We start from the raw sequence: 112,058 nt of genomic DNA on the forward strand, positions 1-112,058 counted from the left end.
CAGGCCTCGGCCCTGCAGTTCGTGCGCAAGCTGTCCGGCTTCAATGCGCCGTCGCAGGCGAACGAGGCCGCCTTCACCCGGGCGGTCGAGGAGGTGGCCGACGCCGCGCGGCGGCTCCTGACCTCGCTGCACACCCAGGCGCCGCCGCGCGACCGCGAGATCGAGGCGGCCAAGGCGCGGGAGCGCTCGGCGGCCAGGTTCGGCCCGCGCTGAGGCCCGCCGCACCCGGACGCAGCCGAAGCTCAGAAGCCCTCATCGTCGTGGTCGTCGCGGCCCTCGGCGTGTTTCTCGTGCTTCTTCTTTTTCTTGCCCTTCTTCTTTTTCTTCTTCTTCGGGAGGTCGATCTCGTGCGGATCGTCGTCCTCGAAGGCCTCGTCCAGCGCATCGTCATGCGTGGTGGCGGCGAAGATGTCGCGCACCGCGACCAGTTCGGCCTCGCGCTCATGCGCCTCGCGATCCCGCGCGCGCTTGTAGTCGTCATAGGCGGCGAAGATCTGCTCCAGCCAGGGCATCAGCTGATCGATCGTCGGCAAGGTGCCCGGCGGCCCCGGCTCGCCCTGCGGACCTTGCGGTCCGGCAGGTCCCGGCTTGCCGGGCGGACCGGCCTCGCCGCGCGGCCCCTGCGGACCGGGCCTGCCTTGCGGACCCGCCTTGCCGTCGGGACCCGGCTTGCCGCGCTGACCATCCGGTCCGCGCCGCCCGGGCTGCCCTTGCGGGCCACGTGGACCCACCAGGCCCTGCAGGCCGCGTCCGGCCGGATTCTTTGCCACTACCGCAACTCCGCTACACGTCTTTGATTCGCAGCGAAGCCTAACAGAGCGGCGACGACGGCAGCAATTGCAGCAGGGCTGCGAGGCCGATTGATCAACATCAATCGGCGCCGCATCCTGATGAGTTCCATGCGATGGGATATCGCGTGGCCGCCGTCGGATCAGGCCGAGTAGGCCGGCACCGCGATGCCGTCGGCCGTGTAGCTGCGGATCTTGTTGCGCAAGGTGCGCACGGGCATGCCGAGCAGCCTTGCGGCGTGGGTACGGTTGCCGTTGCAGCGCGCCAGGGTCTGCACGATCAGCTCGCGCTCGATCTCTGACAGGGGCGTGCCGATCAACAGCGGCAGGATTTCCGCCGCGGAGCGCGACGGTGGCATGGCAAGCGGCACGAGTGACGGACTTGCGGCTTCGGATGACAACTCTTGCGACATAACACCTCCCGATCAACGCCCGCGCCGACAGAAACGACGCGCAAACATCGAGACCAACTAAACATCCAGCCCGTAAATCACCGTGGTCGGACAAGGTTAATGGGGCCTTAACGCCGGCGCCCGGCGGCCTTGCACGCGCCAAATACCCCGAAATCGCCTTGGTTCTGCGCGGGTCTCGACCCATTTCGCCAGCGCCCGCGGCACATCCGGTCTGCTGGTCCGCATCCCGCCAACAGCCCTCCACACCATCCGGGCGGCTGACATTCGCACCGCCAAGTTCCTGCGCTGCTTTCTGCACTGCGAGCGCGTCATTTCGAACACACCGGCGGCGGCGCATGCGCGGTGCCGCGCAAAGGGCTAAATTCGGCCGGATCGATTCGCTTGATGGGGCGCGATCGTCACACGTGGCCATCGAATTACCTCAAGTTCACTTCGCTGGAGACTTCATCCATGAGAATTGCATCCTTCGTCCGTGGTCTGCTGGTGGCGCTGACGGCCGCAGCCTTCGCCGTCCTGCCGGCCACCGCGCGCGCGGACGGCGGCTTCATCACGCTGACCATCTACAAGGCGGGATGGATCATCGGCGGCTCCGGCGGCAGCGGCGTGTTGCATTTCCATGGCCGCGCCTATCCGCTGTCGACCGGCGGTCTCGACTGGGGCCTGGTGTTCGGCGGCTCGCGCACGGTGCTGCGCGGCCGCGTCAGCAACATCTGGCGTCCGTCCGACGTCGAGGGCGTCTACGGCGCCGCGGGTGCGGGCCTTGCCGTCGGCCGCGGCGTGCGCGGCATCGTTCTGACCAACCAGAAGGGCGCTGTGCTGGAGCTGTCGGGCGAGCAGATCGGGCTGCTGGCGAACGTCGATCTGTCGGGTCTGGCGATCACGATCAGGTAGTTGCGGTGGTGTTCGGTCAGTGCCGCGCGATGAGTTGCCATCGTTCGCCTGCTGTTTAGCCCGGAGACATAGCTTACACCTGTTCGGGGACATGGTTGACACTTTTGGGGTCACGCAAATCGATCGCTGCGATCTGATGAGCGGCAAAGAAAACTCCGAATTTTCCGTCTTGTCTGAGTGGACGAATAGCGAGTCGCTCACCGCGAAAGGCTTGAGGGACTTTCCAGAGCCGTCCCTCGAAACTGACATAGGCCTTCGTGCTCGACACGGAACGGACGATCTCCCCCTCGTCGTAGTCCACCGTCGGAAGGCGATCCGGCATGGTGCGTTGGCTGGGCCGATAGCGGCTTGCCGGCACATTGAAGTCGAGAGCCTCATGGGGGCGGTCGAGATTGTAGACGGCTCGCCATTCGTCGAGTGCCCGCTGGACATCGGGAAGGTCCCTGTAACGCTTGAAGGCAAAGACCTCGGCCTTCAGGCTGCGGTGGAAGCGTTCGTTCTTGCCGCGGCTCTGGGGATGATAGGGCCGGCTATGGATCGTTCGAACGCCGAGCTTCAGCAGCCAGACCGTCAACGCGGTCCAGGGGTCTTCGAGAGTAAAGCCCCAGGGGCCACCGTTGTCGACGAACATCGCATCCGGCAGTCCATAGCGGCGGAACGTCGTCTCCAAATGTCCTTTGACCGTAGAGCCGCGCTCATTGTCGCAGGCCGCCAGGCACAAGGAAAAGCGCGAGTGATCGTCCAGCGCGGTGAGCGGATGACAAGACACACCGTTCTCCAGCGCACTGTGTCCCTTGAAGTCCATCTGCCACAGCTGATTGGGCGCATCCTTCTCGAACCGCGTGTAGGGCTGCCCGGGCGTGCCGCCAGGCTCCGTCACCCGATCGTAGCGGCGCAGGATGTTATGCACGGTGGAGATCGCCGGGACAGCTTGCCCATCGCGATCGAGACGATGCGCGAGCTTGCGCGCGCCCCAGGCCGGGTGAGCATCGCGCAACGCGACAATCTGCTGCTCAGTCGCAGCTGCGGTGCGCTCCGGACTTCGATGCGGCCGCCGCGACCGGTCCGCCAGCGTCGTATCGCCGGCGTCAGACCGCTCGATCCATTTGTAGCCGGTCTGGGGGCTGATGCCGAACCGCCGACACAGCTGCCGCCGGTTGGCTCCCTCCTGCTTGGCAAGCATCACAAACTCTCGTCGCTGGTCCATGACAGACACCTCTCGCCACGGCATCGCTCGCCCCTTTGCTTGACGAATCGAGCCAATTTTGAGGTGTCAACCATGTCTCCGAACACCTGTCAGCCATGTCCCCGGGCTGAACACTGCACGGGCGATGACAGTTTTTCCTGAGGTGAGCGACTGCCAACATCGTCCATCTGCAGCGCGTGATTCCACGTTCTCGCCGCACCGCGTGCGCGAGGGATGCATCGTGAGAGCCCCGGTCGAAAATCGAGAGGGGCAGGGAAGGCCGGGAGCTCGCCGCTCCCATGGTCCGCGTGCAACAAAAAGCACGCGGCAGAACCACAGGTTCGGCGGAGACATCCCGGCCTTCCCTGCGCGCATGGTCTGACGGCTTATACGTGGTCTCCCTGGCGCGCCGGCTTGTTGGCCGCCATTGCACGCGCCACGCTTCCGCATGAGCACGCACGTGATACCAGCGTCGGGGTATCAGGACATCACGACTTCGCCGTACGTGACCGCCGGCGCTCGTCCGGCGCAGCGATCACGTCCACCGCGGCCCACCTCCACGTATCGTGACGACGCGTACGTCCCTCTGCATGAGGCGGGTTGAGCGAAAGCATCGTCCTGATTTGCCCGACGAGGCAAGTGTGCAGACCTGCGGCAAACTAACACGACGGGCAGTTGGTGCATGGGGCGCATGCGCGGATTGCCCGTCGGGCGAACGATGCTTGTTTGGCCCTTGGTCATGCCTGAACCGCACCGTCGCTGGCGCAGGGATGAGTTACAAGCTGCTCGTCATGCACCGCGCAGAGGTGTGTCGGGTGGGCAAAGGCGCGCCACGTCGCTGGTGGAGTGACGGGCTCTATCACGCGCTGTGCCCACCATCCTGCTGTCGCGTGTGCTGATCGACGGTGGGCACGCGACCGCCCTGCGGGCGGCTGCTTTGCCCACCCTACCGATTCTCATCGACTGCGGTGACAGGCGCTGCGTTAGACGCGATCCCGGTGACATGCGCCGCGAGCTCGCGCCACGGCTGCAACGTCCACGCACCCGAGGCCGCGCCGGAGGGCGAGGCGAGCACGAACACGACCGGGAAATCATCCTGCTCCGGCTGTCGCCCGAGCGCGATCGCGCCGGTCGGCCGGCCGTAGAACAGGCTCGCGGCCTTCTTGCTGGTGAAGGCGACCGTCGCCGGCCGATGGCGCCGGATCTTCGCGGCAAAGCCGGCGACGTCGACGCCGGCCTTCAGCGCGACATGGTCCATGCCCGCGCCCTGCTTGCACAGATCGGTGAAGCCGATGCCGAGCGACAGCAGCGCCGGAAACTCCTGCGGTTGGTACAGCCGCGGCGTCAGGCCGATTGCCTGCAGCGTGCGCCAGAAGCGGTTGCCGGGATGAGCGTAGTAGTGTCCGGTCGCGGCTGACCGTTCGCTCGCGGCGGTGCCGACGAAGACGAGGCGCAGGCCGGGCTGGAGCTGATCGGGCAGGCGGTCCATGGCGTCGTTGTCGCATTGTTGCGGTCGCCGCAACAGCCTGTTGCCGGCGGGCTGCATTGTTGCCGCGATGCCCCTGGTCTATGTGACAGGAAGCCACGGGAGCACCTGATGTCACAACGTCGTCTGTATCATTTCGCCCTCTCCGGCCACGCGCATCGCGCGCGGCTGATGCTGAGCCTGCTCGGCCTGCCTTGCGAGCTCATCGAGGTCGACCTCAAGGGCGGCGCGCACAAGCGGCCGGACTTTCTTGCGCTCAATCCGTTCGGCCAGGTGCCGGTGCTGGTCGACGGCGATGCCGTGATCCCCGATTCCAACGCGATCCTGGTCTATCTCGCCGGCCGCTATGACGGCGCGGCCAAATGGCTGCCGCACGATCCGTTCGGCCAGGCCCAGGTGCAGCGCTGGCTGTCGGCCGCGGCCGGTCCGCTCGCGTTCGGCCCGGCGGCGGCGCGGGTTGCGACCCTGTTCGGCGCGCCGCTGGACATGGCGAGGGCGCACCAGCTCGCCCACGGCCTGTTCACGGTGATGGAAGGCGAGCTCTCTGCGCGGCCATATCTCGCCGGCGCGGCGCCGACCATCGCCGACGTCGCGCTGTTCAGCTACACCGCGCACGCGCCCGAAGGCGGCGTGTCGCTGACGCCGTTCCCGAACGTGCAGGCGTGGCTGGCGCGGATCAGGGATCTGCCAGGCTTCGTGCCGATGCCGGCGAGCGCGGTCAGCGCAGCCTGACCGGCGCTAGATCATGATGCGATTCCACGGAATCGCATCATGATCTCATCTCCTTGTTTGAGCATGATCTCCGCGCAAACGCCTTCGGCGTTTGTCGCGAGGGAAAACCGGCTTCCACTTTTCCGGATCATGCTCTCATGCACGACGGTGTGCGAACGCCGCTTACAGGAAGCAGCGGCGCTCGTCGCGCAGCTTGAGCTGGATGTTGGTCGCCTCGACGAAGGTCGGCACCGGCTTGGACACGATCTTGTAGGTCGACGGCCACTCCACCGGCTTGGACTGCAGCTCGGTGTTCCAGATCTGGCAGATGCCGGTGTTGTCCCAGCGGATCACGTAGTAGCCGGACTTGGGCGCAGGCGCGGCGAAGGCGGTGGGCACGATGGAGGCGGCAGCAATGGCCGCGGCGGCGGCGAGCGTGGTCAGGCGACGCATCATCAATCTCCTCAAACGAAACAACGACAATCGCCCGCCCGCGCGGGCCACCGGCCGTGCGGCCGGACCAAGGCGAAAGTGGTGCGACAAAAGCGCGCGCAACGCAAGCTTGCGCGTGCCGTCATTCACAGCGATGTCCGGGATGTGAACGACGACATGCCGCCGTCACATGATGCCATCAGGCGGGCGCGGGCTCAGAGCGTGCAGCGGCCCTGCTGACGCAGCCTGATCTGCCGGGTCACGGCGTCGTTGAACGTCGGCACAGGCGGACTGATGACCTGATAGCTCGACGGCCATGCGACCGGCTTGAATGCGAAGGCCTCGCTCCAGACCTGGCAGATGCCGGTATTGTCCCAGCGGATGATGTAGTAGCCGGCCTGCGCCGGCGCGGCGGCCAGCAGGGTGGCCGCGGCGAGGCCTGCGGCCAAACAGACTGTGGTGAAACGAGGCATCGTGAAAACTCCGGCAACAAACTGGCCCCAGCCCGCGGCCGGCCCTATGTCGGAGCGGTCTCGTTCATTTTGAAGGCAGCCGCGCAGGAATCATGCGGCAAAAGCGCGCGATCACGGCTGACGAGGCGGATGGCAGCGAACGGAGCCTCACCGGATGCGCGGCGCGCCGCATGGATTGCGGCCGCCGCCATCCGACGCCGTCACGTCGGCGACGTCGGCGCGAGCGTCAGGGGCGGACGGTCTCGGTGCCTTGGCGGGAGGAGAACCTGAGATCCGCCGCGAAGCTCGCTGTCGGGACGAAAGCCGGGACCACGCCGATGGGGGGCGGCTGCGAGGCCACCGGCCGCGCGCGGCGGCGCAGGAAGTGGCGCTCGAGATAGGCGTAGGACAGCGTGGCCGCCAGGACCGACAGCGGCAGCCCGATCGCGAGCCGCAGCGGCCACCACACGCCGTAGCTGTCGAGGAAATTCAGGATCGGCAGGTGCCAGAGATAGATGCCGTAGAAGATCCGTCCGAGGAAGAGCGCGACCGGCCATTCGAAGATGCGGTGGACAATCGTGCCGTGGCTGCGCGCCAGCATGGTCAGAGCGAGGATGCCGGGAAGCACGCCGCACACCATGCTGCCGAACAGATAGTAGTTCATGCTCGGTCCGTCCGCCGGCCAGAACAGGAAGGTGACCGTGCCCCAATAGATCAGCAGCGGCCACGCCAGCTTCGGCCAGAGCCGGTCGAGCGCGGGTGAGGCGCCGTGCGGCACCAGCCTGAGCACGACGGCCATCGCGCAGCCCGCCATCAGGGCGTCGGCGCGGGTGTCGAACGCGGTGTAGAGCCGCCGCCATTCGGCGCCATCGAGCACCAGCGCGACGCGCCAGGCCCAGATCGCGGCCGCAATGGCACAGATGGCGCCGACCAGCCGCCAGGTGACGCCGAAGCGCTTCACCAGGAATACGAATGTCAGCGGCCACAGCAGATAGAACTGCTCCTCGGTCGACAAGGTCCAGGTGTGGCCGATGTCCTCGATCGTCTTCGGATCGAACACGTACCAGTAGTTGGAAATATAGGAGAGCGCGATCGCGGCGCGCTCCACCGCCGGCAGGAATGGCGGCCGCAGCAGCCAGGTGAACAGCAGGTAGGCGGCGAGCATCAGCAGCAGCGGCGGCACGATCCGGGCGAAGCGTCGCGCATAGAACTGCCGGAACCTGATGTGGCCGTGCTTGTCGATGTCGCGCAGCAGCAGGCCGGTGATGTAATAGGCGCTGGCGACGAAGAACAGGTCGATATAGAGCACCGCGCCCGGCACGAGCGTATGCGAGACATGCGCCGTGACAACGCCCAGGGTCATCAGCCCGCGCATGCCGTCATGCGAGGGAACGTAGCCGAGCGGATAGACCTGGGCCTGGAAGGCCTCCCGGATCGCCTCCCGCAACGGCGCCGTGGCGGCGGCCGCGAGGCGGAACAGGGCATGAATCGGCCATGGATAAAACATTTATCGTGAGATTTTCGGAGATAATGTTTCGGACTATTAAATCCTATTTAAAAATTAAATAACCTGCAAGTAGCGAAATAGCAGGGCGGCTGTCATGACGACGCAGGGTTGCGATGAAATGAGGCACGTCGCCGGATGCGGCGGCAGATGACGGCGTCAGTGCAAGTGAAGGCGAGGGAACTCGCGATGCCGATGCGGAGGCGGCGACGGTGTGTGGCGCGGTCGGCGTATTCCGCTCGTCTCGTCTTCGCCGCCTGCAATCGGCATCACCATCGCCGGACGACCATCGTAGCCATTGACTGTCGCCTCACCGGCAGAACCGCAGGGTGGGCAAAGCAAAGCGACGTCTTGCTCACTGCATCACCACGCGCCGGCGGGAGCGTACCCACCATGTCCACCGCGGCGGGCACGCCTCCGCCGTCGCTCTGCGAGCGCCGTCGAACGCTCTGCCCGCCCTACGGTGTCGCGATCGCCGCAACGCCCTCGATCAGCATCTTCCGGAGTGCGAGCGCCCATACGGCGAATGCGCGTCAACCACGTCGTTGGTGTGCAACGCAGATTAACAATCTTTAGTTGTGAATTGCGGATTTGAAGTTTAAGATCGTCGATTGTTTGAGTGCAGCCAATTTTTGAGTGTCATTTCAACGGAGCTTGTCATGGAAGAAGCGCATATCAAGGCATTCGAGGCTCTGCCCCAGTCCACCTCGTGCAGGATCATCACGTTCGACAGCGCGACCGTGGTGCCCGGCATCGTTCCGGACACCTACTTCCTGATCGTCACCGGCACCAAGCCCTGGGTCACGATGAAGGTCGAATTGCATCCGCTGATCTATATCCGGCAACCCGAATATTGGGGCATCGAGGTGGTCGGCTGCCAGAGCGGCATCGGCCTGCCGCAGCCGGCGCCGTATCACGTGGTCCTCGACATCACGCATGTGCGCGGCAAAAAGGGGATCGAGGTGATCGGCGCCACCAGCAGGAAGCAGATCAACGTGCCGTAGGAAGGTCGATGGTCGGGTGGCCCACTGGTCCACAGCCACGCCTGGACGTAACGCGGCCGAGCATGGCGCCGCGCGATACAGCGCCCTCGCCCCTTGTGGGAGAGGGCATGTAGGACAGAGCGGCATACGCGGTCGGGTGAGGGGTATCTCTCATTGGCGCTAACTTACCATTTTGCTGCCGGAAATGGATGATTCCTCGGTCGAGTGACTGACGAATCGCTTTCGAACGCCGAATGGCTGCGCACTATCGCTCGGTTGGGCGGCGCTGACCTGCTTGAGCATGAGGCTCGGGAATTTGGGGCTTTCAAACGAGCCCGCAAGGTCGAATGTGCCGTGGATCAGCTGCGGCTGGTGCTCGCGTATTGTTGGGGGACGCGCGGGCTGCGATTGACCGCCGCATGGGCTGAGGCGATGGGACTTGCCTCATTGTCGAATGTCGCGCTTCTCAAGCGGCTACGCAACTCGGCGGATTGGCTCGAACAACTGGTCAGCCGGCTGCTCGTTGGGAGCGCAGGTGAGACCTGCCTGGCCGCGGCGAAAGGCCGACCGGTCCGTCTTGTGGATGCCACGGCGGTGGCAAAAGCCGGCCGCAATGATCGAGAATCCGGCGGCGTATGGCGGATACATTCAGCCTTCGATCTGGCGAGCGAACGCTTTACCGCCTTCGAACTGACGGATGAGAGCGAGGGCGAGGTCATCGATCGCGCCGGTGTCGTGCCGGGCGAAATTCGCGTCGGCGATCGTGCCTATCTGCAGCCCGATCGGGTCGCCAAGGTGCTTGCTGAAAGCGCTGATATCGTAGTGCGCGCCAAATGGAATGGCGCTCGTTGGCTCGACGCCGACGCGAACCGTCTCGATCTCATTGCTCTGCTAAAAAAGTCGCGTGGCAAGGGACTGGTTGATCGGCCCGTCTGGATCAAGGCTTCGGCGAAAGAGCCTATCGCATTACGTCTGGTGGCGATCCGAAAGCCGAAGCAGGCGCGCGATGCCACGATCGAAAAGATCACGCGCCGGGCACGAGACATGGGCCGCAAGCTGCAGCCCGAGACGTTGGTCGCGGCCGAATGGGTCATCATCATCACCTCGCTCGATCGCGATGAATATCCACTTCCAGCAATCAGCAGCCTCTATCGATTGCGGTGGCGCATCGAGATCGCCTTCAAGCATCTCAAGAGCAGTATCGGCCTCGCGCGACCACCGGGCGAGGATCCCAGGAGTGCGAGAGCGCACATCCTCTGTCATCTTCTGCTGGCGCTGCTGACCGAGCCGCTCATCGCGGAACATCTCGGTGACTCTCCCCGCCGGGAGGCCGCGTGAAGAACGGCGTCTGGCGCCTATTGCGCTTGATCGTCGAGGCCCTCGTCGACGCCGTCATCCCCAAACCCGACGTGCAAACGTTGCAGGCCGCTGCGCGGAACATTCAACGCCATCTCCAAGAGCCGCCAAGAAAACGAGAATACCAAGCGCTAATTTGGTAAGTTAGCGCCAATGGGGGTATATCTCCGCGAGTCGGGCTCGCCGAGACATACCCCTCACCCGACCGCATGTATGGATGGGCCATACATGCCCTCTCCCACAAGGGGCGAGGGCGCATTCACGCGCACCGTTCTATGTGCTTGAGGCGCCTGAACAGCGTCCTCCACATCGCTACGCCGTCGCCAACACCGCGACACCCTCAATCTCGATCAGCATTTTCGGATCAGGCAGCGCCGCTACCACGCAGGTGGTGCGCGCGGGGTAGGGCGCCGGCCCGAACGAAGCGGCATAGAGCCGGTTCATCGCCGCAACATCGGAGGCGCGCGTCAGCAGCACGTTGACCTTGACGAGATCGCGGATGGCAGCGCCGCCTTCGGTCAACACGCGCGCGAAGTTGGTGACGACGTTGGCGAACTGCGCTTCGAACTCGGTGGGCAGGTTGCCGTCAGCATCGAAGCCGGGAATGCCGGAGATGAAGACGAGGTCGCCGACGCGGGTGCCGAAAGATAGTGGCGGAGCTTTGATGCCAGGGGGAGCGGGGATGTGATGGATGGGCATGGGCACCTCGGGTGGTTGCGTGGACTTGCCACCAGTGCGTTATTCCGCGTCGTAAGGCAACGCGTCTCGTGAACGAGGAGCCCCGATCGACGGGAGCCCCTTCGTAGCTGCATGAGTCAAGCCATAAACGATGATGGGGCTTCCCGGTGGTCGCTGGGCGCACCCGAGTTGCGTTTGGTCGCTAGCTAGTCGCCTTACTTGGCAATCTCCTGAGCGGATGGTGCCTGCATCTTCACGAAAGGTGGTCGGAGTGCTGGGCCTCCAATTCTCAGAAAATCGAAGACATCGATGTCGGGGTTGCTACAAATGGTCTCCATGACCTTAGGATCAAAATCGGACTCTTGAATAATGTGGGCGGCCTTTGTTCCTTGAACCGCGTCGGTCAGTAGACCCCTTGCCGAGCAACTGGGCCTAAACCTGCTAAGTGTGTGCACTAGAGATCTGATATGATCGCCGTAAAAGTATTTTCGCACAAAGTCTTTTAGGTCATCTAAGTTGGGATCCTTGTCATTCAGGCTGCCTGTGTACAACGAATAATATCTTATGAATTGGCTTGGCTTAATCGGTTTGATTTTGCAGGATAAAGCCTTTTCAATCTCGGCCACTCCGCTCTCGTCGACGTACTTATTTAACCCGACATATTCTGCTGATATGTCAAAAAGAGACTTGTCCTTTAGTTCGGGCCTGAAAGATTGGACTGATAGTAGTCCACTTCGAATCTCATCAACGCTCGTTGCCGCTTCCACCAGATGGCTGATTGCATCGCGTCTGAGGTCCATCTCGGTCTCGAGTAGGCTGCGTCTCTCAATAGCTTGTTCTGCGCTTGATACGCACTCCTGCATCCGAGTTAGGTATGCTCCGCCAACTGTCAGAAAAGCTGCGGTAAGGATCCACAAAAATAATGGGCTGTTTATGATTGGAGTGATCTTCGGGGATTTTCGGGGCTGCGTCAGCGCTGAAATAATATGCTCTCGAAACCGCTGATCTTGCTTTTCCCGTACGATGTCTCGCTTCACGGGGGGGGGCTCCTGAGTCGTGCGCTTCTTGTAAGGTCAGCGAAAATGGACCGAGATGCAAGATGGCAACGCTAGGGCGAGCAAGAATCCAAAGGGCCGAGCAACTCTTGCTCGGCCCCAAAATTTGGACTGGATGCTTCAGCAGAGGTGACGAATAACCCAGGGAGGTCCCTCACAACGCCTTGTTGCTCTCCTTCACCTTCTCCGCATCCAGATACACGCTGCCGCCCATTTCCTTGAACTTGGCGCTCATCTGGGCCATGCCGTCTTCGATGGTGCCGCTGATGGTCATGCCGACCGTCGCCGGATCATTCAGCGTAGCCGCGTAGTCGCGGACGTCCTGGGTGATCTTCATCGAGCAGAATTTCGGGCCGCACATCGAGCAGAAATGCGCGACCTTGTGGGCTTCCTTCGGCAGCGTCTCGTCGTGGAAGCTCTTGGCGGTGTCCGGGTCGAGGCCGAGGTTGAACTGGTCGGTCCAGCGGAACTCGAAGCGGGCGCGGGACAGGGCGTCGTCGCGCAGCTGCGCGGCGGGGTGGCCCTTGGCGAGGTCGGCGGCGTGGGCGGCGATCTTGTAGGTGATGACGCCAGTCTTGACGTCGTTGCGGTCGGGCAGGCCGAGATGTTCCTTCGGCGTCACGTAGCACAGCATGGCGCAGCCGAACCAGCCGATCATGGCGGCGCCAATCCCTGAGGTGATGTGGTCGTAGCCCGGCGCGATGTCGGTGGTCAGCGGCCCCAACGTGTAGAACGGCGCCTCGCCGCATTCCTTGAGCTGCTTGTCCATGTTGATCTTGATCTTGTGCATCGGCACGTGGCCGGGGCCCTCGATCATGACCTGGCAGCCCTTGTCCCAGGCGATCTTGGTGAGCTCGCCCAAGGTCTCCAGCTCGGCGAACTGCGCGCGGTCGTTGGCGTCCGCGATCGAGCCGGGGCGCAGGCCGTCGCCGAGGGAGAACGAGACGTCATACTTGCGCATGATGTCGCAGATCTCCTCGAAATGCGTATAGAGGAAGCTCTCCTTGTGATGCGCGAGGCACCACTTGGCCATGATCGAGCCGCCGCGCGAGACGATGCCGGTGACGCGGCTCGCGGTGAGATGGATGTAGGCGAGGCGCACGCCGGCATGGATGGTGAAGTAGTCGACGCCCTGCTCGCACTGCTCGATCAGGGTGTCCTTGTAGAGCTCCCAGGTCAGCGCCACCGGATCGCCGTTGCACTTCTCCAGCGCCTGGTAGATCGGCACGGTGCCGATCGGCACCGGCGAGTTGCGCAAAATCCATTCGCGGGTGGTGTGGATGTTGCGGCCGGTGGAGAGGTCCATCACGGTGTCGGCGCCCCAGCGGATCGCCCACACCATCTTGTCCACCTCCTCCTCGACCGACGACGTCACCGCCGAGTTGCCGATATTGGCGTTGATCTTGGTGAGGAAGTTGCGGCCGATGATCATCGGCTCCAGCTCGGCGTGGTTGATGTTGCAGGGGATGATGGCGCGGCCGCGCGCGATCTCGTCGCGGACGAACTCCGGGGTGATGAAGGCGGGGACGGCGGCGCCAAAGCTCTCGCCGTCGGCGAGCGCGGCCTCGGCGCGCGCGAGCTGGGTCTTGCGTCCGAGATTCTCGCGCTCGGCGACGTAGATCATCTCCTTGGTGACGATGCCCGCGCGGGCGAATTCGAGCTGGGTGATCTTGTGGCCGTCGAGGCCGCGCAGCGGTTTGTGATGCGCGGTGAACGCCTTCGCCGCCTTGTCGGCGCCGACATTGCCATTGTCCTCCGGCTTGATGTCGCGGCCGACATATTCCTCGACGCCGCCGCGCTCCAGCACCCAGGCGGAGCGGGCGCGCGCCAGGCCGGCATTGACGTCGATGGTGACGGAGGGATCGGTGTAGGGACCGGAGGTGTCGTAGACCGGCAGGTTCGGCTCGGAGGCCGCTTCGGAGAGAATGATCTCGCGCAGCGGCACGCGCAAATCGGGCGCGGAGTCGGGCACGGCGTAGATCTTGCGCGAGGACGGCAGCGGGCCGGTGGTGACGGCGGGCAGGGTGGTGTCGGGATTGGAGCGGATGTTCATGGGGTCCTCCTTCTCAATTGTTGTTGTCGGAGTGAATGGGGGCCGTCATTGCGAGGAGCGAAAGCGACGAAGCAATCCAGGGCGGCACGCGCGGCCCTGGATTGCTTCGCTCCGCTCGCAATGACGATGGAGAGAGTTGCGGCTCACATTGGCTCGCCGCGTATGCCGAGCGGAGATGATTTGGCGCTGTGAGGGACGCAGACTGTTCAGGCTCCCTCCCCCCTTGTGGGGGAGGGTTGGGGAGGGGGGTAAGCCGCACCCACCGCCCCCGGGGCTACCCCCCTCCCTAGCCCTCCCCCACAAGGGGGGAGGGAACGACGGAGAGCGGGGCGACGTCAGGGCCCAATCACTGTCAGAGGCATTCGCAAATGCTGCGCGCATCAGGCCGGCTCCCTGGTCGCATCGAGCCAGGCGCGGACGCGGGCGTCGGGGTCGGGGTTCTGGGTGACGTCGCTGACGACGGCGATCGAATCGGCGCCGGCGGCGAAGATCTCCGCGGCCTGCTCCAGCTTGATGCCGCCGATCGCGACCAGCGGGATGTTGCCGACGCGCCTCTTCCACTCGCTGATCTTCGCGATGCCCTGCGGCGCGAAGCGCATCGCCTTCAGTGTCGTCGGGAAGATCGGCCCGAGCGCGACATAGTCGGGCTCGGCGGCGAGCGCGGTCTCGAGCTCGGCATCGTCATGCGTGGAGAGGCCGAGCGTCAGGCCGGCCTGCTTGATCGCGGCGACGTCGGCCTCCGCCAGATCCTCCTGGCCGAGATGGACGTGCTGCGCACCGGCGACAACGGCGGCGCGCCAGTAGTCGTTGACGATCAGCTTCGTCGCGGTGCCCCTGGTGATCGCCAGCGCATCGGTGACGATCTGCAGCGCCTCGCCGTCGTTCAGGTCTTTCGCGCGCAACTGCACGGTGCCGACGCCGAGCTTGGTCAGGCGCTCGACCCAGGCGAGGCTGTCGACGACGGGATAGAAGCGATCAGGATACGGCATGCCAGAACGGGGTCCCAACGACAGGGGTGGAGGGCGAGGCGAAATCGCGGGCGTCCATCAGCCCGGCCTCGTAGGCGGTGCGGCCGGCCTCGACCCCGAGCCGGAAGGCGCGGGCCATCGCGACGGGATCGGCAGCTTTTGCCACCGCGGTGTTGAGCAGCACGGCGTCGTAGCCGAGCTCGAGCGCCTCCGCGGCGTGGCTCGGCGCGCCCAGGCCGGCGTCGACCACGAGGGTGATGTCGGGCAGGCGGTCGCGCAGCAGCTTCAGCGCATCGCGATTGGTGATGCCCTTGGCCGAGCCGATCGGCGCCGCCCAGGGCATCACGACCTTGCAGCCGGCATCGACCAGCCGCATCGCGATCGTGAGATCCTCGGTGCAGTAGGGGAAGACCTCGAAACCGTCCTTGATCAGGATATCAGCGGCTTCGACGAGACCGACCACGTCGGGCTGCAGGGTGTCGTTGTCGCCGATGACTTCGAGCTTGATCCAGCTCGTGCCGAACAATTCGCGCGCGAGCTTCGCCGTCGTCACCGCCTCGCGCACGCTGCGGCATCCGGCGGTGTTCGGCAGCACGGTGACGTCGAGCGCGTTGATCAGCTTCCAGAACGCGTCGCCGGTCTTGCCGCCGGCGGCCTCGCGCCGCAGCGACACCGTGACGATCTGGGCGCCCGAGGCGCGGATCGCGTCCTGCATGATCGCCGGCGAGGGATAGAGCGCGGTGCCGATCAGCAGGCGGGAATGGAAGGTCTTGTCGTAGAATTTCACCATCGATGATCTCCGTCATGTCGGACGGTGTCGCTCCGAGTACCGCTGTCGTCCCGGCGAACGCCGGGACCCATGCCGTGTGATCTCACATTGAGGCATGCGGGGTAAGACCGAGCGCTATCACCGCAGCCGGTGGCCATGGGTCCCCGCTTTCGCGGGGACGACGGCTGTGAGTGCCGCGTGAGCCGGGCCATCACTCACCCTCCCTGCCGGGGGGTGATGATCTCGATCTCGTCGCCTGCCTTCAAGGCCGTCTCCGCCCAGCGGCTCTTCGGCACGACGTCGTAGTTCAGCGCGATGGCGAAATGGGTGCCCTCGTAGTCCAGCTCGGACAACAGCGCGGTCACGCTGGTGGCGCTGATGTCGCGGGCCTCGCCATTGACGGTCACGCGCATCGCATCACCTCGTTGTCGATCTGGCCGTGCGCGAGATAGTTCAAGGTCGCCTGCGCCAGCGCCGGCGCGATCAGGAAGCCGTGGCGGTAGAGGCCGTTGACGCGGATCTCGCGCTCGCCCTTGATGGTGATGCGCGGCAGATTGTCGGGGTAGGCCGGCCTGAGCCCCGAGCCGAATTCGAGGATGCGCGCCTCGCCGAACGCCGGATGCACCGAGTAGGCGGCGCCGAGCAATTCCAGCGCCGAGCGCAGGCTGACGCCGGTGTCCTCGGCCTCGAGCGAGGTCGCGCCCAGCATGAACAGGTTGTCCTCGCGCGGGATCAGATAAAGCGGGAAGCGCGGATGCATCAGCCGCACCGGCCGCGCGAGCTGCACCTCGGCGGTCTCGATCAGGATCATCTCGCCCTTGACGCCGCGCAGCTCGGGCTCGGCGTCGCGCGCCTCCAGCCCGCGGCAGTCGATCACGAGGCCGTCGAGATCATCGGCCGTGACGTCGCTGTTGAACAGCACCCGGCCGCCGGCCTCGACGATGCGCTGATGCAGCTTCGGCAGCACGCGGCGCGGCTCGACATGGCCCTCGGTCGGGTAGAACAGGCCTTCGCGGAAGCGCCCCTCCAGCGACGGCTCCAACGCCGCGAGCTGCTGCGCGTCGAGCCGCCGATAGCCGGAGGTGCGGCGGGCGAAGCGGTCGTAATCGGCGCGGTCGCGGGCATGCGCGATCACCAGCGAGCCGTTGAACGGCGTGTCCGGCAGCTCGCGCCGCCAGATGTCGAGCGCGGCGAGGCCGAGGCGGCTGATGATCGGCTCGGCGACCTCGCTCTCGCAATAGGGCGCCAGCATGCCGCCGGCCCAATGGCTGGTGGAGAGCATCAGATCGGAATCGCTGCGCTCGTGCAGGGTGACCTCGCGGCCCGCGCGCGCGAGCAGCAGGGCCTGCCAGGCACCTGCGATGCCTGCACCGATGATGGATACGGGGACATCCCCGCGCGTGGTTGTCTGCTGCATCCCTGTCCCTTCGCCGGCATGACCCGGATCAGGTTCAAAGGGTCACCGCATCACGCTGCGGTATCTCAGCTCCCCCTCGGAGCTCCCCTCGGAACGCGCTTAAAATAGACCGATACGGCCCCGTGTCAACGGAGTGTCACGGAAAGACAGTTTGGGGCGGTGAGGAACCAAGCGCCGTCAGTGCGCCCGCGCGTGGCGGCCGGTCGCGATTTTCGGGGTGATGTCGAGCGGGCCGCTCGTCCGCTCGGAGCGGCCGGCGGGCCGCGCGTCGGCGAGGCGCTGCCGCTTGGCCTCCTCGTAGTAGCCCCTGGCGAAGTAGAGCACGGCGCGGTCGTGGTCGCCGTGGGCGGCACGGTAGGCGCCGGCGAGATAGCGCACGCCATAGGTGAGATTGGTGTTCGGATCGTGCAGGCCCTGCGCGTCGCCGGTGTAGCCGAGGCCGCGCGCGGTGCCGAGCTTGATCTGCATCAGGCCGATGCAGCCGCAGCGGCCGACCAGGTCCTTCTGGTATTTGCTCTCGCGCACGATGACGCGGTGGATCAGCGATTCCGGAATGTTGTTGGCGGCGGCGTGCACCGCCACCAGCGCGTCGATGTGCGGATGGCCGGTGTCGATGTGGCGCGGCTTGGTCTCGGCCGCCCTGCGCTCGGCGTCGCGGGGCTCGGCCGCAGCGGCCGGGATGGCGTCGGTGTCGGCGGGCGCTGAGGCATTGGCGTCCATCGGCGGCGAGGTGTCGGCGCTGCTGACGGCCTCGATCGCCTCGACCTCGCGCGCGGCCTTGGTCACCGCGCTGCGTGCGGCCAGCTCCCTGGTGCCGTCGGAGCGGACATGGGCGAGCTTGACCTTGCCGGCCTTCGGCTTGGCTGCATTGTCCGATGCGGTGCTCGCATCATCGGCAGCCATTGCGAACGGCACGGGACCAGCCATCGCGAAGCCTGCAATGCAGGCCGTCAGCACAAGACGTCTCATGTGTCAGGATCCCCCGGGAACCACACGCATGCCGAGCTGCCCCCCAGCACGCGCTTTACACTTTGCACACCGTAATTGGCGCGAACGCCGGGCGATAATGTGGCAATAATGGGGCGGAGACGCCGGGCGAGTCCGGATGCGCCGGCGGTTTACCGCGAATTATGCCGTGCATGCTTGGCTGGCGGAGCAATTCCGCCAACGGGGCCCTGCCGCGATGACGCTGTCCGTCACCCACACCGAAGCGACCGCCGGGCGCACGCAGGCGCTGCTGCCACTATGGGTCGGCGCCGGCGTCTATGCGCTGCTGCTGATCTCCGGCAACCGGCTGCTCAACGATCCCGACACGCTGTGGCAGATCACGGTGGGGCAGTGGATCATCGACCACCGCGCGGTGCCCGAGGTCGACGTCTATTCCTTCACCATGCGCGGCGCGCCCTGGATCTCCACGCAGTGGCTAGCGCAGGTCGCCTATGCCGCCGCTTACAGGTTCGCCGGCTGGACCGGGCCGGTGGTGCTGGCGGCCTCGGCGACCGCGCTGTCCTTCGCGCTGTTCGCGCGCGCCCTCAGCCGGCATCTGCGCGACGCCACGACATTGGTGTTCGTGGTCGCGGCGTTCCTGCTCTGCCTGCCGCATCTGCTGGCGCGGCCGCATGTGTTGGCGTTTCCGATTCTGGTGGCCTGGATCGCCGGACTTGTCGATGCCGCCGATCGCAAGGCCGCGCCGCCATGGCTGCTGGTGCTGCTGATTGCGCTGTGGGCCAATCTGCATGGCGGATTCGTGTTCGGCCTGTTCTTCATCGCGCCCGCCGCGCTCGACGCGCTGGTCAATGCCGATGCCTCGGCCCGCCGTAGCCTCGCGCTGCGCTGGGCCGGGTTTGCAGCGCTCGCGCTGGCGGCGAGCTGCTGCACGCCCTATGGCTGGAATGCGCTGCTGGCGTCGCAGAAGATCCTCTCGCTGGGTCAGGCGCTGCCGCTGATCGTGGAATGGAAGGCGACCGATTTCCAGGGGCTAGGTCCGTTCGAGATCTGCCTGCTGATCGCCATCGGGTTCGCGCTGTTCCATGGCCTCAGGCTGCCGACGGTGCGCATCCTCATGCTGCTCGGCCTGCTGCACATGGCGCTGGCGCAGGCGCGCGCGGCGGAGATCCTGGCGCTGGTGGGCCCGCTGGTGCTCGCCGCGCCGCTGGCGCGGCAGGCGGGCGCGTCGCCCATGCCGCCGCAGGCGCGCGTGCCGGGCGCGGCGCTGACGGCGGCAGTGATGCTCGCGCTCGGCGCCGGCACCATCGCGTCGGCCGCGATCCTGAACTACGCGCCGAACATGCGCGGCACCCCCGTCGCGGCCGTGACCGAGCTGAAGAAGCTCAACCTCACGCGGGTGCTCAACGACTATGATTTCGGCGGCTACCTGATCTCAGCCGGTGTCGCACCGTTCATCGACGGCCGCACCGAGCTCTATGGCGAGAAGTTCTTCGTCGACCACAATGCCGCCTCCGGCCTGATGGAGCCGGACAATCTGTTCCGCCTGCTCAAGGACTACGACATCGAGGCGACCCTGCTGCGCACGCAAAGTGCTGCGACCAAGCTGCTCGATCACGTCGACGGCTGGCAGAAGGTCTATGCCGACGACATCGCCACCATCCATCTGCGCAAGGCGGGCGCCCGCCATGTCGCGGAACCGGCGGTCACCTCCGGCGGCAATTGAATCAAAGACGTCGATCCCATCCGCGTGAGGTTGGATGTCGCGCGGCATCCCGGCGCGTGCAAATCCGCCGCCGCGCGGGTAAGATCGCGGCCGTCAGTTCGACAGCATGCCTGACTCATTCAACCTGACTCATTCAAGAAGACTGAACAGAGAGGGAGCGCGTCATGGCCGTGAAGGCAGCCGACGATCATTCACCCAGCATTGACCGTTCATTCGACATCTACGCGACGCCATCCACGGTTCGCGTCGTGGATCTGCCGCGAAACAATCCCTGCGCCCAATGTGGCGAGGCGATCGCATTGCCGTCCTGGGTCGAAAAGGACGGCCGCCGCACCGCCTATCTCTGGCACTGCCGCCTCTGCGACTATCGGTACGAAACCATCGCCTTCTATGCCGAGTCCGTCGATCAGGACGGCGCGATGGCGGCGTAGGGGCAGGCGTCCCGCAGCCGAGCAATTCAATTGGCTTGGACGGAATGCTGAACAGATGGTCTATCGGTTGATGCCGATGTGAGTACGGCGATTGCGGCTTGCTCCGCTCGACCTCTCCCCGCTTGCGGCTGGGCGATCGCATATGGTTTTCCTGGGCGGAACCTTCATGGCCTCATGGTTCGAGACGCGTCGCAAGAGCGACGCTCCTCACCATGAGGTTCAACAGCTTTGCGGCGGAGAAAGGCCCTCATCCTGAGGAGCCCGCCGAAGGCGGGCGTCTCGAAGGATGGTCGCGAAAAGACGGCGCGCCCAGCCTCTTTCACCATATGCGATCGCCCTGCCGCAAGCGGGGAGAGGTCGGATTGCATCGAAGATGCAATCCGGGTGAGGGGGGTACAGGTCTCACCATGCCCACCACCCGTGCGGCTGCCCCTCACCCCAACCCTCTCCCCGTAAGAACAGGGAGCGGGAGCCGACCGTCACCGCGGTCAGCAGCTAACAAGCTCCACGCACCTGCGTCATACCGTACTGACGACGTCAGCCATGTCCACCCGAACCGTCACAAGCTAACACTTCCGCGTCGCAGTGAGACCGCTTGTCGCGCAGCGTGACGAAATCGTGGTTCCCTGGGAACGCCGACTGTCCATTGCCGTTCTCTCGTCACCATTCACTGAGAGGAGACACCACATGGTGATGAAGACTGTTGCGGCCGGCCTCGCCGGTTCCCTGCTGCTCGCGACCGCCGCCTTCGCTGCGGAGAGCACCACCACCACGACCAGCACCACAATCAAGAGCAACACCACCGCTGCGTCCTATCAGGGCGACTGGCGCAGCTCGAAGCTCGTCGGCGTCAAGGTCTACAACAACAACAACGAGAACGTCGGCTCGATCGACGACCTGCTGGTCGACAAGAGCGGCGCGGTCAAGGGCGTCGTGATCGGCGTCGGCGGCTTCCTCGGCATGGGCGAGCACCTCGTCGCGGTCTCTTTCGACCAGGTGAAGTTCTCGGATCAGCCGGTGCAGGCGACCACGGCTTCCAACGCTCCGGCTTCTGGCACGACCTCGTCGACCAACCCGCCGGCTTCGACCACGACGACCGGTGCCGCCACCGGCACGTCGTCCTCGTCGATGAGCTCGAAGAACCGCTGGTATCCCGACCATGCGATGATCAACGCGACCAAGGACCAGCTCAAGGCGATGCCCGAGTTCAAGTACTCGGAGTAACGGCGTCACAGACGATTAGTCGATCGTCTCGATCGCGGCGCGCCCGGATCCGTCCGGGCGCGTTCGCGCGTCATGCTGCGGGGCGCAAGGTGGTCTGGCCGAGCGGCAGCTCGATGCGGGCGATCAGCCCGCGCGGCTTGCGATCGTGCAATGACAGCTCGCCGCCATGCGCCTGGACGATCGCCTTCGCGATCGAGAGGCCCAGGCCGAACCCGGTGGCCTCGTCCATGTTGCGGGCATCGTCGCCGCGCACGAACGGCTCCAGCATGTCGGGCTTGCGCGCATCGGCGATCCCCGGTCCGTCATCCTCCACGTCGATCGTCAGGCACTTCCCCGACGCCGACAGTCTGATCACGGTTTCCTTGCCGTACTTCACGGCGTTCTCGACCAGGTTGGTGACCGAACGCATCAGGTCGTCGGGCCGCACCGTTGCCATCGCGTGCGCCGGGCCGACATAGGTGACGCTGTGGCCGACATCGGCGAACTGGTCGGCGACGAGCTGCAGGATGCTCGCGATATCGACCAGCGTCATCGGCTCGAGCTTGCGGCCGTTGCGCAGGAATGACAGCACCGAGCCCAGCATCGCATGCATCTGATCGAGATCGGCCAGCATGCGATTGCGCTGCAGTTCGTCCTCGACGAACTCACAGCGCAGCCGCATGCGGGTCAGCGGTGTCCGCAGATCGTGGCTGATGGCCGCCAGCATCTTGGTCCGGTCGTTCATCAGCGCCGTGATGCGTTGGCGCATCCGGTTCAGGGCGCGCGCCAGCGACCGGATCTCTTCCGGTCCGCGCTCGGGCAGGGCAGTGGCATCGCCATCGAGGCTGAAGCTCTCGGCAGCCTTGGCGAAGCTCGACAGCGGTGAGGTCAGCGCACGGGCCGCCCACAGGCCGAGCAGTGTCGTGCTGATCAGCGCGAACATGATCGTCGTCAGCCATGGGGCGCCCCAGAACGGTGGCCGGTGCGGCCGGTCGGCCATCCGCGCAGAGACCATGTTGCCGTCGGGAAGGGCGAAGACGACGGTGCGCGTCTGGGAACCGGGCGGCGGCATGAAGATGCGATAGCCGGGGCCAAGGCCGCGAAAGCCGCCTGGACCGTGAGGCCGTCCGTCGGCCATCTCCTGAGGCGCCGGGCGGCGCTCGTCGCCACCGGTCCCGGCCTCGACGTCGGGGCCGGCCGGCTCGCGCCGGCGGCCATCCGGCAGAGGTCCCGCGTGAGGCTTGAGCTCGAACTCGGGATAGGCGCGGGCAATGTCGGAGATCAGTCGCGGCCGTTCGGCAGCGGGCGCGCGTCCAAGAATGCGGATGGCGGTCGCGAGCTGAAACGGCCCGACTTCGTTTTCGGGGTCGGGCTGCTCGGCGCGATAGATCAGGAACGTCGCCGTGATGATCGCATGGAGCGCCACGATCGAAATGGCCACCAGCGCCGTGATCTGGCCGCGGATTCCCTTGAGGTTGAGAAAGCCGAACGACATCATGACATCGCCATTCGATCCGGCCGGTCAATGGCTTTGCGGGCCGGTCACCACCTCGACGACGGGCGTGAACATGTAGCCGCCGGAGCGCACGGTCTTGATCATGGTGGCCTCCTGCGGGTCCGGCTCGATCTTGCGGCGGATGCGGCTGACCAGCACGTCGATCGAGCGCTCGAACGAGCCGGCGCTGCGGCCCTGCGTCAGGTCGAGCAGGCTGTCGCGCGACAGCACGCGGCCCGGCCGCTCGCAGAAGGTGCGGAGCAGATCGAATTCGGCGCTCGTCATCGCGACGCGCGCGCCTTCGGGATTGCGTAGTTCGCGGAGCCGGAAGTCGATCGTCCAGCCGAGGAAGCTCAGCGCGGTCGCGCCTTCGGTTGCGCTCGCCGTCATCGCGGCCGCCTGTCGGCGCAGCACCGCGTTGATGCGGGCGAGCAGCTCGCGCGGATTGAACGGTTTTGGCAGATAGTCGTCGGCGCCCATCTCCAATCCGAGGATGCGGTCGACGTCCTCGCCGCGCGCGGTGAGCATGATGATCGGCACTTGCGATTCCGCGCGCAGCTTGCGGCACAAGGTCAGGCCGTCCTCGCCGGGCAGCATGACGTCGAGGATCAGGAGATCGACACGGTGGTCGCCCATGATGCGGGTCATCTCGCGGCCGTCGGTCGCGGTGGTCACGTTACAGGCATTGTTGCGCAGATATTTCGCGATCAGCGTCCGCGTCTCGCGGTCGTCCTCGACGACAAGAATGTGTGGTTGTGTCTGGGCCATACCGACAAGTGACCTAGAATCGCGGCGTTTTGCGAAGAATTTTGTTACGGAATGTTTCCTGCGACGGGCGCGCGGACAAGGCCCGACAATCTCTCCCTGCGCCGTGTTGCGGCTTCCGTGAGGGCGCGTCAAGCCTCGCGAAACGTATGGCCTCGGGGCCGCAGCACGCTCGCCCGATGCGGCTGCATCGGGTTACCGGAAACGGTGCGGACATTCGTGAGTGGCCGCAGACCAGGTCAGGCCCGATTGAATCGTTGCCGGTCGTTGCACGATCCGAACGCCCGCAGCGACGGGATGCGACATTCCGAAACGGCCCGTCACAGTCCCGGCAACGTATTGACTCGAACCGACATCGTGCCCTCCGCCGAGGCGATCACGCGCAGCACGGTGGCGTCGAAGGCGATGTCGGTCAAAGCGAGGTTGTTGATGTCGGTATCGACGCGGATGCCGTTCTCGTTCTTCTGCAGCTCGGCGACCGCGGTCGCGATCTTGTCGCGGACGTTGTCGGCGAAAGGCTTGAGATCGACCACCGAACGTTCCAGCAGCGCGCGCTGCAGATGCGGCACCACGGCGCGCGCGGCGGCGCCGAGCAGGCCGAACGCCGCGTCGGATTCGACGGCGAGCTGCAGGTCCGACAGCCGCAGGATCTGCTGCGCCTGATCGACCATGGGGCGTCCCCAGATGTGCACGGTCGCGTCGGCGCCGAGGCCGAAGAAGCTCTCCTTCTCCTTGCCCTTCACCTGCAGCGAGATCAGCAGCCGGTTGCCCGAGGGCACGACGGTCGCGTGCTTCACCGTGACCGCGACCGGGCCGGAGCCGTCCTCGGGGAACGTCCGCCCGGCGAGCTGCGAGTCGACGAGCTTGCTGAGCTCGGTGAACGGGACGTCGATCGGAACCGCGACGTTGATGGCGCCGGCGGTGGGTGGAATGATCGTGATCTTGTCCGGGAACGGACACTCCGGCTTGGTCTCGGCGGCCGTGACCCGGGTCTCCGCTTCGATTCCCATGGTGACGCTGACGGCGTTGGCATCGATCGCGGGCTGCGCGGCCAGCGCCCGTGTCGGCTTGATCTCGAGCCAGACCGCGGGCAGTCCCGGCGTGGTGCCCTGAAGCGGCACCGAGCGGCAGGCGCGGGCCCACTGCGCCTGCGCCACGCGCCGCACGGTCGGGTCCTTGCGCAGCCTGTCGCTGAGCGCGCTGAGCTGGTCATTGACGGTCTTGTCGATGACCGGCTTCATCTGCGCGGGCACGTTGACGCGGGCGCCGGCGACGGTCAGCGCGGTGTCGCCGAGATTGACCTGGGCGGTGAAGTTCGGCTCGACATACCAGGCGGCGGCCAGCCGCGGCCGCATCGCGATCAGCACGTTGCCCTTGATGTCGGCGGTAGCGTTCAGGTTCTTGATGTTGATGCCGCCGATCTGCTTGGCCGCATCCGCGCCGAGCAGGCCGCCGATGGCGTCGCCGAGCGCGCCGGTTGCTTTGGCGGACAGCGATCCGGTGACGTTCAGCCGGCCCGAGAGCGGCGTCGCCAGCGACAAAGTGTCCTGGGTGCCGGTGGCGGCGATGGCGCCGCGGGTGACGGTCCAGCCGATGTCGGCATTCTGCAGGATCTGGTTGACGGGATTGTCGGCCTTGCCGGCGAAATTGCGCGGCGTGGCCTTTTCGGCGGCGTCGCGAATCGCGCCGAGCGAGATCGAGACCGGCGTCATGATGATCGAATTGCGCGTGGCCGGCGGCAGCGGCGGCAGTTGGGTCAGCTGCGGCGCCGGCGTGCTGCCCGAGAACAGAAACACCTCCACGATGATGATGCCGACCAGCACGATGGCGGCAAGGCCGGCGGCGCCGATCAAGATCAGCCGCAGCCGGGGCGGCGAGCGCCGCGGCGGAGGCTGCGTTCTCGGGGCGAGCGGATGCGGCCTGCTTTGCCAATCCGGTCGCGGTGTCGGAAGGTTCATGTCGGATCCACGGACTCCAGCTGCCACGCCGGCCCATGCCGGAAGCGGCGAGATCGCGGTTAATACAAGATTGCCGAGCTTACAGGGCCGGACGGAGGCGCGCCAGGGCAGCCCGTGACGCGGATCATCATCAATCGGCCGTGATGGTGAACGCCGACATGCGCGCAAAGAAATGACCGCCGCGGCTTTTGGGCCTCGGCGGTCCAGTCAGGGAGGATCCGGAGGAAGGAACGAGCGGCGCGGGCTAGCGTGTCATGCGGCCGAGATCGGCGCGGCGCTCCATCGGCAGCACGATCACCTTGGCGCCGACGCTGACGCGGGAATAGAGGTCGATCACGTCCTGGTTGGTCAGGCGGATGCAGCCCGACGACACATGGGTGCCGATCGTCTCCGGCGCGTTGGTGCCGTGGATGCGGTAGACGGTGCCGCCGAGATACATCGCGCGGGCGCCGAGCGGATTGCCGGGACCGCCGGCCATGTGACGCGGCAGATATGGCTGGCGTGCGATCATCTCCGGCGGCGGCGTCCAGTCCGGCCATTCCGCCTTCCTGGTCACCGACTGCACGCCCGACCAGGTGAAGCCGTCGCGGCCGACGCCGATGCCGTAGCGCATTGCCTGGCCGCTGCCGAGCACGTAGTAGAGGTACTTGTTAGGCGTATCGATCACGACCGTGCCCGGCGCCTCGCGAGTCGAATAGCTCACGACCTGGCGGCGCAGCCGCGCCGGCAACTCATAGGCGGTCGCCTCGTCCTCGCGCGGTGTGATCAGTTGCGGCGCCGTCGCCGGCGGCTCATAGGCCGCAATCGGCGGCGGCAGCAGGAACGGGAAGGGGAGTGGCGCGGGAGGTGCCGCCTGCGTCGGCGTCGCCGCCATGATTGCGGATGCGACGAGTACACCAAAGAGAATGCGGGATGACGAATACACTGTGCCCGGCGTGACCATGGACGTCCCCTCGTTTGATCGCTTGGTGCGCGCCGCGCTTGTCTCGGCCGGCGTCGTCAAAATCAGTTGCCTGTCATCATTCTTTGCGGCGCATTGACCAACGCCCGATGCTGCAACTCATAGGGGAGAAAAGTTTCGTTGCGTTTGCGCGCTGCACGCAAAACGGTTTCGTCGGCTTAACCGTTTGTTTCATGACGGTTTCACGACAGCGCCCGCGCGGGACGGCCACGGATCGCGGGGAAAACAGCGGCGGGCGGCCAAAAAGACCCTTCGACAGTTCGATGACGTCACACGCCTGAAATAACAATGTCGGATTTTGCGGCTGTTCAGAATCGCAGCAACTTTCCGGATCGCCTTATGCGGATCTTAATCGCAACCGACGCCTGGCACCCTCAGGTCAACGGCGTCGTGCGCACGCTCACCTCGCTGGCGCGCGCGGCCACAGGCCTCGGCGCCGACATCACCTTCCTCACGCCGGAGGGGTTTCCGTCGTTTGGCGTGCCGACCTATCCGGGCCTGCGCCTCGCCGTGACCAACGGCCGCGAGATCGCCCGCCGCATCGAGGCCGCTGCACCCGATGCGATCCATATCGCCACCGAAGGCACGATCGGCTGGGCGGTGCGCCGCTACTGCCTGCGCCACGGCCTGCCGTTCACGACGTCCTACACGACGCGCTTCCCTGAGTATGTCTCGGTGCGCACCGGCATTCCCGATGCCGTCGGCTACTGGGTGATGCGCCGCTTCCACGATGCGGCCGCGATGACCATGGTAGCGACCAATTCGCTGAAGCAGGACCTCGCGTCGCGCGGCTTCAAGAAGCTGGGTTTCTGGACCCGCGGCGTCGATACGAAACTGTTCAATCCGGATGAGCCGGTCACGCTCGATTTGCCGCGCCCGGTGTTCATGACCGTCGGCCGTGTCGCGGTCGAGAAGAACCTCGAGGCGTTCCTGTCGCTGGACCTGCCGGGCTCGAAGGTCGTGATCGGCAACGGTCCGCAGAAGGCGGAGCTCGAGCGTCGCTTCCCCACCGCGCACTTCCTCGGCGAGAAGACCGGCAAGGACCTGACCGCGCACATGGCGGCCGCCGACGTCTTCGTGTTTCCCAGCCTGACCGATACGTTCGGCGTGGTGCAGCTGGAGTCGCTGGCGTGCGGCACGCCGGTCGCGGCCTTCCCCGTGACCGGTCCGCTCGACGTCATCGCCGACCATCCGATCGGGGCGATCGACTGGGATCTGCGCGCGGCGTGCCTGAAGGCGCTGACGATGTCGCGTGAGACCTGCCGGGCGTTCGCGCTCGACCGCTCCTGGGAGAACAGCGCGCGCCAGTTCATCGGCAATCTCGCCGTGCTGCAGCCGTCCCGCGTCGTGCGACCGACCCCGGTGCTGGCCGGCCAGAGCGCGGTGCGCGGCTGACGGCGGATCTTGCGTCACTCCATCAATTCCAAACCAAGTGAGATGTAACGATGGCAGAAACCATGAAGCTCGACGGCGCGCGGGAGCTCGACTTCGATCGCGAGCAGGTCGAGCAGGCCTATGACCGCTGGGCGCCGATCTACGACCTCGTGTTCGGCGGCGTGTTCGAGAAGGGCCGCCAGGCCGCGATATCGGCCACCAACAAGCTCGGCGGCCGCGTGCTCGAGGTCGGTGTCGGCACCGGCATCTCGCTGCCGCTCTATGCGCCGCATGTGCGCGTGTTCGGCACCGACATCTCCGAGGCGATGCTCGGCAAGGCGATGCGCCGCGTCGCCGACCAGCGGCTGAAGAACGTCGAAGGGCTTGCGGTGATGGACGCGGAGCAGCTCGATTTCCCCGACGATTCGTTCGACGTCGTGATGGCGCAATATGTCGTCACCGCGGTGCCGAACCCGGAGGTCGCGCTCGATGAGTTCGCCCGCGTCCTGCGCCCGGGCGGCGAATTGATCATCCTGACCCGCGTCAGCGCCGATGCCGGCATGCGCCGCGTGATCGAGCAGGCGTTGCAGCCGGTCGTGCGCCGCCTCGGCTTCCGCACCGCCGAATTCGGCTGGTCGCGCTACATGCGCTGGCTCGCCGGAGCGCAGCGCATGGAGCTGGTCGAGCGCCGGCTGATCCCGCCGCTCGGCCATTTCTCGCTGGTCCGTTTCCGCAAGCTGGAGCGTGCTGCCGCGGCTTGAAGCCGCGGCGACCGTCTACCGCCGCTGCGGCGTTCTCCGTAGTCCAAAACGTTTCACTGCGTCCGATCGTGTGACATCTTGATGATGTCACACGATCTACACCGAATCCCTGTACACGACCTGCAACTCATACTTCGGAGCAACCATGATCAAGCATTTCCTGGAGCAGCTGCGGATCCAGCGCTGGGACGACCATCGCTACTATCATCACAGCCGTATCAATCAGAGCCTGCACTTTGTCAGCGCGCTCAGCTTCATGATCGCCTACGTGATGATGGTGTTCGATCCGCTGGTCTCGGCGCTGATCGGCTGGCTGGTGTCGATGACCTCGCGCCAGGCGGGCCACTTCTTCTTCGAGCCGAAGGGCTACGATCACGTCAACCAGGCGACCCACGAGCACAAGGAAGAGATCAAGGTCGGCTACAATCTGCAGCGCAAGGTCGTGCTGATGTCGATCTGGGCCGCGGCCCCCGTGGTGCTGTATCTGCAGCCGACCCTGTTCGGCCTGCTGCCGCCCTGGACCTCGGCGATGGAGTTCGTCCGCGAAACCGCCAAGCTCTGGCTCGTGATCGGCATCGGTGGCCTGCTGTTCCGCACCATCCATTTGTTCTTCATCCGCGACGTCGAGACCGGCCTCGTCTGGATGACCAAGATCATCACCGACCCGTTCAACGACTTCATGCAGTACCGCTCGGCGCCGCTGGCGCTGCTGCGCGGCGAGTTGATCGATCCGGGCCTGCATCTCATGGGCGAGACCCTCGAGGAGCAGCACGCCTGATCGGACCGATGCGTCGGAGTTGCGCGATGCCCGGGCCGGTCCCGGGCATCGGTGTTTGTGGGGGCTGTCGATGTTGAACGCAGGCTGTCGCGGCAAGGGCAGTGCGCCCCCTCTCCCGCTTGCGGGGGAGGGGCGGGGAGGGGACAGGCTTGCTCCGCTGATCGTGAGAGCGCGTCGTGCCGCGGCCCCCACCCGTCGGGCTCTGCGAGCCCGCCGACCTCCCTCGCAAGCGGCGGAGGCGCTGGCCTCAGCGCCCGAACGCGGCGCCGAGCATCTCCTTCAGGATCTGGCGCTTGATCGCCTTGTTGGTGAGCGTGCCGTCGTTCCACCACCAGCCGTCCTGCTTCATCTTCTCGGCCGCCGAGACGAAGCGCCTGGTCACCTCGGCGAAATCGGCGTCGGTGTAATTCAGGCTGAAGATGAAGCGGCCGGTGCCGACCCAGCTCAGCGCCAGGCCCTCGGCGCGCAGATAGTATTGCAGCATCCAATTGTAGCGCGACGGCACGGTGTACTCGACCAGCCAGATCGACTGCAGATTGGAGACGCGCACCGGCAGCTCCTTGGCGGTGAGGTCCGCGTTGAGCTGCGCGGCACGGCCATTCCAGGTCTCGTCCAGGCCGTCATAGATGGCGCGGAAGTTCGGGCTGTCGAGCCGGCTCAGGAACTCGTCCATTGCCGCCATCACGTAAGGATGCGAGTTGAAGGTGCCGCGCGCGAAGCAGATGTCGGCCGGGCGGTCGTCGCGGAAGCGGCGCATCAATTCGCGCTTGCCGCAGACGACGCCGATCGGCAGTCCGCCGCCGAGGCTCTTGCCGTAGGTGACCATGTCGGCTGTGATGCCGAAATACTCCTGTGCGCCGCCCGGCGCGAGCCGGAAGCCGAGGAAGACCTCGTCGAACAGCAGCACGATGCCGCGCTCGCTGCACACCTCGCGCAGCTGCTTCAGCCAGGCGGTGTAGGCCTCGCGGTCGTACTTTCCTTTGCGCGAGGAATCGACCAGCGCGGAATCGCCGGGCGCATTGCCGTTCGGATGCAGCGCCTGCAGCGGATTGACCAGCACGCAGGCGATGTCGCGGCGGGTACGCAGGACATGCAGGGTTCGCTCGGACATTTCGGCGAGCGTGTAGGTCTCGTGCGGCGCGATCGGATTGCCGACGCCGGGCTGCACGTCGCCCCACCAGCCGTGATAGGCGCCGGCGAAGCGCACCAGATGGCTGCGGCCGGTGTGGTAGCGCGCGAGCCTCACCGCCTGCATCACCGCCTCGGTGCCAGACATGTGGAACGAGACCTCGTCCATGCCGGACAGCTCGGTCAGGCGCTTTACGTTGTCGGCGACGACCGGGTGATAGAGCCCGAGCACCGGGCCGAGCGCGCTCGCGCGCCGCTCGGCGGCTGCGATGCACTCCTTGTAGAAGTCGTAGCCGAAGATGTTGACGCCGTAGGAGCCGGTGAGGTCGTAGAACCGGTTGCCGTCGAGATCGGTCAGGGTGACGCCCGAGGAGGCCTGCATGAACGAGCCGGCGCCGAGCTGCTCCTTGACCAGACGGCTGTACTGGAAGGGGACCCGGTAGCTCTGGGTGAACTGCAGGTCGGAGATGCGGCTTGCGGCCTCCGCCGTCAGCGCGCGGCTCTTGGCGAACCTCTCCTGGAACAACGCGCCGAGTCGGAAGAAGCCGTCCTGGCGCTTCGTGGCGATCGCCTGCGGCGCGCCGTCGGAGCGGAAGAAGTCGTCGATCTCGAACTCATAGCGCGGGATCAGCCTGGAGATCCGGCGCGACATCTTGGAATGGCCGGCCAGCGAGCGGTGCTTGGCGCGCGACAGCTCGATGCGGGCCTTGACCTTCGGGGCCATGGCGGCCGTCACGGCAGCGCCAACGGCGAGCGATACATAAGGAATCGAGTTTTCCATCATGTCCAAAAGCGCTAACCACTCCTGCTGACAGATTCATGACAGTCAAAAGCCTGATCGCCTCCGTCACCCAACAGGAAGACCTCAACTTCCTGCTCACCAACCGCGTGCCGCGCGCCGCGCTGACCCGTTTCATGGGCTGGTTCTCCAAGATCGAGAATCCGCTGGTCCGCGACGCCTCGATCGCGCTGTGGAAGCTGTTCTCCGACCTCGATCTCTCCGAGGCCAAGGAGAACCGCTTCAAGAGCCTGCACGCCTGCTTCACGCGCGAGCTGAAGCCCGGCCTGCGGCCGTTCGATCCCGATCCTGCCATCGTCACCAGCCCGTCGGACGGCATCATCGGCGCGCACGGTCTGATCCGCGACGGCGAGCTCTATCAGATCAAGGGCGCACCCTATTCATTGCGTGAGCTCGTCGCCGATCCCGCCGTGGTCGACACCCACCGCAACGGCTGCTTCGTCACCTTGCGTCTCACGTCGAGCATGTATCACCGCTTCCATGCGCCGTACGACATGACGCTCGAGCATGTCAGCCTGATCCATGGCGACGTCTGGAACGTCAATCCGATCGCGCTGAAGCGGGTCGAGCGGCTGTTCTGCAAGAACGAGCGCGCCGTGATCCGCACGCATCTCGCCTCGGGCGAGCCGTTCACGATCGTGCCGGTGGCCGCGATCCTGGTCGCGAGCATCCGCCTGCATGCGCTCGACCGCGTATTGAACGCGCAGACCGAGCGGCCGCTCGCCTACCCCTGTCACAACAATGTGCGCAAGGGCGACGAGCTCGGCTGGTTCGAGCACGGCTCGACCATCATCCTGCTCGCGCCGGGCGACTTCACGTTCTGTCCCAATGTCACGGAGGGCGCCCGCATTCGCGCCGGCCAGCCACTGTGGCGCAGGCGCGTCGCCGCCGGATGAATGTCGGGTCCCTGCCTGCGCAATCTCGATTTCGTCGTTGCGCAGTCCTATATCGGAGCGTTCAACTGACGAATCAGACCGCGGGAGTTGCGGTCGTTGCGGCTCGGGAGAGGCGATGGCGAGAGCGCCGATCATGGCGGCAGGTGGCATCGTGCTGCGGCGGGAACAGCCGCCGCGCATCGCGGTCGTGCGCCTGCGCAAGCGTGACGAATGGGTGCTGCCGAAAGGCAAGCTCGACGACGGCGAGACGCCGCGCGACGCCGCCAAGCGCGAGGTGCTGGAGGAGACCGGCCACAAGGTCACCGTGCATGAATTTCTCGGCACCCTGGTCTACGACACGGGCACGCGTTCCAAGGTCGTGCACTACTGGCGCATGGAAGCGGCCGGCGAGCCGTCGCAGCCGCTGATGGACGATGTCCGCGCCGTCGACTGGCTGCCGCTCGATGCGGCAGTGGGGCGGCTGTCGCGCGACCATGAGAAGACCTTCCTGGAGACCGTCGGGCCCTACGCGCTGGCAGGCCTGATCCGCAAGACCAAAGCGAAGTCCGCGCCCGAGGTGGCGGCGAAGACCGCCGCTGACAAGAAGCCGGTCGAGAAGCCCGCGGTGGAGACGGCGGCGCTCGCGGCAAAGCCTGCAACGGCCAGGAAGCGCCGCAGCCGGATCGTAGAGCAGCCCGCCCCGGCGCCGGAGATCGCCGACCTCGCGATCGACGTGCAGGGCGAGCAGCCCGCCGAAGCCGTGCTTGCGGCTGCGGCGCCCGGCCTCGATCAATCCGAACCGATCGTCTTGGAGACGACGGCTATGCCGGTGGAGGCGGACCTAGCCCCGCTGCCGGCCGAACCCGCAGCGATGGAACGCGAGCCCGCCGACCTCGAGCGCATCGAAGCGGTCGCCGCCGCGATCAAGTCGCTGCTGCCCACCCCGGTCGCGCCGGATGCCGATGTGAGCCGCCAAAGTGAGGACGGGCTTGGTCCCGGCGCTGAGGCCATGCTGCCTGAGGATGCGGCCGCCGTCGATGACGAGGCGCAGGACGGACCGCGCCGCCGCAGCCTGGCGGAGAAAATGCGGGCGTGGCTCGGCCGCGCCGCTTGAGCCGGACGGCGACGCGACCGACCAGGCGGTTGTACCGTCCGCCCTTTGCACGTGCTGGCCTGGGCAAGTCCCGCGGGCCGCTGCTGAAAAATTGTTGCGAACCATTGGCGCCATTGCGGGTTGATGCGGGTCCGTCAATGGAGATCCCGCATGAGCGCGTCGCGCGAGAATGCCTTACCCCTTTCCAGGCCTGCGCCTCTGTCCGTCACGCTTCAGATCAACGGCGAATTGCGTACCCTGCCGGTGTCGCCCTGGACCACGCTGCTCGATCTCCTGCGCAACCATCTCGATCTCACCGGCACCAAGAAGGGCTGTGATCACGGCCAGTGCGGCGCCTGCACCGTTCTGATCGACGGCCGCCGCGTGCTCTCCTGCTTGACGCTCGCGGTCATGAAGGACGGTGCCGAGATCACGACCATCGAGGGACTCGCCAAGGGCGATGACCTGCATCCGCTGCAGCAGGCCTTCATCGATCACGACGCCTTCCAATGCGGCTATTGCACGCCGGGCCAGATCTGCTCGGCGGCCGGCCTGATCGCCGAGGGCAGGGCGAAGACGAAGGAGGAGATCCGCGAGCTGATGAGCGGCAACATCTGCCGTTGCGGCGCCTATCCGAACATCGTCGGCGCCATCGAACAGGCGATGGGAGGAGGACGATGAACAATTTCGACTATGCCCGCGCGAGCGATGTCGCCGAGGCCGTCAAGCTCAAGGCGGCGGTGCCGGAAGCCAGGTTCATCGCCGGCGGCACCAACCTGATCGACCTGATGAAGTATCACGTCGAGCAGCCGCGTCAGCTGATCGACATCAGCCGCCTGCCGTTGACGAAGGTGGAGGAGACGAGCGCCGGCGGCGTCAGGATCGGCGCGCTGGTGCCGAACAGCACGCTGGCCTATCACCCGGCCATCGAGAGCCGCTATCCGCTGCTGGCGAGCGCGATCCTCGCCGGCGCCTCGGCACAGCTGCGCAACATGGCCTCGACCGGCGGCAACCTGCTGCAGCGGACACGTTGCGCCTATTTCTACGACGTCGCCACGCCCTGCAACAAGCGCACACCCGGCGCCGGCTGCTCGGCCATCGATGGCCTCAACCGAGGCCACGCCATCCTCGGCACCAGCGCCGACTGCATCGCGACCCATCCCTCCGACATGTGCGTCGCGCTGGCCGCGCTCGGCGCCACGGTGCATGTTACAGGCGCCTCCAGCGAGCGCCTCATCGCCTTCGCCGATTTCCACCGGCTGCCTGGCGACCGTCCGGATCTCGACAACACGCTGCGTGCCGACGAGATCATCACCGCGATCGAGTTGCCGCCGCAAGGCTTCGCGTCGCACCACAGCTATCTGAAGATCCGCGACCGCCTGTCCTATGCCTTCGCACTGGTCTCGGTCGCCGCTGCGCTCGATCTCGACGGCAGCCAGATCCGCGAAGCACGATTGGCGCTCGGTGGCGTCGCCCACAAGCCGTGGCGCAACCAGGCTGCCGAGGACACGCTGCGCGGGCAGGCGCCGGATCCCCAGGCGTTCGGCCGTGCCGCGGACATCCTGCTCAAGGAAGCCAAAAGCTCCGGGCACAATGCGTTCAAGATCCCGCTCGCGCGTCGCGCGATCGTCCGCACGCTGACCCAGGCCGCGAACGCAACCCCGCAGATCCAAGCCATCAAGACCATCCGGTGACGTCATGACAGCTCACATCGGCACTGCCACCTCCCGCGTCGACGGCCGCGCCAAGGTCACCGGTGCCGCCAAATATGCCGCCGAGTTCACCGCGCCGGGCCTCGCCTTCGGCGTTGTGGTCAATTCCACCATTCCGAAAGGGCGGATCATCAGCATCGATCCCAGCCGCGCGCTCGCCGTCGACGGCGTCATCGACGTGCTGACCCACACCAACCGGGTCAGGATGGCGGACAAGGACGACGATTATCGCGACGAAGTCGCGCCGGAGGACGGCTCGCCCTATCGCCCGCTCTACGACGACCAAGTGCATTTCAACTTTCAGCCGGTCGCGCTGGTCGTGGCCGAGGACGAGGACACCGCACGCTTCGCCGCAACGCTGGTCGAGATCGACTATGAGGTCGAGAGATTCGCGACGGATCTGCATGCGCGACGTGAGCAGGCCTTCAAGGTCGACAAGCCGGTCAAGCCGCGCGGCGACGCGACAAGGGCGCTCGCCGGCGCAGCCGTGCGTCACGACGCGGACTATGGCGTGCCGATCGAATATCACAACCCGATGGAGCTCTACGCGTCGACGGTGCTCTGGCGTGAGGGCGGCAAACTCGTGGTCTACGACAAGACCCAGGGCGTCCAGAATGTGCAGCGCTATGTCTGCAGCGTTTTCCGATTGAAGGAGGACGACGTCCAGGTGATGTCGCCGTTCGTCGGCGGCGCGTTCGGCTCCGGCCTGCGGCCGCAATATCAGGTGGTGCTCGCCGCCATGGCGGCGCTGAAGCTGAAGCGCGCGGTGCGCGTCGTGCTCAGCCGTGCGCAGATGTATGGCTTGTGCTATCGCCCGGCGACGATCGAGCGGCTGGCGCTCGGCGCCCGTGAGAACGGCACGCTGGCGGCGCTGACGCAAGAAGCCATCGCAATGACCTCGCAGCACGAGGCGTTCTCGCGCAACGACATCGGCTGGGGCGAGGTGCTCTACACCTCCGCCACTTCGCGCGCGACGCATCGGCTCGCCAGGCTCGACGTGCCGACGCCGGGCGACATGCGCGCGCCCGGCGCCGCCAGTGGCGTCTACGGTCTCGAATGCGCGATGGACGAACTCGCCGTCGCGCTCAAGATGGATCCGCTCGAATTGCGCCTGCGCTGCTATTCCGATCGGGATCAGGACAAGGATCTGCCGTTCTCCAGCAAGCGGCTGAAGGAGTGCTATCAGCAGGGCGCCGGGGCGTTCGGCTGGTCGAAGCGCAATCCGGAGCCGAGGTCGATGCGTGACGGCCGAGAACTCGTCGGCTGGGGGATGGCGAGCGGGGCCTGGGAGGCCTTGCAGATGCCGTTCGCGGCGCGGATCGTGATGACGGCCAACGGACATGTCGAGGTGTCGAGCGCGACCTCCGATATCGGAACCGGAACCTACACGATCATGGCGCAGGTTGCCGCCGACATGCTCGGCGTGCCGCTCGACAGCATCAATGTGAAGCTCGGCGACTCCACGCTGCCGAAGGCGCCGGTGGAGGGCGGCTCATGGACCGCAGCCTCGATCTCGCATGCGATCGTCAACGCCGCTGATGATATCCGGGCGGAGCTTTTGAAGATCGCGCACACCGTCCCGGGCTCGCCGTTGCAGGGGCTTGAGGCCGACGAGGTGACGCTCGCGGATGGCGCGATCGTTGCCATCGCGGATCGCAATCGTTCGGTGCCCATGGCCGACGTCATGCGCCATGGCGGCATGGACCGGATCGAAAAGGAGCGCGGCTCGGAGTTCGAGGACGACGACAAGCACGCGCACAACACGCATTCGGCCGTTTTCGCCGAGGTGAAGATCGACGAGGAGCTCGGCGTCGTCAGGGTGACGCGCATCGTCAATGCCGTCGCCGCCGGGCGCATCCTCAACACCAAGACGGCTTCGAGCCAGATCATGGGCGGGGTCGTCATGGGCATCGGCATGGCGTTGCACGAGGAAGCCCAGATCGACCAGCGCTTCGGGCGCATCATGAACGCCAATATCGCCGAGTATCACATGCCGGTGAATGCCGACGTTCACGATATCAAGGTGATCTTCGTCGACGAGGAGGATCGCATCATCAACAAGATGGGCATCAAGGGCGTCGGCGAGATCGGCATCGTCGGCGTCGCCGCGGCGATCGCCAACGCGGTCTATCACGCCACCGGCAAGCGTATTCGGGATTTGCCGATCACATTGGACAAGGTCGTGGGGTGAGCCGGTCTCGCCCCCGACAGCCGACGGCTGTCAGGGGTCTCGGGGAAGATCCCAGAACGGCTCCAACTGTGAGGCCAATGTTAGTGAATGTGCGTCACGACCATTGTCGTGTCCCGCGCTGGCGGGCATCCGGCTCGGCGGCACTGTCGTGACCAATGCCGTGGGGTACTGGCTTCCCGCGGGACGATGGCGTGTGTCGTCGGCGATGTGATTGCTTGACCGCGGCCGTTGCCAGGGCCAGATTGCTGGACGATCAGAACAGATCGCTCTGCAGTGTGGCCGTTCATCATGCTCTCCGATCTGGCTGCACTGGCGGCTGCTTTCAGCATCGCCGTCAGCAACCTCATTGCGCCGTCGGCCGTTCGCCAACTCGGTCCCGTCAGGTTCAACGCGATCCGTCTCGCAGCGGCGCTCCTCACCATGCTGGCCCTGGTGACGCTGCGAGGCCGCTGGGCCGCGCCGCCGGGGGATCAGCTGCTGATGCTGGCTGCATCGAGCCTGCTCGGGATCGTCGTCGCCGACTCCTGCTTCTATGCTGCACTGGCGCGACTGGGGCCACGCCTGACGGCCGTTGTCTATGCCAGCTGGGCTGCATTTGCGGCCGTGCTTGGTTATTTGTGGCTTGGTGAAGCACTGTCGGCGATCAAGATCATGGGAGTAGGGTGTATCGTCGGCGGCGTGTCCGTCGCAATCATCTTCAGGCAGCCTGGCACCATCGCCCAGGAGACACACGGCTCGCTGCGCGTGGGGCTCGTGTTCGGTCTCGCGGCGGCGCTGTTCGCAGCGGCGGCTGTCCTGATCGCGCGTCCCGTGATGGCTGCCGGCCTCGACCCGGCGTTGGCCACGTCCATTCGTGCCGCGATCGGATTGGCAGCCTTGCTCACTTTGTCCGCCGTTCCGGGTTTCCGCAACTCGGCCGCGGTGGATAGATCAATCGTCATCCGATCGGCGCTCAGCGGCGTGCTCGGGATGGGCATCGGCATGACGCTCGTCTTGTTTGCTCTGACGAGCCGGCCCGTTGGAATCGTTTCTAGCCTGTCGTCAACGACGCCCGTCATGATCCTGCCGCTGCTGTGGTGGAGCACCGGGCGAAGGCCCGCGCCGGCGGCCTGGCTGGGCGCCGTGCTGGCCGTAGCAGGCGTCATCGCCATCACCTGCGGATTGTGAGCCCGCGGTAGCGGCGCCGCGCACACGCTCGCCGTACTCTCTCCTTGGTTGGTGCCGTTTCGAAACATCTCTCCATGCTTCCGCCCCACGCTGTCCGAAATCTCGGTGGAGAAGAATGCGCCGCCCGCGAGAGGGCGATCATCGTCGGCGTGAGGCGGGAGAAGCATGGTCGAGATCGACGTCGCGGCTTTCTTGAGATCATGCACACCGGCCACCATCCGCCTGACGATGCTGAGCGCGGCGCTCGGCCTGTCGGGCTGCGCCACGGCGCAGATGACGCAGAGCGGTGCGCTTGCATCCTATCAGGCGCTGGCGGAATCGAACGGCGTGCTCGCCAAGTCGCAGCTCAACGTCGACAAGGACAATGTGCTCGCGGCGCAGACCGTGCGCATCACGCCGACATCCTTTTCGGGGCAGGCCGGCGCGGTGCTGACGGACCAGCAGCGACAGCTCGTCGCCAATGCCGTCGACCGCGCGCTGTGTCTCAATTTGAGCGAACGCTTCACGGTCGTGCCGGCCAATCAGAAGGCCGATCTGACGACGCGGACCTTCATCACCCAGGCGACGCCGACCGATCCGGTCGCGGCAGGCGCGTCCAAGGTCGTGTCTGCCGTGCCGGGTGCGCTCGGGGTGCCCGTGCCGGTGCCGCGGCTGCCGATCGGGCTCGGCAGTCTTACGATCGAGGCGGAAGCGCTCGACCGCAAGGGCCGGCAGCAGGCTGCGATGGTGTGGGCGCGCGGCGCCAACTCGTTCACCAACTCGCCGGTGCTGTCGCAGGCCGGCGATGCCTACGATCTGGCAAGTTCGTTCAGCGCCGATTTCGGCCAGATGCTCGTGACCGGAGAGACCCCGTTCGGCAAGCCACCGAAGCTGCCGTCGATCGAACGCATCGGCGCGGCGCTCGGCGGCAAGCCGAAGAACGCGGCGTGCGAGGCGTTCGGCAGGGACCCCGGGCTCATCGGCATGGTCGCCAACCGTCTGGGCGCCCCGCCGGAATGGGTCGACAAGGGGGCTGTGCCGAGCGACGCCCAGGCGAGCACGCAGATGGCGAAGCAGTAGCGGTCATCTGCATCCGCATGCCACGGCAAAGCGAGACGCGGCGCGATGCGGCTGCATCGGAAAAAGCGTTGATGCGGCGTGATGCTGGCACGCCTCGGGGCGCGGCCGGCGCGCGCTACTCCGCCGCCTCGCTCTTGCCCTCGATCAGCAGCACGTCGAGGCTTTCGATCTCCTGCATCGCGCGGCCGGCGATGCCTTGGAGATCGCCATACAGGCCCGCCGTCGAATCCAGCACGCCGCGCAGTTGCTCCTCGCGCTTGGCCCACAGACGCATCATGGTTTTGCGCTCGCGGTCGAGATCCGACTGCATCTCGGTGAAGCGCTCGACGATGGCGTCGATGCGGTGGCGGAAGCGGGGGCCGGTGAGATAGGCGTAGACCATCTCCATCTTGGTCTGCTGGCCCTCCTGCGCGAGCTTGCTGCAGGCGACGTCGATCAGCGACTGGCGCAGCGCCTGCGACAGCGGCAGCGCGAAGCGCGGCTCGGCGACCCAGACGCCGTCGATCAGGTCGAAGCCGTCGACCCCCTTGGGCAGCGCGCTCGAGACGATCAGCGCGATGTCCGCCTTCGCCGCGCGCAGGTCGTCGCGCAGCTTCACCAGCCAGCCATCGCTCCAGTTCTTGGTGCGCTTGGATTCCCACAGGATCGCGCCGCAGGCCTGGCCGCCGGGGCCCACCACGCGATGGATCACGTCGCCGCCGAACTCGCCCTTCGGCACCGGCTCGACCAGGTCGCGGGGGAAGCGCGCGCGCAGTTGCGACTCCAGCTCGATCTCCAGCGCTTCGCCCTGCAGCTGCTGCGAGCCCTGCTCGGCCTTGCGGCGGAGCTCCTCGATCTGCCGCTGCATGCCGGCGATCTGGGTCTCCTTCTCGGCGACCTTGGCCTTCAGGCCCTCTTCGGCCTCTAGCCGCGCCTTGTCGCGCACGGCGACCAGCGACTCCTGCACCTTGGTCTCGATGGTGAGATCGAGCTCGCGGCGGGCCTCGTCGAGCTCGCGCTGCTTGCGCAGCATCTCGGCCTGCGCCTTCTGTGCGTCGGCGAGCTTGGCGTCCTTGCTGACGATGGCCTCGTGCAGCTCGGCAAGCTGGCGATCGCGGTTGCCCATCTCATCGGCCACCGCCTGCCGCGCCTTCTCGGCCTCGGCCTGCGCGATCGCGGCGCGCTCCGCCTTCAGCTTGGCGGCGACCTGCTGGTCGATCGCGGCCTTGGCCTGCGCGATCTGCTCCTGCGCCGCCTTGAGCTGCGCCTCGCGGCGGCCGAAATCGGCTTCCTTGGCCTGGAGCTGCCTCTCGAACTGCCGGCGCGTCTCCGCGATCAGGGGCGCTGCGAGCTGCTCGGTCAGCTTGATCTCGGTACGGCAGGAGGGGCAGACGATCTGGGGATCGGTCATGATTCGCATCCTTCCATGAGGACCGAATCTACTCGGCCGCCGCGCGGGCTTTAACCCACGCGGGCGGCTTATCCCACGCAATTATCCGCGATTCACGCCCCGTGCGGGGCGGTCTCGGCCGCCGCGGTGGCGTCCGGCGTCTTGATCCGGAACCAGGCGACGTAGAGCGCCGGCAGGAACAGCAGGGTCAGCACGGTGCCGACGATGATGCCGCCCATCATCGCATAGGCCATCGGACCCCAGAACACTTCGCGCGCGATCGGGATCAGCGCCAGCGAGGCCGCGGCTGCTGTCAGCATGATCGGCCGCATGCGGTGCTCGGTCGCCTCCATCACGGCCTCCCATGGCGGGCGGCCTTCGTCGCGCAGATGCTCGATCTGCACGATCAGGATCACCGAGTTGCGGATCAGGATGCCGATCAGCGCGAGCACGCCGAGGATGGCGACGAAGCCGAGCGGCGCACCGCTCGGCAGCAGCGCCGCGACGACGCCGATCAAGGCCAGCGGCGCGACCGCGAACACCAGGAACAGGCGCTGGAAGCTCTGCAACTGCAGCATCAGGATCGTGGCCATGGTGAACAGCATGATCGGAACGACCGCGATGATCGGCGCCTGGCTCTTGGCGCTCTCCTCGACGCTGCCGCCGGTGACGACCTGATAGCCGGCCGGAAGCCTGGCGTTGAACGCCGCAAGGGCGGGCTTGAGCTGATCGACCACCGTGTTCGGCTGTACCTGATCGATGACGCTGGCCTTCAGGGTCAGCGTGGGCTGCCGCGAGCGGCGCCAGATCTCGGGTTGCTCGATCTGGTAGCGCAAGGTCGCCAGCGCCGCGAGCGGGATCGACTGGCCGTTCGAGCCCGACAGCTGCAGGTCGCGTAGGGTCTCCAGCGATTGCCGCTCCTTGGCCTGGGCGCGGCCGCGCACGTCGATCAGATAGATGTCGTCGCGCACCTGGGTGATCGAGGTGCCGTCGAGCACGCCGTTCAACGCGTTGGCGATGTCGGAGGACGTGACGCCGAGCTGGCGGGCCTTGTCCTGCAGGACGTCGACCTTCACGACGCGCGCCGGCTCCATCCAGTCGAAGATGACGGCGCCGAGATGGCTGTTGCCGCGCATGACGCCGGCGAATTCCTGCGCTGTCTCGCGCACCTTTGCGACATCAGGCCCGCTGACACGGTACTGCACGGGGCGGCCGACCGGCGGGCCGATGTCGAGCAGGTGCACATAGGCGTCGGTGCCGGGGAACGTCTTGGTGAGATAGGCCTGCAGCTTGGCGCGGGCGCGGTCACGCGCCTCGAGGCTCTTGGTGACGATGATGATCTGGCCGAACGAGACGTCGGCGGGCTGCACGTCGAACGACAGCACGAAGCGCTGCGCGCCGGAGCCGACATAGGTCGACCAGTGGTCGATGTCGGGATCGCCCTTCAGCGCCTCCTGTTCGAACTTCGCCATCTGCGCGTTGGTCTCGGCGATCGAGGAATTCTGCGGCAGGTTGAAGTCGATCACCAGCTCGGTGCGGTCGGAGGAGGGGAAGAACTGCTGCTGCACGAAGCGCATGCCGAACACCGACAGGCCGAAGATCAGGACCGTGGCGACGATCGTGGTCCAGCGGTTGCGCATGCAGGCATTGAGCATGGCGCGAAATATCCGCGTCAGCCGGCCGCCTTCGGCATGGTGACTCGGCAAGGTCGCGGGCAGGATGGTGACGCCGAGCAGCGGCGCAAACAGCACGGCCACGATCCAGGACACGACGAGCGACACGGCGATCACCACGAACAGCGTGAAGGTGAACTCGCCGGCGGCGCTGCTGTTGAGGCCGATCGGAATGAAGCCGGCGACCGTCACCAGCGTGCCCGTCAGCATCGGGAACGCCGTCGAGGTGTAGACGTAGGTCGCGGCCTTGCGCAAGGAGTCGCCCACCTCGAGCCGCGCCACCATCATCTCGACCGCGATCATGGCGTCGTCGACCAGCAGGCCGAGCGCGATGATCAGCGCGCCCAGCGAGATGCGCTGCAGCGAGATGCCGGTGTAGGCCATGAACAGGAAGGTGATCGCGAGCACCAGCGGAATCGAGATCGCGACCACGAGGCCGGCGCGGACGCCGAGGCTGACGAAGCTGATCGCGAGTACGATGATGACGGCTTCGTACAGCGCCTTGGTGAAGCCGCCGACCGCTTCCTCGACGATCTTGGGCTGGTCCGAGACCAGATGCACGCCGACGCCGACCGGCAGATCGGCCACGACCTTGGTCATCTCCTCTTTCAGCGCCTCGCCGAAATCGAGCAGGTTGGCGCCGGCCTTCATGCCGATGGCAAGCCCGATCGCGGGCTGGCCGTTGAAGCGGAACAGCGAGGTTGGCGGATCCTCGTAGCCGCGGGTGATGGTGGCGACGTCGGTGAGCGGGAAGAAACGGTCGTTGATGCGCAGGTTGATCGCCTTGAGGCTCTCCTCGGAGGTGAACTGGCCGGAGACGCGTACCGCGACCCGCTCGGGGCCGGCCTGCAGCACGCCGGACGGCGACACCGCATTCTGCGCCTGCAGCGCGTTGAGGATGGTGCGCTGGTCGATGCCCAGCGCGGCGACCTTGCGAGGCGAGAATTCGAGATAGATCACCTCGTTCTGCGCGCCGACGATGTCGACGCGGCCGACATTGGGCACGGTCAGCACCTTGGCGCGGACCTCCTCGACGCGGTCGCGCAACTGGCGCTGGCTGAGGCCATCGCTGGTGAAGGCGTAGATGTTGCCGAACACATCACCGAAGCGGTCATTGAATCCCGGCCCGACGACGCCGGACGGAAAGTCGCCCTTGATGTCGTTGATCAGGTTGCGCACCTGCAGCCAGGTCGGGACGACATCGCGCGCCTTGGTCGTGTCGCGCAGGTTGACGAACACCGTGGTCTGGCCGGGCACGGTCAGGCTCTTGGTGTAGTCGAGCGCCGGCAGCTCCTCGAGCTTCTTCTCGATGCGGTCGGTGACCTGCCGCGTCATCTCCTCGGCGGAGGCGCCGGGCCATTTGGCCTGGATCAGCATCGTCTTGATGGTGAAGGACGGATCCTCCTCGCGGCCGAGATGCACGTAGGAGAAGAGGCCCGCAGCCATGAAGGCGATCATGAAATACCAGACGAGCGAGCGGTGCTCGAGCGCCCAGTCGGAGAGGTTGAAGGACTTCACGGCTGAGATTCCTGATCGATGCGGACGGACTGGCCATCCTTGAGACTGTGCACGCCGGCGGTGACGACACGCTGCCCGGGTTCGAGGCCGCCGGTGACGCGGATGCTGCCGTCCTCGTTGCGGGCGACCATGATCTCCTGGCGCTTGACCGAGTTGCTGGCGTCATCCACCAGCCAGACGAAGCTCTTGCCGTCCTGCTCCAGGATCGCCGTCGACGGCAATCGGATGACGGTCCGTTGCTCGGTGTTCACGGTCGCGGTGACGGTGGTGCCGAGCCGCATGGTTTCGGGCGGGTTGTCGAGCGTGATGCGGACGCGACGCGTGCGCGTCGTGGCGTCGGCGCGCGGCGCGATCTCGCGGACCTTCGCGGTCGTGCTGATGGTCGGATCGACCTGCAGCCGCACCGTGAACGGCGTACCGACCTGCAGCGCGCCCGCAATGTCTTCGCCGACGTCGATGACCGCCTCGCGAATGTCGGGCCGCGCCACCGTGACCACGCTTTGGCCGGGCGAGACGACCTGTCCGACTTCCGCGCCGACGGCCGTGACGATGCCGGCGAAATCGGCCTTGAGCTGGGCGTAGCCGAGCTGCTCGCGCGCCTTGGCGAGGTTGGATTGCGCCTTGATCACGGAGGCCTGGGCGGCCGCACGCGACTGCTCGGCGCTCTCCAGCGTCGCCTTGGTGGTGGCGTCGGTTTCCAGCAGGGTGCGCTGCCGGCCCTCGGTGCCGGTCGCGTTGGTGAGTTGCGCCTGGCTGCGCGAGACCTCGGCGGCCGAGGCGCGCACGGCGAGTTCGAGCGCGGCGGGATCGATCGCCGCCACGACCTGGTCCTGTTTGACCATGTCGCCGACATAGACGGGCCGCGCGATCAGGCGTCCGAGCACGCGGAAGCTGAGATCGGCCTTGTAGCGCGGCTCGATCGTGCCGGTGACCGTCGAGACATTGGCCGTCTGCCGTTCGACCTTCATCGACAGCACCGGCCGGACCGGATCGGGAGCGGCGGCCTTCTCGTTGCAGCCGGCGAGCAGAGCGAGCGCGCCGAGCGGAAGAACACAGCGCATCGGCGACATCACGACCGCTTCTCCTCGTTGAACGTGATCTGTTGGCCGACGCTGAGCAGCTTGCCGCCGTCGGTCACGACGCGGTCTCCCGGTCGCAGCCCGGCCGACACCACGATCGCGCCGGTCTCATAGTCCTCGATCGTGATCGGCTTCAGCGACACCGTCCTGTCGCCGCCATCGACCAGCCACACCGCCGGCGTCTTGCCGGCGGCGGTCAGCGCGCTCCACGGCAGCACGATGCGCTGCTCCGGCTTGATGAAGCCGGTGGCGCTGACGGCGCTGCCGAGGATCATCTCCGGCGGCGGATTCTCGATCGCAATCTTGACGCGGACGGTGCCCGATTTCGGATCGATGGTCGGCGACACCTCGCGCACCGTGCCCTTGGCCGTGACCGAAGGATCCGACAGCAGCGCCAGCGCGACCTTGCTGTCGTCGAATTTGAGCGACAGCGCGGCTTCGTAGACGTCGATGACCGCGTCGCGGTCGCCGTCATGCGCGAGCGTGAACACGGACTGCGCGGCCTGGGCGACCTGCCCGACCTCGATGTTGCGCGCGGTGATGGTGCCGTCCGCGTCGGCGCGGAGCTCGGTGTAGGTCAGGGCGTCCTTGGCGGTGTCGCGCTGGGCCTTGGCGGCCTCCAGCGATCCCTCCGCCGTGCGCAGCGTCTCCTGGGCCTGGTCGAAGGTCGCGCGCGTCGTGAAGCCGCTCGTGATCAGCGTCTGCTGGCGGTTGAAATTGGAGGTTGCGACCTTTACCTGCGACTCCGCGGCCGCCACGGCGGCCTCCGCGGAATCGAGATCGGCCTGCTGCTCGGCCGGATCGATCCTGGCGAGCAACTGGCCGGCCTTGACGTGCGCGCCGACCTCCACGAGCCGCTCGGTGACGCGGCCGCTGACCCTGAACGACAGGTCTGCGAGCACCCGCGCCTGCACGTCACCGGTCAGCGTGATCGATTGCCGGCGCTCCGACAGCCTGACCACCTCGGTTCGCACCAGCCGTGACGGCGGCGCGGTTGCGGCCGTTTTCTGCTCGCACCCGGCCAGCAGCAGGCCGACGGCAGCGCAGCCGGCCGCGGCCAGCAGGCGTGAGCCCGGTGCCCGAAGGAAAGAGGATCCTGTGAATGGAGACATGGTCGTATCTTCGGTCCGGTTGGGTGGTGGCGATCATTCCCGTCCTGCCGCGCAAGCACGCAGGGACCGGAAAGCACCTGTTGGTCGTCAGCAGCCCGCAAAACCCGCCCGCCGTTGCAGGCAAGCAGGTTCACGCGAAAGTTGAACACCATCCTCTTGACAGTGCGTGAATTAGACAATCAAATCTAGAATAATTCGTCTAGTAACATTCTCGTGGCGGTTTCGAATTCCCCCTGTGCGGGTTGCCCGGGCGCTCCCGTTGGGACATCGGCCAGCGCTGCCGCCGCGGCGAGCCAAGGCATGACGCGAACGTGCGACGCAAAGCTGCGACCGACCTGAATGCCCCCGTGCGCACGACATCACGTGCGCCGCGGCAGGCGCGTGGCCGTGAGCGCCGCGAGCAGTTGCTCGACGCGACAGCCGCCATCATCGCCGAGTCCGGGATCGGTGCCGTCAGCATGCATGCCGCGGCCCAGCGCGCCGGCGCGTCGATCGGCTCGGTCTATCACTTCTTCCGTGACAAGGATCAGATGCTCGATGCGCTCGCCGAGCGTCACGATGCCGAGCTGCAGCCGGCGTTCGACCGCGTGGTGCAGCGAAGCGATGCGGAATGGGCGGCGATGTCGCCGCCGCAGGTCATCGAGCAGTTGATTGGCTGGGCGATCCGCTACTTCGTTCGCCACCCCGATGCGCTGGCGACGCTCGATCTGCACGACCAGACCATGCACGCCGAGTTCAGGGTCGTCATCGACCGCGTCATGCGCGCCAGGCTCGGCGACGAACTCGGCAGGCAGGCGGCCACGACGCTCGATGCCGTCGTGCTCGGGACACTGCTGTTCACGCGCGAGCAGGATCCGCGCAGCCGCGATGTCGTCGTCGCAGCGCTGCCCGAGATGATGGCTACCTATCTGAGCGCTCTCGAGGCGAAGCGGAAGCGGACGAAGGGATGAGGTACAGCCGGCGTATCGAGGCGATCAGCGCGGCGATTTGAACGGCCACGTGCTGCTCTTCCGATGTGTCGCCACCGAGCACGGCGTCGTCGCGTCCGCAATCGGCTGGTTCGGAAGGATGATCTGGTCGTCGCCGTTCCAGCGGTCGAACTCGTAGCACCATTGCCATTCTCCGATGTGCGGTATCCCTGTTCGTCAGCGCGCGATCGCCAGACGGAGAATCCCCTCATCGCGCGGGTTCGGCCGGCGATGGCGTGTCGACATGATCCATCGTCGTCATCGACAGCGGCTGCGTTTCGTCGACGCGAGCGGAGCGATCGCTGCGATGTGCCAGCCGTCGCTCGCTGCTCCGGTCGCGCCTGATGACGATCCCTTCGACCAGCCGGGCCACGACGCCGACCACGGCAAAGCTCAAAAGCAGCGAGATGCACAGCAGCCCCAGATAGAGCTTCAGTACCGAGCTTGCGAAGCAGGCAAGCGCGATGAGCGCGACAATGGCCAGCCGGCCTTTGACGGAGATCGACATGATGGGGCGTTTCGCTGAGAGCTGATTGTGGGCGCCACTCTAGCGCCATGTTTTCTGCAGCCAAGCCGCGTCCCAACGGGTGGTAAATTTTGCCGCAAGCTCATGACGACAATCGGATGTGCTCCAGCTCAATCGTCGTCGCATGCATCGCAGTTCAACTCCGCGTTGCGAAAATCCGGTTGTCCTTGTGCCGGCTTCACGCAATCGTCGTGGGGAACCGAGCGAGCATCCATTGCCGCGCGCGCGATGAGCGGAGCTGTCAGCCGCACAGCGAAGCGCTTGCGGGCCGCAGCGCAACTAACTGCGCTACCATCGAGACATGGCGGCGCATTGCGCGGACCGCGCTGGCGCGCCTTTGCCCGCCCCACAGACTGCCTCGGGGAGGCAAAGCAGCGGTCGTCATGCCGGCGGCAACTGCGACCGCTATTGCGCACCGGCCCACGCCGCGAGCACGGCGCGCTCCTCGCCGGTGATCTCGGTGATGTTGCCGGGCGGCATGGCGCTCGACCACGCGGCGTTGCGTGCGATCAGCCGCGCGTTGCGCTGGATGTCGTCGGCAGTGTCGAGCCGCACGCCCCTGGGCGCCGTGACGATGCCGTCCCATACGGGCTCGGCAGCGTGGCACATGCTGCAGCGGGAGGTCACGATCTCCTCGACCTGCGCGAAGCGTGGCGGCGCGCTCGTGGCCGCCTTGGCGTCGCGAGGGCCCGCTGCGGACAGCAGCAGGATGCCGATCATGCCCGCGGCTGCGACGCCCCACACCCACCATGGCGACGGATGACCCTTGTGACGCTCGTTGAAGAAATGGCGTATCACCGGGCCGAGCGCGAGCACGATGGCGACGATCGCCCAGTTGTAGCGGGTGCCGAACAGGAGCGGATAGTGGTTGCTGATCATCAGCACCACCACCGGCAGGGTCAGATAGTTGTTGTGGACCGAACGCTCCTTGCCGGCCTTGCCGAGCCTGGGGTCCGGCGCTTGGCCTGCGAGCAGCGCGGCGACGATCTTCTTCTGGTTGGGGATGATCACGGCAAACACGTTGGCGACCATGATGGTACCGATGATCGCGCCGATCTGGTTGAAGGCGCCGCGGCCGCTCAGCACATGGGTGAAGGCGTAGGTGAGCGCGACGAGAAAGACGTAGCCGCCGATCGCGAACGGCAGCTCGTGCCGGGCGAGGCCGCTGCGGCAGGCGGCCTCGTAGAGCAGCCACGCCAGCGCCAGCGAGCCGAAGCTGAACAGGCCGGCCTGGAGGGGCGTGAGGTCGAGGATCGACTTGTCGACCAGGAACAGGTCGGCGTTGAGATAGTACACCACGATCATCAGCACGAAGCCGGATAGCCAGGTGGTGTAGGCCTCCCATTTGAACCAGGTCAGCTCGCTCGGCATCTGCGCCGGCGCCACCAGATATTTGACGATGTGGTAGAAGCCGCCGCCGTGCACCTGCCAGGCCTCGCCCATCACGCCGGTCGGCAGGCCTTGCCGCGGCTTCAGGCTGAGATCGAGCGCGATGAAGTAGAACGAGCTGCCGATCCAGGCGACCGCGGCGATCACGTGCAGCCAGCGGAAGATCAGGCTCAGCCATTCCGATATGATCGAGGCCCACATCGCGCGCTCATCTCCTTCGACAGGGCAAGTCCAGAGCCGAGTGCCTGCGTCTCATCTGTGGCATCGATCGCATCTGATTTCCAGCACGTCGCTGTGGCAGTCGGTGCACAACAGATTAGCTGCCATGTGCGCGTGACGCAGTGGACTCCGGCGGCGCGATTGCGTTCAATGTGGCGGTCTGACAAGCGGGACGGGGCGGGATGACGAGACTGGTTCTGATCATGCTGGTGCTGGGACAGTTCGCTGGTGTGCCTCTGGCGATGGCGCAGACCGCCCCCAAGCAGAGCATGGCCAAGCGCGCCGATGCTTGCGCGCCGATCGGACGCACCGAGGACGGCAAGCTGGTCTATGCGATGAAATGCGAGAGCATCCCGAAGCCGGTCGCTCCCGCCGCCCCGCCACAGGCGGCCGCCCAGCCGTCGGAGCCGGCTGCGGAACCAGAGCCCGAGACCCAGCGGAGCGGCCTGTTCGGCTGGTCGTATGATCGCCGACCCAAGCCATAGCGCAGCCGTTTCCCCAGACCGCCTCATTCGCCGAACTTCTCCTGCAACTGCGGAAACAGCCGGTCCGGCTTGAACGGCGCGGCCGTGAAGCGGATGCCGGTCGCGGCGCGGATCGCGTTACCGAGCGCGGCGGCGACCGGATTGTACGGGCTCTCGCTCATCGACTTCGCCCCCAGCGGGCCGATCGTGTCGTGGGTATCGGCGAACAGCACCTCGGTGCGCGGAACGTCGGCATAGGACGGCAGATGATAGTCGCGGAAGCGCGGATTGATCACGCGGCCGGTGTCGTCGATCACGATCTCCTCGTACAGCGCGGCGCCGAGCGCTTGCGCCACGCCGCCCTCGATCTGGCCGCGGCACTGCATCGGGTTGGCGACCTGGCCGGCGTCCGCGGCCTGGACGCTCTTGAGGATCCTGACCTCTCCGGTCCCCTTGTTCACGGCGACACGAAAACCCTGGACGTTGAACGCGACCGAGCGCGGCGTGCCCTGCGAATTACCGCTCGCGGTGAGCGGCGCGCCGCTGGCCTTGGCGAGTTCGGCGAAAGCGAGACGATGTGCGCCACAGGTGATTGCATCATCGGCGATCACGCAGGCGCCGGGAGCGACGTTCCACCTGTCGGAGGCGAACCGCTTGATCGTCTCGGCCAACGCCTCCGCCGCCGCCTGGGTCGCGCGTCCCGCGACGAAGGTGCCGGTCGAGCCATAGGCGCCCGTGTCGTGGCCGCCATGGGCGGTGTCGGACTGTCTGAGGCTGATGCGATCGACGGTGGTACCGAGCACGGTCGCGGCGATCTGGCGATGCACCGTGCTGGTGCCGTTGCCGAACTCGGCGGTGCCGACGGTGAGCACGAAGCCGCCGTCGTCGCGCAGGCTGATCACGGCGTCGGCGAAGTGGCCGTCGGGCGGCACGGTGTCGATCATCGTCAGCGCGATGCCGTCGCCCTTCAGCCACTCGGCCGACAGCTCCGGCGTCGGCGTGGCCTCGGCCATGGCGCGCTCGACCAGATCGAGGCACTGGTCGAGCCCGTAGGAGCCGTACAGCACGTCGCTATGCCCGGATGCCGGCGGCGCCAGCATGGGATATCCGGGCCTGATGATGTTGCGGCGTCGCATCTCGAACGCGTCGATGCCGAGCTGCCGCGCAAGCTCGTCGATCGCGGCTTCGACCGCGAAGGTGGTTTGCGGCAGGCCGTAGCCGCGATAGGCGCCGGCCGGCACCGTGTTGGTATAGACGGCGATCCCGTCGACCTTCTTGTTCGGACAATTGTACACCGAGATCGACTCGGCGCAGGCATGGAACAGCACGGGCCCGGCGTGATTGCCATAGGCGCCGGTGTTGGAGAGCACGTCGAGCTGCAGCGCCGTCAGCTTGCCATCCTTGTCGGCCCCGGCCTTGACGGTGACGCGCATCGGATGCCGCGTCGAGGTGGCGATGAACTGCTCCTCCCGGGTGAATTCGAGCTTCACCGGCCGCCTTGTCTTCAGCGCCGCCAGCACTAGGATATCCTCGACGAACATCTCCTGCTTGCCGCCGAAGCCGCCGCCGACGCGCTCGCAGAACACGCGCACCTTGTCGGGCTTGAGGTCGAAGATCTCGCACAGCGCCCGCTTCGTCAGGAACGGCACCTGTGTGCTGGAACGCAGGGTGAGCACGCCGTCGTCGTCGAGCCAAGCGAGACCGCCATGCGTTTCCAGCGCGGCGTGCTGCACGCGCTGCGTGGTGAAGGTGCGTTCATAGCTCGCGGCGGCCGACGCCAGCGCGGCGGCGACGTCGCCGAACTCGCCGTGGGTCTCGGCGACGATGTTGCGGCCGACGTCGGCGATGCGATGTTCGCTGCCGCGGCCGGCGTGAATGATCGGCGCACCGGGCGTAATCGCGTCAGCGGGATCGACCACGGCAGGCAGGATCTCGTAGTCGACGACGAGGCGCCGGCAGGCCTCTTCGGCCGCGGCCTCGGTCTCGGCGACGACGGCCGCGACCTTCTGGCCGATGAAGCGGACGACGTCGTCGAGCACGCGGGTGTCCGCCGGATCCATCCAGGCCTGCTCATGGCGCGCGGTCGAGAACAGCGTCGCCGGCGCATCCTCGTGCGTCAGCACGGCATGCACGCCAGGTACTGCCAGCGCGGCCCTCTTGTCGATGCCGACGATGCGCGCATGCGCGTGCGGCGAGCGCGCGAGCTTGACGTGCAGCAGGCCGTCGATCGTGGTATCGAAAGTATAGCGCGCCCGGCCGCGCACCACGTCGGGGCCGGCGGGGGCGGGCAGGCTGCGCCCGAAGGCTTCGCCGGCCGCGACCTGCTCGACATGAACGCGGCCGAGCAGTGCGTCCTCGATGGCGCGATAGCCGGTGCACCGGCACAGATTGCCCTTCAGCGCCGCGCCGAGATCCTTCTTCTGGGCCTGGTTCAGCGAGGCGCAGGTGACGATCATTCCGGCGGTGCAGAAGCCGCATTGAAACGCCTGCGCATCGAGGAAGGCCTGCTGCATCGGATGCAGGTCGTCATCGGCGGCGAGACCTTCCACGGTCGTGACCGCCTTGCCCTCGGCGCGAAAGGCGGGGATCAGGCAGCTATGCACCGGTTCGCCGTCGAGCAGCACGGTGCAGGCACCGCAGTCGCCGGCGTCGCAGCCCTTCTTGACGCCGAAATGGCCGGTGTCGCGCAGAAGGGTCCGCAGGCATTGTCCGGCGCGCGGCGCGGTGTCGACTTCCCTGCCATTGACGATCACGCTCATGGCCTGAAGTCCGCGAGCTCGGCGCGAATCTCCTCAGCGAGGCGCAGGGTCATCGCCTTGCGCCAGGCAGGCTTGCCATGAACATCGTCGTGGTACGACGCATCTGGAATTTCGACGAGCAGGCCGGCGCGCAACGTGGTCGCGTCGGGCATGCTGGCAAAGCGCAGTTGCTGCGGCCTGATCGTCGATCCGGTCACGGTGAGCAGCAGGTCGCCGTCGCGGCCCGACGTGCCGATCAGCAGTGCGCCGGAGCGCCCGACCGGCGTCAGCGCGATCTGGCGGAAAGCGCCGCGGCGCTTCAGCGCGGCCAGCGGAATGTCGATCTGCCGCAGCAGATCGCCGGGCGCGAGCACGTTGCTGTTGTTGCCGGTGACGAAATCGGCGACGGGGACGCGCTGCTCGCCGCCGTCATTCTTCCATATCAAGCAAATGCCCTCGAGCGCGGCGAGCAGCGAGATCATCGGCCCGGCCGGCAGCGACATGCAGAGATTGCCGCCGACGGTCGCCGTCTTCCAGATCTTGAACGAAGCCAGGAACGCGCGGCAGCATTGATCGATCAACGGCGCCGCGACCCACTCGGCCGGGCAGGACAGCCCGTCCAGCGCGGCGACGCTGCAGGTCGCGGCGATGCACAGGCCCTGATCGCTGATGCCGAGAGGCGTCCAGGCGAGATCGCTGAGATCGATCAGCCGCGACAGGCGCGCCTGCGGTTCCGAGAACAGCCACGTGCCGCCGGCCAGCCAGGCGTCGCCTGCCTGCCAGGCGGGCAGTTCGGCCCGCGTTCTCGGGCGCACGACCTCCGTGATGGTGTTCAGGTCCATGGTGATGCCAGCTCGTGGGCGCAGCCTGTCGCGGGTGGAATCCTTGCAAGACCAGCGCCAACTGGCAATAGGATGACGCTGGCCTTCCGCTTGCAAGCTACCGGCACATGCAAGCGCCCAATCACCGAGACGAGGCAGCCATGAGCACGACGCCGATCTGGATCAAGGACCCGCTCGCCATTCTCGCCGAGGGCGCCACGCGCGGTGTCGTCGTCAAGGACGGTCGCATCGTCGAGCTGGTGCCTGCCGGTGCCGAGCCGGCGACTGCGGGCGCGGTGGCCTATGATGCGAGCGCGCATGTCGTCATCCCTGGTCTGATCAACACGCACCATCACTTCTACCAGACGCTGACGCGCGCGCTGCCGGCTGCGATGGACCGCGAGCTGTTCCCCTGGCTCAAGGCGCTCTATCCGATCTGGGCGAAGCTGACGCCGGAGGCACTGGATGCGGCGGTCACGGTCGCGATGGCCGAACTGATGCTGTCGGGCTGCACGACCACGACCGATCATCACTACGTTTTCCCCGCCGGGCTCGAAGATGCCGTCGGCATCGAGGTCGCGGTGGCGAAGCGGCTCGGCATCCGTGTGCTGCTGACCCGCGGCTCGATGAACCTGTCGGAGCGCGACGGCGGACTGCCACCGGACAGCGTGGTGCAGGACGAGGACACGATCCTCGCCGACAGCGCGCGCGTGGTCACGACCTATCACGAGCGCGGACCCGATGCGATGGTGCAGATCGCGCTGGCGCCGTGCTCGCCGTTCTCGGTGACGGGATCGCTGATGCAGAAGACCGCTGCGCTTGCCGATAAGCTCGACGTGCGGCTGCACACGCATCTCGCCGAGACGGAGGATGAGAACCGCTTCTGCGAGCAGATGTTCGGCTGCCGTCCGCTGGACTATCTCGAGAAGAACGGCTGGCTCGGCCCGCGCACCTGGCTGGCGCACGGCATCTTCTTCAATGCCGAGGAGATGAAGCGGCTCGGCAAGGCCAGGACCACGATCAGCCATTGCGCCTGCTCGAACCAGTTGCTTGCCTCCGGCTGCTGTCCGGTGTGCGAGATGGAGGAGGCGGGCGTCGGGATCGGCCTCGGCGTCGACGGCTCGGCGTCGAACGACGGCTCCAACCTGATGCAGGAGGTTCGTGCCGCATTCCTGCTGCAGCGGGCGCGCTATGGCGTTGGCCGGATCAGCCACAAGGATGCGCTGCGCTGGGCGACCAAGGGCTCGGCCGCCTGCGTCGGCCGGCCAGAGCTCGGCGAGATCGCGCTGGGCAAGGCCGCCGACCTCGCGCTGTTCAAGCTCGACGGGCTGCGCTTCTCGGGTGCAGGCGATCCGATCGCGGCGCTGGTGCTATGCGGCGCGCACCGCGCCGATCGCGTCATGGTCGGCGGCCGTTGGACCGTGGTCGACGGCGCAATTCCGGGACTGGACGTCGGCGGGCTGATCGATCGGCACAGCGCGGCAGCCAGGGCCATGCGGGGAGGGTGAAGCGCGCAGCGTTGGAAAATATTCGCTCGAGAACTCTCCCCGACTTGTGGGGGAGAGTTCTAGCGGTGTACTGCGTCTACTTGCCCGGCACCTTGTCGTCGACGCCCTTGACGTAGAAGTTCATGCCGAGAATCTGTCCATCGGCGAGATGGTCGCCGCCCTTGCACTCGATCTCCTTGCCATCCTGGCCGAGCACGGGGCACTTGAACGGGTGCAGCTTGCCGGCGGTGATCGCGGCCTGCGTCTCCTCGGCCAGCTTCTTCACGTCGTCAGGCATGTTGGTATAGGGCGCCATCTCGAACATCTTGGAATCGAGGCCGCCCCAGGTGTCCTCCGATTTCCAGGTGCCGTCGAGCTCGGCCTTGACGCGCGCGATGTAGTAGGGGCCCCAGGTGTCGAGGATCGAGGTGAGCTGCGCCTTGGGGCCGAACTTGATCATCTCGGAGTCCTGGCCGAAGGCGAGCTTGCCGCGCTCGGCCGCGATCTGCATGGCGGCCGGGCTGTCGGTGTGCTGCATGATGATGTCGGCGCCCTGGTCGATCAGCGCCTTGGCGGCGTCGGCTTCCTTGCCGGGGTCGAACCAGGTGTTGGCCCAGATGATCTTGACCTTGATGTTCGGATTGACCGTCTGCGCGCCGATGATCGTGGCGTTGATGCCCGAGATCACCTCGGGGATCGGGAACGAGCCGATATAGCCGAGCACGCCTGCCTTCGACATCTTGCCGGCGATGATGCCCTGGATGTAGCGGCCCTGATACCAGCGCGCCGAATAGGTCGACATGTTCTTGTCGCGCTTGTAGCCCGTGGCATGCTCGAAATGCACGTTGGGATACTTCTTGGCGACCTTCAGGGTCGGATCCATGTAGCCGAACGAGGTCGTGAAGATCAGCTTGTTGCCGGCGCGGACCAACTGCTCGATGGCGCGCTCGGCGTCCGGGCCTTCCGGTACGTTCTCCAGATAGGTCGTCTCGATCTTGTCGCCGAGCTCCTTCACCAGCGCCTGGCGCGCGAGCTCATGCTGATAGGTCCAGCCGAGGTCGCCGATCGGTCCGAGATAGATGAAGCCGACCTTCAGCTTGTCGGCGGCGTGCGCCACGCCGGCGATGCTTCCCGCCAGTACCAGCGCAACGGCAGCCCCCAGAAGCCTTTTCATCATCGTCCATGCCTCCAAACAATCGGGGGAAACCTCGTGAGCCAGAGCGCCGCGCCCCATCGCTGGCGCTCCGGATGATTGCTTCAGCGATCCGGCACGAACACCGTCCCCAGCGCCGCCGGCGCAGTGGAGCCGCCGGTGCGGGCGCGCGACAGCAGCACCAGCACGATCACCGTGGCGAGATAGGGCAGCGCCGACATGAACTGCGAGGGGATGCCCACGCCCGCACCCTGCGCATGGAGCTGCAGGATCGTCACCGCGCCGAACAGATAGGCGCCGACGACAAGGCGGCCCGGTCGCCAGGATGCAAACACGACCAGCGCCAGCGCGATCCAGCCGCGTCCCGCGGTCATGCCGGGAATGAAGAAAGGCGTATAGGCCAGCGGCAGATAGGCGCCGGCGAGCCCGGCGCAGCCGCCGCCGAACAGCACCGCGAGCAAACGGATGCGCAGCACGGGATAGCCGAGCGCGTGGGCGGAGACATGGTTGTCGCCGCAGGCGCGCAGCACCAGGCCGGCACGGGTGCGGTACAGGAACCACCAGACGGCGATGATCAGCGCGAGCGACAGATAGACGAACGCGTCCTCGCCGAACAGGATGCGGCCGACCAGCGGAATGTCGCTGAGGCCGGGAATGGAGAGGTGCGGCGCGGTGCCGATGCGCTCGCCGACGAAGCGCGCGCCGATCAGGCCGGAGAGACCGATGCCGAGGATAGTCAGCGCGAGGCCCGTGGCCACCTGATTGACGGCGAGGCCAAGGGTCATGAACGCGAAGATCAGTGACATCAGCATGCCGGCGACGATGCCGCACAATGCGCCGACGACGATCGAGCCGGACAGCCAGGCCCCGCCGAAGCCGCAGGCCGCGCCGACGATCATCATGCCCTCGACGCCGAGGTTGAGCACGCCCGAGCGCTCGGTGACCAGCTCACCGGTGGCCGCCAGCAGCAGCGGCGTCGATGCGGCGAGCACCGACAGGATGATTGCTTCAACCAGCACCACTTTGCACCTGCCGCGCGGCGAAGACGAGCTTGAAACGGTAGAGGATGAGGGAATCGCAGGCGAGCACGTAGAACAGCAGGATGCCCTGGAACACCTTGGTCACATCGAGTGGAATCTTCATCGTGATCTGGGCCTGCTCGCCGCCAATGAACGTCAATGCGAGGAAGAGCCCTGCAATGAATATTCCAACTGGATTGAGCCGCCCCAGGAAGGCCACGATGATCGCGGTGAAGCCATAGCCCGGCGAGATGCCTGGTTGCAGATGTCCGATGGGGCCCGCCACCTCGATGATCCCTGCGAGACCGGCCAATGCGCCGGACACCGCGAATGTCAGGAGGATGAGCTGGTTGGCGTTGAAGCCGCCGAAGCGTGCCGCGCGGGGGGCCGCGCCGACGACGCGGATCTCGAACCCCTTGATGGTGCGCTCGAGCAGCACGAAGGCGCCTGCAACGACGAGCAGCGCGATGACGCTGCCGAGATGCAGGCGTCCGCCCTCGATCAGCACCGGCACAGTGGCGACCGGGTCGAACTCCGCCGTGGTGGGGAAGTTGAAGCCGGCGGGATCGCGCCAGGGGCCGCGGACGAGATAGTCGAGCAGGAGATCGGCGACATAGACCAGCATCAGGCTGGTGAGGATCTCGCTGGCGCCGAACTTGACGCGGCACAGCGCCGGGATCAGCGCGTAGAGGGCGCCGGCTGCGGCGCCTGCGACCAGCATCGCCGGCAGCACCCAATGTCCGGCCTCGGTGCCTTGCGTCTTGACCGCGATCCAGCTGCCGGCAACGGCGCCGATCAGGAACTGGCCTTCGGCGCCGATGTTCCAGGCGTTGGCGAGGTAGCACAGCGACAGACCGATCGCGATCATCACCAATGGCGTCGCTTTCACCGCGATCTCCTGCAGCGAATAGCCGTCGGTGAGCGGCGCGACGAAGTAGACGCCGAGCGCGGTGATCGGGTTCTTGCCGAGCACGGCGAACAGCACGCTCATCGTGACGAGTGTCAGTCCGATCGCGATCAGCGGCGAAACCAGCGCGATGGTGCGCGAACGCTCGGCGCGCTTCTCAAGCACGAGCTGCATGCGCCGCCTCCTTCTCGAGACTGGCGCCGCCCATCAACAGGCCGAGCCTCTCCCGCGTGGCCTCGGCGCGCGGCAGCGCCTCCGACAAGTGTCCATGAAACATCACCGCGATGCGGTCGGCGATCTCGATCAGTTCGTCGAGGTCCTGGCTGGTGACGAGGACGGCAGCGCCGGCGCTGGCGAGATCGATCAGCGCCTGGCGGATGATCGCGGCGGCGCCGGCGTCGACGCCCCAGGTCGGCTGGTTGACGACCAGCACCGCCGGCGTGCGCAGGATCTCGCGGCCGACGACGAACTTCTGCAGGTTGCCGCCGGACAGGCTCGCCGCTTCCGGATCCCGCTTGGCCTTGCGGACGTCGAATGTCTCGGTCGTCAGATCGACCGTCCGCAACGTCGCGGCCGCGTTGATGAAGCCGTGCCGGACCATGTCGCTCGCGGCGTGTCCGGTCAGCAGCGCGTTCTCGGACAGCCGCATCCGCGGCGCGGTGCCGTGCCCCAGCCGCTCCTCCGGCACGAACGCCGCGCCCATCTTGCGCCGTTGGGTGATCGAGAGATTTCCGCAGGCGAGGCCGTCGATGATGATCGTGCCGGGCTCCTTGACGAGGCGTTCGCCGGACAGCGCAGCAAACAGCTCGTCCTGGCCGTTGCCGGCGACACCGGCGATGCCGAGGATCTCGCCGCCCTTGAGCTCGAAGGAAATGTTCTTGAGAGCCACGCCATGAAGCTCGCCCGGGGCGAGGGTGAGATCATTGACGACCAGACGCGGCACGGTGGTGTGCCGCTCGGCCGGCGGCTTCACCTCCTTGATCTCGGTGCCCACCATCATGCGGGCCAGCGAGGCAGCCGTCTCCAGCTTCGGATTGCAGGTCGCGACCTTCCTGCCGCCGCGAAGGATGGTGGCGGTGTCGCACAGCCGCTTCACCTCTTCCAGCTTGTGGCTGATGTAGAGAACAGCGCGGCCTTCCGCTTTCAGGCGCTCCAGGACGACGAACAGTTGGTCGGCCTCCTGCGGCGTCAGCACGGCGGTGGGCTCGTCCAGGATCAGGAATTTCGGATTCTGCATCAGCGCGCGCACGATCTCGATGCGCTGCCGCTCGCCGACCGACAATTGCCATACCTCGCGCTTCGGATCCAGCGGCAGGCCATAATCGCGCGCGACATCCGCGAGCCGCGCCGACATGGCCTTGAACGGCTCCTTGCCGTCGAGCCCGAGCGCCACGTTCTCGGCCACGGTGAGGTTGTCGAACAGAGAGAAATGCTGAAACACCATGCCGATGCCGAGGGATCGCGCTTCGGCCGGGCCGGACAGCTGGACCGGCTCACCCTGCCAGCGCAACTCGCCGGCGCTCGGCTGCACCAGTCCATAGATCGTCTTCACCAGGGTCGATTTCCCCGCACCGTTCTCGCCGAGCAGGGCGTGAATCTCGCGTGGCCGGATCTCGATGTCGATCTTGTCGTTGGCAACGAAGTCGCCATAGCGCTTGGTCAATCCGACCGTCTGCAGGAGCGGAGGCGTAGATTTCGGATCGACCGGCGCTGGGTCAGGCATTTGCTGCGTCATGGGGCAGGGGGAATGAAGCTGCCTCAATTGTGATCTAATTCGCCGCGGCGCGTAAGAGGCGAAAAGCGCCATCCTTTGCCCAACTCTTGTCCAACGGTTCATCCGCGGAGACCGGCGAATGCAGCGCGCCGTCGGTTGCAGGCATCGCAGGCCGCAATCGAGTCGAGCGCAGCGCCCCATGAAGTTCTGTGGCACTTCTGCGACACTGGCCGGGAAATCGATCCGGTCGCAGCAGGCTGCACGTTGGATGAGCAGCGTCATGCAATGCGCGTCCAATGGCGCGCTTGCGCTCACGGGTGATCGCGAAATCGTGCGAGAGGCCAGGCGACGCTTTTCGGAAAAACTTCAGCAATGTGAAGCAGCAAGATCGTGATCCGGGAGCGTCGCGGCCGCGGCCAATCGTCCCATGGTCGCGCCCGCGACCGCCACCGTCGACGCCGCAATACGGCATAACCTTGATCAAACTGCGGGCAAGTCCTGGAGAAAGTTGAGGCTTCTCCGGCCGGTGGAACGGCGCAACTGTGGATGCAAGTCGGGAATCTGCGCTTGTCAACTGGGGGTGTTCGGAATGTCGTTTCGTCAAATAATCGCGGCGGCCGTCGCGCTGGGCGCGGTCGCACTGACGTCAATCGGTGTCGCTGGGGCCGCTGATCTGCCTGCCAAGGCGGTCGCGAAAAAGGCCCCGGCCGAGGTGCCGTTCTTCCTCGTCGTCGACAATCGCGTCAGCTACTCCTACATCTTCGATGCCAGCCAGCCTGGTGCATGGAGCGTGAACGGCAACGGCACATTCAACGCCAAGACCGCCAAGCAGGTCTACTCGTTCACCCATTTCGACGTCTGGGGCTACGGCACCAACTTCTTCACGATCTCGCTGTTCAAGTCGGACCACAACGATCCCGCCGGGCCGTGCACGCAGACCGGCGGCATCGTCTCGCCCAACGCCGGCTTCGCGTTCACGCCGGCGAGCTGCGCCGGCGCGACCGAGATCTACGGCCTGTTCCGCTCGACCTTCGGCTGGAATCAGATATTCAACACCAAGGCCTTCACCATGGGCCCGCTGCAGAACATCTCGTTCGAGGTGGGCATGGATGCCAACACGGAGAATCGCTATTTCGGCGCCGCCAAGCGCGACGTGGTGGCCGGCCTGCAGTTCGCGTTCAACCTGCCCTACAAGGGCTATTTCAACGTCGCTCCCCTGATGTATTGGGAGTTCGCCAACCACAACTCGTTCTCACAATGCGGCGCCGGCTGGTCGAACCCCTGCATTACTGACGGCAATACCTCGTTCAAGCCGACCTGGGCGGTCGAGACCAACTACTACATGGATCTCGGTTTCCTGCCCGGGAGCATGCAGTTCTTCTCGATCTCGGGCCGCGCCGGCTGGTACGGCAAGAAGGGCACCGACACCGAGCCGCTCCCGGCGAGCGTCGCGAACGGCGTCTATCCGACGAAGGTCGAGTTCAACTCCGAGCCGATCCGCCTGACCTTCGACGCGTCGAAGGCGATGTGGGGCGAGAAGCAGAGCCACATGATCGACGTCTGGGTGGCCTATCGCTACTGGCAGAACAAGTTCGGCCTCGACCACAACAACGCGGTCGGCTGTTCCGTCGCCGGCGTCGGCGGCACCCGCGTCGCCACGGGCGCCTGCACCGAGTCGTCGCTGTATTCAGGCGTGACCGTGAAGTTCTGATATCGACCGAGCCACGCAAGCAGGCGCCGCGCCTCCGGTCGCGGCGCCTGCTTCATTTGTCCCAGGCTCCCTCATGCAGCGTCGCGGCTTCGTCCTCCAGCAGGGGGCCGACGACTTGGGTCGCACGCTGGCCGCTCGCGAACACGTCGCGGCAGGGCAGGTCGAGGGTCGGGTTCTCCGGATGGTTGCCGGTGAGGTCGCGCAGCCGCCCTTCGCTCAGCCCATAGACCACGCGTCCGATGCCCGCCCAGTAGATCGCGCCCGCGCACATCGCGCATGGCTCGGCCGACGAATACAGGGTGGCAGCCGCTCTGATTTCGGGCGCAATCGAAATGCAGGCCTGGGTCGCGGCCAGCCGCTCGGCATGCGCCGTGGCGTCATGTGCCGGCATATAGCCGTTCTCGGCCTCGATCAGAACGCGGCCGTCGGCCGCGATGAGCACGGCTCCGAACGGATGATTGCCGTTGGACGTCGCACGGCGCGCGATGGCGAAGCTGTGGCGCAGGAAATGTGCGTCCCGGTCTTGTGCGTCGGCCTGCCTCTGTCCGTCTCTTGCCTGATCTGCCGGTCCCATCGCCACTCTGCTCCGTTGCGGGTCGGGGGATCCTGCGCCGGCGCGGAGACGTCCGCAACCGCGGGAACTGATGGCCCGCGGCTCGCGTTTCCCGGCGCACGAGTGCGGAGAGCGGGCAGGCGACATGGCGGCAAACGCGGATTCCAGGGTGGCCGTCTATGCGGCGCTTGCCGGCAATCTGCTCGTGGCCTGCACCAAGATCGCCGCGGCGATCTGGACCGGCAGCTCGGCCATGATGAGCGAGGCGATCCACTCCGTCGTCGACACCTCGAACGAGCTCCTGCTGCTCTACGGCTTTCATCGCGCGAGCCGTCCGCCCGACCGACGGCATCCGCTCGGGCATGGTCGTGAGCTCTACTTCTGGAGCTTCATCGTTGCGCTGCTCTTGTTCGCGCTCGGCGCCGGCGTCTCGCTGTACGAAGGCGTGGCGCATCTGATGCATCCGCTGCCGATCGAAGACCCGACGGTGAACTATATCGTGCTCGGGCTCTCCTTCGTGTTCGAGGCAGGCTCCTGGTGGGTGGCGGTGCGACGCTTTCGTGCGGCGGCCCCGGGGCTCTCCTATCTCGAGGCGTTCAAGCGCAGCAAGGACCCGCCGGCCTTCATGGTCGTGTTCGAGGACAGCGCGGCCCTGATCGGCATCGTCATCGCCGCTGCCGCGACGGCTGCGGCGGTTGCCTTCGAGGAGCCGGCATGGGACGGCATCGGATCGATCCTGATCGGCCTGCTGCTTGCGGCGACCTCGATGGTGCTCGCGCGGGAGAGCAAGAGCCTCCTGATCGGCGAGCCCGCGGATCCGGAGCTGGCGTCCTCGATCCTCGACATCGCCCGCAGGAGGAAAGGCGTCAAGTCGGCCAACGGCCTGCTCACGGTGCAGCTGTCGCCGCAGCAGGTCGTCGTCGCGCTGAGCATCGAGTTTGCGGACGATCAGCGCGCCGACGATATCGAGCGGGCCGTCGTGGCAATCGAAAGCGAGCTGAGGGCGCGGCATCCGATCGTCGCGGCGCTGTTCGTCAAGCCGCAGACCGGCGCCCGCTATCAGGAAATGCGTGAGAGCCTGCTGCAAGATGGTTCGGCTTCGGCGTGAGATTGGCGGCTCAGCGGTCAGACGTCGCCGTTTCGTGCAGGCGAATGGTCGAGCCATGAGATGCTGGAGCCTGAGCCGCGCACAGCGCTCCTAGGGCGGTGTCCGCGCGGCCAGCGGTGCGCTCAAGAGTACGATCACCAGCAGCGCGGCCAACATCCAGAACGCGGCCGGGAGGCTCGTGGCCGCGGCGACGAACCCGATGCCGGCCGGTCCGAGCAGCACGCCGGAGTAGCCTGCGGTGGTGACGGCAGCGACGGCCAGCCCGACCGGCATCGCGGTCTGCGCCCCGGCCCGGCGGAACAGCACCGGGACGAGGTTCGACGCGCCCAGGCCGATCAGCGCAAAGCCCGCCATGGCAGCAGCAACCAAGGGAGCCGTGAGCAGCAGGACGAAGCCGGCGATCGCGATCGCGCTGCCCCCCAGCAGCGTTGCGCGATCACCGATCCGGGCAACCACGGCATCCCCGACGAGGCGCCCGGCGGTCATTGCGATCGAGAACATGATGTAGCCCAGTCCGGCCTGTGCGGCCGGCAGGCGCCCGGAACCGGCGAGCAGCAGCGCGCTCCAGTCGAGCATCGCGCCTTCGACCAGGAACATGATCGCCGCGAGCGCTGCCAGCAGCAGCACCGCGCCATGGGGAAGCACGAGCAGAGGCCCCGTTTGCGCGGGCTTGCTCGCCATCAGTCGTGGGGCAGCGACGATCATCGCGGCCAAGGCGAGTGCGCAGCAGGCCAGCGTGCCGAGCAGCGGCGCGACGTCGAACGCAAGCAGCGCGGTCATGACGCCGGAGCCCGCGAAGCCGCCGATGCTGAACTGGGCATGGAAACCCGACATCAGCGGACGCTCGCTCAGCCGCTCGACGTCGATCGCCTGGATGTTCACGGCGACGTCGAGCGAGCCCAGCGCCGCTCCGAAGGCGAACAATGCGAGCGCAAGCGTCGCTGGCGTTGCGGCGATCGCCAGCAGCGGCAGGAACAGCGCGAGAGCGATGCCGCTGACGACGACGACAGGCTTGCTGCCATAGCGGGCGCTCAGCAGTCCGGCGGCCAGCATCGATGCGACCGAGCCCACGCCGAGCGAGAGCAGCAGCAGGCCGAGCGTCGCATCGTCGACGACGAGCCGCTGCTTGGCAAACGGCACCAGCGGTGCCCAGCAGGCGATGCCGAAGCCGGCGACGAAAAAGGCCAGGCGGGTCGCGAGCCGCGCCGCGCTGTGATCAGAACTCATTTGGAAGATTCCTGACTTTCTGAAAGGCGCTGTCACACCGGCGGAGCGGCCGTCACGATGGTCGCTCCCGCCCGTTTGAGCAGGGCAAGTCGAGCCGCCGGCGCATCATGCTCGACGGTGAGCTGGCTGATCGTCTTGGCGCCGGCGACACGGTGAGGCGCTCGGGTCTCGAGCTTCTCGTTGGTGACCATTGCGACGCTGACGCGGCTCAGCGACAGCAGCGTCCGCTTGAACGCTGCGTCGGTCGGATCAATCGCGCTGATGCCGCCTTGCGCCGACACGGCGCAGGCGCCGATGAAGCAGCGGTCGATGTTCAAGCGCTGCATCTGCATGAGGGCGTCGGCGTCGACACAGCCGCCGACTGCGGGGTGAACGGAGCCGCCGATCATGATCAGTTGCAGGTCCTGCCGATGCAGCACGGTTGCGGCAATGTCGATGGCGTTCGTTGCGACGGTGAGATCGAAATCATCGGGCAGGACCTCAGCGAGCGCGAGGTTGGTGCTGCCACTATCGAGGAAAAGAAATTCGCCACGCGCGATGCCGCGGGCGGCTGTCCGGGCGAGCGCCAGCTTGCGTTCGCGATCCTGCCCGATCCGCGCCGCCATCGGGGTCATGCCGCCAGCGATCGGCAATGCGCCGCCGTACACCCGGCGGCAGCGTCCTTCGGCGGCAAGCGCGCGAAGATCGCGCCGGATCGCATCCTCGGAGACGCCGAATTCATGGGCCAGGGCGGCCGCGATGACCGCGTGCCCTGTAGCGAGGCGGCCGGCGATCTGGTCGCGACGCGCCAGTGGAAGGTCTGACATGCCTCCTCATATCAGGCAGGAACAAGAATAACAACGTGCATAATCGTGCACGATGCAATTTGTTGTTTGCGCGGCCAGCTGGGCATGTCATTGCCAGATGTCGAACTGTTCGGGAGCAGGACGTGACCGCCGTCGATTCGTCAGCAACGCCGGCCTTTGTCGCCGTCGACTGGGGCACCTCCAGTTTCCGTGCCTGGCTAATGGCAGGAGACGGCACGGAGCAGGCGGAGAGCCGTGGTGGCGAGGGCATGCTGCATTGCGCGACATCGGGCTTTGCGCCGGTGCTGCGCGATCATCTGGCGCAACTCGGCGCGCCGGCCGATGTTCCGGTGCTGATCTGCGGCATGGCCGGCGCCCGGCAAGGCTGGGTCGAGGCGCCGTATCTGCACACGCCGACCCGGCTGGAGGCGTTGTACGCCGGCGCGATCGGCGTCGACACCGAGGGCGACGTCAGAATCCTGCCGGGACTGGCGCAGGCGCGGGCGAATCAGCCGGACGTGATGCGCGGCGAGGAAACCCAGCTGCTGGGGGTCACCGAGTCGGACTTTACAGGGATCGTCTGCATTCCGGGCACTCACAGCAAATGGATCCGGATCGATGCGGGCACTGTGATCGATTTTGCCACCTACATGACTGGCGAGCTGTTCGCTGTCGTCTCTCAGCATAGCATTTTGACGCATGCGGTCGAACCGGAGGCCTCGACCGTCGAGCACGACGCGGCGTTCCGCGAGAGCTTCGCAGCGTCGCTTGCCGCGCCGACGGCGTTGACCAATGCGCTGTTCCGGCTGCGCGCAGCTCAGCTCCTTGGCTTCGAGCAGCGGGCCGATGGAGCTGCAAGGCTTTCCGGGCTTCTGATCGGCAGCGAGATCGCCGACGCGCGGGCTCGGCTCGGCGTCGAGCTTCCGCTGCGGTTGATCGGAGCGGGGCGGCTCGGCCGGCTCTATCGCGCGGCGCTGGACGCTGCGGGTTTCGACGTGAACGAATGTGATGCCGAGCAGGCGTCCCGGCGCGGCCTGGTCAAGGCCGCGCGGCAGATCTGGGGAGCGCGTTTCCGACCATGACAAAGTCCGTTGCCTGGCCGCACGTCAAGCGGTCGCTCGTCGCGATCCTGCGCGGCATCAAGCCCGACGAGGCCGAGGCCATCGTCGACGTCCTGATCGAAGCCGGTTTCGAGCTGATCGAGGTTCCCCTCAACTCGCCGGAACCGTTCGTCTCGATCGAGCGTCTCGCCACCCGGTTCGGCAAGCTCTGCATGATCGGTGCAGGGACGGTCGTCAATGCCGCAGATTGCGTGCGGGTCGCCGAAGCCGGCGGGCGTCTGATGGTCAGCCCGAACGTCGATGTCGAAGTGCTGGCGACCGCGCAGGCCTACGACATGGTGACCATGCCCGGCGTGTTCACGCCGAGCGAAGCGTTTCTCGCACTGCGCTGCGGCGCCTCGGCGCTGAAATACTTTCCGGCCTCAGTGCTCGGTCCGTCGGGAATTGCCGCGCAACTTGCCGTCCTGCCGAAGGGCGTCGTGGTTGGCGCCGTCGGCGGCGTGTCGGACAGCAATCTCGCCTCCTATGCTGCAGCCGGTGTGCGGGCCTTCGGACTGGGCTCGAGCCTGTACAAGCCGGGCATGAGCGCGAGTGATGTACGGCAGACCGCCGCCGCTTCGGTGCGTGCCTATGACGGGGCCATCGCAGCCGCGGGCTGAGTTGGTCCACGCTCCGTGATGGTCTCGTGCTGCTGTCCGGCGAGCGTCGCGACAGCCTTCGTCACCGTAACGGCCGGCTGGTTGTCTCGGTGACGGCGTGGACGATCCGGCGCAAGCTGCGCGTCGTGGCAACGGCCCGCAAAGTTGCGGGCCATTGCGATATGGCTCGGCCGCAGGCTCCGCGCGTCAGCTGGCGGCGGCGTTGATCTCCGGCGATTCGCCTTCCTCCGCAGACTGGGTGAACGCCTGCAGCGCGTCGGCCATCTGCATGCGGCCGCCGACGCCGGTGATCACGACGTCGACCATCGTGAACGACGAGTGGAAGTGGCCGTGGGCCTTGAGCTGCCCAACCGGCACGCCGGCGGCGGCGAGCGCTTCCGCATAGGCGACACCCTCGTCGCGCAGCGGATCGAACTCGCAGGTGACGATGTAGGCCGGCGGCAGGCCGCTGAGCTGACCACGCAGCGGCGACACCCGTGGATCGGTACGATCCGCCGGCGAGCAATAGATGTCCCAGAACCAGAACATCAGCCCGCGCGTCAGGAAGTAGCCGGCGGCATTCTCGGCGTAGGACGGCCGATCGAAGCTGCAATCGGTCACCGGGCAGACCAGCAGCTGCCCGCCGATCGCAGGCCCACCGCGATCCCGCGCGAGCTGGCAGGTGACGGCTGCGATGTTGCCGCCGGCGCTCCAGCCGGCCACCAGCACCGGTCCGTCGCGTCCGCCGAGCTCGGCGGCGTGCTCGGCGACCCAGCGCGCCGCTGCATAGCCGTCCTCGGCCGCCGCCGGGAAGCGGTGCTCGGGCGCGTGGCGGTAGTTCACGCTGACGAAGATCATGTTGGAGCGGCGGCACATGTCGCGGCAGAACGGATCGTCCGACTGCTCGTCGCCGAGCACCCAGCCGCCGCCATGGAAATACACGACGATCGGATGCGGCCCGGGCGTGGCCGGACGGTAGAGGCGGTAGGCAAGAGGGCCCTCGGCGCCTTGCAGAGTGCCGTCCTTGACCTCGCCCACGGGGCGGCCCGGCGGTCGGGCCTTGTTGAATTCGGCGACGAAGTCGCGTGCGCCTTGCGCGCCCATCGATTCGATCGGCGGCAGGTTCATCTCGGTGAGCATGTTCAGCACCAGCCGCACATCCGGCTGCAGCTTCACGATCTCGCCGTCGTTGCACTGGCTCGCACCGTTCGGGCCCGTGAGCTTGAAGCCGAGCATGCCGCGGCTGACGACCTCGTTGCAGATGCCGCGATAGGGCCCGACGCCGCCGGTGTATGGCATCAGCGTCTGCGGCTTGCCCGGCACGTTGGCGCCTGTGTACCAGGTGTTGGCGAGCCGGTGCAGCGTGACCGTCGAGCAGTCCGCCATGTGGCGCATCCAGCCGGCCTGCGCGGTCTCGGTCGGCTCGATGGTGGTGAAGCCGGCGTCGCGCATCGCGGCGAGACGATCGACCACGAAGTCGACATGCTGCTCGATCGACACCGCCATGTTCGACAGCACCGATGGACTACCGGGACCGGTGATCAGGAACAGGTTGGGGAAGCCGGCGACGGTCAGTCCGAGATAGCTCTCCGGGCCATCAGCCCAGCTGTCGTCGAGCGACTTGCCGCCGCGGCCCTTGATCGGATGCACGGCACGGATCGCGCCGGTCATGGCGTCGAAGCCGGTCGCGAACACGATGACATCAATGTCGAAGCTGCGCTTGTCGGTTGTGATCGCGCCAGCGGTGATCGAGGCGATCGGCTCCTTGCGCAGGTTCACCAGCGTCACGTTCGGGCGGTTGAACGTGGCGTAGTAGTTGGTGTCCAGGCACGGCCGCTTGGCGCCGAACGGATGGTCGTGAGGCGTGAGCGCCTCGGCCGTCTCCGGGTCCTTGACGATCTCGCGGATCTTCTCGCGGATGAGGTCAGCGAGCAGCGCGTTGCCGTCGGCATCGACGCCCTGGTCGGCCCAGAGCTGCGTCAGCATGCCGACGAGATCGCCGGAGGCCCACATCTTCTCGAAGCGCTCGCGGCGCTCGGCCTCGCTCAGCGCCCAGCTGAACTCGGTGGCCGGCGGGATCGGCACGCCGGTCATCGACCAGCGTGCCTGCTCGCGCAGCCCCTTGCGATCCTCCGCGAGCTGCGCGGCGCGATCGGCCGGGAGCGGACCGTTATGCGCCGGCAGCGCGAAATTCGGCGTGCGCTGGAACACCGTGAGCTGCGCGGCCTGCTCGGCGATGATCGGGATCGACTGGATGCCGGACGAGCCGGTGCCGATCACGGCCACGCGCTTGCCGCGGAGGTCCACGCCATCATGCGGCCAGCGGCTGGTGAAGTAGATCTCGCCCTTGAAGTCGTGCACGCCGTCGATCTCCGGCGGCTTCGGCTGCGACAGGCAGCCGGTCGCCATGATGTAGTGGCGGCAGGACACGGCAGGGCCGTGGTCGGTCGTCAGCAGCCAGCGCTCCCTGGCCTCATCCCAGGCGGCGCCGAGCACGCGGGTGCCGAAGCGGATGTCGCGGCGCAAATCGTAGCGATCGGCGACGAAGCCGAGATAGCGCAGGATCTCCGGCTGGGTGGCGTATTTCTCCGACCACTGCCAGGCCTTTTCGAGCTCGGGATCGAAGGTGTAGCTGTAGTCGACGGTCTGGATGTCGCAGCGCGCGCCGGGATAGCGGTTCCAGTACCAGGTGCCGCCGACGTCGTTGGCCGTATCCAGAGCGACGGTCGAGAAGCCCGCCTTGCGCAGACGGTGCAGCAGGTAAAGCCCTGCAAATCCGGCCCCCACGACGGCGACATCGACCGTCTGCGTTTCACCGCCCGACGCCTCCGACGCGCGTGTCTCGACAATCCCGTCTGACATGCTGACCTCCCGATGATTTTGTGATTGGAGGAAAGGCTAGCTCTGCTCGCATGGTTTGTCAGCAGCCAAAACAACGATCTGCGGTTGTTGCAGTGCGGACCGTGCAGCGCGGCAGGTATGCCAGGCGCTGATTTTGCATCGCCGGTCAAAAGGCCGCGACGGAGTGGACAAGACCCTGAGAAAGCGACAGAAAGCCACCCTGCCGCGTCGCATTCACCAAGTTTCAACGCATCGCGACTGTAACAACCGCTACACTACGCCACCTCCACGACTGAATCAGGCCAGGCCCATGCCGCTATCGCTGCCCAAGCAAAAGATCCGCGTTCTGCTCCTCGAGGGCGTGAACGACTCGGCCGTCCGCATGTTCGAGGCCAACGGCTATACGGAAATCGAACGGCTGCCGAAGGCGCTCGGTTCGGCGGAGTTGAAACGTATGCTGTCGGGCGTGCACATGCTTGGCATTCGCTCGCGCACGCATCTGACCGAGGAAGTGCTGCAGGCCGCCGATCGGCTGATGGTGGTCGGCTGTTTCTCCGTCGGCACCAACCAGGTTGATCTCGATGCCGCGAAGCGGCTCGGCATCCCCGTGTTCAATGCGCCCTATTCGAACACCCGCAGCGTCGCCGAGCTGACGATCGCCGAGGTCGTGATGCTGATGCGCCGCATCTTCCCGCGCTCGGTGTCGGCGCATGCGGGCGGCTGGGACAAGTCCGCCAATGGCAGCCGAGAGGTGCGCGGAAAGACGCTCGGCATTGTCGGCTACGGCAACATCGGCTCGCAGCTGTCGAACCTCGCCGAGGCCATGGGCATGCGGGTGATCTTCTTCGATCTCACCGACAAGCTCCGCCACGGCAACACCGAGCCGGTCGAGAGCCTCGACGAGCTCCTGGCGATCAGCGACGTCGTGTCGCTGCATGTCCCGGAGACGCCGGCGACCGCCAACATGATCGGCGAGCGCCAGATCCGTCACATGAAGGACGGCGCCTATCTGATCAACAATTCGCGCGGCACGGTAGTCGACATCGAGGCGCTGGCCAGCGCGTTGCGCGAGGGCAAGCTCTCAGGCGCCGCCGTCGACGTGTTTCCGGTCGAGCCGGCCTCGAACGCCGATCCGTTCGTCTCGCCGCTGCAGGGCCTGCCCAACGTGATCCTGACCCCGCATGTCGGCGGCTCCACCGAGGAGGCGCAGGACCGCATCGGCGGCGAGGTTGCGCGCAAGCTGATCGACTATTCCGATGTCGGCTCGACCTTCGGCGCCGTGAACTTCCCGCAGGTGCAGTTGCCGGCGCGCCCGACCGGCACGCGCTTCATCCATGTCCACCGGAACGTGCCGGGCGTGCTGCGCCAGGTCAACGATGCGGTGTCGCGGCACAACATCAACATCCTTGCGCAATATCTGCAGACCGATCCCGAGGTCGGCTATGTCGTGCTCGAGACCGACGTGGTCGGCGGTGAGGGCGAGGCGCTGCTGTCGGAGCTGCGCGCGGTGGAGGGCACGATCCGCGTGCGCGTCCTGTACGATCACGACCGGCCCTGAGGCTGTGGAGGCTGCCGCGCGATGACCGGCTCGTCTGCATCGTCTTCAGCCTCGTCCGTCGTTCTCAGCACGACGGTGCCGGCGCGCGTGCTGCGCCATGATCCGCAATACGGCATGTCGACATTGTTCTTCGCCGACGGCGAGCTGCGCGTGCCGATGGTCGATGCGGCTGTTGACGCCGGCGTCTCCGTGACCATCGAGGCCCGCGACGTCTCGATCGCGCTGTCGCGGCCGATGGATGTGTCGATCACCAACCGGCTGCCGGGCCGGATCGAGGAGATCCTGCCGCTCGATCCGCCCTATGTGCGCGTGACGTTCGATCTCGGTGCGACCAGGCTCCACGCGCTCGTGACCTTGGAATCGGTCGAGCGGCTGGCGTTGGAGCCGGATCTATCGGCCTGGGCGATGATCAAGAGCGTCGCGATCGGACCCGGCGCGGTTCGGCCTTCGGAGCTGCCTCGGCCGCGCCGCTGGCCCGCTTCTGATAGCGCGGATCGGTAGCCTTCTGCAGCTCGACGAGCGCCGCAGCGGTGGCCGTGCGGGTGCGCCGCTCCATCGAGCGATACAGCGCGATCAGCCGCTCGCCGAACGGCGTGATCTCGGCGCCGCCGCCGCGGCGGCCGGGATGGGTCTCGAACACCGGCGTCTCGAAGGTGCGGTTGAGCGCATCGACCATCAGCCAGCATTTGCGGTAGGAGATGCCGCTCGCGCGCGCGGCGCCCAGGATCGAGCGCTCCCGGCGGATGAAGTCGATCAGCAGCAGATCCTCGGGCGACAGACTTCCGCCGTTGCCGAAAGTGATGGTCAATGCGATCTGAGCTTCGCGCTTCATCCTATTCCGATCCGCTCGCGTTGTGAGCCGATCATGTCACGCGGGCTCTGCGCTGTCACCATGCGGCCGGACCACGCTTCGATCCAGCCGGCACGGCGCGCGACTTCGACCGGAACGCATTCGGCGAACACGCCGGCGAAGCGCGTCCACGCCTCCATCATCGCAGGCGATACCGCCGTGATGATCGGAAGCCCGGCTGACATCGCCGAGCCGAAGGCGTCGGCGAGGCCACCTCCCGCCGCCTCCTGCTTGCCGAACTTGCTGAGGATCACGACATCCGTGCCACGCGCGATCGACTGCTGCACGGCGGCGCAGGCCAGCACCAATCCTTCGGGATCGAGATTGCAGGCCTGCGATCCCGGGCCGAGATCCTGCGAGATCGAGAACATGCGGTTGTCGTCGAGGCTGCGCAGCATCATGGCCTTGCACGGCCTGGTCTTGTCGACGCTGCTCTCGATCACGCCGGAGACGCGCAGCCCCATGCCTGCGAGCCGCGTGGCGAACTCATCGAGTAACTCCTGGATGACGGTGGACGCAGCGCCCTGCAGCGCCACGATCTGACATGTCCCGACCTCAGCGACACCCATGGCAGTCCTCCTCACGCATTGGCGGAGACGCGGCCCGCCTTCCGACCGGTTCGCATGATCTCTTGGACAGCCGAGACGACGCTCGCGGCGATCGATCGCCCGCGGTCGTCCATGCCGGTCCATGCGGCGTGGCGGCCGCGCGGATCGATCTCCAGCAGCTTGACGTTGGCCGGCACGCGCAGACCGTCGCGCGCGATGCCGCGCAGTGCGCCATCGAGCGGCGCCAGCACCGGCGTGCCGCCGAGCGATCCGAGCTGCAGTCCTTTGTAGACGCGGGTGCCGATGTCGAGCGGCGTATGCCAGACGGCATCCTGATCGGAATAGACGAAGCGCTCGCGGCCTGCGCCGCCGAGATCGCGTGCCTTGCCGTCCGCATCGCGCGTCGTGCCGTGCGCCACGATCGCGCCGGTCTCGCAAGGATGTGTCTCGACCGCGATGTCGCAATTGTGCCCGACCGCAAAGCGCGGCCCAATGCCGACGGCGATGCCGGCGACGCCGCGCAGATCCGGCGTCGCCAGATGCTTCTGCATCCGTGCATCGACGATGACTGCGGGATAGCGGAACGCGATGATGTCGGTAAGATGCATCCCGGTGACGGCGACCCGGCCTGGCTCGCGATGAATGCGCACGACGTCCGCGATGCCCTCGGCCCGGCAGCCGATCACGCCGTCGATGTCGCACGTCTCACCATACAGGACGTCGTGAAAGGCCATGCCGCGTCGGATCACCGGCGGAAAGGCGTCGTGACAAAGGACGAGCGCGAAGCACGCCTGGTTGAGCTTGGCCGCGATCGCGGAGGCGATCTCGTTGGTGCCCAGCACCAGCGCGAGCGGCTTGGGCGCGTTCGGATGCCAGGTGACGGCGGCGGCTTTCATGCTGATGACCTCGTGTTGCGAGATCGAATGAGCAAGCCGCGGGCCAGATCGTTAGGCGCCGACCAACTTGTTCATTGCATTGAGGAAAAGCAGGCAGGCCTCGGCTTGTCTGATCCAAAGCTGTATTGTTTAGGATATAACATCTGATGCTATATTGTCGCTTATACAACATGTCGTGATGGTGGGGGAGGTCGGCGCGTGCCGATCAGACGATGGGCTCTTCGCGCCGAACCAGCGCGACGCCCTTGACCTGGGCGTAGACGGCAAGCCCCGCCTGCAGGCCGAGCTCGTTCCACGAGCGTTGGGTGACCCGCGACAGCAATCGCGCGCCCTCACCGTCCTCGCCGAGGCCGAGCAGGGCAGTGACGCGGTGGTCCGATTGGCTGCGGATTTCCAGGATCTTCGCGCGCAGCACGTTGACGATGGTGCTGCGGCTCGGCGTTTCCACGGCGAGGCTGACGTCATCGGCCAGCACGCGCAGGCGGCGGCGTGTTCCGGACGCAAGCGGCTCGGCCGGCAGCACGAAATGCCCGCCGGGCACCGCAAGCGTCACCATGCCGTCGATGGCGTCGTGCTTCAGAACGGTGGCGTCGAGACTCACCGCAGCATCGCGGGAGAGCGCGAGCGGCAGTGTCAGGTCGGCTTGGAGCACGGACAGCGGGCCCGAAGCCAGGACGCTGCCATTGCGCATCAGCACCAGCTGATCGGCGAGCCGCTCGACCTCCGCGATATCGTGGCTGATGTAGAGGATCGGCAGGTCGAGCGCGGCATGCAGGCGCTCCAGATAGGGCAGGATCTCGTCCTTGGTCATCTGGTCGAGCGCCGACAGCGGCTCGTCCATCAGCAGCAGCTTCGGCTGGCTGAGCAGAGCGCGGCCGATCGCCACGCGCTGCCGCTCGCCGCCGGACAGATGGCGCGGCGAGCGCTCCAGCAGCTTGGCGATGCCGAGCAGCGACACGACCTCATCGAAGCCGATGGCGGTGGGGCCGGACGGGCCGGGATGGCCGTACATGAGGTTGCGGCGGACGGAGAGATGCGGAAACAGATTGGCTTCCTGGAACACGTAGCCGATCGGGCGCCGGTGCACCGGGCGGAAGGTCTTCTCGTCCTGCCAGACGTCGCCGGCGACGGAGCATCGTCCGTCCAGGCGGTTGAGGCCGGCGATGCTGCGCATGACGGCGGTCTTGCCACAGCCGGACGGGCCGAAGATCGCGGTGACGCCGCGCGCCGGAACCTCGAACCGCGCGTTCAGCTCAAAGCGCCCGAGCGTACCGCGGAAATCGACCTTGACGGTGCTCATGACGCCCGTCGCGTCATCTTCTTCTCGATCAGCATCATCGTCAGAATGACGCCGAAAGAGAACACGACCATGCCGAGCGCCAGCACGGAGGCTTCGGTCCATTGCGAGGTCTCGACGTAGTCGTAGATCGCGACCGACAGCACCTTCGTCCTGCCGGGAATGTTGCCGCCGATCATCAGCACGACGCCGAACTCGCCGACAGTGTGGGCAAAGCCGAGGATCGCGCCGGTGAGGAAGCCGGGGCTCGCCAGCGGCACGGCGATCGTCCAGAACGCGCGCCAGGGCGAGGCCCGCAGCGTGGCGGCTGCTTCCAGGGGCTTCTCGCCCATGGCCTCGAAGGCGTTGCGGATCGGCTGCACCACGAACGGCATCGAGAACAGCACCGAGCCGATCACGAGGCCTGGGAAGGTGAAGGCGAGGGTGCGTGCGCCCCACAAGGAAGCCAGTGCCCCGCCCGGACCGCTCGGGCCGAGCGCGACCAGCAGATAGAAGCCGAGCACGGTCGGCGGCAGCACCAGTGGAATCGCCACCAGGGCTGCGACGGCCTCTTTCCACCACGCCTGCGACCGCGCCAGCCACCATGCGATCGGTGTTCCCACGATCATCAGAATGACGGTCGTGATCGCTGCCAATTCGAGGGTCAGGCTGACCGGTTGCCAGATATCGGCCGAGACGTGCAAGTTCATCCCTGGAAGTTCATCGACGTGGGCGCTCAGCTGCCGGACTTCGGGTCCAGAGCATAGCCGAACTTCTCGATGACCGCACGGGCTTCCGGAGTCTTGAGGAAGGTCAGGAACGCAGTCGCCGCCTCGTTGCCGGCGGATGCCTTCAGCAGCACGGCATCCTGGCGGATCTCGGTGTAGAGGGTCTGCGGCACCAGCCAGCGCGACCCGCCGGCATTCGGCATCAGCTGCGACAGCGCGACGAAGCCCACCTCGGCATTGCCGGTATCGACGAACTGGAACGCCTGCGAGATCGTGTTGCCCTGCACGATCTTGGGCTGGATCGCTTCATAGAGCTTGAGCGCCTTCAGCGTCTCCACTGCGGCCGCGCCATAGGGCGCGGCGGTGGGATTGGCGATCGACAGCTTGTTGAACGCGTTCGCCTTCAGCGTTTCCTCGCCCTTCACCGCGTTCGGGTCCTTGCTCCACAGCACGAGCTTGCCGATGGCGTAGGTGAAGCGGCTCTCGGCGACGCCGAGGCCCTCGTCGACCAGCTTCTTAGGCCGTTCGTTGTCGGCGGAGAGCAGGATCGCGAACGGCGCGTTCTCCTTGATCTGGGTGTAGAACTGTCCGGACGCGCCGAAGCTCAGCACCAATTCGTGTCCCGTCTTGGCCTTGAACAGGCCGGCGATCTCCTTCGCCGGCTCGGTGAAGTTGGCGGCCACGGCGATGTTGGCGCTGCCGGCAAACGCGTTTGCCCCAGTCAGGAGAGCGGCAGCCGCGCACAGAGCAGCGGCGACGAAGCGCATCGATCTCATCACAATTGTCCTCGTTCATATCGACAGAGACGGGTTCGCTTCGGTGAATTGCAAGTCCCGTTCCGGCGCAGCGGCCCGTACCGATGCCGTGCTATATTCATTCGTATACATCAAAATAGACAGGTCGGCGACGTCCCGTCAACCCGAGGGGCTCCCTCGGGCAAACGCGATGGGCGTCAGTGTTCGACTTTCGACAATCGAGGCTGAAGCGATGTCGGAAACGTGACGGCCCGAGAACCAGGGGTCTTCGGGCCGGCGCGAGACTAAGCCATCCGCTCCCAGAGCTGCCGCACCAGCATGCCCGCGCGCTTCTCGATCGCCGCGGCGGCATCGAGCGCGAGGTCCTCGCGATAGCGGCCGGCGATCAGCTGCACGCCGATCGGCTGGCCATTGTGAACCGCCACCGGCACCACCGCGCCGGGCAGCCCGAGCACGTTGATGGCCGAGATGAAGCGGATCTCGTTGAAGAAGATATCACGCACGCGCTCCGGGCTTACCGTGTCCTCGCGCGGGCCCGGCGTCGGCTTGACCGTCGTTGGCGCCAGCACCACCGGATACTCCTCGAAGAACATCTGCCAGGCGCGGATATAGGTGGAGCGCTGCGCCGTCGCGTTCATCCAGCCTGCGAGGTCGAGGATCTCGGCCTTGGCCCGCATCCCGCCCCACGCCTTGTGGAAGTCTTCGGAGGTGACGGCGAGCATCTTGGCTTCCTGCATCACGACCACCTCGGTGGTGATGACGTCGCACCAGGTCTGCCAGACGCCGGAGATGTCGGGGACCTCGACCTCGCTGACCCGGTAGCCGGAGCGCTCCAGATGATCCGCGGCCTGCCGGAGCGCGGCCTGCACCGAGGGATCGACGTCCATGTCATCAGGAATCTTGGCGAGCGCGACCTTGATCGGCCGCTTGGGCGTCTCGCCCTCGAGCGGGGCCGGCACCCACCAGGGATCGCGCGGATCGCGCCGGCTCATCACCTCCAGCGCCAGCCTGACGTCGGCGACGCTGCGCGCCAGCGGCCCCTGCGACGACATCAGATGCGCGAGCATCGGCCGCTCGGCCGCGGCGCTTTCATTATAGGCCGGGATGCGCCCCTGCGTCGGCTTGATCGTGACAACGCCGTTGCAATGCGCCGGCCAGCGCAGCGAGCCGCCGATGTCGTTGCCATGCGCGATGGTGCCGATGCCGGCGGCGACCGCAGCCCCGGCGCCGCCCGACGAGCCGCCACAGGTGATCTCGGGATCCCACGGGTTCAAGGTCAGCCCGTGCAGCGGGTTGTCCGTGAAGCCGCGGAATGAGAATTCCGGCGTGTTGGTGAGGCCGAGCACGATCGCGCCCGCCTTCTTGAGGTTGCGCACGACGGGCGCGTCCGACGGCGCGATGATCCCCATCTGCGCCGGAACGCCGTTGGGGTTTGGCCGTCCCTCGTAGTCGACGTTCTCCTTGATCGTGACGGGCACGCCATGCAGCAGGCCGTCCTTGTTGCGCGCCTTGTCCGCGGCGCGCGCAGCTTTCAAGGCTTCTTCGGACAGATCGACGACGACCGCATTCAGCTTCGGATTGACCTCATGCATGCGCGCGAGATGGGCCTCGGTCACCTCGACCGAGGAGATCGCGCCGGAGCGGATCGCAGCGGCGGTGTCGAGCGCCGACCACTGCCAGACTGGTCCTTTCGGCAGCCGCGGCTTTGGCTCGGCTGCCTTCGCCTGTGGTCTGGCCTGCGGCTTCGCCTTTGCGGGCTTCCTGTTGGCCGTGGCGCGCGCGGCCGCGCGCTTCGGAGCCGGCTTGGCGGTCTTCGCCGCCGGCTTCTTCTTTGTCGCTGTCTTCGCCATCGTGTCCCCCCAGTTTCTCTCTCAAACGACCGACATGGTCAGCGGCGGCTCGACCTCGGCGGGCAGCGGGCTGACATAGGGCGTGCGCTGTGTCCGCTTCTTCAGGTCGGCCTTGGCGGCTGCGATCAGCGCCGGCTCATTGAACGCCTTGATGCCGAGACCGGCCATGGCCTTCGCGGCCTGCACCATCGCCTTGTGCGCGGCCGGCGTCTTGCCTTGCGCGACGACCTGCCAGGTATGGAACGGCGTGCCGATCGCCACCGTCGGCGCGTGCACCTGCACCGTTGGCACCACCCAGCTGACGTCTCCGACATCGGTCGAGCCGATCTGCGGATTGCGCTTGGCGTTCAGCGGCACCAGGAAGTCGGCCAGCGGCTTGTCGGTCGGGTCCATGCCGATGCTGTAGTAGACGGATTCGATGTCCTTGTCGGTCAGGGTCGCCTGGATCTGCCCGGCGAAATCCTTGTCGGTCGTATCGAAATGCGGCGGCCCGAGCTCTTCCATGATCCCGTGCAGCGCCTCTTCGAGCGGCGTGTTGGGCAGGATGTTGGAGACCGCCGAGATGATCTTCATCTCGACCTTGGTCTCGGTCATCATCGCGGCACCTAGCGCGATCTTGTGCACGCGCCCGACCAGCTCGTTCATGCCGGGCAGGTCGCGCGCGCGGATGGAGTAGCGCACGCGCGCATGCGCCTGCACGACGTTGGGTGCGATGCCGCCGGTGTCGAGCAGTGCGTAATGCACGCGGGCGTCGCTCGGCATGTGCTCGCGCATGTAGTTGACGCCGACATTCATCAATTCCACCGCGTCGAGCGCGCTGCGGCCGAGATGCGGCGAGGCGGCCGCATGCGAGGTGCGTCCGGTGAAGATGAAGTCCGCGCGCGTGTTGGCGAGCGAGGGCGTCATCACCACTTCCCAGAAGCTCGACGGATGCCAGGTGATCGCGATGTCGGCATCCTCGAACGCGCCTGAGCGCACCATGAAGGCCTTTGCGGCGCCGCCTTCCTCGGCAGGGCAGCCGTAGTAGCGCACGCGTCCCGGGACCTTGTTGGCGGCGAGCCAGTCCTTCACGGCGGTGGCCGCGAGCAGCGCCGCCGAGCCCAGGAGATTGTGGCCGCAGCCATGGCCGTGGCCGCCGGTCTCGATCGGACGATGCTCGGCAACTCCCGCTTCCTGGCTGAGGCCGGGCAGGGCGTCGTATTCGCCCATGAAGGCGATGACCGGACCGCCTTCTCCCCATTCGCCCATCAGCGCCGTCGGAATGCCCGCGACCTTTTCAGTGATGCGAAAACCCTGGTGCTTGAGCTCGGCGAGGTGTTCGGCAGATGAGCGGGCCTCGGTGTAGCAGACCTCGGGCATGCTCCACACCCGGTCGCTGAGCTCGATGAAACGGGTCTTGATCGCGTCGACGCCGCGCCAGATCTCGCTGCGGTTGTCCATCTCCGGTCTTGTCCTCTTTAGCCGATAGGAAGCCGGTATGGTTATCAGCTAAGTTCGCCGACGCCTAGCGATCCGCCGCGAGAGCAGCCATGCGGCCTGCGGCAAGGCGCGGAGGAGCGCGCGTCATCCTTTGAGCAGATGATGCTGCGATGGGATGCAGCGCGATGCTTTCGGCGGCGCAGCGAGAAGGGTCGGGACGCCGTCCTCAAATTTCGGAACTGCCGCCGTGCGCTGTTACCGCACCCGTCCAGGAACGATCGTGGTCGCGTCCTGTTCTCGTGTCAGGAGTGCGACCGCCATGCGGGCAGGACCGATCACCATCATCGTTGCATTGCTGCTGATTCTCGCAGCCGCCGTCATCTTCGCCTATCAGGGCATGACCCTGCCTGGCGATCCGATGCCGGCCGGGGGCTGGATCGCGCTCACGCTCGGCGTGGTGTTTTCGCTCATCGTGGGGATCGGGCTGATGGTGCTGTTGTTCTACAGCAGCCGCAAGGGCTACGGCGAACCATCACAGTTCGGGGCTGATGATCATCGCGACTGAGGCCGCTCACGCCGGGCGCGGCGGATGCTGTGTCCGCGGATGCCGGTCGTGAAGCAGCTTGGCGAGTTCGTGCCTCAGATCGTCGTGACCGCGCATCGCCGTCTCGAACAGCGCCTCCTGGATGTCGCGCGGCATGTCGCCCCAGACGCCGATGGCGGCGCTTCCGAGCAGCTCTGCGAACCGGTTGTCGTCCATGCGGCACCTCCGGACGATCTGACGCCCGAGAGCGGCAAAGGTTCCAGGCCCGGTTACTGCGTGGTGAACAGGACAACCGCAATCGCAACGGAGAGCGCGATCGCGGACACCGTCCCCGTGGTCGACAGCACGCCCATGCGCCGCAGCGCCGCTGCAAACACGATGATGATCGGGGTGGCGGTGACGAGGCCGAGCTGCGCTTCGGTCATGGACATGCTCCTGATGCCGATCCCGTAGCGCATCCAGGCGCCGTGCTGTTTGTGCGCCGACAAAGAGCATGTCTGCCGCCCCGACTAGCTTTGCCGACATCTGATCGGAGGTGGCGGTGTCGGCACTCACATACGAACCGGAACCAACGGAGCGCTGGGGCGTGCTCGACGGGTTGCCGGGCGACCCCATGATGTGGGTCCTGATCCTCAGCGAGCTCGTCGCTTTCGGCCTGCTGCTCGGCGCCTTCGTCGTGGCGCGCGCAGTCAATCCAGTCGTGTTCGCGGCCGGGCAGGCCATGCTGGACGGACCTCTCGCCGCATTGAACACAATCGTGCTTGTGACGAGCGGGTGGGCTGCGGCGCGCGCGGCGGCCGCGGCGAGAGGCGCATCGCCGCCCACCGCACGGCGTTGGATCATGCTGGCGATCCTGCTCGGCGCGGCCTTCATTGCCGTCAAGCTGACCGAGTATGGCAGGGAGATTGCCGCCGGCGCAGGCTTCGAGACGTCGCCGTTCTTCACGCTCTATTTTCTGCTCACGGGCTTCCATCTGCTCCACGTCGTGCTCGGGATGGTCATCCTCGGAGTCGTCGGTCGTCATGCCGCGCCCGACAGCGTCGAGACCGGGACGGCGTTCTGGCACATGGTCGACCTGGTCTGGATCGTGATGTTCCCGATCCTCTATCTGGTGGGATGAGTCATGGTCCGCGATCGCCTCACGCTCGCCTGGCTTCAATTGCTGAGCCTCGCCACCGCCACGCTCGCGGCCTCGCTGCTGCTGCCGAATCGCTGGCTCGCCGATGCTCTCGTGCTCGTGCTCGCATTGGCCAAGGGCAGGGTGATCGTGCTGGATTTTCTCGGCCTGCGCCATGCGCCCGCGCTGTGGCGGGGCCTGCTCACATCGTGGCTCCTAGGCCTGGTCGCGCTCGCCGGGCTCGCGGTGGCTATCCGCGCTCTGGTCTGACGCGCCATCGCCATGCTGCTTGCGCGGCGACAAAGAGACTCCCGGCAGTGCCGGTAGATTGCCTTCACCATCGACCTTCACCAAACGGAAAGGACGTGTCATGGCGGAACGCCTGACCAAGTCTGCCGCACGGAACGTCTTCTACGGCGGTTCGGCCTTCTTCTTTGCGATCTTCCTCGGGCTCACAGCGCACAGCCACTACTACATGGTCACGACCTCGACCAGTGCGTCGACGCTGTCCGACGGCGTCGCTCGCGGCAAGCACGTCTGGGAGAAAAACTCCTGCATCAACTGCCACACGCTGCTGGGCGAGGGCGCCTATTTCGCGCCAGAGGTCGGCAATGTCTGGGACCGCTGGGGCGGCAGGCAGGACCCGGCCGCCGCGCGCGAGATGCTGAAGTCCTGGATGCAGTCGCAACCCTCCGGCGCGCCCGGCCGCCGGCAGATGCCGCAGTTCAACCTGTCCGACCAGGAGCTCAACGATCTCGCGGACTTCCTGCAATGGACCGACACGATCAAGCGCCAGGACTGGCCGCCGAACAAGGCCGGCTGAGCCGGCATCCCGCCCCCCGTCATGAGAGAGATCCGCGATGAGATATGAGACCCAGAAGGTCGCGATGCTGTATTTCTACGGCGCGCTGACGCTCTTCCTCGCTCAGGTCATCTTCGGCCTGCTCGCCGGCACGATCTACGTGCTGCCGAACACGCTGTCGGTCCTGCTGCCCTTCAACATCGTCCGCATGATCCACACCAACGCGCTGATCGTGTGGTCGCTGATCGGCTTCATGGGCGCCACCTACTTCCTGCTGCCCGAGGAGACCGAGACCGAGCTCTACAGCCCGCTGCTCGCCAAGATCCAGTTCTGGATGTTCTTCGGCGCCGCGGGGGCTGCCGTCGTCGGTTATCTCTTCCACTACCATGAGGGCCGAGAGTTTCTCGAGCAGCCCTTCATCATCAAGGTCGGCATCGTCGTCGTCTGCCTGATGTTCCTGTTCAACGTCACGATGACGGCGCTCAAGGGTCGCAAGACCACGGTGACCAACATCCTGCTGTTCGGGCTGTGGGGCGTGGCGATCTTCTTCCTGTTCGCCTTCTACAATCCGGCCAATCTCGCCGTCGACAAGATGTACTGGTGGTACATCGTCCATCTCTGGGTCGAAGGCGTCTGGGAGCTGATCATGGCCTCGATCCTGGCCTTCCTGATGATCAAGCTCAACGGCATCGATCGCGAGGTGGTCGAGAAGTGGCTCTACGTCATCATTGGCCTTGCGCTGTTCTCCGGCATCCTCGGCACCGGCCATCATTTCTACTGGATCGGCGCCCCCGGCTACTGGCAGTGGATCGGCTCGCTGTTCTCGACCCTCGAGGTCGCGCCGTTCTTCACCATGGTGATCTTCACGGTGCAGATGACGCTCAAGGCCGGCCGCAAGCATCCGAACCGCGCCGCGCTGCTGTGGTCGGTCGGCTGCTCCGTCATGGCGTTCCTCGGCGCCGGCGTGTGGGGCTTCCTGCACACGCTGTCCAGCGTGAACTACTACACCCACGGCACCCAGGTCACGGCGGCGCACGGCCATCTCGCCTTCTTCGGCGCCTATGTGATGCTCAACCTCGCGGTCATGGCCTATGCGGTGCCGCAGCTGCGCCAGCGCGCGCCGTATAACCAGTGGCTCTCGATGGCGAGCTTCTGGATCATGTGCACGGCGATGATGACGATGACCTTTGCACTGACCTTCGCCGGCATCATCCAGGTGCATCTGCAGCGCGTGCTCGGCCAGAGCTACATGGACGTGCAGGACCAGCTCGCGATGTTCTACTGGGTGCGGCTCGGCTCCGGCGTGTTCGTGGCGATCGCGGCGCTGATGTTCGTCTGGGCCGTGCTGGTGCCCGGCCGCACCAAGGAGGCTGCGCTGCCCGGCGCGCTGCAGCCGGCGGAGTGAAATCCCGCAGGCGGCGGCCTCGATGCCGCCGCCTGCATCCCCCTGATACGGAGAGTTGTCATGAAGCCCGCGCTGCACGCGATCCATACCGCCCCGTCGTTCCCCTCGTACACGCCGACCGACCATGAATGCGCGCTGTTCGAGCATGCGTTCCGACATCGCCTGCCGGTGCTGCTGAAGGGGCCGACCGGCTGCGGCAAGACCCGCTTCGTCGCGCACATGGCGGCGCGACTGGGCCTGCCGCTGCACACGGTCGCCTGTCACGACGACCTCACCGCCGCCGACCTCACCGGGCGTTATCTGCTCAAGGGCGGCGACACCGTGTGGACCGACGGCCCGCTGACCCGCGCGGTGCGCGAGGGCGGAATCTGCTATCTGGACGAGGTCGTCGAGGCCCGCAAGGACGTCACCGTCGTGCTGCATCCCCTCACCGACGACCGCCGGATCCTGCCCTTGGAGCGCACCGGCGAGGAGCTGATCGCGCCCGACGGCTTCATGCTCGTGGTCTCCTACAATCCCGGCTACCAGTCGCTGCACAAGGCGCTCAAGCCGTCGACACGGCAGCGCTTCATCGCCATCGAATTCGGCTTCCTGCCGGCCGAGCAGGAGATCGTGGTGGTTGCCGCCGAGAGCGGGCTGGCGCCGGAGCGCGTTCGGCCGCTGGTGGCGCTCGCGCATCGGCTGCGCGCGCTGCAGGGCCATGACCTGGAGGAGGGCGTCTCGACGCGCTTGCTGGTCTATTGTGCGACGCTCGTCGCCGCCGGAGCATCCATCGCGGACGCCGTGCTCGCTGCGATGATCGAGCCGCTCACCGACGACGCCGACGTCAAGGCCGCGCTGCGCGAGGTCGCGCATGCCGTGATCGGGTGAGCCATGCTCGACTTCCTCGAACTGGAGGAGACCGTCGGCCGTGCCTGGCATCGCATGGTCGGCACGACCTCGAGCTATCCGGTCCATCCGGACCAGGCCGTCGCCCTGAACGAGATCAGCGGCCGCATCGCCGTCATGTTCCGCGCGCTGGGCGGCGAGAGCGGCGTGCAGGTCGCCGGAGCCAAGGCGCGCAAATCGGGCCATCGGCTCGGCTGGCGCCAGCGCATTGGCCTCGGCGACGAATGCCTCGACCAGGCCGGGCGCGACGGCGCCACCGTGTTCCTGCCGGAGACCATCGCGCTGCTGCCGGATCGCGCGCTCAATGCGCAGCTCTATCACTGGCTCGCGGCGTGGTTCGCGACCATGGCGGTCGAGCCGATCGCGGAGCGCGATCCGCTGCGGCGTGATCTGCTGGCGCTGCGCCGGGCCTGTGAGACGACCGCGCTGGTGCTGGCGCGCTTCCCGGGACTGGCGCGTCCGCATGCGCAACTCGCCGAAGCGCTGGCTACGGCGCGGCCGCGGCGGCCGCTGCCTCGGCTCGAGCAGCAGGTCGAGCACATCGTCATGGCGCTGCTCGGCGTGGGCGCGCCGCCCAAAGGCGCGCTGTGGAATGCGGTCATCGCCGGCGGCCCGTTGCCGCAGGCCGCCCCGCCCGGCTATCGGCCGATGCTGCCGTGTCCGCTGTGGGGCGATTGCTGGGGTCGCGATGCCGTTGCCGCGGCGCGCGACGACGACGAGACGCAGACGCCCGCAGAGCAGGAGGGGGCACCCGACACCCGCAAGCGATTCGCGCGGCGCGAGCGCGACGACACGGCCAAGCGCGATCCATTCATTCTCAACCGCTTCGAGAAGATCCTCGCGATGGCGGAGATGGTCAATGTCGATCGTCCGTCCGACGATACCGACGATGACGACGCCCGCAAGGCCGCCGACGATCTCGACGAGCTTGCGATCGCCAGGCGCAAGGGGCGGCCGGCGAGCAAGCTGAAGTTCGACCTCGATCTGCCGCCCGAGGCGGTCGACACCGCGAGGCTCGACAGCGGCCGGCTGTATCCCGAATGGAATTATCGCAGCGGCGCCTATCTGCCGGATCATTGCCGCGTCGTGACCGGCGACGCCGCCGAAGCGGGCGAGGCGTGGGCTCCGGACGATGCGATGCGCCGGCGGATCCGCAGCGTCCGGCGCAGGTTCGAGACCTTGCGACCGCGCCACGAGATCATGCACGCGCAGGCCGACGGCCACGACCTCGACATCGACGCGCTGGTGCGCGCGCGCAGCGATCTCAATGCCGGCCATGGCGGCATCGACCGCGTGCACCTCGCGATGCGCCCGCTGGCGCATGATCTCGCGGTGACTCTCCTGGTCGACGTGTCCCTGTCGACCGATGCATGGATCGATGGCGTGCGCGTCCTCGACGTCGAGAAGGAGGCGCTGCTGGTGCTGGCGCATGGGCTGTCGGCCTGCGGCGACAGCCACAGCATTCTCACCTTCACGTCGCGGCGCAACTCGTGGGTCCGCCTGGAGACCGTGAAGGCATTCGGCGAGCCGATGAGCGGGCGGGTCGAGCGCCGCATCGGCGCGCTCAGGCCCGGCTACTACACGCGTATCGGCACGGCGGTGCGTCACGCCGCCGGCGAGCTCGCCGAGCGATCCGAGCGCAAGCGCCTGCTGCTGGTGCTGACCGACGGCAAGCCGAACGACGTCGATCACTATGAGGGACGGTTCGCGATCGAGGACACGCGCAAGGCGGTGCAGGAAGCGCGACGCGGCGGCGTCGCGGTGTTCGGCGTGACCATCGATGCGTCGGCGCAGTCGTATTTTCCAACCCTGTTCGGTCGCGGCGGCTACGCCATCGTCGGCAACATCCGGCGACTACCGGCCGCACTGCCGGCGCTGTACCGGCAGTTGGCGCACTGACGCTTACGTCGCCGGCTCGCGCAGATTGCGCAGCGACACGGGCAGGTGGGCCATCAGCTTGTCGAACTCGCCGGGATCGAGCTTCTCCCAGAGAATCTCGAAGATGCCGCGCGCCGCCGTGAGCGGATCGACCGGGAATTGCGGCGGCAGTTGGCGGAAGATGTCATCGACGAAATATTCGAGATGGCGGTCCTTGGTCGGGGTTGCCGCGTGGTGCCAGCCCTCGTAGTAGATCCCGCGAATGAGCATCGGCAACTGGACGCCGAAATTCACGGCGACGGCCAGGGGCATGCGGTCGCGCAGCACATGGAGCACGGCACGCAGTGCATTGTAGGCCTGCTGCCGGCTCGCCAGCGCGAGGCGCTGCTCGATGGCCTTCAGCCAGATGTTGGTTTCCTGGACGGTGTGATCCAGGGCGGTCACGCCGATCTCGCTCATGTGGTTCTCCATGATGACAAGTGCACAGGACCGTTCGAGGGACGCCGAACGAGGTAACGGCAAGGCCTGATTCGCTTGAACGCCTTGTCAGTAGGTGGTGCGTCCGGGCCGGGCATGTTGACCTGCATCAAATCACGATGTCGTGGTCGGACCGTGAGGTAAATGGCGGGTCAACGGTCTGCCCAGCCGTTTACGATCCCTGGCTGCCGGAGCGGCACCGGCGGTCGGCAAGCCCATCCGTCATCTTACGGAGATCGTCGTGCCCCCGTGCACGGCACGCAACATTGGTCAGCAGTTCACTCTGACAAACAGCCATCGACAAACAGAACGTCTACAAATCAGCACGTCGCGATCTCGCGGCGCGGATCGCGCCCGAGTCTTGCTTGACGGAACCCTCTTCAAGGGAGAGGGCGCAGGGAAGGCCGGGAGCTCGCCGCCCCCATGGCCCCCGTGCGGAAAGAATGCACGGGGCAGGAACCACAGGTTCGGCCGAGACATCCCGGCCTTCCCTGCGCGACGGTGTTACGGCTTATACGCACTCTCCCCGGTGAACGGGCTGTCTTGCCACCGTCACCCGCGCGAGGCTGAAACCTCGTCGCGAGCTTGACGCCAGCGTCGCGGCGCCAGGACCATGCGATTTCGCCGTCCGCACCGTGCCGTTCGTCCGCAGGCATGACACCCGCTGCGACACGTCGCGTCCATCGCATCCCGCACTCCACGTCTCGTGACGTTCGCGACACGCCCCTCTTCATGAGGCGGGATGCGCGGAACTGTGCAGGTGATTTGCCCGACGGCGCAAGCGGTTTATCTGCGGCAGACTGGCACGACGGGCAATTCGCGCATGGCGGTCATGCGACCAAGTGGGATTGGACCAAAGCTTAAGGCGCTACTCGGATTATTCGGTTTAGCGTTTACTCAGCAGCTTCCGCGACGATGTCAGAAGTTGCACCAGCCTCATAACCACTTCCCATCCTGAGATTCTTCATAATTTCGTTTGCAATGGCCCAGGCGAGTAGTGGTGGTACAGCATTCCCGATCTGTTTGTAAGCAGGGTTCATAGTGCCGACGAAGCGGAAACCATCCGGAAAAGATTGAAGACGTGCCGCTTCGCGCACACTTATCACGCGGGCCTGTTTAGAGTCATAATGAATATGGCTATAAGTATCTTTGCCGAGATGAGCCATTAAGGTCCGCGAGGGAAAATCAGGCAGCAACTTCCACCATCGGTTCGGGAACGTTCCAAGCGGATAGGGAGGTACTATTGAATCTCGAAGTTCCCCTCGTTCCTTCTTCGATAGCGCGCGGCCCAACCGCTTCTGCTCAAGTCCTACACGCCGCTCCCAAATAGATACTGCGGTAGCGTGGGCTGCCGGATATTCAGCTCCATTTGGCATTTCCGAAAAGGTTTGGATGTCGCGCGGAAGATGACGTATCACATGATCCCAGACACCAAATTTTGCTCCAAATCGTGGCCAGCGACGCATCAGCCTTGCGTATCCGCGTACGTCTCGTCCGTTTAAAGCGTACGGGACACGCTGATCGAAGCGACGGGCCCCCCTTCGAAGCGCGCCTTCAAGGTGCAGTGTTATCGGCGGCAGATCACCGAGCGCTTCCTCGCAAGTAACAGGAAATGGTAATTGCGCAGACCCCCGATCCGCCTCGACGAACTTTCCGCCATCGAAGAGATCAACGTGTTTTAGGGCAACCGACCTTACGCCACGATATCCTTGTGGGAGATTCATATAGCGAGTTGGTTTGGGAAAGCTGATAGGCACTCTGATCGAATGGTGATAGGCGATAAGAAACGCGCGCTCGCGCATCTGTGGTACGCCGTAAAATGCTGCATTCAATAAAGAATATTTCGCGTCGTAGCCGAGTTCCGCGAGCGCCTCAGCGATCTCAGCCATGACGTTGTGGCCACCGAAATTCAGTGCATCGGGAACATTCTCGATAAGGATTGCGAGAGGTTTTGTGACGGAAACGTATTCGAGGTAACGAAGATAAAGATTGGCGCGTGGATCAATCTTATAAGCATTTGGATGGGCTGCAATCTCGCGAAGTTTGGCCCTGCCGATGCGCGTATATGCTTGGCATGGGGGGCCGCCGACGACGACATCAAAGGCCTCTTCGGCAGCCCCTAATCCGAGTTCACTTGTAAACTCATCCGGTTCGACCTCGAGGATGTCGCGAGGTTTGGCATGAAGTGAAGCTGATTTCGGATTACTGTCTTTGAAAAAATTGAAGGCATGTGTCGCGGCGGCATGCCTGTCGACCTCCATTGCTGCAGCAATTTCGAATCCTGCTCGCTCGAAGCCCAGCGAGATTCCGCCGCAGCCGGAGAACAGATCAAGTACCCGTGGGCACCCTCCTTTTGCGAGTCGGGCCAGCTTTTCTACGACCGGGCCGCTGTTTCGACTTTGTGCGGCCATTCCACGCATTGGGCTTCCTGTCGAGAAATAGAATGATTCGCTTACGAAGCAAGTTAGCGTCCGCCAACTCGCATTCCCATACAATCATTACGTCCCATCCCAATGCCTTTAGTGCAGAACAATTGCGTTCATCCCGCTCCACGTTCTTAGCAAACTTCTCTTCCCAGAATGCTGTTTGGGATCTTGGAGTATAGGCGAATGGACAGTTCTTATGACGGTGCCAGAAGCAGCCATGCACAAGAATGATCTTGCGGCGCCCCTTCATCACGATGTCGGGGCGTGCAGGCAGACCTTTGACATGAAGCCGATATCCGACCCCCATGTCCCAGAGCAGTCTGCGGACCGCCAGTTCGGGCTTGGTGTCTGAGCCTTTTATCGCAGCCATATTGGCGCTGCGACGCTCTCGAGTAATCGTGTCCGCCATTCGGGTCTCGTCTGGTGTGCACTACATTTCAAAAATGTAGAGTTCAAAGTGAAAATATATTGACATGGTCGAATATGAAGTCTATCCCGTCGTGGGACAGTGTTCCTGCTGACATATGAGAAATCGAGTGATAGTCGATGAGGGCGAACGGCGTGCCGGTGAATCTCCGAACCAGCGGTTTCGTCGTCTTGCAGAGAAAAGGGTGGTTCGCGCCATCAAGGACATCCGGCTAATCTCAAACCTGAGTAACCGGAACAATTACGACTACAGCCAAGAGGAGATCGACAAGATTTTTCGTGTGCTCGATAGGGAGTTAAAGCTCGCGCGAAATAAGTTTGAGAGCAAGCAGCGCGATAGCGACGACATAGATTTTAAGCTCTAGTTTGTGCCTCTGAGAGGTCCTAATGGCTCTGGCGAATCGTTGGAAATTTTCAGAACGTGGCTTCAACGACGTTGAGCAAGAGGTCACGGAAGGTGACCAATTCAACACGGAGACTGTGCCAGAGACAGAAGCGCTGGTCCGGGAAGCTACGCAGAACTCTCAGGATGCGCGGCGTGTAGGCTCAAGGGAGCCGGTGCGGCTCCGTTTTGCGAGGGTCGATGCCGGAAACGGTCTGAACGATGACTACATGAGGGCGTTGGTTTCGGACCTGACGCCGCACCTTGAAGCAAGTCGTTTTAGTGTTCCAGAGAACATGCTCGCAGCCCCGTCAGCCTTGATAATTGAAGATTTTGGGACAGAGGGGCTAACGGGGAAAATCGACGACGAAAATGACCTCGGCAATTTTCGTTCCTTTTGGTTCCGTCACGGACGTTCTTTTAAGCATGGGAGTAAGAACGGGCGATGGGGACTAGGTAAGCTTGTGTACCCGATGATGTCGGCTAGCCGCTGTCTGTTTGGACTCACGAAGCGTGAAGGGGAGGAGGCACCGCTATTGCTGGGGCAGGCTGTCCTCCGTACCCATTCTATCGATGGTGTACGCTATGCTCCCCATGGGCACTTTGGGGATTGGAGTAGCGACCGTCTGCAACCCATTCGCGACTCACAGAACATCAGTATATTTAGCAAGGCATTTGGAATTACCCGATGCGCCGAGCCAGGACTATCAGTCGTCGTACCCTTCCCAGTGGGTGAAACAGACCTCGATCATTTGCTGCGTTTCGTGGTTAAGAACTACGCATATCCTATCCTAACCGGGCGCCTCGTAATTGATGTTCTTGACGAGAAGGTCGATTCGGAGAGCGTTCGGCGAATTGCGAAGGATGTTTTACCTGCAGGTCTTATCGGATTCATCGATGCAGCCCATGATTTCGATTCCGCGAAGCTCGTTAAGGTGAGTGCACGCCCACGCGGCTCCGAGGAGCGTATTGTCGAAAGTATGATTGGCGCCGATATTTCAGCTTTGAGAGATCAGTATTCTAAAGGGGAAACCATCGGCTTTCAGGTCCCAATTTCGCTAGCACGTAAGAAGGGCGAAGTGGCCGAGTCCGGGTTCACCGTATTCTTCCAGGCCGCATCGCAGGGGCAGGAGCAAGCCGCTCTATACGTGCGTGGCGATATTACAGTCCCAGACGAAGCTGCTGCATTCAACGGGCAGGGCTGCTTTGCGATGCTTGTCGCACAGGAGGAGGCAATAAGCGAGTTCCTCGCAGATGCCGAGAATCCTGCTCACACCAAGTGGGCTGCAACAGCTGCGAGAGTTAAGCAGAATTGGTCCTATCCTCGCCAGACCCTTGGTCAGATCAGATATGCTCCTGGCACCCTTCATCGATTTCTAGCGACTGGTCAAGATCGTGTCCATGAGGCGGCGCTGAGAGGTTTTTTCTGGATTGAGGATACTTCGCGCCCGCCGGAAAAGGTTCTGGGTAAGGGGCGGAAAAAGAAGCAAGAAGAAAAGCCAGATGCGGCTAGACCGCCGCCGCTTCCGGCCGCAAACCGTAAACTCGTGTTGCAGAAGCGCAAAGGTGGATTTTCGATAAAGCCGGGGCCGGGCTTCATCGAGGTGATGCTTCCTGCCGTGGTCAGAGTTGCGGTTTGTTACGACGTCGAGTATGGCAAGCCGAAATGGGACCGCCTTGATTTCGATTTTGCCGATGCCGCTCTTAGTATGAGCACGACTGGTGCGGAGCATGAAGCCAGCGACAATATTATTCTGTTGACCATCGAAGAGCCGCAATTCGAACTGGCGGTCGAGGGCTTCGATCTACGCAGAGATCTGGTCGTTGACTATAATCTGGTTCGCGGAAAGGAGCCCGTTGATGCGTAGCAGGATCAACAGTACGGGCCGCCAGAAGATCGATTCCGGGATGGCGACTTTCGTAGTAACGCAGCGTGCCGATGGAACTGCTGAGTTCAATGCCGAAATTGACCTTTCCTCGCTTAAACTCCCACCCCAGTCACATGTGATTGTGGAGGCGTATCGTCAGAGTCTCCATGAACGATTTCCTTTTGGTACGGTCAAAGCCATTTCCCCTTTAGACCCCCCCATCTTACGCGAGCTTGATCCGACCTCGGTGAAGTTCCGCATTAAGGTCGTCGAGCCGGATAGTGGCCGCGTTCTTGCCCGGGGAGATCGTCTTGGCGCAGACGAAGACGCTGAGGCTGGGCGTCACGAACTGCTAAAGGTTGTCGAGCGTGATCTTGGGCAGGAGCCTTGGAAAACTGAGATTTATGATGACGATCAAAAGCCCGCACTTATCATCAACAATCAGATTCCGGGAGCCGTTAGCCGCTTTCAGCGTGATCCAGTATTCCAAGCACTGATACTTCCCGCTGCACTTAGACAAGTGCTCATGATGCTACAGCTTGATCGTCAGGCTGAAGACGGTGATGAGGAAGATGAGGGAAATTGGACCACTGATTGGATCAGGTTTGCTCAGAATCTTACGGGGCGTGAGAAGCCGGATTGGTCCGAAACGACTGAAGCGACCAAATGGATTGACGATGTTTGCGCCGCGTTCTGCCGTCACCACGGCATGCTGGACCTGATCAGGACAGAGGACTAATCATGCCCGAGGTGCGGCGGCTGAATTCTGAGGGTCGAGAGCGGTTTCGCAATTGGTTGCAGAACGGCGCCCCATCGCCGTCTCCTGCGAGCTTGCTTACAGATCCAGGAGCTTCAGAGCAATTCGATCATTCTGTTTTTATTGAGCATCGAAGTTTTAGTTCCCGTCTGGAGCTGGGCGCGTATCTAGTGGCACTTCTCACCGAGCTTCCTGCCTCCATCCGGTTCGATGAGGGGCTTTGGGACTGGTTGTCACTGTTCTACATTGACGAATTACTTCCGCCTGACTCATCCGGAAAGAGGCAGGTGAAACAGGTGTTCCGCTATTCGTGCGAACTCAGGAATCGCCTCTGGAGCAGGCACATTGTGCGTATGAGCTGGATGGCGGTAAAAGACCATGGTCTCGCTGCGCGCGTCATGCTCGCCTTCCCGATTGACAAGCAACCTGAGACGCTGGAGCAGATTGGTGGCCAGCAGGAAGCATTTGGGGCGATCCCTGTCGTTGGTCTGGCAGACCGCCTTTATTGGGATAGCGAGCGTGGTGGGCTGAAGCGTGGTGCTCAAGGGAAAAAAGATGGAACACCACGGCGACTTGTGCGGTTCATACGGCAGCTGAGACGGACCTACGATCCTCCTGAAATGACAGTTGAAGAACTGTTTAATGCTCTGCCACGAGAATTCGATCGCTGGAGCTTGTCGTCTTCTAAGCGCGCACAGCGTTCCGACGATGTGCATGCTTCGGCGAACGCGATCACTTGAGGGATGGTGCTCCTCGACGATCAGAACTATAGACCTGCTTTGATGACGGTCAATTGCCGTCGTGCTTGAACCAATGCCGGCTCGGTATCTTAGGGTCGTTTTCGATCGACATTGCGCCTTTCGGTTGAACCGTAGTTGTCCTGCTTGTGAAGAACACGTCTTCGCTTGCTCGTCGCGACAGACTCACCTTACATCGGAGTCGTCCGAGGCGGAGAGATCGCGCACTCGACACCCCTTTCAACTCACGAATCGACGTCGGCTCGCAATGCTCAAGTCTGCCCAAGAGAAGCCTGTTCACAACAAGCCTGCTCAAGACAAATCCGGCAAAGACCTTCCGCTGACCGGCTATGCCGTCGTGGTCGATGGTCAGATCAAGACCGAATTCAAGACCAAGGATGGCGCACACAACGGCGCGCATGACCTCAAGCGCCGGTTTCCGATGTTGCAGATCAGGGTGTACGACGCGGAGACGAAGCAGACCCACGACATCGAACTGACGCGGGCGTGAGACCGGCCTGCCGCGCGGGCCGTGGTGTTGTGAGGACGCAAGGCGTTGCACCTTGTCGAGCCCGCAATCGCTGTCGATGTTTGAGCGTATGGAGAGCATGCTCCTGATGTAGCCGAGGGTGCGGTCCGGGTTGCCGCGCCGTCACCCTTGTGGGAGAGGCCGCTGTATCGCGCAGTGGCGTGCAGGCCTGGCTGCACGCAGGCCACTGTCGGCTTGCGCGCAAGAGACGCCGAGATGGGCTGTTGCGGTCGCTGCGTGATCTGAGCCAATCTGCCTCATCTCCGACCACGCGAGCAGCCATCATGAGCGAAACCGCCTGGAATAGACTTTCCGCCGCAGCGCTTCGCGCGCTCGCGGCCCGTGACGCGCTCGTGCTGTTGCCGGTGGCCTCGACCGAGCAGCACGGCCCGCATCTGCCGACGGGAGTCGACGACTTCCTGTGCAGCGAGGTCTGCCGCCGCACCGCGCTGGAGCTGGCTCCAGACCATCCCATCGTGGTCGCGCCGACTGTCTGGTGCGGGCTCGCCGACCATCACGTTCCATTCGGCGGCACCTTTACCCTCAGTCTCTCCACCTACCACGCTGTGCTCAGGGACCTTTGCCGCTCGATCCTGAATGCCGGCTTCCGCCGCATCGTGATCGTCAACGGCCATGGCGGCAACATCCAGGCGCTGGCCGCCCTCACCGGCGAACTGACGCGCGAGCTCAATGCCCCGATCGCGACCACGACCTATTTCATGGAAGGGCGGGAGACGATGGCCGAGGTCCTCGAGGATCAGGACGGTGTGATGCACGCCTGCGAAGCCGAGACGTCGATGATGATGGCGGCTCATCCGAGCCTCGTCGATGCGGCGAGGCTCGACGCGGCCTTCGGGCCGAGCTTCGACATCATGGGCTCGATGGTGCCGTCGCTGAAAATGTTCAGATCGTTCGCCGACATCACCACCTCCGGCGTCGCAGGCGATGCGCGCAAGGCATCTGCTGCAAAGGGCGAGAAGCTGCTCGTCGGCTGCGCGGCTGCGCTGGCGGCGCGATTGCGGGCGGGCGAGCCATGGTCCACAATGTCTCCTGCAACCATTCCGCCGCCAGCCGCAAGATGACGGAGGCGCAGAGCATCATCGCGAGAAGCCCGCCGCAGGCAGGCATTTCGGATGATGGACCGCAAACGATACGTCCACGGGTCTATTGGACGCGTCGTGCCGATCGGCAATCAGCCGCGTTCCGCGGAAGCGGCGAGACTCGGAGCCGCCGCGTCGAGGCCATCCGCGAGACTGCGGCTCGCGTTTCGCACCTCGCTGCGAAACGTCTTCGCCAGGTTCGACAGCGGCCGCGCCTCCGACCACAACACATAGGCCGAGACTTTGGTGCTCGGCGTGAACGGCCGTACCACGAGATCATGCCCGCCCTGGCGCGGCGAGAATGGATCGACCACGGCGACGCCGACGCCGGTCGAAGCCAGCACGCAGGCCGTGTTGCAGTAACGCACTTCGACCGTCGGCTGGAAGTCGGCGTCGGCTTGCCGGAAGCTCTCGCGCACGGCTTCGCCGAGGCGTGTGCCGCGTTCGAGGCCGATCAGCGGGAACCCGGCAAGGTCCCGCGCTGAAATCATGTCGCGTTCCGCAAGCGGATGCCGGGCCGGCATCACGCACACCATCTCGCCGGTGTGCACGACCTCGTGCGCGATCCCGGGATGGTCAGACAGTCCGAGCGCGAAACCGAGCTCGGCGACGTTTCCGAGCACGCCCTCGATGATGCCCTCGTAGCGGCGCACGTCGAAGAACATCCGCGTCTGCGGCCGGCGCCGCAGGAAGCCTGACAAGGTCGGTGGGATGATGCTGTAGGCGAGCGGCGGCGTGGCGACGATCGACAGATGACCCGTCTTCTGCTCGCGCAGGTCACGCACGCGGCTTTCCAGCCGGGCATGCAAGGTGAAGATCGCCTCGCTCTCCTCATAGAGCGTCATCGCCTCGGGCGTCGGGAACAGCCGGTTGTTGACGCGCTCGAACAGCGTGAAGCCGGCCTGCGCCTCCATCGCCTTCAGCGCATTGCTGATCGCGGGCTGCGACAGCGCCAGCTCCTCGGCGGCGGCGACCGTGGTGTGGTGGCGGATGACCGCCCGCAGGATCTCCAGCTGGCGCAGGTTCATGTGAACGCCCTATAAGCCCAGGTTATGGTCTCGGCCAAAATATCATAGCGCGCGGCCGTGTGGGCAGATTGCAAATCCCGCGCCGCTTTCGCCAAATGATCCCTTCTTTCAGTGCGCGCATTCAGGCGGCGTTCCGCCTGATCGTTCGGCATGACGCACAGATTGGAGGCACTATTGAGCCGTATCTTCCGCGCCGCCGCGGCCCAGATGGGACCGACCCAGCGCGCCGACAGCCGGACGCACACGCTGTCCCGCATGATCGCGCTGCTGGATCAGGCCGCCAGCGAGGGCGCGAAGCTGGTGGTCTTCCCCGAACTCGCATTCACGACCTTCTTCCCGCGCTGGATCCTCGAAGGCGAGGCGCTCGACGGCCACTTCGAGCGTTCGATGCCGAATCCGTCCGTTGCCGCGCTGTTCGACCGGGCGCGGGCGCTTCGCGTCGGCTTCTATGTCGGCTATGCCGAGCTGACACCGGACGGACGCCGCTTCAACAGCTCCATCCTGGTCGATCCCGACGGTGAGATCATCAGCAAATATCGCAAGGTGCATCTGCCCGGCTCCGTCGAGCCGCGCCCGGGTGCCAAGTATCAGCAGCTGGAGAAGCGCTATTTCGGCTATGGCGATCTCGGCTTTCCGGCCGTGCGCGCCGGCCGCGAGTGGGGCGGCGCCATCATGGGCATGATGATCTGCAACGACCGGCGCTGGCCGGAATCGTGGCGCGTGCTCGGACTGCAGGGCGTCGAGCTGGTCTGCGTCGGTTACAATTCCGCGGCCTACGATCCGAACGGCGGCAACACCGAGGATGCCGCGCTGCGCACCTTCCATTCCACGCTGGTGGCGCAGGCCAACGCCTACATGAATGCGACGTGGGCGATCGCGGTCGCAAAGGCGGGCGACGAGGATGGCAGCGGGCTGATCGGCGGCTCCTGCATCATCGATCCCAATGGCTGCATCGTGGCGCAGGCGAGGACGCTCGCTGACGAGGTCGTCGTCGCCGACATCGACCTCGATCTGTGCCGCCAGGGCAAGGACAAGATGTTCAACTTCGCGGCCCATCGCCGGCCGGATCAGTACAGGCTCATCACCGAGCGCGCCGGCGTCGTCGAGCCGGTCGTGGTCGATTAGCCGTTCACATGGGGGAGTGTTGCAGGATGCGCCGTTCGTTGTTTGCAGGTCTCGTCATCCTCGCCTCGTTTGCTGCGGCGGGGGCGGCGGAGCTGCCCGCTGAGATCAAGCAGGCTGGCGTGCTCAAGCTCACGGTCAACTCGACCTACGCGCCGATGGAATATCACGACCCCGCCACCAACGAGCTGAAGGGTCTCGACATCGACCTCGCCAACGCGTTGGCGAAGCGCCTCGGCGTCAAGATCGTCTGGAGCGAGACGCCGTTCGCCGAGCTCATTCCGTCGCTGCAGACGAAGCGCGCCGACTTCATCATCTCCGGCATCTCGGATCGTGCGTCGCGGCGCGAGACCGCCGATTTCGTCGACTATCTCGTCACCGGTCCGCAGTTCTTCGTGCTGGCGGACAGCGATGCCAAGGCCGCGACCGATCTGTGCGGCCGGAAGATCGGCACCACGCGCTCGACCAGCTTCCCGCAGGAGATCGAGAAATGGAGCAAGGCCAATTGCGAGGCCGCAGGGAAGCCCGCCGCGCAATATGTGCCGGGGGAGAACTCGATCGATGTCCGCAATCAGCTCAAGCAGGGCCGCATCGATGCTGCCGTGCAGGGCAGCGAGACCTTGCCCTATGCGCAGTCGCAGGAGGCCGGCAAGTATCGCATCGTCGGTGAGCCCATCGCCTTCGGCTACCAGGGCATCATGTTCCGCAAGGATGATGCCGCGCTGCGTGAAGTGGTGACCGAGCAGCTCAAGGCGATGATCGCCGACGGCAGCTACAAGGCCATCCTGGACACATGGGGGCTCGGGGCCAATGCGGTCCGCGAGCCCATGCTCAACGCGGCGCCGCAATGAGCCGCAGCGAGGCCCTGGCCGACGGCTTCCCGGATCTGTCCGGACACGGGATTGCGCGGCAGGCGCATTGGGGCCGCTGGCTCGCGGCCGCTGTCATCGTCGTCGTCCTCGTCGCGATCGGGCGGGCCTTCGCCAAGGGGCAGATCGAGTGGGTGTTCGTCGAACGCTTCCTGACGGCGCCGGTGATCCTGCGCGGCATCGTCAACACCATGGTCATGGCGGTCCTGGCGATGATGCTCGGAATCGCGCTCGGCGTCGTCGTTGCGATCATGCGGCTGTCGCCCAATCCGGTGCTGCGGTCGGTCGCGGCCGGCTACACCTGGCTGTTCCGCGGCACGCCGCTGATCCTCCAGTTGTTGTTGTGGTTCAATCTGGCGCTGGTGTTTCCGACCATCGGCATTCCCGGCCTGTGGAGCGCGCGCGCGGTCGACGTGATGACGCCGTTCTTGGCCGCGCTGCTCGGGCTCGGCATCAACCAGGGCGCCTACACGTCCGAGGTGATGCGCGCGGGCCTGCTGTCGGTCGATATCGGGCAATACGAGGCGGCGCAGGCGATCGGCATGGGACGATTGCAGGCGCTGCGCCGGATCATTCTGCCGCAGGCGATGCGCGTGGTGATCCCGCCGCTCGGCAACGAGTTCATCGGCCTGGTCAAGGCGACCTCGCTCGCCAGCGTGATCCAGTACCCGGAGGTGCTGCATTCGGCCGAGAACATCTACTACGCCAATTCGCGCGTCATCGAGCTCCTGATCGTCGCCGGCCTGTGGTATCTGCTCGTGGTCTCGATCCTGACGCCGCTGCAGATGCTGCTCGAACGCCGCTTTGCCCGCGGCATCGCGCGAGGCGGCCGCTGATGAGGCCGCTGGTCGCCATCCGCCAACTGAGCAAGCGCTTCGGTGAATTTCAGGCGCTGAAGCAGGTCTCGCTCGACGTCTCCGAGGGCGAGGTGGTTTGCCTGATCGGGCAATCCGGTTCCGGCAAGACCACCTTGCTCCGCTGCGTCAACCAGTTGACCACGGCCGACAGCGGCGGCATCTGGCTCGACGGCGCGCTGCTCGGCTTCCGCGAGCAGGACGGCCGGCTGCACCGGCTGTCGGAGCGCGAGATCGCGCGGCAGCGGCTCGCCTGCGGCATGGTGTTCCAGCGCTTCAACCTGTTTCCGCACCTGACGGCGCTGGAGAACGTCATCGAGGGGCCGGTGCAGGTGCAGAGGCGCAGGCCGGCCGAGGCGAAGGACGAGGCGATGGCGCTGCTGCGCCGGGTCGGCCTCGCCGACAAGGCGGGCTCCTATCCGTCACAATTGTCGGGCGGCCAGCAGCAGCGCGTCGCGATTGCGCGGGCGCTTGCGATGAAGCCGCGGCTGGTGCTGTTCGACGAGCCGACCTCGGCGCTCGATCCGGAGCTGGTCGGCGAGGTGCTTGCCGTGATGAAGGAGCTCGCGACATCCGGCATGACCATGCTGGTGGTGACGCATGAGCTCGGCTTTGCGCGCGAGGTCGCCGACCGGGTGGTCTACATGGACCAGGGCGTGATCGTGGAGAGCGGCCCGGCCCGCGAGGTGCTGCGCGCGCCGCGCGAGGCGAGAACAAGAGCGTTTCTGGCAGCGGAAGTGGGGTGAGGTGATGGATTTGAAGTGGATCGTGTTGGCTGGACTCATGAGCGCCGCCGTGGCGGGCACGGCTCTCGCCGCCGAACTGCCGGCCGAGATCAAGCAGAACGGCCTGCGCATCGCGGTGGTGCCGAACTATCCGCCGATGGAGTTCAAGGATCCGGCCACATCGACCCTGACCGGCTTCGATGTCGAGCTCGGCGAGGCGCTGGCCAAGAAGCTCGGCGTCAAGGCTGTCTGGCAGGAGACGAGCTTCGACCAGTTGATGCCGGGCCTCGCCACGCAGCGTTTCGACATCATCCTGACCGGCATGACCGACTACAAGAGCCGGCAGGACACCGCGACCTTCATCGATTATCTGCGCAGCGGCCCGCGCTTCTTCGTGCAGGCGTCGCGCGCGGCCGAGCTCAAGGAGCCGACCGCGCTGTGCGGCAAGAAGGTCGGCGCCTCCAGGCGCACCAAGTTTCCGGACCAGATCGCGGCCTGGAGCGAGAAGAACTGCGGATCAAGCCCGATCCAGTTCGTCGGCACTGAAGGCTCGGCCGACGCGCGGACGCAATTGAAGCAGGGCCGCATCGATGCCGCCGTGCAGGGCAACGAGACCTTGCCCTACATCATGGACCTCGAGCCGAACGCCTACGCGCCGGTCGGCGAGATGATCGCGCTGCAATATACCGGACTCGCGACGCCGGTGAAGGCGGACGAGCTCCGTGGCGCGCTGCACGCTGCGCTGGAGGGCCTGATCGCCGACGGCAGCTACAAGGCGCTTCTGGCGAAGTGGAAGCTCAGCGACAACGGAATCGAGAAGGTGCTGATCAATGCTGGACAGTAAGGCGCTCGCGGGGATCCCGGTCGTTCCCGCCAACACTGCGCCGCCGGCGCCGGACTATCCGTGGCCTCAGCCGTACAGAGCGGCGATGTTCCTGTCGTTCGACATCGACGCCGAGAGCGCCTGGACGTCGAAGGATCCGGCGCATGCCGCGCGCCTGGTCACGATGAGCTTCGGCGGCTTCGAGGCGCGCGTCGGCACGCCGAAGCTGCTCGAGCTGCTCGCCGAGCTCGATCTCAAGGCGACGTTCTTCATCACGGGATGGGCGGTCGATGCGCATCCGGCGATGGCGGAGGCCGTGCTGAAGGCGGGCCACGAGATCGGCCATCACGGCTATCACCATCTGCTGCCCGATCCGGGCGATCCCTTCATCGTCGAGGAGATCGAGCGCGGCTTCGAGGCGATCCAGCGCCGGCTCGGCATCCGCCCGATCGGCTACCGCGCGCCGTTCGGCGAGTTCTGCGAGGAGCTGCGGATAGCGCTGGTGCACCAGGGAATCGTCTACACGTCGTCGTTCCGCGACGACGTCAGGCCCTATCGCCATTGCCTCGCCGACGGCAGGCCGGGCACGATCGAGATCCCGGTGACCGCGAGCTATGACGACTGGATGCACGGCCTGTCGGCGCGGTTCTCGCCGCGCTCGATCTTTCCGAAGGAGCACGTGCTGTCGATGTGGAAGGATGAGCTGGACGAAGTCCGCGACTGGGGCGCGATGGTGACGACCGTGCTGCATCCGCAGGTCTCGGGCCGGCCGATGCGCTTCCGCCTGCTGCGCGAGTTCCTGACCTACGCCAAATCGTGCCAGGACGTCTGGATCACGACCGGCGCCGAGATCGCCGCGAACTACCAGCGTCACGAGGCGGCGGAAGCGAAGAGCGCATGAGCACGACCGCGATCTTCGGCAGCTATGTGCTGACGCGCAGGGACGGCGCGCAGGACGTGCTGCGCGATCACTGGGTGCTGGTCGAGGGCAGGCGCATCGCGGCCGTGACGCGCGACAGGCCGGCGGCGGACGAGGTGTTCGATCGTCCGGGCCGATTCGTGCTGCCGGGGCTGTTGAACCTGCACAACCACATCTTCAGCGAGGCGATCGCGCGGACGCTGACCGAGGACGGCAACGGCCGCCGCAACAACAAGAGCATCGTCTATACGGTGCTGCTGCCGCTGTCCAAGCGCGGCGCGGAGATCCTGAGCGCAGAGGAGCGGCTGGCGATCGGGCGCATGGGCATGCTGCAGCTCTTGAAGGGCGGCGCCACCACGGTGATGGAGCCGTTCCGCAACGTTATTCCGGAGCTGTTCGAGGCGGCGGAGGAGATGGGAATCCGCTTCTACGGCGCGCCCTATCTGTTCTCGACGTCAGACGCCAAGGCGGATGCCTCCGGCGTGGTCACTTACGCCGGCGATGACGGCGAAGCCGACATGGCGGTCTGGAACGCGCTCCATCAGCGCTGGCACGGTCAGGGCGAAGGACGCATTCGCCTCGCGATGAGCCCGCATGCGACCGATACCTGCGGGCCGGATCTCTTGCGCGCGGCTGCGAGCCGGGCGCGCGAGCTCGACGTTCCCATCACGACGCACATGGCGCAGAGCGCAGCCGAGGTTGCGACCATCGCGCAGCGCCATGGCGGGCGCAGTCCGGCCGAATATCTCGACTGGCTCGGGCTGCTCGGACCCGATCTGCTCGCCGCGCATTGCCACGCGTCGACCGATGCGGACCTCCAACTGATGGCGGCGCGTGGTGCCGGCGTGCTGAACTGCCCACGCGTGTTCGCGCGCGCCGGCGTCACCGCCGCCTTCGGCCGCTTCGCCGCGCATGGCGTGCGCACCGCCGTCGGCACCGACGGCTACAACATGGATCTGCTCGGCGAGCTCAACGCCGCGTCGATGATCTCGAAGATCGCGCTGGGAAACGCCGAGACGGCGAGCGCGCCGGAATTGATCGACGCCGTCACCACGACGGCCGCCGCCATGATCAAGCGCGACGATCTCGGCGTCCTCGCGGCGGGGGCGACCGCCGACCTCACCGTCGTCGACATGACGCATCCACATCTTCGGCCGCTACACGACCCGCGCCGCGGCCTGATCGCGCTCGCCAACCGCGCCAACATCGACCAGGTGATGATCGACGGCCGGCTGCTGATCCACGACGGCCGCTATCTCCACGGCGACGAGGCTGCGATCACAGCGGCAGGCAGCGCCGCCATCGCAAAGATCTGGGCGCTGCCCGAGGCGCAGGCGGCATTCGCCGGCTGACCGCCGCTACCGCGTCCCGTATGCGCGGTCGCCGGCGTCGCCGAGGCCGGGGACGATGAAGGCGTCATCGTCGAGGCCATCGTCAATCGCGGCGGTCCACAGGGTGACATCGGGATGCAGGCCGCGGACGCGCTCGACGCCTTCGGGGGCGGCGATCATGCAGACCATGCGGATGTCCTTGGCGCCGCGCTCCTTGAGCCGGTCGACCGCGGCGACGGCGCTGTTGCCGGTCGCGAGCACCGGGGTGACGACGACGGCCAGGCGCTCCTGCAGGTCGGACGGCGCCTTGAAGAAGTACTCGACTGCGGTGAACGTCTGCGGCTCGCGGTACAGGCCGATATGGGCGACGCGAGCGGTCGGCACCAGATCGAGCATGCCGTCGACGAAGGTGACGCCGGCGCGCAGCACGGGCACGAACACCAGCTTCTTGCCGGCGATCTTGGCCGACTGCATCCGCGCCAGCGGCGTCTCGACCTCGACCTCGGTCAGCGGCAGGTCGCGCGTGACCTCGTAGCAGAGCAGCATGCCGATCTCCTTCAAGAGCTCGCGGAACGACTTGGTCGAGATCGACTTGTCGCGGATCAGGGTCAGCTTGTGCTGCACCAGCGGATGATCGACGACCGTGACGCCTTCCATGGCTTTCATCTCCGAAGCGTAGGGTGGGCAAAGGCGCGACGCGCCGTGCCCACCGCGATCTTAGCTCAGCTTGGAATGGTGGGCACGCTGCGCTTTGCCCACCGTACGCGCAACTGATCAGTTTCGTCATGGCGAGGAGCGAAGCGACGAAGCAATCCAGACGTCCTTCCCGCTTTGCTCGCAATGACGGAACCGCGAGGTCGGCGACCTCAGGCCCAAACCCCTTAAAACACCGTGCCGTCGGTGAGGATGGTCAGCGGCGGCGAACCGTCCGGGCGGCGGGCGAAGGCGAGCTTGCGGCCGGCGGCCCAGCTGCCGCCTTCGAGGATGCGCGCCAGCGGTAGCTGCTCCGCGGTCTGGCCGGTGCGCCGGCGGATCAGTTCGGCCAGCCGGTCGAGCAGGGCGACGGTCAACGCGCGCCATTCCACCACCAGCGGAGAATCGACCTCATGCACGCGCGCGGCATCGGCGGGATCGCGCAAGCTCAGCACACCGCCGTCGACGAACAGGCCGCCATTGCGGTATTCGGCGAGGCCGGTGAGGCCGTCGATGTTGTCCACCACCAGGCCGGCGCGCTGCAGCGGTTCGATCAGCGAATAGCTCAGCCATTGCGACAGCTTGTGCAGCGGGACGAGACCGGTGGTCGCGTCATCGGTGATCAATGATGGATGCCGCCAGCAATCGCCGAGCGCCGTGCCGTGCAGCGTCAGGCGTGACGGCCAGATCGGGCCGAGCTGACGCAGCACCTGCTGCAAAATCGAAGGGGCCTCGATGCGGCCGCCAGCAGCCAACCGATCGAACAGGCCACCCGGCCGCGGACCGTCCTTCGCACCGAAGACCTCGGGACTTGCCGCCACGACGGCGCCTAGCCGCCGCAGCAACTCCACGCGCCCCTCGAGCCCGACCAGCGGATTGTCGGCACCGACCTGAAAACCGCGTTCGAGATCCGCGACCGTGAGCTGCCTGAGCCTCGCCGCATCGGCCCGCAGCGGATCGCTCGCATTGGACGAGAACGCGCCGCTTGCGAACATCTCGAGGCTGGCCAGCGCCAGCCCCTCGGAGCGGCCGACGCTGAAGCCGCTGGCTTCGTCATGATAGCGCCACGCCGCGCCGGCGCCGGCGTCGAGCAGCACGCTCGCGATGGCGAGATCGAACTCGGCGCGCGCCCGCGACGCCGCATTCGGCCAATTCACTTTGTCGGCGATCGCGGCCCAGCGATCGACACCACCGACCACGAAATGCCGCCAGCGCGAGTGGAACGGCACCTCGCCGTCGGGATAGGCCTTGCGGGTCACATCAAGCACGACTTCGGCGATCGCGTCGAGCCGGGCGATGTCGATGCGGAAATGCGGCAGCTTGTCGGCGAGACCGAGCGCAAGCAGCTGATGCGACCGCTCGCGCACGGCGCGGGCCGACAGGAGATATGAGACGTCGTCCATGATCTGCTGCTGCGCTCAGTACTTCTCGAGCGGGCGGCCGACGGTGTCGCCGAGCGCCTCGGGTTTCTGCGGCTCCAGCGAGAAATAGCCGGCCGCCTTCTTGGCCGCGATCTCGACATGGGCGTCGGCGGGAATCAGCTCGTCCGGGATCGGCACGCGCTCGACGATGTCGACGCCCTGGCCCACCAGCGCGTCGTGCTTCATGTCGCTCATCGAGATGAAGCGGTCGATGCGTTTGATGCCGAGCCAGTGGATGACGTCGGGCATCAACTGCTGGAACCGGGCGTCCTGCACGCCGGCGACGCATTCGGTGCGCTCGAAATAGGCCGCTGCGGCGTCGCCGTCCTCCTGGCGCTTGCGCGCATTGTAGACCAGGAATTTCGTCACCTCGCCGAGCGCGCGGCCTTCCTTGCGGTTGTAGACGATGATGCCGAGCCCGCCGTTCTGCCCGGCCGCAACGCATTCCTCGATACCGTGGATCAGATAGGGGCGGCAGGTGCAGATGTCGGAGCCGAACACGTCGGAGCCGTTGCACTCGTCGTGTACGCGGCACGTGATCTTCGTTCGGCCGTCGTTCAGCTTGGTGACGTCGCCGAACAGATAGACCGTGGTGCCGCCGATCGGCGGCAGGAACACCTGCAGATCGGGCCGGGTCACCAGCTCCGGATACATGCCGCCGGTCTGCTCGAACAGGCCGCGGCGCAGACTGGTCTCGCTGGTGCCGAAGCGCGCGGCGACGCCGGGCAGGTACCACACCGGGTCGATCGCGACCTTCACCACCGAGACGCTGCCATTGGCATGCACGACGTCGCCGTCATGGACGAGGCGCTTGGCCGCGAGCGCTGCATGCAGCTCGGGGAGCTCGATGCGCGCCTTGGTCACGGCGATGGTCGGCCGGATATCGATTCCTTCCGCGATCTCGCCGCCGAAATTCTCGGCCACCAGATGGCCCCAGGGATCGAGCGCGACGATCTTCGCCGGATCGCGCCACTGCGCGAACGGGCCGATCGTGGCGGCGGGATGGGTGTTGGTGAGATCGGGGCGGCGGATCGGATCGAGCGCACCGGATGATACCGCGAGCGCGCGGTAGACTGTGTAGGAGCCACCATGGCTGCCGATCACGTTGCGGTCCTGCGGACGCGACACCGTGCCGATCACGGGTCCGCGCTCGCGCGCGTTCTCGGCGCCCCAGTGGAGCGGGAAGTTGTGCTTGGCGCCTGGCACCGGGTGCGAGGTCAGGCGAATGTGATCCGTACGGTTGGAGCGAGTCATCGGACAGCCACCCCCAAAACGGCAACGGCCCGCCTTGACGACGGGCCTGAGCAGAACGCGTTCACGTTTTCCATGCATCAATATAGCAGTTTTTCTGCAGCAAACAAGGGTATCCCGGGCGGCATCTATTTGTAAACGAATGGTGACGACGGCCGGCTTGCAATGCAGCGCGGCCTCGCCCGCTGGCATGGCGCTTGCCTTTTGGACGCGACGCCGCCAGCTTGGCGCGCGTAGGGAGTCTTCGGCGGCAAAGGCGGCATGGACCTGATCATTCGCAACGCGGTGCTGGCGCAGCAGGGCGAGCTGCGCCGCGCCGATATCGGAATTTCCAAAGGCCGCATCGCCGCCATCGAGTCCGCGCTGCCGGCCGAGGTGGAGGAGCGCGACGCCGAACATTGTCTCGTCGTGCCCGGCTTCATCGAGACCCATATCCACCTCGACAAGACTTGCATCCTCGACCGCTGCAGCATCCGGGAGGGGACAGTCGCCGAGGCGGTGCGGGAGACCGCGGCGGCCAAGCGCAACTTCACGCCGGAGGATGTCTATGCCAGGGCGAAGCAGACCGTTGAGCGCTGCGTCAGCCATGGCACGATGCGAATGCGCACCCATGTCGAGCTCGATCCCGGCATCGGCTTCATCGCGTTCGAAGCCATCCAACAGCTCGCGCGCGACTACGCCTGGGCGCTCGATCTCGAGATCTGCGTGTTCCCGCAGGAAGGCCTGACGAACTATCCGGGCACCGAGGAGCTGCTGATCGAAGGACTGCGTCGTGGCGCGCGCACCATCGGCGCCGCCCCGTATTTCGACACCAACCCGCCGGCGCAGATCGACCGCATCTTCGCGATCGCGCGCGAACACGACGTCGACATCGACATGCATCTCGATCTCGCCGAGACGCTCGACCACATGCAGATCGAATATGTCTGCCGCAAGACCGAGGAGTACAAGTGGGGCGGGCGCGTCGCTGTCGGCCATGTCACGCAGCTGTCGCTGCTGCCGCCGGAACGCTTCAACGCGATCGCCGCGCAGCTCGCCAATGCCGGTGTCGCCGTGACCGTGCTGCCCTCGACCGACCTGCATCTGATGGGACGGCGGCAGGATCATGCGATCCCGCGCGGCGTGGTCCCGCTGGAGCCGTTGCGCGAGAGGGGCGTGACCTGCTCGCTCTCGACCAACAACGTGCTCAACCCGTTCACGCCCTATGGCGACGGCTCGCTGATCCGGATGGCCAATCTCTACGCCAATGTCTGCCACGTCTCGCGCCCTGACCATCTCGCCGGCTGCCTCGACATGGTGACCCATGATGCGGCGAAGCTGATGCGGCTCGGCAACTACGGCATCACCGTCGGCGCGCCGGCCGATCTCGTCTGCATCGATGCCGCCGATCCGACCGAGGCGGTCGCAACGCTGGCGCAACCGCTGTGGGGCCTGAAGCGGGGGCGGCCGTCGTTCTCGCGCACGCGCCCGGTGCTGCATCGGCCGGGATGATGGCGGCACCAGGTACTTTCGGCATAGTGGCACACGCCGCTCTCTCGATATCGGTTCGGTGCCGCCGGTCATCTCAGCGCTGTCCGATGCAGCGCCCTCTCCCCTTGTGGGAGAGGGCATGTACGGCCATCCGCGTACGCGGTCGGGTGAGGGGTCTCGTTCGACGAGTGCCGCTCGTGGAGAAAGACCCCTCACCCAACCGAGCTTGCCGAGACGTCATACATGCCCTCTCCCACAAGGGGAGAGGGCGCATATACGAACTGATTGTGGAGTTCCATCATGCGCATCATCAACGTTGCCGCGGCCCAGATGGGGCCGATCCAGCGCGCTGACAGCCGCGAGGCCGTCGTCACGCGCATGATCGCGCTGCTGGACGAGGCCAAGCGCAGGGGCGCTGATCTCATCGTCTATCCGGAGCTGGCGCTCACCACGTTCTTTCCGCGCTGGTACATGGAGGATCAGGCCGATGTCGATGCCTGGTTCGAGCGCGAGATGCCCAACGCCGCGGTGCAGCCGCTGTTCGACCGCGCAGCGCAGCACGGCATCGCGATGTATCTCGGCTATGCCGAGCTGACGCCGGATGGGCATCACTACAACACGGCAGTTCTCACCGACCGCGCCGGCAACAAAGTCGGCAAGTATCGCAAGGTACATCTGCCAGGCCACGAGGAGTTCGAACCGGAGCGCAGCCACCAGCATCTGGAGAAGCGCTATTTCGAGCCGGGCGATCTCGGCTTTCCCGTCTGGCGCAATCTCGGCGGCATCATCGGTATGGCGATCTGCAACGACCGCCGCTGGCCGGAGACTTATCGGGTCATGGGCCTGCAGGACGTCGAACTGGTGCTGATCGGCTACAACACGCCGTCGGTGAATTCGCTGAAGTCAGCGGAGGGACTGCAGCAGCGCCTGTTCCACAACCGGCTGTCCGCGCAGGCCGGCGCCTATCAGAACTCGTGCTGGGTCGTGGCGGTCGCGAAGGCTGGCGTCGAGGACGGTCATCACCTGATCGGCGGCAGCCTGATCGTCAATCCCGACGGCGAGATCGTCGCGGAAGCGCTGACGGAGGGCGACGAGGTGCTGGTCGTACCTTGCGATCTCGATGCGACACGGTTCGGCAAGGAGACGATCTTCGACTTCGGGCGGCATCGCCGGGTCGAGCATTACGGGCTCATCACCAGCCGCACCGGCGCAGTGCCGCCGGAGTGACCCAATGTTGTAGTTTGTAGGCGAAATCCTGGCGCGGATCTCGGTGCGCTCCCTCTCCCCGTTCTTACGGGGAGAGGGTTGGGGTGAGGGGCAGCCACGCGCACCGACCGTGCGGAGAGTCCCCCTCACCCGGATTGCATCTGACGATGCAATCCGACCTCTCCCCGCAAGCGGGGCGAGGTGCACCGAGGTCGCCGCGCGAGTGTTGCCACCAAACAATGCGCTCAGCTGGCAAACGCCACCGCGCCCAGAGCCATGGTCACCGCAGCCTGGGTCGGATCGATCACCGGAATCCCCAGCGCGTCCTCCAGGTTCTTGCGATGCCGCGCCATGCCGGCGCAGCCCATCACGATGGCGCCGGCGCCGTCCTCCTCCTTCAGCGCGCGGCCGACCGCGATCATCTTCGCCAAGGTGCCTTCACCAGATGCCGTCTCGGCCACCGTCATGTCGAGCGGACGCTCGGCGGCGAGGCGGTCCATCAGCCCCATCTGGCGGAGATAGCGGATGTGGCGGCGGATCGAGCGCTGCGCGATGGCGAGCACGCCGAACATATCGGCGCGGGTCAGCGCGGTGAGCACGCCGCATTCGGCGATGCCGAGCACCGGCCGTGCCGTGGCCTCGCGGCAGACATGCAGCCCAGGGTCGCTGTAGCAGGCGATCACGAACGCGCTGGAGGCGTTGTCGCCCTCGACGAAGCGTCGCAGCGGCAGAGTGACGCTGTCCGCGTCCTTCTGGCTCTCGATGCCGTAGGGGCCTTCCTTCAGTGTCTCGCAGACGATCTCGGGCCCCTCCGCGAACATCAGCGGCTTGAGCGCCGCCGCGAGACCGTCGGTGACCACCTGGTTGGAGTTCGGGTTGATCACGGTGATGCGCGGGCGGGACATGGGAGCTACCTGCTTCTTCAGTGTTGACGGCGCGTGACAGGCAATCACTATGCCACGGCTGACGCAATGGGGCCGATGCGGCCATCTCGCGTCGACGGCGTTCCATTTGACAGAACTAGGAGATCGCGATGACCGAGCCGGCCTATGACCTGATCATCCGGGGCGGGCGCGTCGCCACCACCACGGATACGTTCGAGGCCGATGTCGCCGTATCAGGCGAGACGATCGCGGCGATCGGCCGCGGGCTCGGGCCCGCCAGGCGCGAGATCGATGCGCGCGGCAAATATGTGCTGCCCGGCGGCGTCGACAGCCATTGCCACATCGAGCAGCTCTCGGCTGCCGGCATCGTCAATGCCGACACGTTCGAGAGCGCGACGACCTCCGCCGCGTTCGGCGGCACCACCAGCGTGATCTCGTTCGCCGCGCAGCATGTCGGTATGCAGCTGCCGCAGGTGCTCGAGGACTATCACGCGCTGGCACGCAAGGGCGCGGTGATCGACTACGCGTTCCACATGATCATTGCCGATCCGACCAAGGAGACCTTGGAGCGCGACCTGCCGGCGCTGATCCGGCAGGGGCACGGTTCGATCAAGATCTTCATGACCTATGACCGGCTCAAGATCGACGACGAGCCGCTGCTCGACATCCTCGTCGCCGCGCGCGAGGGCGGCGCGATGCTGTGCGCGCATGCCGAGAACCACGGCATCATCTCATGGATGGTGAAGCGGCTGCTGGCGCGCGGCTACACCGCGCCGAAATACCACGCCATCAGCCATGCGCGCTTCTCCGAGGCCGAGGCGTTCAACCGCCTGATCGGCATGGCGGCGCTGGTCGATCAGCCGATCATGATCTTCCACGTCTCGACCGCGGAAGGCGCCAAGGTGATTCGCGATGCGCGCGGGCAGGGGCTGAAGGTGTTCGCGGAGACCTGTCCGCAATATCTGTTCATGACGGCTGATGATCTCGACAAGCCCGGCATCGAGGGCGCGAAGTGGATGTGCAGCCCGCCGCCGCGCCGCGCGCCCGACCAGGAGGCGCTGTGGCAGGCGCTGTCGCTGGGCGATTTGCAGACGATCTCGTCGGACCACGCGCCGTATCGCTTCGACGAAACCGGCAAGCTGCGCGCCGGTCCGAGCCCGAACTTCAAGCAGATCGCCAACGGGCTGCCGGGCCTGGAGCTGCGGCTGCCGCTGCTGTTCGACGCGATGGTGTCGAAGGGCCGGCTCGGCCTCAACAAGTTCGTCGAGCTGACGGCGACGGCGCCGGCGAAGATCTACAATCTGCATCCGCGCAAGGGCGCGATCGCGATCGGCGCCGATGCCGACATCGCGCTGTGGGATCCGGACAAGCGCGTCACGATCACGGATGCCGCGATGCACGACCTCGCCGGCTACACGCCGTTCGCCGGACGCAGCGTGCAGGGCTGGCCGGTGACCGTGCTGTCGCGCGGCCGCGTCATCGTCGATGACGGCAAGCTGTCGGTGCAGCCGGGCTCGGGCCAGTTCCTCGCCCGCAGCGGCGGCGAGGCGGCGAAGCCGACGGGGCGGCTGGTGGCGGACATGGACCCCGAGCAGAATTTCGGGGCGACGCTGTTGTGAGGGCGCGAGCACACGTCGGCCGGTGGCCTCGTGCTTCGAGACGGGCGCTACGCGCCCTCCTCAGCATGAGGAGCGAGGGCGAGGTTCGCGGCGCGCGAGCCGTGTCCCCTCATGGTGAGGAGGCTGCGTCAGCAGCCGTCTCGAACCATGAGGCCCTCGGGGAGGCGTGTTTCGCATGCATGTCCTGATCTTCGGCGGGGCCGGCTTCGTCGGCCTCAACATCGCGCAAGGCCTGCTGGAGCGCGGCCATGCCGTGACGATCTTCGACGCAACAGGTCTGCCCGCGGCGGCGCAGCGTGCGTTTGAACCCTATCGCGAGCGTCTGCACCTGGTGCAGGGCGACGTCACCGATGCGAGCGCTGTGGCGGCCGCGATCAGCAATGGCTGCGATGCCGTCGTGATGGGCGCCGCGATCACCGCGGGCGCCGAGCGCGATGCCGCCGACCCCGAGCGCATCCTCGCGGTTAATCTGCTGGCGCAGGTGCCGATCCTGCGGGCGGCGCGCGGCAGCGGCATACGCCGGGTCATCAACCTGTCCTCGGCGGCGTCCTATGGCGCGAGCGGCCAGCGCTTCGCCGTGCTGGAGGAGACCACGCCGTGCGAGCCGGTGTCGCTCTATGCGATCAGCAAGTTCGCCTCCGAGCGCGTCGCCGCGCGGCTGAGCGATCTGTGGAAGACGGATGTCATCAGCGTGCGCCTGTCCGCCGTGTTCGGCCCGTTCGAGCGCGGCGGCGGCGTGCGCGACACGCCCTCGCCGCAGGCGCTCATCGCCGCCTGCTGCGCGCGCAACGAGCCTGCGCTGCTGAGCGAGCCGGGCGACAAGGACTGGGTTTACGCGGTCGACGTCGCGGATGCTGTCTGTCTGCTGTTGGAGGCTGAGAAGCCGCAGCACGCGCTCTACAACATCTCCAACGCGGCGACGTTCACAGCCGAAACCTGGGGCCGCGCCTTCGCGACCGGTCGAGCTGGATTCACCTGCCGGCT

General features: G+C 65.8%; 105 protein-coding genes and 1 riboswitch (2 of these 106 running past the window's edge). Of the genes, 51 read left to right on the plus strand and 54 right to left on the minus strand.

Features of this window, described 5'->3' with window-relative positions; translation table 11 throughout:
- On the plus strand, nt 1-213 hold the 3' portion of the coding sequence (locus ACQR10_RS20440) for a DUF2277 domain-containing protein (RefSeq protein WP_316177828.1). The gene continues 60 nt to the left of window position 1, outside the view; the window shows 213 of its 273 coding nt (coding positions 61-273); the start codon falls outside the window, past its left edge; the stop codon is at nt 211-213.
- Between the two features lie 29 nt (nt 214-242).
- Here the strand turns inward: ACQR10_RS20440 and ACQR10_RS20445 are convergent, their stop codons facing one another.
- Nucleotides 243-770 carry a collagen-like protein gene (locus tag ACQR10_RS20445; protein ID WP_316177830.1) on the minus strand — a complete coding sequence of 176 codons (528 nt, stop codon included), beginning with the start codon at nt 768-770 and terminating at the stop codon, nt 243-245.
- Between the two features lie 161 nt (nt 771-931).
- A complete protein-coding gene (locus tag ACQR10_RS20450; protein WP_316217617.1) occupies nt 932-1,201 on the minus strand; it encodes a helix-turn-helix domain-containing protein in 270 nt (89 codons plus the stop codon).
- 450 nt (nt 1,202-1,651) lie between these two features.
- Here ACQR10_RS20450 and ACQR10_RS20455 point away from each other — a divergent pair, with 450 nt between their 5' ends.
- Nucleotides 1,652-2,092, plus strand: coding sequence for a hypothetical protein (locus tag ACQR10_RS20455; protein WP_315804362.1), 441 nt, complete (start codon nt 1,652-1,654; stop codon nt 2,090-2,092).
- Between the two features lie 73 nt (nt 2,093-2,165).
- On the opposite strand, the gene ACQR10_RS20460 is transcribed toward ACQR10_RS20455, so the two are convergent.
- Together ACQR10_RS20460 and ACQR10_RS20465 are read right to left on the minus strand one after the other, a co-directional pair.
- A complete protein-coding gene (locus ACQR10_RS20460; protein WP_316216558.1) occupies nt 2,166-3,323 on the minus strand; it encodes an IS481 family transposase in 1,158 nt (385 codons plus the stop codon).
- Nucleotides 3,324-4,224: 901 nt separating this feature from the next.
- Entirely contained in the window at nt 4,225-4,767 is a 543-nt protein-coding gene (locus ACQR10_RS20465) for a mismatch-specific DNA-glycosylase (RefSeq protein ID WP_316217616.1), read from the minus strand.
- Nucleotides 4,768-4,875: 108 nt separating this feature from the next.
- Here ACQR10_RS20465 and ACQR10_RS20470 point away from each other — a divergent pair, with 108 nt between their 5' ends.
- The gene (locus ACQR10_RS20470) at nt 4,876-5,496 is read left to right on the plus strand and encodes a glutathione S-transferase family protein (protein WP_316217615.1); all 621 of its coding nucleotides are present in this window, start codon (nt 4,876-4,878) and stop codon (nt 5,494-5,496) included.
- A 162-nt stretch (nt 5,497-5,658) separates the two neighbouring features.
- On the opposite strand, the gene ACQR10_RS20475 is transcribed toward ACQR10_RS20470, so the two are convergent.
- From ACQR10_RS20475 to ACQR10_RS20485, 3 genes are all read right to left on the minus strand, one after another.
- A complete protein-coding gene (locus tag ACQR10_RS20475) occupies nt 5,659-5,928 on the minus strand; it encodes a hypothetical protein (protein WP_315827115.1) in 270 nt (89 codons plus the stop codon).
- A 194-nt stretch (nt 5,929-6,122) separates the two neighbouring features.
- Complete coding sequence (locus ACQR10_RS20480) at nt 6,123-6,380, minus strand: hypothetical protein (RefSeq protein ID WP_316217614.1); 258 nt, start codon at nt 6,378-6,380, stop codon at nt 6,123-6,125.
- 226 nt (nt 6,381-6,606) lie between these two features.
- Nucleotides 6,607-7,866 (minus strand): acyltransferase family protein, encoded by a 1,260-nt coding sequence (locus ACQR10_RS20485; protein ID WP_316217613.1) that lies wholly within the window; start codon nt 7,864-7,866, stop codon nt 6,607-6,609.
- Between the two features lie 656 nt (nt 7,867-8,522).
- Between ACQR10_RS20485 and ACQR10_RS20490 the strand changes: the two genes are divergently transcribed.
- Nucleotides 8,523-8,867 (plus strand): hypothetical protein, encoded by a 345-nt coding sequence (locus ACQR10_RS20490; protein WP_316217612.1) that lies wholly within the window; start codon nt 8,523-8,525, stop codon nt 8,865-8,867.
- 204 nt (nt 8,868-9,071) lie between these two features.
- Nucleotides 9,072-10,184 (plus strand): IS4 family transposase, encoded by a 1,113-nt coding sequence (locus ACQR10_RS20495; RefSeq protein ID WP_316216447.1) that lies wholly within the window; start codon nt 9,072-9,074, stop codon nt 10,182-10,184.
- A gap of 330 nt (nt 10,185-10,514) precedes the next feature.
- On the opposite strand, the gene ACQR10_RS20500 is transcribed toward ACQR10_RS20495, so the two are convergent.
- From ACQR10_RS20500 to ACQR10_RS20535, 8 genes are all read right to left on the minus strand, one after another.
- Nucleotides 10,515-10,901 carry a RidA family protein gene (locus ACQR10_RS20500; protein ID WP_316217611.1) on the minus strand — a complete coding sequence of 129 codons (387 nt, stop codon included), beginning with the start codon at nt 10,899-10,901 and terminating at the stop codon, nt 10,515-10,517.
- 194 nt (nt 10,902-11,095) lie between these two features.
- Nucleotides 11,096-11,917 carry a hypothetical protein gene (locus ACQR10_RS20505; protein WP_434863836.1) on the minus strand — a complete coding sequence of 274 codons (822 nt, stop codon included), beginning with the start codon at nt 11,915-11,917 and terminating at the stop codon, nt 11,096-11,098.
- Nucleotides 11,918-12,089: 172 nt separating this feature from the next.
- Nucleotides 12,090-13,988: a phosphomethylpyrimidine synthase ThiC gene (gene thiC / locus ACQR10_RS20510; protein WP_316217609.1), complete on the minus strand. Its 1,899-nt coding sequence runs from the start codon at nt 13,986-13,988 to the stop codon at nt 12,090-12,092.
- Between the two features lie 380 nt (nt 13,989-14,368).
- Entirely contained in the window at nt 14,369-14,977 is a 609-nt protein-coding gene (locus ACQR10_RS20515) for a thiamine phosphate synthase (protein ID WP_316217608.1), read from the minus strand.
- Nucleotides 14,964-15,746: a thiazole synthase gene (locus tag ACQR10_RS20520; RefSeq protein WP_316217607.1), complete on the minus strand. Its 783-nt coding sequence runs from the start codon at nt 15,744-15,746 to the stop codon at nt 14,964-14,966. Before ACQR10_RS20520 ends, ACQR10_RS20515 begins: the two co-directional genes overlap by 14 nt.
- Before the next feature lie 194 nt (nt 15,747-15,940).
- Nucleotides 15,941-16,138 (minus strand): sulfur carrier protein ThiS, encoded by a 198-nt coding sequence (gene thiS, locus ACQR10_RS20525; protein ID WP_434863837.1) that lies wholly within the window; start codon nt 16,136-16,138, stop codon nt 15,941-15,943.
- Nucleotides 16,129-17,142 carry an FAD-dependent oxidoreductase gene (locus tag ACQR10_RS20530; protein ID WP_316217605.1) on the minus strand — a complete coding sequence of 338 codons (1,014 nt, stop codon included), beginning with the start codon at nt 17,140-17,142 and terminating at the stop codon, nt 16,129-16,131. The genes thiS and ACQR10_RS20530 overlap by 10 nt, the downstream gene beginning before the upstream one ends.
- Nucleotides 17,130-17,241: riboswitch (TPP riboswitch) on the minus strand. It overlaps the preceding gene by 13 nt.
- A gap of 78 nt (nt 17,242-17,319) precedes the next feature.
- Nucleotides 17,320-18,111, minus strand: coding sequence for a lytic transglycosylase domain-containing protein (locus ACQR10_RS20535; protein WP_316217604.1), 792 nt, complete (start codon nt 18,109-18,111; stop codon nt 17,320-17,322).
- A 214-nt stretch (nt 18,112-18,325) separates the two neighbouring features.
- On the opposite strand from ACQR10_RS20535, the gene ACQR10_RS20540 reads away from it, so the two are divergent.
- From ACQR10_RS20540 to ACQR10_RS20550, 3 genes are all read left to right on the plus strand, one after another.
- A complete protein-coding gene (locus tag ACQR10_RS20540) occupies nt 18,326-19,813 on the plus strand; it encodes a hypothetical protein (RefSeq protein ID WP_316217603.1) in 1,488 nt (495 codons plus the stop codon).
- A gap of 164 nt (nt 19,814-19,977) precedes the next feature.
- Nucleotides 19,978-20,244 carry a hypothetical protein gene (locus ACQR10_RS20545; protein WP_316217602.1) on the plus strand — a complete coding sequence of 89 codons (267 nt, stop codon included), beginning with the start codon at nt 19,978-19,980 and terminating at the stop codon, nt 20,242-20,244.
- Between the two features lie 687 nt (nt 20,245-20,931).
- Nucleotides 20,932-21,468 (plus strand): PRC-barrel domain-containing protein, encoded by a 537-nt coding sequence (locus ACQR10_RS20550; protein ID WP_315804378.1) that lies wholly within the window; start codon nt 20,932-20,934, stop codon nt 21,466-21,468.
- 70 nt (nt 21,469-21,538) lie between these two features.
- Here the strand turns inward: ACQR10_RS20550 and ACQR10_RS20555 are convergent, their stop codons facing one another.
- The 4 genes from ACQR10_RS20555 to ACQR10_RS20570 form a co-directional block, all read right to left on the minus strand.
- Nucleotides 21,539-22,945: an ATP-binding protein gene (locus ACQR10_RS20555; RefSeq protein WP_316217601.1), complete on the minus strand. Its 1,407-nt coding sequence runs from the start codon at nt 22,943-22,945 to the stop codon at nt 21,539-21,541.
- A 24-nt stretch (nt 22,946-22,969) separates the two neighbouring features.
- Nucleotides 22,970-23,710 carry a response regulator gene (locus tag ACQR10_RS20560; protein WP_315717811.1) on the minus strand — a complete coding sequence of 247 codons (741 nt, stop codon included), beginning with the start codon at nt 23,708-23,710 and terminating at the stop codon, nt 22,970-22,972.
- A gap of 317 nt (nt 23,711-24,027) precedes the next feature.
- On the minus strand, nt 24,028-25,665 hold the full coding sequence (locus ACQR10_RS20565) for a DUF4403 family protein (RefSeq protein WP_316217600.1): 1,638 nt from the start codon (nt 25,663-25,665) through the stop codon (nt 24,028-24,030).
- Nucleotides 25,666-25,909: 244 nt separating this feature from the next.
- Complete coding sequence (locus tag ACQR10_RS20570) at nt 25,910-26,608, minus strand: L,D-transpeptidase (protein WP_316217599.1); 699 nt, start codon at nt 26,606-26,608, stop codon at nt 25,910-25,912.
- A gap of 357 nt (nt 26,609-26,965) precedes the next feature.
- Between ACQR10_RS20570 and ACQR10_RS20575 the strand changes: the two genes are divergently transcribed.
- The 3 genes from ACQR10_RS20575 (at nt 26,966) to ACQR10_RS20585 (ending at nt 29,539) form a co-directional block, all read left to right on the plus strand.
- Nucleotides 26,966-28,021 carry a glycosyltransferase family 4 protein gene (locus ACQR10_RS20575; protein WP_316217598.1) on the plus strand — a complete coding sequence of 352 codons (1,056 nt, stop codon included), beginning with the start codon at nt 26,966-26,968 and terminating at the stop codon, nt 28,019-28,021.
- A 50-nt stretch (nt 28,022-28,071) separates the two neighbouring features.
- Nucleotides 28,072-28,761, plus strand: coding sequence for a class I SAM-dependent methyltransferase (locus ACQR10_RS20580; protein WP_315804383.1), 690 nt, complete (start codon nt 28,072-28,074; stop codon nt 28,759-28,761).
- 145 nt (nt 28,762-28,906) lie between these two features.
- Nucleotides 28,907-29,539, plus strand: coding sequence for a hypothetical protein (locus ACQR10_RS20585; protein ID WP_316177869.1), 633 nt, complete (start codon nt 28,907-28,909; stop codon nt 29,537-29,539).
- A 247-nt stretch (nt 29,540-29,786) separates the two neighbouring features.
- On the opposite strand, the gene ACQR10_RS20590 is transcribed toward ACQR10_RS20585, so the two are convergent.
- Nucleotides 29,787-31,451 carry an aminotransferase class III-fold pyridoxal phosphate-dependent enzyme gene (locus ACQR10_RS20590; RefSeq protein WP_410051444.1) on the minus strand — a complete coding sequence of 555 codons (1,665 nt, stop codon included), beginning with the start codon at nt 31,449-31,451 and terminating at the stop codon, nt 29,787-29,789.
- 35 nt (nt 31,452-31,486) lie between these two features.
- On the opposite strand from ACQR10_RS20590, the gene asd reads away from it, so the two are divergent.
- The 7 genes from asd to ACQR10_RS20625 all read left to right on the plus strand — a co-directional run bounded on the left by asd (nt 31,487) and on the right by ACQR10_RS20625 (nt 39,563).
- Nucleotides 31,487-32,362 carry an archaetidylserine decarboxylase gene (gene asd, locus ACQR10_RS20595; RefSeq protein WP_315804385.1) on the plus strand — a complete coding sequence of 292 codons (876 nt, stop codon included), beginning with the start codon at nt 31,487-31,489 and terminating at the stop codon, nt 32,360-32,362.
- A gap of 115 nt (nt 32,363-32,477) precedes the next feature.
- Complete coding sequence (locus tag ACQR10_RS20600) at nt 32,478-33,455, plus strand: NUDIX domain-containing protein (RefSeq protein ID WP_316217596.1); 978 nt, start codon at nt 32,478-32,480, stop codon at nt 33,453-33,455.
- A 150-nt stretch (nt 33,456-33,605) separates the two neighbouring features.
- On the plus strand, nt 33,606-34,115 hold the full coding sequence (locus ACQR10_RS20605) for a (2Fe-2S)-binding protein (RefSeq protein WP_316217595.1): 510 nt from the start codon (nt 33,606-33,608) through the stop codon (nt 34,113-34,115).
- Entirely contained in the window at nt 34,112-35,128 is a 1,017-nt protein-coding gene (locus tag ACQR10_RS20610; protein ID WP_434912050.1) for an FAD binding domain-containing protein, read from the plus strand. Before ACQR10_RS20605 ends, ACQR10_RS20610 begins: the two co-directional genes overlap by 4 nt.
- Nucleotides 35,129-35,132: 4 nt before the next feature.
- Nucleotides 35,133-37,337: a xanthine dehydrogenase family protein molybdopterin-binding subunit gene (locus tag ACQR10_RS20615; protein WP_434912051.1), complete on the plus strand. Its 2,205-nt coding sequence runs from the start codon at nt 35,133-35,135 to the stop codon at nt 37,335-37,337.
- Between the two features lie 288 nt (nt 37,338-37,625).
- Nucleotides 37,626-38,504 carry an EamA family transporter gene (locus ACQR10_RS20620; RefSeq protein WP_434912052.1) on the plus strand — a complete coding sequence of 293 codons (879 nt, stop codon included), beginning with the start codon at nt 37,626-37,628 and terminating at the stop codon, nt 38,502-38,504.
- Nucleotides 38,505-38,669: 165 nt separating this feature from the next.
- Nucleotides 38,670-39,563 carry a DUF3313 domain-containing protein gene (locus tag ACQR10_RS20625; RefSeq protein ID WP_434912053.1) on the plus strand — a complete coding sequence of 298 codons (894 nt, stop codon included), beginning with the start codon at nt 38,670-38,672 and terminating at the stop codon, nt 39,561-39,563.
- Nucleotides 39,564-39,678: 115 nt separating this feature from the next.
- Here ACQR10_RS20625 and ACQR10_RS20630 read toward each other — a convergent pair whose 3' ends face one another.
- The 4 genes from ACQR10_RS20630 to ACQR10_RS20645 form a co-directional block, all read right to left on the minus strand.
- Nucleotides 39,679-40,953 carry a DUF2130 domain-containing protein gene (locus tag ACQR10_RS20630; RefSeq protein ID WP_434890523.1) on the minus strand — a complete coding sequence of 425 codons (1,275 nt, stop codon included), beginning with the start codon at nt 40,951-40,953 and terminating at the stop codon, nt 39,679-39,681.
- A gap of 92 nt (nt 40,954-41,045) precedes the next feature.
- A complete protein-coding gene (locus ACQR10_RS20635; protein WP_316177881.1) occupies nt 41,046-44,123 on the minus strand; it encodes an efflux RND transporter permease subunit in 3,078 nt (1,025 codons plus the stop codon).
- On the minus strand, nt 44,120-45,196 hold the full coding sequence (locus tag ACQR10_RS20640; RefSeq protein WP_434874127.1) for an efflux RND transporter periplasmic adaptor subunit: 1,077 nt from the start codon (nt 45,194-45,196) through the stop codon (nt 44,120-44,122). The genes ACQR10_RS20635 and ACQR10_RS20640 overlap by 4 nt, the downstream gene beginning before the upstream one ends.
- On the minus strand, nt 45,193-46,314 hold the full coding sequence (locus ACQR10_RS20645; protein WP_434912054.1) for an efflux RND transporter periplasmic adaptor subunit: 1,122 nt from the start codon (nt 46,312-46,314) through the stop codon (nt 45,193-45,195). Before ACQR10_RS20645 ends, ACQR10_RS20640 begins: the two co-directional genes overlap by 4 nt.
- 311 nt (nt 46,315-46,625) lie before the next feature.
- Between ACQR10_RS20645 and ACQR10_RS20650 the strand changes: the two genes are divergently transcribed.
- On the plus strand, nt 46,626-47,264 hold the full coding sequence (locus tag ACQR10_RS20650; protein ID WP_315804396.1) for a TetR/AcrR family transcriptional regulator: 639 nt from the start codon (nt 46,626-46,628) through the stop codon (nt 47,262-47,264).
- A 226-nt stretch (nt 47,265-47,490) separates the two neighbouring features.
- On the opposite strand, the gene ACQR10_RS20655 is transcribed toward ACQR10_RS20650, so the two are convergent.
- Complete coding sequence (locus tag ACQR10_RS20655; protein ID WP_315804397.1) at nt 47,491-47,790, minus strand: hypothetical protein; 300 nt, start codon at nt 47,788-47,790, stop codon at nt 47,491-47,493.
- 423 nt (nt 47,791-48,213) lie between these two features.
- On the minus strand, nt 48,214-49,398 hold the full coding sequence (locus tag ACQR10_RS20660; RefSeq protein WP_315804398.1) for a urate hydroxylase PuuD: 1,185 nt from the start codon (nt 49,396-49,398) through the stop codon (nt 48,214-48,216).
- A gap of 200 nt (nt 49,399-49,598) precedes the next feature.
- On the opposite strand from ACQR10_RS20660, the gene ACQR10_RS20665 reads away from it, so the two are divergent.
- On the plus strand, nt 49,599-49,901 hold the full coding sequence (locus ACQR10_RS20665) for a hypothetical protein (protein WP_316217583.1): 303 nt from the start codon (nt 49,599-49,601) through the stop codon (nt 49,899-49,901).
- A 23-nt stretch (nt 49,902-49,924) separates the two neighbouring features.
- Here ACQR10_RS20665 and ACQR10_RS20670 read toward each other — a convergent pair whose 3' ends face one another.
- Nucleotides 49,925-52,639, minus strand: coding sequence for a molybdopterin-dependent oxidoreductase (locus tag ACQR10_RS20670; protein ID WP_434863844.1), 2,715 nt, complete (start codon nt 52,637-52,639; stop codon nt 49,925-49,927).
- Nucleotides 52,636-53,460, minus strand: coding sequence for an FAD binding domain-containing protein (locus ACQR10_RS20675; protein ID WP_316217581.1), 825 nt, complete (start codon nt 53,458-53,460; stop codon nt 52,636-52,638). Before ACQR10_RS20675 ends, ACQR10_RS20670 begins: the two co-directional genes overlap by 4 nt.
- Nucleotides 53,461-53,600: 140 nt before the next feature.
- Here ACQR10_RS20675 and ACQR10_RS20680 point away from each other — a divergent pair, with 140 nt between their 5' ends.
- Nucleotides 53,601-54,947: an 8-oxoguanine deaminase gene (locus tag ACQR10_RS20680; RefSeq protein WP_316217580.1), complete on the plus strand. Its 1,347-nt coding sequence runs from the start codon at nt 53,601-53,603 to the stop codon at nt 54,945-54,947.
- Between the two features lie 76 nt (nt 54,948-55,023).
- On the opposite strand, the gene ACQR10_RS20685 is transcribed toward ACQR10_RS20680, so the two are convergent.
- The 4 genes from ACQR10_RS20685 to ACQR10_RS20700 form a co-directional block, all read right to left on the minus strand.
- The gene (locus ACQR10_RS20685; protein WP_315804403.1) at nt 55,024-56,103 is read right to left on the minus strand and encodes a BMP family ABC transporter substrate-binding protein; all 1,080 of its coding nucleotides are present in this window, start codon (nt 56,101-56,103) and stop codon (nt 55,024-55,026) included.
- Between the two features lie 80 nt (nt 56,104-56,183).
- Nucleotides 56,184-57,101, minus strand: coding sequence for an ABC transporter permease (locus tag ACQR10_RS20690; RefSeq protein WP_316177890.1), 918 nt, complete (start codon nt 57,099-57,101; stop codon nt 56,184-56,186).
- The gene (locus ACQR10_RS20695; protein ID WP_316177891.1) at nt 57,088-58,179 is read right to left on the minus strand and encodes an ABC transporter permease; all 1,092 of its coding nucleotides are present in this window, start codon (nt 58,177-58,179) and stop codon (nt 57,088-57,090) included. Before ACQR10_RS20695 ends, ACQR10_RS20690 begins: the two co-directional genes overlap by 14 nt.
- On the minus strand, nt 58,163-59,728 hold the full coding sequence (locus ACQR10_RS20700; RefSeq protein WP_316177892.1) for an ABC transporter ATP-binding protein: 1,566 nt from the start codon (nt 59,726-59,728) through the stop codon (nt 58,163-58,165). Before ACQR10_RS20700 ends, ACQR10_RS20695 begins: the two co-directional genes overlap by 17 nt.
- A 580-nt stretch (nt 59,729-60,308) precedes the next feature.
- Between ACQR10_RS20700 and ACQR10_RS20705 the strand changes: the two genes are divergently transcribed.
- The gene (locus tag ACQR10_RS20705) at nt 60,309-61,430 is read left to right on the plus strand and encodes a hypothetical protein (RefSeq protein WP_316217579.1); all 1,122 of its coding nucleotides are present in this window, start codon (nt 60,309-60,311) and stop codon (nt 61,428-61,430) included.
- A gap of 52 nt (nt 61,431-61,482) precedes the next feature.
- Here ACQR10_RS20705 and ACQR10_RS20710 read toward each other — a convergent pair whose 3' ends face one another.
- Nucleotides 61,483-62,004 (minus strand): nucleoside deaminase, encoded by a 522-nt coding sequence (locus tag ACQR10_RS20710; protein ID WP_434912055.1) that lies wholly within the window; start codon nt 62,002-62,004, stop codon nt 61,483-61,485.
- A 124-nt stretch (nt 62,005-62,128) separates the two neighbouring features.
- Between ACQR10_RS20710 and ACQR10_RS20715 the strand changes: the two genes are divergently transcribed.
- Nucleotides 62,129-63,091, plus strand: coding sequence for a cation diffusion facilitator family transporter (locus ACQR10_RS20715; RefSeq protein ID WP_316217578.1), 963 nt, complete (start codon nt 62,129-62,131; stop codon nt 63,089-63,091).
- Nucleotides 63,092-63,181: 90 nt separating this feature from the next.
- On the opposite strand, the gene ACQR10_RS20720 is transcribed toward ACQR10_RS20715, so the two are convergent.
- Nucleotides 63,182-64,318 (minus strand): MFS transporter, encoded by a 1,137-nt coding sequence (locus ACQR10_RS20720; RefSeq protein ID WP_316217577.1) that lies wholly within the window; start codon nt 64,316-64,318, stop codon nt 63,182-63,184.
- A 32-nt stretch (nt 64,319-64,350) separates the two neighbouring features.
- Nucleotides 64,351-65,124: a DeoR/GlpR family DNA-binding transcription regulator gene (locus ACQR10_RS20725; RefSeq protein WP_315804410.1), complete on the minus strand. Its 774-nt coding sequence runs from the start codon at nt 65,122-65,124 to the stop codon at nt 64,351-64,353.
- Between the two features lie 200 nt (nt 65,125-65,324).
- On the opposite strand from ACQR10_RS20725, the gene ACQR10_RS20730 reads away from it, so the two are divergent.
- Both ACQR10_RS20730 and ACQR10_RS20735 read left to right on the plus strand, forming a co-directional pair.
- Nucleotides 65,325-66,185 carry a 2-dehydro-3-deoxygalactonokinase gene (locus ACQR10_RS20730; RefSeq protein WP_410051443.1) on the plus strand — a complete coding sequence of 287 codons (861 nt, stop codon included), beginning with the start codon at nt 65,325-65,327 and terminating at the stop codon, nt 66,183-66,185.
- Nucleotides 66,182-66,823 (plus strand): 2-dehydro-3-deoxy-6-phosphogalactonate aldolase, encoded by a 642-nt coding sequence (locus ACQR10_RS20735; protein ID WP_434912056.1) that lies wholly within the window; start codon nt 66,182-66,184, stop codon nt 66,821-66,823. The genes ACQR10_RS20730 and ACQR10_RS20735 overlap by 4 nt, the downstream gene beginning before the upstream one ends.
- 186 nt (nt 66,824-67,009) lie before the next feature.
- Here ACQR10_RS20735 and ACQR10_RS20740 read toward each other — a convergent pair whose 3' ends face one another.
- Nucleotides 67,010-69,664 (minus strand): flavin-containing monooxygenase, encoded by a 2,655-nt coding sequence (locus ACQR10_RS20740; protein WP_316217575.1) that lies wholly within the window; start codon nt 69,662-69,664, stop codon nt 67,010-67,012.
- A gap of 289 nt (nt 69,665-69,953) precedes the next feature.
- Between ACQR10_RS20740 and serA the strand changes: the two genes are divergently transcribed.
- Nucleotides 69,954-71,201 (plus strand): phosphoglycerate dehydrogenase, encoded by a 1,248-nt coding sequence (serA, locus tag ACQR10_RS20745; protein ID WP_315804414.1) that lies wholly within the window; start codon nt 69,954-69,956, stop codon nt 71,199-71,201.
- 21 nt (nt 71,202-71,222) lie between these two features.
- The gene (locus ACQR10_RS20750) at nt 71,223-71,702 is read left to right on the plus strand and encodes a TOBE domain-containing protein (RefSeq protein ID WP_315804415.1); all 480 of its coding nucleotides are present in this window, start codon (nt 71,223-71,225) and stop codon (nt 71,700-71,702) included.
- Here the strand turns inward: ACQR10_RS20750 and ACQR10_RS20755 are convergent.
- The 8 genes from ACQR10_RS20755 to ACQR10_RS20790 all read right to left on the minus strand — a co-directional run bounded on the left by ACQR10_RS20755 (nt 71,611) and on the right by ACQR10_RS20790 (nt 79,544).
- Nucleotides 71,611-72,033 carry a winged helix-turn-helix domain-containing protein gene (locus ACQR10_RS20755; protein ID WP_315804416.1) on the minus strand — a complete coding sequence of 141 codons (423 nt, stop codon included), beginning with the start codon at nt 72,031-72,033 and terminating at the stop codon, nt 71,611-71,613. The two genes, ACQR10_RS20750 and ACQR10_RS20755, sit on opposite strands and share 92 nt — an antisense overlap.
- Nucleotides 72,030-72,620 (minus strand): DUF2478 domain-containing protein, encoded by a 591-nt coding sequence (locus tag ACQR10_RS20760; RefSeq protein ID WP_316217574.1) that lies wholly within the window; start codon nt 72,618-72,620, stop codon nt 72,030-72,032. The genes ACQR10_RS20755 and ACQR10_RS20760 overlap by 4 nt, the downstream gene beginning before the upstream one ends.
- 11 nt (nt 72,621-72,631) lie before the next feature.
- Nucleotides 72,632-73,495, minus strand: a complete 864-nt coding sequence (locus ACQR10_RS20765; RefSeq protein ID WP_316217572.1) for a xanthine dehydrogenase — start codon at nt 73,493-73,495, stop codon at nt 72,632-72,634.
- A 205-nt stretch (nt 73,496-73,700) separates the two neighbouring features.
- Nucleotides 73,701-74,795, minus strand: coding sequence for a molybdenum ABC transporter ATP-binding protein (modC, locus tag ACQR10_RS20770; RefSeq protein ID WP_316217571.1), 1,095 nt, complete (start codon nt 74,793-74,795; stop codon nt 73,701-73,703).
- Nucleotides 74,792-75,481 carry a molybdate ABC transporter permease subunit gene (modB, locus tag ACQR10_RS20775; RefSeq protein WP_316177910.1) on the minus strand — a complete coding sequence of 230 codons (690 nt, stop codon included), beginning with the start codon at nt 75,479-75,481 and terminating at the stop codon, nt 74,792-74,794. Before modB ends, modC begins: the two co-directional genes overlap by 4 nt.
- Nucleotides 75,482-75,507: 26 nt before the next feature.
- Entirely contained in the window at nt 75,508-76,275 is a 768-nt protein-coding gene (gene modA / locus ACQR10_RS20780) for a molybdate ABC transporter substrate-binding protein (protein ID WP_316217570.1), read from the minus strand.
- 263 nt (nt 76,276-76,538) lie between these two features.
- On the minus strand, nt 76,539-78,104 hold the full coding sequence (locus ACQR10_RS20785; protein ID WP_316217569.1) for an amidase family protein: 1,566 nt from the start codon (nt 78,102-78,104) through the stop codon (nt 76,539-76,541).
- 21 nt (nt 78,105-78,125) lie between these two features.
- Nucleotides 78,126-79,544, minus strand: a complete 1,419-nt coding sequence (locus tag ACQR10_RS20790) for a M20 family metallopeptidase (protein ID WP_315804423.1) — start codon at nt 79,542-79,544, stop codon at nt 78,126-78,128.
- A 298-nt stretch (nt 79,545-79,842) separates the two neighbouring features.
- Here ACQR10_RS20790 and ACQR10_RS20795 point away from each other — a divergent pair, with 298 nt between their 5' ends.
- A complete protein-coding gene (locus tag ACQR10_RS20795; protein ID WP_316217568.1) occupies nt 79,843-80,088 on the plus strand; it encodes a hypothetical protein in 246 nt (81 codons plus the stop codon).
- A gap of 6 nt (nt 80,089-80,094) precedes the next feature.
- Here ACQR10_RS20795 and ACQR10_RS20800 read toward each other — a convergent pair whose 3' ends face one another.
- A complete protein-coding gene (locus ACQR10_RS20800) occupies nt 80,095-80,283 on the minus strand; it encodes a hypothetical protein (RefSeq protein ID WP_315804425.1) in 189 nt (62 codons plus the stop codon).
- A gap of 53 nt (nt 80,284-80,336) precedes the next feature.
- The gene (locus tag ACQR10_RS20805) at nt 80,337-80,492 is read right to left on the minus strand and encodes a hypothetical protein (protein ID WP_315717764.1); all 156 of its coding nucleotides are present in this window, start codon (nt 80,490-80,492) and stop codon (nt 80,337-80,339) included.
- Between the two features lie 116 nt (nt 80,493-80,608).
- On the opposite strand from ACQR10_RS20805, the gene ACQR10_RS20810 reads away from it, so the two are divergent.
- From ACQR10_RS20810 to ACQR10_RS20835, 6 genes are all read left to right on the plus strand, one after another.
- Complete coding sequence (locus tag ACQR10_RS20810; protein WP_316217567.1) at nt 80,609-81,187, plus strand: cytochrome c oxidase subunit 3 family protein; 579 nt, start codon at nt 80,609-80,611, stop codon at nt 81,185-81,187.
- A gap of 3 nt (nt 81,188-81,190) precedes the next feature.
- Nucleotides 81,191-81,454, plus strand: coding sequence for a cytochrome C oxidase subunit IV family protein (locus ACQR10_RS20815; protein ID WP_316177915.1), 264 nt, complete (start codon nt 81,191-81,193; stop codon nt 81,452-81,454).
- Nucleotides 81,455-81,554: 100 nt separating this feature from the next.
- The gene (locus ACQR10_RS20820) at nt 81,555-82,007 is read left to right on the plus strand and encodes a c-type cytochrome (protein WP_315804428.1); all 453 of its coding nucleotides are present in this window, start codon (nt 81,555-81,557) and stop codon (nt 82,005-82,007) included.
- A 37-nt stretch (nt 82,008-82,044) separates the two neighbouring features.
- Complete coding sequence (locus ACQR10_RS20825; RefSeq protein WP_315804429.1) at nt 82,045-83,391, plus strand: cbb3-type cytochrome c oxidase subunit I; 1,347 nt, start codon at nt 82,045-82,047, stop codon at nt 83,389-83,391.
- A 60-nt stretch (nt 83,392-83,451) separates the two neighbouring features.
- Nucleotides 83,452-84,261, plus strand: coding sequence for a CbbQ/NirQ/NorQ/GpvN family protein (locus ACQR10_RS20830; protein WP_316217566.1), 810 nt, complete (start codon nt 83,452-83,454; stop codon nt 84,259-84,261).
- Between the two features lie 3 nt (nt 84,262-84,264).
- Complete coding sequence (locus ACQR10_RS20835; protein WP_434912057.1) at nt 84,265-86,178, plus strand: nitric oxide reductase activation protein NorD; 1,914 nt, start codon at nt 84,265-84,267, stop codon at nt 86,176-86,178.
- Between the two features lie 3 nt (nt 86,179-86,181).
- Here ACQR10_RS20835 and ACQR10_RS20840 read toward each other — a convergent pair whose 3' ends face one another.
- The 3 genes from ACQR10_RS20840 to ACQR10_RS20850 all read right to left on the minus strand — a co-directional run bounded on the left by ACQR10_RS20840 (nt 86,182) and on the right by ACQR10_RS20850 (nt 89,469).
- Nucleotides 86,182-86,616, minus strand: coding sequence for a DUF2267 domain-containing protein (locus ACQR10_RS20840; protein ID WP_316217564.1), 435 nt, complete (start codon nt 86,614-86,616; stop codon nt 86,182-86,184).
- A gap of 911 nt (nt 86,617-87,527) precedes the next feature.
- Entirely contained in the window at nt 87,528-89,054 is a 1,527-nt protein-coding gene (locus tag ACQR10_RS20845; RefSeq protein ID WP_434898139.1) for a DNA cytosine methyltransferase, read from the minus strand.
- Nucleotides 88,963-89,469, minus strand: coding sequence for a very short patch repair endonuclease (locus ACQR10_RS20850; RefSeq protein WP_434898140.1), 507 nt, complete (start codon nt 89,467-89,469; stop codon nt 88,963-88,965). The genes ACQR10_RS20845 and ACQR10_RS20850 overlap by 92 nt, the downstream gene beginning before the upstream one ends.
- 127 nt (nt 89,470-89,596) lie before the next feature.
- On the opposite strand from ACQR10_RS20850, the gene ACQR10_RS20855 reads away from it, so the two are divergent.
- From ACQR10_RS20855 to ACQR10_RS20880, 6 genes are all read left to right on the plus strand, one after another.
- Nucleotides 89,597-89,851: a hypothetical protein gene (locus tag ACQR10_RS20855; RefSeq protein WP_434898141.1), complete on the plus strand. Its 255-nt coding sequence runs from the start codon at nt 89,597-89,599 to the stop codon at nt 89,849-89,851.
- A gap of 22 nt (nt 89,852-89,873) precedes the next feature.
- A complete protein-coding gene (locus ACQR10_RS20860; protein ID WP_434898142.1) occupies nt 89,874-91,736 on the plus strand; it encodes a hypothetical protein in 1,863 nt (620 codons plus the stop codon).
- Nucleotides 91,729-92,475 (plus strand): hypothetical protein, encoded by a 747-nt coding sequence (locus tag ACQR10_RS20865; RefSeq protein WP_434898143.1) that lies wholly within the window; start codon nt 91,729-91,731, stop codon nt 92,473-92,475. Before ACQR10_RS20860 ends, ACQR10_RS20865 begins: the two co-directional genes overlap by 8 nt.
- A 2-nt stretch (nt 92,476-92,477) precedes the next feature.
- Nucleotides 92,478-93,233, plus strand: coding sequence for a hypothetical protein (locus tag ACQR10_RS20870; protein WP_434898144.1), 756 nt, complete (start codon nt 92,478-92,480; stop codon nt 93,231-93,233).
- A gap of 265 nt (nt 93,234-93,498) precedes the next feature.
- Nucleotides 93,499-93,741 carry a hypothetical protein gene (locus ACQR10_RS20875; RefSeq protein ID WP_316238407.1) on the plus strand — a complete coding sequence of 81 codons (243 nt, stop codon included), beginning with the start codon at nt 93,499-93,501 and terminating at the stop codon, nt 93,739-93,741.
- Between the two features lie 302 nt (nt 93,742-94,043).
- Nucleotides 94,044-94,841, plus strand: coding sequence for a creatininase family protein (locus ACQR10_RS20880; RefSeq protein ID WP_434912058.1), 798 nt, complete (start codon nt 94,044-94,046; stop codon nt 94,839-94,841).
- A gap of 110 nt (nt 94,842-94,951) precedes the next feature.
- Here the strand turns inward: ACQR10_RS20880 and ACQR10_RS20885 are convergent, their stop codons facing one another.
- Complete coding sequence (locus ACQR10_RS20885) at nt 94,952-95,887, minus strand: LysR family transcriptional regulator (protein ID WP_316177923.1); 936 nt, start codon at nt 95,885-95,887, stop codon at nt 94,952-94,954.
- 150 nt (nt 95,888-96,037) lie between these two features.
- Between ACQR10_RS20885 and ACQR10_RS20890 the strand changes: the two genes are divergently transcribed.
- Genes ACQR10_RS20890 through ACQR10_RS20920 form a run of 7 tightly spaced genes read left to right on the plus strand, consistent with a single transcriptional unit; the run spans nt 96,038 to nt 102,551 of the window.
- Nucleotides 96,038-97,012 (plus strand): N-carbamoyl-D-amino-acid hydrolase, encoded by a 975-nt coding sequence (locus ACQR10_RS20890; protein ID WP_316217563.1) that lies wholly within the window; start codon nt 96,038-96,040, stop codon nt 97,010-97,012.
- Between the two features lie 26 nt (nt 97,013-97,038).
- The gene (locus tag ACQR10_RS20895) at nt 97,039-97,860 is read left to right on the plus strand and encodes an ABC transporter substrate-binding protein (RefSeq protein ID WP_316238409.1); all 822 of its coding nucleotides are present in this window, start codon (nt 97,039-97,041) and stop codon (nt 97,858-97,860) included.
- Entirely contained in the window at nt 97,857-98,714 is an 858-nt protein-coding gene (locus tag ACQR10_RS20900; protein ID WP_315804438.1) for an amino acid ABC transporter permease, read from the plus strand. The genes ACQR10_RS20895 and ACQR10_RS20900 overlap by 4 nt, the downstream gene beginning before the upstream one ends.
- Nucleotides 98,711-99,478: an amino acid ABC transporter ATP-binding protein gene (locus tag ACQR10_RS20905; RefSeq protein ID WP_434912063.1), complete on the plus strand. Its 768-nt coding sequence runs from the start codon at nt 98,711-98,713 to the stop codon at nt 99,476-99,478. Before ACQR10_RS20900 ends, ACQR10_RS20905 begins: the two co-directional genes overlap by 4 nt.
- A gap of 4 nt (nt 99,479-99,482) precedes the next feature.
- Nucleotides 99,483-100,301, plus strand: coding sequence for an ABC transporter substrate-binding protein (locus ACQR10_RS20910; RefSeq protein ID WP_316217561.1), 819 nt, complete (start codon nt 99,483-99,485; stop codon nt 100,299-100,301).
- Complete coding sequence (locus tag ACQR10_RS20915) at nt 100,288-101,181, plus strand: polysaccharide deacetylase family protein (RefSeq protein WP_316217560.1); 894 nt, start codon at nt 100,288-100,290, stop codon at nt 101,179-101,181. The genes ACQR10_RS20910 and ACQR10_RS20915 overlap by 14 nt, the downstream gene beginning before the upstream one ends.
- The gene (locus ACQR10_RS20920) at nt 101,178-102,551 is read left to right on the plus strand and encodes an amidohydrolase family protein (protein WP_316217559.1); all 1,374 of its coding nucleotides are present in this window, start codon (nt 101,178-101,180) and stop codon (nt 102,549-102,551) included. The genes ACQR10_RS20915 and ACQR10_RS20920 overlap by 4 nt, the downstream gene beginning before the upstream one ends.
- Nucleotides 102,552-102,557: 6 nt before the next feature.
- Here ACQR10_RS20920 and upp read toward each other — a convergent pair whose 3' ends face one another.
- The 3 genes from upp to ACQR10_RS20935 form a co-directional block, all read right to left on the minus strand.
- The gene (gene upp, locus ACQR10_RS20925) at nt 102,558-103,187 is read right to left on the minus strand and encodes a uracil phosphoribosyltransferase (protein ID WP_315721502.1); all 630 of its coding nucleotides are present in this window, start codon (nt 103,185-103,187) and stop codon (nt 102,558-102,560) included.
- A gap of 224 nt (nt 103,188-103,411) precedes the next feature.
- On the minus strand, nt 103,412-104,626 hold the full coding sequence (locus ACQR10_RS20930) for a URC4/urg3 family protein (protein ID WP_434898150.1): 1,215 nt from the start codon (nt 104,624-104,626) through the stop codon (nt 103,412-103,414).
- A gap of 15 nt (nt 104,627-104,641) precedes the next feature.
- Nucleotides 104,642-105,898 carry a GTP cyclohydrolase II gene (locus tag ACQR10_RS20935; protein WP_316238413.1) on the minus strand — a complete coding sequence of 419 codons (1,257 nt, stop codon included), beginning with the start codon at nt 105,896-105,898 and terminating at the stop codon, nt 104,642-104,644.
- Nucleotides 105,899-106,156: 258 nt separating this feature from the next.
- On the opposite strand from ACQR10_RS20935, the gene ACQR10_RS20940 reads away from it, so the two are divergent.
- Both ACQR10_RS20940 and ACQR10_RS20945 read left to right on the plus strand, forming a co-directional pair.
- Nucleotides 106,157-107,386: an amidohydrolase family protein gene (locus ACQR10_RS20940; RefSeq protein ID WP_316177938.1), complete on the plus strand. Its 1,230-nt coding sequence runs from the start codon at nt 106,157-106,159 to the stop codon at nt 107,384-107,386.
- A 279-nt stretch (nt 107,387-107,665) separates the two neighbouring features.
- Nucleotides 107,666-108,592 carry an N-carbamoyl-D-amino-acid hydrolase gene (locus tag ACQR10_RS20945; protein WP_434912059.1) on the plus strand — a complete coding sequence of 309 codons (927 nt, stop codon included), beginning with the start codon at nt 107,666-107,668 and terminating at the stop codon, nt 108,590-108,592.
- Between the two features lie 224 nt (nt 108,593-108,816).
- Here ACQR10_RS20945 and ACQR10_RS20950 read toward each other — a convergent pair whose 3' ends face one another.
- Nucleotides 108,817-109,476, minus strand: coding sequence for an aspartate/glutamate racemase family protein (locus ACQR10_RS20950; RefSeq protein WP_434912060.1), 660 nt, complete (start codon nt 109,474-109,476; stop codon nt 108,817-108,819).
- A gap of 128 nt (nt 109,477-109,604) precedes the next feature.
- Between ACQR10_RS20950 and hydA the strand changes: the two genes are divergently transcribed.
- Together hydA and ACQR10_RS20960 are read left to right on the plus strand one after the other, a co-directional pair.
- On the plus strand, nt 109,605-111,074 hold the full coding sequence (gene hydA / locus ACQR10_RS20955) for a dihydropyrimidinase (protein ID WP_434912061.1): 1,470 nt from the start codon (nt 109,605-109,607) through the stop codon (nt 111,072-111,074).
- 175 nt (nt 111,075-111,249) lie between these two features.
- Nucleotides 111,250-112,058 carry the 5' portion of an NAD-dependent epimerase/dehydratase family protein gene (locus tag ACQR10_RS20960; protein WP_434912062.1) on the plus strand. It continues 163 nt past the right edge of the window, so the window shows 809 of its 972 coding nt (coding positions 1-809); its start codon is at nt 111,250-111,252; the stop codon falls past the right edge of the window.

The organism is Bradyrhizobium sp. HKCCYLRH2060, assembly GCF_051168135.1.
Classification (GTDB): Bacteria; Pseudomonadota; Alphaproteobacteria; order Rhizobiales; family Xanthobacteraceae; genus Bradyrhizobium.

What these genes read in the sequence shown, in the direction of transcription:
- ACQR10_RS20450 (WP_316217617.1), bottom strand. Translation starts at nt 1,201, where the DNA reads ATGTCGCAAGAGTTGTCATCCGAAGCCGCAAGTCCGTCACTCGTGCCG.
- ACQR10_RS20455 (WP_315804362.1), top strand. Translation starts at nt 1,652, where the DNA reads ATGAGAATTGCATCCTTCGTCCGTGGTCTGCTGGTGGCGCTGACGGCC.
- ACQR10_RS20460 (WP_316216558.1), bottom strand. Translation starts at nt 3,323, where the DNA reads ATGCCGTGGCGAGAGGTGTCTGTCATGGACCAGCGACGAGAGTTTGTG.
- ACQR10_RS20465 (WP_316217616.1), bottom strand. Translation starts at nt 4,767, where the DNA reads ATGGACCGCCTGCCCGATCAGCTCCAGCCCGGCCTGCGCCTCGTCTTC.
- ACQR10_RS20470 (WP_316217615.1), top strand. Translation starts at nt 4,876, where the DNA reads ATGTCACAACGTCGTCTGTATCATTTCGCCCTCTCCGGCCACGCGCAT.
- ACQR10_RS20475 (WP_315827115.1), bottom strand. Translation starts at nt 5,928, where the DNA reads ATGCGTCGCCTGACCACGCTCGCCGCCGCCGCGGCCATTGCTGCCGCC.
- ACQR10_RS20480 (WP_316217614.1), bottom strand. Translation starts at nt 6,380, where the DNA reads ATGCCTCGTTTCACCACAGTCTGTTTGGCCGCAGGCCTCGCCGCGGCC.
- ACQR10_RS20485 (WP_316217613.1), bottom strand. Translation starts at nt 7,866, where the DNA reads ATGTTTTATCCATGGCCGATTCATGCCCTGTTCCGCCTCGCGGCCGCC.
- ACQR10_RS20490 (WP_316217612.1), top strand. Translation starts at nt 8,523, where the DNA reads ATGGAAGAAGCGCATATCAAGGCATTCGAGGCTCTGCCCCAGTCCACC.
- ACQR10_RS20500 (WP_316217611.1), bottom strand. Translation starts at nt 10,901, where the DNA reads ATGCCCATCCATCACATCCCCGCTCCCCCTGGCATCAAAGCTCCGCCA.
- thiC (WP_316217609.1), bottom strand. Translation starts at nt 13,988, where the DNA reads ATGAACATCCGCTCCAATCCCGACACCACCCTGCCCGCCGTCACCACC.
- ACQR10_RS20515 (WP_316217608.1), bottom strand. Translation starts at nt 14,977, where the DNA reads ATGCCGTATCCTGATCGCTTCTATCCCGTCGTCGACAGCCTCGCCTGG.
- ACQR10_RS20520 (WP_316217607.1), bottom strand. Translation starts at nt 15,746, where the DNA reads ATGGTGAAATTCTACGACAAGACCTTCCATTCCCGCCTGCTGATCGGC.
- thiS (WP_434863837.1), bottom strand. Translation starts at nt 16,138, where the DNA reads ATGCGCGTGACCGTCAATGGCGAGGCCCGCGACATCAGCGCCACCAGC.
- ACQR10_RS20530 (WP_316217605.1), bottom strand. Translation starts at nt 17,142, where the DNA reads ATGCAGCAGACAACCACGCGCGGGGATGTCCCCGTATCCATCATCGGT.
- ACQR10_RS20535 (WP_316217604.1), bottom strand. Translation starts at nt 18,111, where the DNA reads ATGAGACGTCTTGTGCTGACGGCCTGCATTGCAGGCTTCGCGATGGCT.
- ACQR10_RS20540 (WP_316217603.1), top strand. Translation starts at nt 18,326, where the DNA reads ATGACGCTGTCCGTCACCCACACCGAAGCGACCGCCGGGCGCACGCAG.
- ACQR10_RS20545 (WP_316217602.1), top strand. Translation starts at nt 19,978, where the DNA reads ATGGCCGTGAAGGCAGCCGACGATCATTCACCCAGCATTGACCGTTCA.
- ACQR10_RS20550 (WP_315804378.1), top strand. Translation starts at nt 20,932, where the DNA reads ATGGTGATGAAGACTGTTGCGGCCGGCCTCGCCGGTTCCCTGCTGCTC.
- ACQR10_RS20555 (WP_316217601.1), bottom strand. Translation starts at nt 22,945, where the DNA reads ATGATGTCGTTCGGCTTTCTCAACCTCAAGGGAATCCGCGGCCAGATC.
- ACQR10_RS20560 (WP_315717811.1), bottom strand. Translation starts at nt 23,710, where the DNA reads ATGGCCCAGACACAACCACACATTCTTGTCGTCGAGGACGACCGCGAG.
- ACQR10_RS20565 (WP_316217600.1), bottom strand. Translation starts at nt 25,665, where the DNA reads ATGAACCTTCCGACACCGCGACCGGATTGGCAAAGCAGGCCGCATCCG.
- ACQR10_RS20570 (WP_316217599.1), bottom strand. Translation starts at nt 26,608, where the DNA reads ATGGTCACGCCGGGCACAGTGTATTCGTCATCCCGCATTCTCTTTGGT.
- ACQR10_RS20575 (WP_316217598.1), top strand. Translation starts at nt 26,966, where the DNA reads ATGCGGATCTTAATCGCAACCGACGCCTGGCACCCTCAGGTCAACGGC.
- ACQR10_RS20580 (WP_315804383.1), top strand. Translation starts at nt 28,072, where the DNA reads ATGGCAGAAACCATGAAGCTCGACGGCGCGCGGGAGCTCGACTTCGAT.
- ACQR10_RS20585 (WP_316177869.1), top strand. Translation starts at nt 28,907, where the DNA reads ATGATCAAGCATTTCCTGGAGCAGCTGCGGATCCAGCGCTGGGACGAC.
- ACQR10_RS20590 (WP_410051444.1), bottom strand. Translation starts at nt 31,451, where the DNA reads ATGATGGAAAACTCGATTCCTTATGTATCGCTCGCCGTTGGCGCTGCC.
- asd (WP_315804385.1), top strand. Translation starts at nt 31,487, where the DNA reads ATGACAGTCAAAAGCCTGATCGCCTCCGTCACCCAACAGGAAGACCTC.
- ACQR10_RS20600 (WP_316217596.1), top strand. Translation starts at nt 32,478, where the DNA reads ATGGCGAGAGCGCCGATCATGGCGGCAGGTGGCATCGTGCTGCGGCGG.
- ACQR10_RS20605 (WP_316217595.1), top strand. Translation starts at nt 33,606, where the DNA reads ATGAGCGCGTCGCGCGAGAATGCCTTACCCCTTTCCAGGCCTGCGCCT.
- ACQR10_RS20610 (WP_434912050.1), top strand. Translation starts at nt 34,112, where the DNA reads ATGAACAATTTCGACTATGCCCGCGCGAGCGATGTCGCCGAGGCCGTC.
- ACQR10_RS20615 (WP_434912051.1), top strand. Translation starts at nt 35,133, where the DNA reads ATGACAGCTCACATCGGCACTGCCACCTCCCGCGTCGACGGCCGCGCC.
- ACQR10_RS20620 (WP_434912052.1), top strand. Translation starts at nt 37,626, where the DNA reads ATGCTCTCCGATCTGGCTGCACTGGCGGCTGCTTTCAGCATCGCCGTC.
- ACQR10_RS20625 (WP_434912053.1), top strand. Translation starts at nt 38,670, where the DNA reads ATGGTCGAGATCGACGTCGCGGCTTTCTTGAGATCATGCACACCGGCC.
- ACQR10_RS20630 (WP_434890523.1), bottom strand. Translation starts at nt 40,953, where the DNA reads ATGACCGATCCCCAGATCGTCTGCCCCTCCTGCCGTACCGAGATCAAG.
- ACQR10_RS20645 (WP_434912054.1), bottom strand. Translation starts at nt 46,314, where the DNA reads ATGTCTCCATTCACAGGATCCTCTTTCCTTCGGGCACCGGGCTCACGC.
- ACQR10_RS20655 (WP_315804397.1), bottom strand. Translation starts at nt 47,790, where the DNA reads ATGTCGATCTCCGTCAAAGGCCGGCTGGCCATTGTCGCGCTCATCGCG.
- ACQR10_RS20660 (WP_315804398.1), bottom strand. Translation starts at nt 49,398, where the DNA reads ATGTGGGCCTCGATCATATCGGAATGGCTGAGCCTGATCTTCCGCTGG.
- ACQR10_RS20665 (WP_316217583.1), top strand. Translation starts at nt 49,599, where the DNA reads ATGACGAGACTGGTTCTGATCATGCTGGTGCTGGGACAGTTCGCTGGT.
- ACQR10_RS20670 (WP_434863844.1), bottom strand. Translation starts at nt 52,639, where the DNA reads ATGAGCGTGATCGTCAATGGCAGGGAAGTCGACACCGCGCCGCGCGCC.
- ACQR10_RS20675 (WP_316217581.1), bottom strand. Translation starts at nt 53,460, where the DNA reads ATGGACCTGAACACCATCACGGAGGTCGTGCGCCCGAGAACGCGGGCC.
- ACQR10_RS20680 (WP_316217580.1), top strand. Translation starts at nt 53,601, where the DNA reads ATGAGCACGACGCCGATCTGGATCAAGGACCCGCTCGCCATTCTCGCC.
- ACQR10_RS20685 (WP_315804403.1), bottom strand. Translation starts at nt 56,103, where the DNA reads ATGATGAAAAGGCTTCTGGGGGCTGCCGTTGCGCTGGTACTGGCGGGA.
- ACQR10_RS20695 (WP_316177891.1), bottom strand. Translation starts at nt 58,179, where the DNA reads ATGCAGCTCGTGCTTGAGAAGCGCGCCGAGCGTTCGCGCACCATCGCG.
- ACQR10_RS20700 (WP_316177892.1), bottom strand. Translation starts at nt 59,728, where the DNA reads ATGCCTGACCCAGCGCCGGTCGATCCGAAATCTACGCCTCCGCTCCTG.
- ACQR10_RS20705 (WP_316217579.1), top strand. Translation starts at nt 60,309, where the DNA reads ATGTCGTTTCGTCAAATAATCGCGGCGGCCGTCGCGCTGGGCGCGGTC.
- ACQR10_RS20710 (WP_434912055.1), bottom strand. Translation starts at nt 62,004, where the DNA reads ATGGGACCGGCAGATCAGGCAAGAGACGGACAGAGGCAGGCCGACGCA.
- ACQR10_RS20715 (WP_316217578.1), top strand. Translation starts at nt 62,129, where the DNA reads ATGGCGGCAAACGCGGATTCCAGGGTGGCCGTCTATGCGGCGCTTGCC.
- ACQR10_RS20720 (WP_316217577.1), bottom strand. Translation starts at nt 64,318, where the DNA reads ATGAGTTCTGATCACAGCGCGGCGCGGCTCGCGACCCGCCTGGCCTTT.
- ACQR10_RS20725 (WP_315804410.1), bottom strand. Translation starts at nt 65,124, where the DNA reads ATGTCAGACCTTCCACTGGCGCGTCGCGACCAGATCGCCGGCCGCCTC.
- ACQR10_RS20730 (WP_410051443.1), top strand. Translation starts at nt 65,325, where the DNA reads ATGGCAGGAGACGGCACGGAGCAGGCGGAGAGCCGTGGTGGCGAGGGC.
- ACQR10_RS20735 (WP_434912056.1), top strand. Translation starts at nt 66,182, where the DNA reads ATGACAAAGTCCGTTGCCTGGCCGCACGTCAAGCGGTCGCTCGTCGCG.
- ACQR10_RS20740 (WP_316217575.1), bottom strand. Translation starts at nt 69,664, where the DNA reads ATGTCAGACGGGATTGTCGAGACACGCGCGTCGGAGGCGTCGGGCGGT.
- serA (WP_315804414.1), top strand. Translation starts at nt 69,954, where the DNA reads ATGCCGCTATCGCTGCCCAAGCAAAAGATCCGCGTTCTGCTCCTCGAG.
- ACQR10_RS20750 (WP_315804415.1), top strand. Translation starts at nt 71,223, where the DNA reads ATGACCGGCTCGTCTGCATCGTCTTCAGCCTCGTCCGTCGTTCTCAGC.
- ACQR10_RS20755 (WP_315804416.1), bottom strand. Translation starts at nt 72,033, where the DNA reads ATGAAGCGCGAAGCTCAGATCGCATTGACCATCACTTTCGGCAACGGC.
- ACQR10_RS20760 (WP_316217574.1), bottom strand. Translation starts at nt 72,620, where the DNA reads ATGGGTGTCGCTGAGGTCGGGACATGTCAGATCGTGGCGCTGCAGGGC.
- ACQR10_RS20765 (WP_316217572.1), bottom strand. Translation starts at nt 73,495, where the DNA reads ATGAAAGCCGCCGCCGTCACCTGGCATCCGAACGCGCCCAAGCCGCTC.
- modC (WP_316217571.1), bottom strand. Translation starts at nt 74,795, where the DNA reads ATGAGCACCGTCAAGGTCGATTTCCGCGGTACGCTCGGGCGCTTTGAG.
- modB (WP_316177910.1), bottom strand. Translation starts at nt 75,481, where the DNA reads ATGAACTTGCACGTCTCGGCCGATATCTGGCAACCGGTCAGCCTGACC.
- modA (WP_316217570.1), bottom strand. Translation starts at nt 76,275, where the DNA reads ATGAGATCGATGCGCTTCGTCGCCGCTGCTCTGTGCGCGGCTGCCGCT.
- ACQR10_RS20785 (WP_316217569.1), bottom strand. Translation starts at nt 78,104, where the DNA reads ATGGCGAAGACAGCGACAAAGAAGAAGCCGGCGGCGAAGACCGCCAAG.
- ACQR10_RS20790 (WP_315804423.1), bottom strand. Translation starts at nt 79,544, where the DNA reads ATGGACAACCGCAGCGAGATCTGGCGCGGCGTCGACGCGATCAAGACC.
- ACQR10_RS20795 (WP_316217568.1), top strand. Translation starts at nt 79,843, where the DNA reads ATGCGGGCAGGACCGATCACCATCATCGTTGCATTGCTGCTGATTCTC.
- ACQR10_RS20800 (WP_315804425.1), bottom strand. Translation starts at nt 80,283, where the DNA reads ATGGACGACAACCGGTTCGCAGAGCTGCTCGGAAGCGCCGCCATCGGC.
- ACQR10_RS20805 (WP_315717764.1), bottom strand. Translation starts at nt 80,492, where the DNA reads ATGACCGAAGCGCAGCTCGGCCTCGTCACCGCCACCCCGATCATCATC.
- ACQR10_RS20815 (WP_316177915.1), top strand. Translation starts at nt 81,191, where the DNA reads ATGGTCCGCGATCGCCTCACGCTCGCCTGGCTTCAATTGCTGAGCCTC.
- ACQR10_RS20820 (WP_315804428.1), top strand. Translation starts at nt 81,555, where the DNA reads ATGGCGGAACGCCTGACCAAGTCTGCCGCACGGAACGTCTTCTACGGC.
- ACQR10_RS20825 (WP_315804429.1), top strand. Translation starts at nt 82,045, where the DNA reads ATGAGATATGAGACCCAGAAGGTCGCGATGCTGTATTTCTACGGCGCG.
- ACQR10_RS20830 (WP_316217566.1), top strand. Translation starts at nt 83,452, where the DNA reads ATGAAGCCCGCGCTGCACGCGATCCATACCGCCCCGTCGTTCCCCTCG.
- ACQR10_RS20835 (WP_434912057.1), top strand. Translation starts at nt 84,265, where the DNA reads ATGCTCGACTTCCTCGAACTGGAGGAGACCGTCGGCCGTGCCTGGCAT.
- ACQR10_RS20840 (WP_316217564.1), bottom strand. Translation starts at nt 86,616, where the DNA reads ATGAGCGAGATCGGCGTGACCGCCCTGGATCACACCGTCCAGGAAACC.
- ACQR10_RS20845 (WP_434898139.1), bottom strand. Translation starts at nt 89,054, where the DNA reads ATGCGTGGAATGGCCGCACAAAGTCGAAACAGCGGCCCGGTCGTAGAA.
- ACQR10_RS20850 (WP_434898140.1), bottom strand. Translation starts at nt 89,469, where the DNA reads ATGGCGGACACGATTACTCGAGAGCGTCGCAGCGCCAATATGGCTGCG.
- ACQR10_RS20860 (WP_434898142.1), top strand. Translation starts at nt 89,874, where the DNA reads ATGGCTCTGGCGAATCGTTGGAAATTTTCAGAACGTGGCTTCAACGAC.
- ACQR10_RS20865 (WP_434898143.1), top strand. Translation starts at nt 91,729, where the DNA reads ATGCGTAGCAGGATCAACAGTACGGGCCGCCAGAAGATCGATTCCGGG.
- ACQR10_RS20870 (WP_434898144.1), top strand. Translation starts at nt 92,478, where the DNA reads ATGCCCGAGGTGCGGCGGCTGAATTCTGAGGGTCGAGAGCGGTTTCGC.
- ACQR10_RS20875 (WP_316238407.1), top strand. Translation starts at nt 93,499, where the DNA reads ATGCTCAAGTCTGCCCAAGAGAAGCCTGTTCACAACAAGCCTGCTCAA.
- ACQR10_RS20880 (WP_434912058.1), top strand. Translation starts at nt 94,044, where the DNA reads ATGAGCGAAACCGCCTGGAATAGACTTTCCGCCGCAGCGCTTCGCGCG.
- ACQR10_RS20885 (WP_316177923.1), bottom strand. Translation starts at nt 95,887, where the DNA reads ATGAACCTGCGCCAGCTGGAGATCCTGCGGGCGGTCATCCGCCACCAC.
- ACQR10_RS20890 (WP_316217563.1), top strand. Translation starts at nt 96,038, where the DNA reads ATGACGCACAGATTGGAGGCACTATTGAGCCGTATCTTCCGCGCCGCC.
- ACQR10_RS20895 (WP_316238409.1), top strand. Translation starts at nt 97,039, where the DNA reads ATGCGCCGTTCGTTGTTTGCAGGTCTCGTCATCCTCGCCTCGTTTGCT.
- ACQR10_RS20900 (WP_315804438.1), top strand. Translation starts at nt 97,857, where the DNA reads ATGAGCCGCAGCGAGGCCCTGGCCGACGGCTTCCCGGATCTGTCCGGA.
- ACQR10_RS20910 (WP_316217561.1), top strand. Translation starts at nt 99,483, where the DNA reads ATGGATTTGAAGTGGATCGTGTTGGCTGGACTCATGAGCGCCGCCGTG.
- ACQR10_RS20915 (WP_316217560.1), top strand. Translation starts at nt 100,288, where the DNA reads ATGCTGGACAGTAAGGCGCTCGCGGGGATCCCGGTCGTTCCCGCCAAC.
- ACQR10_RS20920 (WP_316217559.1), top strand. Translation starts at nt 101,178, where the DNA reads ATGAGCACGACCGCGATCTTCGGCAGCTATGTGCTGACGCGCAGGGAC.
- upp (WP_315721502.1), bottom strand. Translation starts at nt 103,187, where the DNA reads ATGGAAGGCGTCACGGTCGTCGATCATCCGCTGGTGCAGCACAAGCTG.
- ACQR10_RS20930 (WP_434898150.1), bottom strand. Translation starts at nt 104,626, where the DNA reads ATGGACGACGTCTCATATCTCCTGTCGGCCCGCGCCGTGCGCGAGCGG.
- ACQR10_RS20935 (WP_316238413.1), bottom strand. Translation starts at nt 105,898, where the DNA reads ATGACTCGCTCCAACCGTACGGATCACATTCGCCTGACCTCGCACCCG.
- ACQR10_RS20940 (WP_316177938.1), top strand. Translation starts at nt 106,157, where the DNA reads ATGGACCTGATCATTCGCAACGCGGTGCTGGCGCAGCAGGGCGAGCTG.
- ACQR10_RS20945 (WP_434912059.1), top strand. Translation starts at nt 107,666, where the DNA reads ATGCGCATCATCAACGTTGCCGCGGCCCAGATGGGGCCGATCCAGCGC.
- ACQR10_RS20950 (WP_434912060.1), bottom strand. Translation starts at nt 109,476, where the DNA reads ATGTCCCGCCCGCGCATCACCGTGATCAACCCGAACTCCAACCAGGTG.
- hydA (WP_434912061.1), top strand. Translation starts at nt 109,605, where the DNA reads ATGACCGAGCCGGCCTATGACCTGATCATCCGGGGCGGGCGCGTCGCC.